This window comes from Methylosarcina fibrata AML-C10 (assembly GCF_000372865.1).
In the GTDB taxonomy this organism is placed as follows: domain Bacteria; phylum Pseudomonadota; class Gammaproteobacteria; order Methylococcales; family Methylomonadaceae; genus Methylosarcina; species Methylosarcina fibrata.
The window spans coordinates 2,346,547-2,461,889 of the sequence record NZ_KB889965.1; the positions used below are offsets into that span (position 1 = coordinate 2,346,547).

General features: G+C 54.1%; 100 protein-coding genes, 3 pseudogenes and 1 riboswitch (1 of these 104 running past the window's edge). Of the genes and pseudogenes, 32 read left to right on the plus strand and 71 right to left on the minus strand.

Annotated elements, in window-relative coordinates:
- From A3OW_RS24750 to A3OW_RS0111035, 8 genes are all read right to left on the minus strand, one after another.
- The coding region (locus A3OW_RS24750) for a condensation domain-containing protein (RefSeq protein WP_033411696.1) at positions 1-3,401 on the minus strand (3,401 nt) is incomplete at its 3' end.
- An 8-nt stretch (positions 3,402-3,409) separates the two neighbouring features.
- Positions 3,410-4,396, minus strand: a complete 987-nt coding sequence (locus A3OW_RS0111005) for a TauD/TfdA family dioxygenase (RefSeq protein ID WP_020563495.1) — start codon at positions 4,394-4,396, stop codon at positions 3,410-3,412.
- A 95-nt stretch (positions 4,397-4,491) separates the two neighbouring features.
- Positions 4,492-5,220, minus strand: a complete 729-nt coding sequence (locus tag A3OW_RS0111010; RefSeq protein ID WP_051091811.1) for a thioesterase II family protein — start codon at positions 5,218-5,220, stop codon at positions 4,492-4,494.
- Between the two features lie 4 nt (positions 5,221-5,224).
- Entirely contained in the window at positions 5,225-5,440 is a 216-nt protein-coding gene (locus tag A3OW_RS0111015) for an MbtH family protein (RefSeq protein ID WP_020563497.1), read from the minus strand.
- Between the two features lie 7 nt (positions 5,441-5,447).
- Positions 5,448-6,401 (minus strand): GNAT family N-acetyltransferase, encoded by a 954-nt coding sequence (locus A3OW_RS0111020; protein ID WP_051091812.1) that lies wholly within the window; start codon positions 6,399-6,401, stop codon positions 5,448-5,450.
- Between the two features lie 150 nt (positions 6,402-6,551).
- The gene (locus tag A3OW_RS0111025) at positions 6,552-7,889 is read right to left on the minus strand and encodes a lysine N(6)-hydroxylase/L-ornithine N(5)-oxygenase family protein (protein ID WP_020563499.1); all 1,338 of its coding nucleotides are present in this window, start codon (positions 7,887-7,889) and stop codon (positions 6,552-6,554) included.
- 38 nt (positions 7,890-7,927) lie between these two features.
- Positions 7,928-10,348: a penicillin acylase family protein gene (locus A3OW_RS0111030; protein WP_020563500.1), complete on the minus strand. Its 2,421-nt coding sequence runs from the start codon at positions 10,346-10,348 to the stop codon at positions 7,928-7,930.
- Between the two features lie 90 nt (positions 10,349-10,438).
- On the minus strand, positions 10,439-11,410 hold the full coding sequence (locus A3OW_RS0111035; protein WP_020563501.1) for a hypothetical protein: 972 nt from the start codon (positions 11,408-11,410) through the stop codon (positions 10,439-10,441).
- 825 nt (positions 11,411-12,235) lie between these two features.
- On the opposite strand from A3OW_RS0111035, the gene A3OW_RS0111045 reads away from it, so the two are divergent.
- From A3OW_RS0111045 to A3OW_RS0111060, 4 genes are all read left to right on the plus strand, one after another.
- The gene (locus A3OW_RS0111045) at positions 12,236-12,505 is read left to right on the plus strand and encodes a hypothetical protein (RefSeq protein ID WP_020563503.1); all 270 of its coding nucleotides are present in this window, start codon (positions 12,236-12,238) and stop codon (positions 12,503-12,505) included.
- Positions 12,498-12,728, plus strand: a complete 231-nt coding sequence (locus A3OW_RS0111050; RefSeq protein WP_020563504.1) for a DUF6686 family protein — start codon at positions 12,498-12,500, stop codon at positions 12,726-12,728. The genes A3OW_RS0111045 and A3OW_RS0111050 overlap by 8 nt, the downstream gene beginning before the upstream one ends.
- Before the next feature lie 8 nt (positions 12,729-12,736).
- The gene (locus tag A3OW_RS0111055; protein ID WP_020563505.1) at positions 12,737-14,398 is read left to right on the plus strand and encodes a multidrug ABC transporter permease/ATP-binding protein; all 1,662 of its coding nucleotides are present in this window, start codon (positions 12,737-12,739) and stop codon (positions 14,396-14,398) included.
- A gap of 161 nt (positions 14,399-14,559) precedes the next feature.
- The gene (locus A3OW_RS0111060) at positions 14,560-15,330 is read left to right on the plus strand and encodes an IS5 family transposase (RefSeq protein WP_026223505.1); all 771 of its coding nucleotides are present in this window, start codon (positions 14,560-14,562) and stop codon (positions 15,328-15,330) included.
- 26 nt (positions 15,331-15,356) lie between these two features.
- On the opposite strand, the gene A3OW_RS28285 is transcribed toward A3OW_RS0111060, so the two are convergent.
- From A3OW_RS28285 to A3OW_RS29090, 3 genes are read right to left on the minus strand one after another with little or no spacing between them, the layout of a single operon-like run.
- Positions 15,357-15,932: an IS1595 family transposase gene (locus A3OW_RS28285; protein WP_020563507.1), complete on the minus strand. Its 576-nt coding sequence runs from the start codon at positions 15,930-15,932 to the stop codon at positions 15,357-15,359.
- Positions 15,922-16,104: a hypothetical protein gene (locus A3OW_RS28585; protein WP_232422366.1), complete on the minus strand. Its 183-nt coding sequence runs from the start codon at positions 16,102-16,104 to the stop codon at positions 15,922-15,924. The genes A3OW_RS28285 and A3OW_RS28585 overlap by 11 nt, the downstream gene beginning before the upstream one ends.
- Before the next feature lie 51 nt (positions 16,105-16,155).
- The gene (locus A3OW_RS29090) at positions 16,156-16,314 is read right to left on the minus strand and encodes a transposase (RefSeq protein WP_408605652.1); all 159 of its coding nucleotides are present in this window, start codon (positions 16,312-16,314) and stop codon (positions 16,156-16,158) included.
- Positions 16,315-16,367: 53 nt separating this feature from the next.
- On the opposite strand from A3OW_RS29090, the pseudogene A3OW_RS29095 reads away from it, so the two are divergent.
- A pseudogene (locus A3OW_RS29095) lies at positions 16,368-16,508 on the plus strand (ferritin family protein); the annotation flags it as partial.
- 5 nt (positions 16,509-16,513) lie between these two features.
- On the opposite strand, the gene A3OW_RS0111085 reads toward A3OW_RS29095, so the two are convergent.
- Positions 16,514-17,713, minus strand: coding sequence for a PepSY-associated TM helix domain-containing protein (locus A3OW_RS0111085; protein WP_020563511.1), 1,200 nt, complete (start codon positions 17,711-17,713; stop codon positions 16,514-16,516).
- 12 nt (positions 17,714-17,725) lie between these two features.
- Positions 17,726-20,041, minus strand: coding sequence for a TonB-dependent siderophore receptor (locus A3OW_RS0111090; protein WP_083918196.1), 2,316 nt, complete (start codon positions 20,039-20,041; stop codon positions 17,726-17,728).
- 156 nt (positions 20,042-20,197) lie between these two features.
- Here A3OW_RS0111090 and A3OW_RS29230 point away from each other — a divergent pair.
- Together A3OW_RS29230 and A3OW_RS0111105 are read left to right on the plus strand one after the other, a co-directional pair.
- Positions 20,198-21,214 (plus strand): annotated as a pseudogene (locus A3OW_RS29230) (IS701 family transposase).
- Positions 21,215-21,335: 121 nt separating this feature from the next.
- Positions 21,336-21,611 carry an HU family DNA-binding protein gene (locus A3OW_RS0111105; RefSeq protein WP_020563513.1) on the plus strand — a complete coding sequence of 92 codons (276 nt, stop codon included), beginning with the start codon at positions 21,336-21,338 and terminating at the stop codon, positions 21,609-21,611.
- A 15-nt stretch (positions 21,612-21,626) separates the two neighbouring features.
- On the opposite strand, the gene traN is transcribed toward A3OW_RS0111105, so the two are convergent.
- The 19 genes from traN to mobH form a co-directional block, all read right to left on the minus strand.
- Entirely contained in the window at positions 21,627-24,416 is a 2,790-nt protein-coding gene (traN, locus tag A3OW_RS0111110) for a conjugal transfer mating pair stabilization protein TraN (RefSeq protein ID WP_020563514.1), read from the minus strand.
- Positions 24,417-25,448, minus strand: coding sequence for a TraU family protein (locus tag A3OW_RS0111115; protein WP_020563515.1), 1,032 nt, complete (start codon positions 25,446-25,448; stop codon positions 24,417-24,419).
- A complete protein-coding gene (locus A3OW_RS0111120) occupies positions 25,445-26,647 on the minus strand; it encodes a TrbC family F-type conjugative pilus assembly protein (protein ID WP_020563516.1) in 1,203 nt (400 codons plus the stop codon). Before A3OW_RS0111120 ends, A3OW_RS0111115 begins: the two co-directional genes overlap by 4 nt.
- A complete protein-coding gene (locus A3OW_RS28950) occupies positions 26,634-26,960 on the minus strand; it encodes a S26 family signal peptidase (RefSeq protein WP_332309824.1) in 327 nt (108 codons plus the stop codon). Before A3OW_RS28950 ends, A3OW_RS0111120 begins: the two co-directional genes overlap by 14 nt.
- A gap of 207 nt (positions 26,961-27,167) precedes the next feature.
- A complete protein-coding gene (locus tag A3OW_RS0111130) occupies positions 27,168-27,482 on the minus strand; it encodes a hypothetical protein (protein WP_020563517.1) in 315 nt (104 codons plus the stop codon).
- Positions 27,472-29,886: a type IV secretion system protein TraC gene (gene traC / locus A3OW_RS24775; RefSeq protein ID WP_020563518.1), complete on the minus strand. Its 2,415-nt coding sequence runs from the start codon at positions 29,884-29,886 to the stop codon at positions 27,472-27,474. The genes A3OW_RS0111130 and traC overlap by 11 nt, the downstream gene beginning before the upstream one ends.
- Positions 29,883-30,146 (minus strand): RRXRR domain-containing protein, encoded by a 264-nt coding sequence (locus A3OW_RS27115; protein WP_232422368.1) that lies wholly within the window; start codon positions 30,144-30,146, stop codon positions 29,883-29,885. The genes traC and A3OW_RS27115 overlap by 4 nt, the downstream gene beginning before the upstream one ends.
- 7 nt (positions 30,147-30,153) lie before the next feature.
- On the minus strand, positions 30,154-30,453 hold the full coding sequence (traA, locus tag A3OW_RS0111140; RefSeq protein ID WP_005369504.1) for a TraA family conjugative transfer protein: 300 nt from the start codon (positions 30,451-30,453) through the stop codon (positions 30,154-30,156).
- Positions 30,454-30,578: 125 nt separating this feature from the next.
- Complete coding sequence (locus tag A3OW_RS0111145) at positions 30,579-31,109, minus strand: TraV family lipoprotein (protein WP_020563520.1); 531 nt, start codon at positions 31,107-31,109, stop codon at positions 30,579-30,581.
- Entirely contained in the window at positions 31,106-31,849 is a 744-nt protein-coding gene (locus A3OW_RS0111150) for a DsbC family protein (protein ID WP_020563521.1), read from the minus strand. The genes A3OW_RS0111145 and A3OW_RS0111150 overlap by 4 nt, the downstream gene beginning before the upstream one ends.
- 153 nt (positions 31,850-32,002) lie before the next feature.
- Positions 32,003-33,361: a TraB/VirB10 family protein gene (locus A3OW_RS0111155; RefSeq protein WP_020563522.1), complete on the minus strand. Its 1,359-nt coding sequence runs from the start codon at positions 33,359-33,361 to the stop codon at positions 32,003-32,005.
- Entirely contained in the window at positions 33,361-34,332 is a 972-nt protein-coding gene (locus A3OW_RS0111160) for a TraK domain-containing protein (RefSeq protein ID WP_020563523.1), read from the minus strand. Before A3OW_RS0111160 ends, A3OW_RS0111155 begins: the two co-directional genes overlap by 1 nt.
- Complete coding sequence (locus tag A3OW_RS0111165; protein ID WP_020563524.1) at positions 34,329-34,940, minus strand: TraE/TraK family type IV conjugative transfer system protein; 612 nt, start codon at positions 34,938-34,940, stop codon at positions 34,329-34,331. The genes A3OW_RS0111160 and A3OW_RS0111165 overlap by 4 nt, the downstream gene beginning before the upstream one ends.
- Complete coding sequence (traL, locus tag A3OW_RS0111170) at positions 34,937-35,218, minus strand: type IV conjugative transfer system protein TraL (RefSeq protein ID WP_020563525.1); 282 nt, start codon at positions 35,216-35,218, stop codon at positions 34,937-34,939. Before traL ends, A3OW_RS0111165 begins: the two co-directional genes overlap by 4 nt.
- 362 nt (positions 35,219-35,580) lie before the next feature.
- Positions 35,581-39,537 carry an NACHT domain-containing protein gene (locus tag A3OW_RS0111175; protein ID WP_020563526.1) on the minus strand — a complete coding sequence of 1,319 codons (3,957 nt, stop codon included), beginning with the start codon at positions 39,535-39,537 and terminating at the stop codon, positions 35,581-35,583.
- A 297-nt stretch (positions 39,538-39,834) separates the two neighbouring features.
- A complete protein-coding gene (locus tag A3OW_RS0111185) occupies positions 39,835-40,947 on the minus strand; it encodes a Fic family protein (RefSeq protein WP_026223509.1) in 1,113 nt (370 codons plus the stop codon).
- A 155-nt stretch (positions 40,948-41,102) separates the two neighbouring features.
- Positions 41,103-41,735 (minus strand): DUF4400 domain-containing protein, encoded by a 633-nt coding sequence (locus A3OW_RS0111190; RefSeq protein WP_026223510.1) that lies wholly within the window; start codon positions 41,733-41,735, stop codon positions 41,103-41,105.
- A 2-nt stretch (positions 41,736-41,737) separates the two neighbouring features.
- A complete protein-coding gene (gene traD / locus A3OW_RS0111195) occupies positions 41,738-43,564 on the minus strand; it encodes a conjugative transfer system coupling protein TraD (RefSeq protein ID WP_020563529.1) in 1,827 nt (608 codons plus the stop codon).
- On the minus strand, positions 43,561-46,089 hold the full coding sequence (gene mobH / locus A3OW_RS0111200; RefSeq protein ID WP_020563530.1) for a MobH family relaxase: 2,529 nt from the start codon (positions 46,087-46,089) through the stop codon (positions 43,561-43,563). Before mobH ends, traD begins: the two co-directional genes overlap by 4 nt.
- On the opposite strand from mobH, the gene A3OW_RS0111205 reads away from it, so the two are divergent.
- Positions 46,064-46,684, plus strand: coding sequence for a hypothetical protein (locus A3OW_RS0111205; protein ID WP_232422370.1), 621 nt, complete (start codon positions 46,064-46,066; stop codon positions 46,682-46,684). The two genes, mobH and A3OW_RS0111205, sit on opposite strands and share 26 nt — an antisense overlap.
- 7 nt (positions 46,685-46,691) lie before the next feature.
- Complete coding sequence (gene trfA, locus A3OW_RS0111210) at positions 46,692-47,603, plus strand: plasmid replication initiator TrfA (RefSeq protein ID WP_157385876.1); 912 nt, start codon at positions 46,692-46,694, stop codon at positions 47,601-47,603.
- 391 nt (positions 47,604-47,994) lie between these two features.
- Here the strand turns inward: trfA and mobI are convergent, their stop codons facing one another.
- The gene (mobI, locus tag A3OW_RS0111215) at positions 47,995-48,489 is read right to left on the minus strand and encodes a conjugative transfer protein MobI(A/C) (protein ID WP_026223511.1); all 495 of its coding nucleotides are present in this window, start codon (positions 48,487-48,489) and stop codon (positions 47,995-47,997) included.
- 477 nt (positions 48,490-48,966) lie between these two features.
- Between mobI and A3OW_RS0111220 the strand changes: the two genes are divergently transcribed.
- Together A3OW_RS0111220 and A3OW_RS29235 are read left to right on the plus strand one after the other, a co-directional pair.
- Positions 48,967-49,965, plus strand: coding sequence for a conjugal transfer protein TraF (locus A3OW_RS0111220; RefSeq protein ID WP_020563534.1), 999 nt, complete (start codon positions 48,967-48,969; stop codon positions 49,963-49,965).
- 92 nt (positions 49,966-50,057) lie between these two features.
- Positions 50,058-50,162 (plus strand): annotated as a pseudogene (locus A3OW_RS29235) (conjugal transfer protein TraH); the annotation flags it as partial.
- Positions 50,163-50,179: 17 nt separating this feature from the next.
- On the opposite strand, the gene A3OW_RS27125 reads toward A3OW_RS29235, so the two are convergent.
- A protein-coding gene (locus A3OW_RS27125) for an IS630 family transposase (protein ID WP_085984322.1) occupies positions 50,180-51,293 on the minus strand; the annotation gives its coding sequence in 2 pieces (ribosomal slippage) (positions 50,180-50,867 and positions 50,866-51,293; 1,116 coding nt in all).
- 89 nt (positions 51,294-51,382) lie between these two features.
- Between A3OW_RS27125 and A3OW_RS25980 the strand changes: the two genes are divergently transcribed.
- Positions 51,383-52,612 (plus strand): conjugal transfer protein TraH, encoded by a 1,230-nt coding sequence (locus A3OW_RS25980; protein WP_020563535.1) that lies wholly within the window; start codon positions 51,383-51,385, stop codon positions 52,610-52,612.
- Positions 52,613-52,648: 36 nt separating this feature from the next.
- Positions 52,649-55,846 (plus strand): conjugal transfer protein TraG N-terminal domain-containing protein, encoded by a 3,198-nt coding sequence (locus A3OW_RS0111240; RefSeq protein ID WP_020563536.1) that lies wholly within the window; start codon positions 52,649-52,651, stop codon positions 55,844-55,846.
- 22 nt (positions 55,847-55,868) lie between these two features.
- Here the strand turns inward: A3OW_RS0111240 and A3OW_RS28605 are convergent, their stop codons facing one another.
- Entirely contained in the window at positions 55,869-56,192 is a 324-nt protein-coding gene (locus A3OW_RS28605) for a hypothetical protein (RefSeq protein WP_232422371.1), read from the minus strand.
- A 610-nt stretch (positions 56,193-56,802) separates the two neighbouring features.
- Here A3OW_RS28605 and A3OW_RS27840 point away from each other — a divergent pair.
- The 3 genes from A3OW_RS27840 (at position 56,803) to A3OW_RS0111260 (ending at position 58,253) form a co-directional block, all read left to right on the plus strand.
- Positions 56,803-57,210, plus strand: coding sequence for an ATP-binding cassette domain-containing protein (locus A3OW_RS27840; protein WP_020563539.1), 408 nt, complete (start codon positions 56,803-56,805; stop codon positions 57,208-57,210).
- Positions 57,211-57,271: 61 nt separating this feature from the next.
- Entirely contained in the window at positions 57,272-57,475 is a 204-nt protein-coding gene (locus tag A3OW_RS28860) for a P-loop NTPase family protein (RefSeq protein WP_269746763.1), read from the plus strand.
- Positions 57,462-58,253: an ABC transporter permease gene (locus A3OW_RS0111260; RefSeq protein WP_020563541.1), complete on the plus strand. Its 792-nt coding sequence runs from the start codon at positions 57,462-57,464 to the stop codon at positions 58,251-58,253. The genes A3OW_RS28860 and A3OW_RS0111260 overlap by 14 nt, the downstream gene beginning before the upstream one ends.
- A gap of 120 nt (positions 58,254-58,373) precedes the next feature.
- Here A3OW_RS0111260 and A3OW_RS0111265 read toward each other — a convergent pair whose 3' ends face one another.
- The 4 genes from A3OW_RS0111265 to metE all read right to left on the minus strand — a co-directional run bounded on the left by A3OW_RS0111265 (position 58,374) and on the right by metE (position 64,675).
- Positions 58,374-59,804, minus strand: coding sequence for a DUF6513 domain-containing protein (locus A3OW_RS0111265; protein WP_020563542.1), 1,431 nt, complete (start codon positions 59,802-59,804; stop codon positions 58,374-58,376).
- A gap of 38 nt (positions 59,805-59,842) precedes the next feature.
- The gene (locus A3OW_RS0111270) at positions 59,843-60,616 is read right to left on the minus strand and encodes a methylenetetrahydrofolate reductase (protein WP_020563543.1); all 774 of its coding nucleotides are present in this window, start codon (positions 60,614-60,616) and stop codon (positions 59,843-59,845) included.
- On the minus strand, positions 60,616-62,289 hold the full coding sequence (locus tag A3OW_RS0111275) for a formate--tetrahydrofolate ligase (RefSeq protein ID WP_020563544.1): 1,674 nt from the start codon (positions 62,287-62,289) through the stop codon (positions 60,616-60,618). The genes A3OW_RS0111270 and A3OW_RS0111275 overlap by 1 nt, the downstream gene beginning before the upstream one ends.
- Positions 62,290-62,383: 94 nt before the next feature.
- On the minus strand, positions 62,384-64,675 hold the full coding sequence (metE, locus tag A3OW_RS0111280; protein ID WP_020563545.1) for a 5-methyltetrahydropteroyltriglutamate--homocysteine S-methyltransferase: 2,292 nt from the start codon (positions 64,673-64,675) through the stop codon (positions 62,384-62,386).
- A gap of 107 nt (positions 64,676-64,782) precedes the next feature.
- Here metE and A3OW_RS0111285 point away from each other — a divergent pair, with 107 nt between their 5' ends.
- The 4 genes from A3OW_RS0111285 to A3OW_RS27130 all read left to right on the plus strand — a co-directional run bounded on the left by A3OW_RS0111285 (position 64,783) and on the right by A3OW_RS27130 (position 70,419).
- Positions 64,783-65,667 (plus strand): LysR family transcriptional regulator, encoded by an 885-nt coding sequence (locus tag A3OW_RS0111285; RefSeq protein ID WP_020563546.1) that lies wholly within the window; start codon positions 64,783-64,785, stop codon positions 65,665-65,667.
- A gap of 187 nt (positions 65,668-65,854) precedes the next feature.
- Positions 65,855-66,072: riboswitch (cobalamin riboswitch) on the plus strand.
- 113 nt (positions 66,073-66,185) lie between these two features.
- The gene (locus A3OW_RS0111290) at positions 66,186-68,978 is read left to right on the plus strand and encodes a ribonucleoside-diphosphate reductase subunit alpha (RefSeq protein WP_033411703.1); all 2,793 of its coding nucleotides are present in this window, start codon (positions 66,186-66,188) and stop codon (positions 68,976-68,978) included.
- Entirely contained in the window at positions 68,975-70,084 is a 1,110-nt protein-coding gene (locus A3OW_RS0111295) for a ribonucleotide-diphosphate reductase subunit beta (RefSeq protein ID WP_026223513.1), read from the plus strand. Before A3OW_RS0111290 ends, A3OW_RS0111295 begins: the two co-directional genes overlap by 4 nt.
- 119 nt (positions 70,085-70,203) lie before the next feature.
- Positions 70,204-70,419 (plus strand): cysteine-rich CWC family protein, encoded by a 216-nt coding sequence (locus tag A3OW_RS27130; protein ID WP_232422372.1) that lies wholly within the window; start codon positions 70,204-70,206, stop codon positions 70,417-70,419.
- 257 nt (positions 70,420-70,676) lie between these two features.
- Here the strand turns inward: A3OW_RS27130 and A3OW_RS27135 are convergent, their stop codons facing one another.
- The 6 genes from A3OW_RS27135 to tnpA all read right to left on the minus strand — a co-directional run bounded on the left by A3OW_RS27135 (position 70,677) and on the right by tnpA (position 75,266).
- Positions 70,677-71,240: a FlhC family transcriptional regulator gene (locus A3OW_RS27135; RefSeq protein ID WP_083918198.1), complete on the minus strand. Its 564-nt coding sequence runs from the start codon at positions 71,238-71,240 to the stop codon at positions 70,677-70,679.
- The gene (locus A3OW_RS0111305; RefSeq protein ID WP_020563550.1) at positions 71,237-71,545 is read right to left on the minus strand and encodes a flagellar transcriptional regulator FlhD; all 309 of its coding nucleotides are present in this window, start codon (positions 71,543-71,545) and stop codon (positions 71,237-71,239) included. The genes A3OW_RS27135 and A3OW_RS0111305 overlap by 4 nt, the downstream gene beginning before the upstream one ends.
- 11 nt (positions 71,546-71,556) lie before the next feature.
- Complete coding sequence (locus A3OW_RS0111310) at positions 71,557-72,252, minus strand: lytic transglycosylase domain-containing protein (RefSeq protein WP_020563551.1); 696 nt, start codon at positions 72,250-72,252, stop codon at positions 71,557-71,559.
- A gap of 721 nt (positions 72,253-72,973) precedes the next feature.
- On the minus strand, positions 72,974-74,566 hold the full coding sequence (tnpC, locus tag A3OW_RS0111315) for an IS66 family transposase (RefSeq protein WP_020563553.1): 1,593 nt from the start codon (positions 74,564-74,566) through the stop codon (positions 72,974-72,976).
- Positions 74,567-74,640: 74 nt separating this feature from the next.
- Positions 74,641-74,991 carry an IS66 family insertion sequence element accessory protein TnpB gene (gene tnpB, locus A3OW_RS0111320; RefSeq protein ID WP_020563554.1) on the minus strand — a complete coding sequence of 117 codons (351 nt, stop codon included), beginning with the start codon at positions 74,989-74,991 and terminating at the stop codon, positions 74,641-74,643.
- Positions 74,979-75,266 (minus strand): IS66 family insertion sequence element accessory protein TnpA, encoded by a 288-nt coding sequence (gene tnpA / locus A3OW_RS0111325; protein ID WP_020563555.1) that lies wholly within the window; start codon positions 75,264-75,266, stop codon positions 74,979-74,981. Before tnpA ends, tnpB begins: the two co-directional genes overlap by 13 nt.
- 334 nt (positions 75,267-75,600) lie before the next feature.
- Between tnpA and A3OW_RS24795 the strand changes: the two genes are divergently transcribed.
- Together A3OW_RS24795 and A3OW_RS0111335 are read left to right on the plus strand one after the other, a co-directional pair.
- The gene (locus A3OW_RS24795) at positions 75,601-76,209 is read left to right on the plus strand and encodes an IS110 family transposase (RefSeq protein WP_198291313.1); all 609 of its coding nucleotides are present in this window, start codon (positions 75,601-75,603) and stop codon (positions 76,207-76,209) included.
- Between the two features lie 551 nt (positions 76,210-76,760).
- Positions 76,761-77,840 (plus strand): Fic family protein, encoded by a 1,080-nt coding sequence (locus A3OW_RS0111335; protein WP_232422373.1) that lies wholly within the window; start codon positions 76,761-76,763, stop codon positions 77,838-77,840.
- 92 nt (positions 77,841-77,932) lie between these two features.
- Here the strand turns inward: A3OW_RS0111335 and A3OW_RS0111340 are convergent, their stop codons facing one another.
- Positions 77,933-78,955: an IS701 family transposase gene (locus A3OW_RS0111340; protein ID WP_020563558.1), complete on the minus strand. Its 1,023-nt coding sequence runs from the start codon at positions 78,953-78,955 to the stop codon at positions 77,933-77,935.
- A gap of 213 nt (positions 78,956-79,168) precedes the next feature.
- Between A3OW_RS0111340 and A3OW_RS0111350 the strand changes: the two genes are divergently transcribed.
- On the plus strand, positions 79,169-80,683 hold the full coding sequence (locus A3OW_RS0111350) for an FAD-dependent oxidoreductase (protein ID WP_020563560.1): 1,515 nt from the start codon (positions 79,169-79,171) through the stop codon (positions 80,681-80,683).
- A gap of 17 nt (positions 80,684-80,700) precedes the next feature.
- A complete protein-coding gene (locus A3OW_RS0111355; protein WP_020563561.1) occupies positions 80,701-81,042 on the plus strand; it encodes a hypothetical protein in 342 nt (113 codons plus the stop codon).
- 142 nt (positions 81,043-81,184) lie between these two features.
- On the opposite strand, the gene A3OW_RS24800 is transcribed toward A3OW_RS0111355, so the two are convergent.
- The 3 genes from A3OW_RS24800 to A3OW_RS0111370 all read right to left on the minus strand — a co-directional run bounded on the left by A3OW_RS24800 (position 81,185) and on the right by A3OW_RS0111370 (position 84,205).
- On the minus strand, positions 81,185-82,468 hold the full coding sequence (locus tag A3OW_RS24800) for a pyridoxamine 5'-phosphate oxidase family protein (protein ID WP_020563562.1): 1,284 nt from the start codon (positions 82,466-82,468) through the stop codon (positions 81,185-81,187).
- A gap of 89 nt (positions 82,469-82,557) precedes the next feature.
- Complete coding sequence (locus A3OW_RS0111365; protein ID WP_020563563.1) at positions 82,558-83,100, minus strand: carboxymuconolactone decarboxylase family protein; 543 nt, start codon at positions 83,098-83,100, stop codon at positions 82,558-82,560.
- Between the two features lie 205 nt (positions 83,101-83,305).
- Positions 83,306-84,205: a LysR family transcriptional regulator gene (locus A3OW_RS0111370; RefSeq protein ID WP_026223515.1), complete on the minus strand. Its 900-nt coding sequence runs from the start codon at positions 84,203-84,205 to the stop codon at positions 83,306-83,308.
- Between the two features lie 132 nt (positions 84,206-84,337).
- Here A3OW_RS0111370 and A3OW_RS0111375 point away from each other — a divergent pair, with 132 nt between their 5' ends.
- The 3 genes from A3OW_RS0111375 (at position 84,338) to A3OW_RS0111385 (ending at position 86,971) form a co-directional block, all read left to right on the plus strand.
- Positions 84,338-85,234 carry an alpha/beta fold hydrolase gene (locus tag A3OW_RS0111375; protein ID WP_020563565.1) on the plus strand — a complete coding sequence of 299 codons (897 nt, stop codon included), beginning with the start codon at positions 84,338-84,340 and terminating at the stop codon, positions 85,232-85,234.
- Positions 85,235-85,270: 36 nt separating this feature from the next.
- On the plus strand, positions 85,271-86,050 hold the full coding sequence (locus A3OW_RS0111380; protein ID WP_020563566.1) for an SDR family NAD(P)-dependent oxidoreductase: 780 nt from the start codon (positions 85,271-85,273) through the stop codon (positions 86,048-86,050).
- Positions 86,051-86,179: 129 nt separating this feature from the next.
- Positions 86,180-86,971 (plus strand): haloacid dehalogenase type II, encoded by a 792-nt coding sequence (locus tag A3OW_RS0111385; protein WP_020563567.1) that lies wholly within the window; start codon positions 86,180-86,182, stop codon positions 86,969-86,971.
- Positions 86,972-87,404: 433 nt separating this feature from the next.
- Here the strand turns inward: A3OW_RS0111385 and A3OW_RS0111390 are convergent, their stop codons facing one another.
- The gene (locus A3OW_RS0111390; RefSeq protein WP_020563568.1) at positions 87,405-87,596 is read right to left on the minus strand and encodes a hypothetical protein; all 192 of its coding nucleotides are present in this window, start codon (positions 87,594-87,596) and stop codon (positions 87,405-87,407) included.
- Positions 87,597-88,311: 715 nt separating this feature from the next.
- Between A3OW_RS0111390 and A3OW_RS0111395 the strand changes: the two genes are divergently transcribed.
- Entirely contained in the window at positions 88,312-88,701 is a 390-nt protein-coding gene (locus A3OW_RS0111395) for a hypothetical protein (protein WP_157385877.1), read from the plus strand.
- Positions 88,698-89,075: a YajD family HNH nuclease gene (locus tag A3OW_RS0111400; RefSeq protein WP_020563570.1), complete on the plus strand. Its 378-nt coding sequence runs from the start codon at positions 88,698-88,700 to the stop codon at positions 89,073-89,075. Before A3OW_RS0111395 ends, A3OW_RS0111400 begins: the two co-directional genes overlap by 4 nt.
- A gap of 42 nt (positions 89,076-89,117) precedes the next feature.
- Here the strand turns inward: A3OW_RS0111400 and rnhA are convergent, their stop codons facing one another.
- On the minus strand, positions 89,118-89,597 hold the full coding sequence (gene rnhA, locus A3OW_RS0111405) for a ribonuclease HI (protein WP_198291375.1): 480 nt from the start codon (positions 89,595-89,597) through the stop codon (positions 89,118-89,120).
- Entirely contained in the window at positions 89,584-90,300 is a 717-nt protein-coding gene (locus A3OW_RS0111410) for a class I SAM-dependent methyltransferase (RefSeq protein ID WP_020563572.1), read from the minus strand. Before A3OW_RS0111410 ends, rnhA begins: the two co-directional genes overlap by 14 nt.
- Before the next feature lie 101 nt (positions 90,301-90,401).
- On the opposite strand from A3OW_RS0111410, the gene A3OW_RS0111415 reads away from it, so the two are divergent.
- The gene (locus A3OW_RS0111415; RefSeq protein WP_020563573.1) at positions 90,402-92,084 is read left to right on the plus strand and encodes a lytic transglycosylase; all 1,683 of its coding nucleotides are present in this window, start codon (positions 90,402-90,404) and stop codon (positions 92,082-92,084) included.
- A 369-nt stretch (positions 92,085-92,453) separates the two neighbouring features.
- Here the strand turns inward: A3OW_RS0111415 and gspD are convergent, their stop codons facing one another.
- The 14 genes from gspD to A3OW_RS0111485 all read right to left on the minus strand — a co-directional run bounded on the left by gspD (position 92,454) and on the right by A3OW_RS0111485 (position 106,398).
- On the minus strand, positions 92,454-94,568 hold the full coding sequence (gspD, locus tag A3OW_RS0111420) for a type II secretion system secretin GspD (RefSeq protein ID WP_020563574.1): 2,115 nt from the start codon (positions 94,566-94,568) through the stop codon (positions 92,454-92,456).
- A 46-nt stretch (positions 94,569-94,614) separates the two neighbouring features.
- Positions 94,615-95,304 (minus strand): hypothetical protein, encoded by a 690-nt coding sequence (locus A3OW_RS24805; RefSeq protein WP_020563575.1) that lies wholly within the window; start codon positions 95,302-95,304, stop codon positions 94,615-94,617.
- Positions 95,301-95,888, minus strand: a complete 588-nt coding sequence (gspM, locus tag A3OW_RS0111430) for a type II secretion system protein GspM (protein WP_020563576.1) — start codon at positions 95,886-95,888, stop codon at positions 95,301-95,303. The genes A3OW_RS24805 and gspM overlap by 4 nt, the downstream gene beginning before the upstream one ends.
- Complete coding sequence (locus tag A3OW_RS0111435) at positions 95,869-96,996, minus strand: PilN domain-containing protein (protein WP_020563577.1); 1,128 nt, start codon at positions 96,994-96,996, stop codon at positions 95,869-95,871. Before A3OW_RS0111435 ends, gspM begins: the two co-directional genes overlap by 20 nt.
- Positions 96,980-97,963 (minus strand): type II secretion system minor pseudopilin, encoded by a 984-nt coding sequence (locus A3OW_RS0111440; RefSeq protein ID WP_020563578.1) that lies wholly within the window; start codon positions 97,961-97,963, stop codon positions 96,980-96,982. Before A3OW_RS0111440 ends, A3OW_RS0111435 begins: the two co-directional genes overlap by 17 nt.
- A complete protein-coding gene (locus tag A3OW_RS0111445) occupies positions 97,960-98,673 on the minus strand; it encodes a prepilin-type N-terminal cleavage/methylation domain-containing protein (RefSeq protein ID WP_020563579.1) in 714 nt (237 codons plus the stop codon). The genes A3OW_RS0111440 and A3OW_RS0111445 overlap by 4 nt, the downstream gene beginning before the upstream one ends.
- A complete protein-coding gene (locus A3OW_RS0111450; protein WP_020563580.1) occupies positions 98,670-99,092 on the minus strand; it encodes a type IV pilus modification PilV family protein in 423 nt (140 codons plus the stop codon). Before A3OW_RS0111450 ends, A3OW_RS0111445 begins: the two co-directional genes overlap by 4 nt.
- Before the next feature lie 29 nt (positions 99,093-99,121).
- Positions 99,122-99,655, minus strand: coding sequence for a GspH/FimT family protein (locus A3OW_RS24810; RefSeq protein WP_020563581.1), 534 nt, complete (start codon positions 99,653-99,655; stop codon positions 99,122-99,124).
- Complete coding sequence (gspG, locus tag A3OW_RS0111460; RefSeq protein ID WP_020563582.1) at positions 99,655-100,083, minus strand: type II secretion system major pseudopilin GspG; 429 nt, start codon at positions 100,081-100,083, stop codon at positions 99,655-99,657. The genes A3OW_RS24810 and gspG overlap by 1 nt, the downstream gene beginning before the upstream one ends.
- A gap of 328 nt (positions 100,084-100,411) precedes the next feature.
- On the minus strand, positions 100,412-101,629 hold the full coding sequence (locus tag A3OW_RS0111465; protein ID WP_020563583.1) for a type II secretion system F family protein: 1,218 nt from the start codon (positions 101,627-101,629) through the stop codon (positions 100,412-100,414).
- Between the two features lies 1 nt (position 101,630).
- Complete coding sequence (gene gspE / locus A3OW_RS0111470; protein WP_020563584.1) at positions 101,631-103,331, minus strand: type II secretion system ATPase GspE; 1,701 nt, start codon at positions 103,329-103,331, stop codon at positions 101,631-101,633.
- Entirely contained in the window at positions 103,328-104,407 is a 1,080-nt protein-coding gene (waaC, locus tag A3OW_RS0111475; protein WP_020563585.1) for a lipopolysaccharide heptosyltransferase I, read from the minus strand. The genes gspE and waaC overlap by 4 nt, the downstream gene beginning before the upstream one ends.
- Positions 104,408-104,409: 2 nt before the next feature.
- The gene (gene waaF / locus A3OW_RS0111480) at positions 104,410-105,468 is read right to left on the minus strand and encodes a lipopolysaccharide heptosyltransferase II (protein WP_020563586.1); all 1,059 of its coding nucleotides are present in this window, start codon (positions 105,466-105,468) and stop codon (positions 104,410-104,412) included.
- 3 nt (positions 105,469-105,471) lie between these two features.
- Positions 105,472-106,398 carry a branched-chain amino acid transaminase gene (locus A3OW_RS0111485; protein ID WP_020563587.1) on the minus strand — a complete coding sequence of 309 codons (927 nt, stop codon included), beginning with the start codon at positions 106,396-106,398 and terminating at the stop codon, positions 105,472-105,474.
- Between the two features lie 408 nt (positions 106,399-106,806).
- On the opposite strand from A3OW_RS0111485, the gene A3OW_RS0111490 reads away from it, so the two are divergent.
- The gene (locus tag A3OW_RS0111490) at positions 106,807-108,324 is read left to right on the plus strand and encodes a phenylacetate--CoA ligase family protein (RefSeq protein WP_020563588.1); all 1,518 of its coding nucleotides are present in this window, start codon (positions 106,807-106,809) and stop codon (positions 108,322-108,324) included.
- A gap of 152 nt (positions 108,325-108,476) precedes the next feature.
- Here A3OW_RS0111490 and A3OW_RS26440 read toward each other — a convergent pair whose 3' ends face one another.
- Both A3OW_RS26440 and A3OW_RS0111500 read right to left on the minus strand, forming a co-directional pair.
- Positions 108,477-109,736 (minus strand): YVTN family beta-propeller repeat protein, encoded by a 1,260-nt coding sequence (locus tag A3OW_RS26440; protein WP_232422375.1) that lies wholly within the window; start codon positions 109,734-109,736, stop codon positions 108,477-108,479.
- Positions 109,737-110,820: 1,084 nt separating this feature from the next.
- Complete coding sequence (locus A3OW_RS0111500; protein ID WP_033412467.1) at positions 110,821-111,939, minus strand: acyltransferase family protein; 1,119 nt, start codon at positions 111,937-111,939, stop codon at positions 110,821-110,823.
- Between the two features lie 100 nt (positions 111,940-112,039).
- On the opposite strand from A3OW_RS0111500, the gene A3OW_RS27850 reads away from it, so the two are divergent.
- Entirely contained in the window at positions 112,040-112,357 is a 318-nt protein-coding gene (locus tag A3OW_RS27850) for a hypothetical protein (RefSeq protein ID WP_020563591.1), read from the plus strand.
- Here the strand turns inward: A3OW_RS27850 and A3OW_RS0111510 are convergent.
- The 3 genes from A3OW_RS0111510 to A3OW_RS0111520 form a co-directional block, all read right to left on the minus strand.
- Positions 112,354-113,904 carry a fused MFS/spermidine synthase gene (locus A3OW_RS0111510; protein ID WP_020563592.1) on the minus strand — a complete coding sequence of 517 codons (1,551 nt, stop codon included), beginning with the start codon at positions 113,902-113,904 and terminating at the stop codon, positions 112,354-112,356. The genes A3OW_RS27850 and A3OW_RS0111510 overlap by 4 nt on opposite strands.
- Positions 113,905-113,982: 78 nt before the next feature.
- On the minus strand, positions 113,983-114,858 hold the full coding sequence (locus A3OW_RS0111515) for an FAD:protein FMN transferase (RefSeq protein WP_033412469.1): 876 nt from the start codon (positions 114,856-114,858) through the stop codon (positions 113,983-113,985).
- A 125-nt stretch (positions 114,859-114,983) separates the two neighbouring features.
- On the minus strand, positions 114,984-115,343 hold the final stretch of the coding sequence (locus A3OW_RS0111520) for a DUF3570 domain-containing protein (RefSeq protein ID WP_020563594.1). The gene runs 2,187 nt beyond the window's last position; the window shows 360 of its 2,547 coding nt (coding positions 2,188-2,547); its start codon lies off the right edge, out of view; it ends in the stop codon at positions 114,984-114,986.

Below are 115,343 nucleotides of genomic sequence, written 5' to 3' on the forward strand. Positions count from 1 at the left end.
TTTGGCCAAGTGTTCCAGGCTTGCAGTTGCCGAGCTTCTTCGGCACCGAGCAGACCGTGGGCGGCGATGGCTGCCTGCGGTTGGGCCAGGAGTTGGGCGAGCAGGTTTTGGTAATGCCCGGCCAGGCGTTCAATGGTGGCGCCGTCGAACAGATCGCGGGCATAGGTGAAGAAGCCGCCGATGCGGCCTCGGCTGTCTTGCCAGGTATCCAGGCTCAAGTCGAATTGGGCGGCGCCGTTGTCGCGGTCCAGGGCTTCGATTTGCCAGTCCTCGTGCTGCGCCAACAGGCCGATGTCGGTTTGCTGGTGATTGATCAGGATCTGGAACAAGGGGTTTTGCCCTAGGCGGCGTTCGGGTTGCAGGGCGTCGACCAGATGTTCGAACGGCAGGTCGGGATGAGCCTGGGCTTGCAGCAATGTCTGCTTGGTGTGTTGCAGCAGGGTGTCGAAACCGCTTTGCGCGTTAATCTGGCTGCGCAAGACCACGGTGTTGACGAAGTAGCCGATCAGGTGTTGCGTTTCCGGGCGGTTGCGATTGGCCACGGGCAGGCCGATGCGCAGGTCGTTCTGGCCGCTGTAGCGGTACAGCAGCACGTTGAAGGCGGCCAGCAGCAGCATGAACGGGGTGACGCCGTGTTGCCGCGCCACGGCCGGAAGCGCTTGGCTGACGGCTTCGGGCAACACGAAGTTGACGCGGCCGCCGCGCTGGCTGGGTTCGGCCGGGCGGGCGCGGTCGTAGGGCAGTTCGATAACGGGTTGTTCGCCGCCCAACCACCCGGTCCAGTAGGCCAGCTGGCGTTCGGCTTCGCCGGCTTCCAGCCAGTGGCGTTGCCAGGACGCGAAGTCGGCATGACGAATCGGCAACAGCGGCAAGCGCGGTTCGCGGCCGGCTTGAATCGCGCCGTAGCATTCGGCGAATTCGGCCAACAAGCGGTTCAGCGACCAGCCATCGGCGATCAGATGATGCAGGGTCAGATTCAATTCGTGGCAGGCTTGGCCCTCTTGCGCCGGCAAGCGGACCAGCAGCATCCGCCACAGCGGACCGCGTTCCAGATCGAACGGGATCCGGGCTGATTGTTCGGCCAGTTGTGCGGCTTGGGCCTGGGCCTCGCCGCATGGCAACTCGCGGACATCGTGATACGCCAAGTCCACGTCGAAGGCCGGCAGAATCCGCTGGCGGGGCTGGCCGTCGACCGCATAAAACACGGTTCTCAATGCATCGTGGCGCAGCGCCAGCACGCCAAAGGCTTGCGTCAACACCTCGCAGTCCAGTTCGCCGACGATGCGCGCCCCGCCGGCAATGTGGTAGGCCGTGCTCGATGGGTCCAGTTGCATCAGGAACCACAAACTTTCCTGGCCGTAAGTCAACAACAGCCCTTCGCTCTGTTCACCTTTGGCTATCGGCGCTACGGTTGCAGTTGCGCTCTCGTTAACCTGGGCTTCGACTACGGCGGCGAATTCTCGCAGTTTCGGTTTCTCGAAAAAGAGTGCGGGCTCAACCGTTACGCCGAGTTGTTCGCTCAAGGCGGCAACGGCTTGGATGACGGCGATCGATTGGCCGCCCAAGGCAAAAAAGCTTTGCTGCGCCGAGACCGTGGCGACGTTCAGTACCTCGCGCCAAATCATCGCAACACTGCGCTCGAAATCGGTCAATTCCTCGGCAGCCGCTTGTTCCGGTTGGCGCTGCCCGTCCCATTGCGACGCATACACATCCAGAGCACCTTCGCGCCAGGCTTGATAACAGGCACGGCGTTGCAATTTACCGCTGCTGGTTTTAGGCAGAGCACCAGGATTGAGCAGCAAGATCAGTGTCGCCGGTTGTTGGCAGCACTGCGCCAGCGTGTCGTTGATGGCATCGAACAGATTTTCCGCCGGCACCCGTTTTTGCGTGCCACGGCCGATTTCGGCGGCAATACCGATGCCCTCGCGGCCGTCGACATTGACCGAGAATGCGGCGATCCGGCCCTTGCGCAACAGTTTGATCTGTTCTTCCAAGGCTTGCTCAATATCTTGCGGATACAGGTTTTGGCCGCGAATCAGAATCATGTCCTTGACGCGTCCGGCCACGAACAGGCGGCCGTCGCGAACAAAGCCCAAATCGCCGGTGCGCAACCAGGTTTTGCCGTCCTCGTGAACAAAGGCTTCCAGCGTCGCCGCAGGATTTTGCCAATAACCGTGGGTAACGCTGGGGCCGCTGAACCGGATTTCGCCGATACGGCATTCGTCGCACTCGAGCCCGCTGGCGAGGTCGACAATCGCCAGTTGGTGTTCCGGCTGCACTCGCCCGCAATCGACGATGACGCTGCCGCTTTCGGCCAATTCGGCGCGATGTTCGGCCAGCGCGTCGGCGGCGTAAACCACGGCATGCGCACCCTCACCGGGTAAGCCGCCGCTGACCAGCAAGGACGCTTCCGCCAGGCCGTAGCACGGGTACGGCGCGCTCGCCGGCAAACCCGCGATTGAAAATTTTTCCGCGAAGGAGGCCAGGGTTTCGTGGCGTATCGGTTCGGCTCCGCAAAACGCCAGGCGCCAACTGTCCAGACGCAAGCCTACCAACTGCGCTTCGCCGATACGTTCGTTGCACAGACGGTAAGCAAAGTCCGGTCCGCCGCTGATGGTGCCGCCGAAACGCGAAACCGCTTCCAGCCAGCGCAGCGGCCGCTCCAGGAAATGGCGCGGCGACATCAAAGCCAGCGGAATGCCGCTATATAAAGGTTGCATCAGGCTGCCGACCAAACCCATGTCGTGGTAAAGCGGCAGCCAGCTGACGAACACGTCGTCTTCGTGTATCCCGAAACCGTGCTTGATCGCGCGCTGGTTGGCCAGCAGGTTGTCGTGGCCTACCATGACGCCTTTGGGACTAGCGGTAGAGCCCGACGTGTATTGCAAGAACGCCAAAGCATCGCGGGCGATGACGGGCATGCGCCAGGCGGCGGCCTCGGCATTGTCGATTTGATCGACGGCAATCGCAGCCGGACGCTGGCTGACACATCGAGTTGCCAACGCCGCGTTCACGCTGTCCAGCAGTGCAGTATGGCTTAACACCAGTTTGGGTTGAGCATCGTGTAAGATCGACGCGACCCGCTTTAAGTGTTGCGGCGCTTGCGATTCGGGCGGATAAGCCGGCACCGCGATCACGCCGGCATAGAGGCAACCGAAGAAAGCGGCGACGTAATCGATGCCGCTGTGCAACAAGATCAATGCCCTGTCGCCGGGCGCGCAAACCGTTTGCAAATGCGCGGCGACCGCGCGGGCGCGGCGGTCAAGATCGGCGAAACCGTAACTTAGAACCGCACCGTCGCCGTCGGCGATGCAATGCAAAGCGATGCGCTCGGGATGTCGTTCGGCGCGCCGGACTAACAAATCGACGAAATTTTGGGAGTGAGCGGGATTGAATGTCATCGTGATCGTTACGCGGAAAGGGTTTGCGAATAAGGTTCGGCCATCGCCACCACGACTTTGCGCGGACCGCTGAACGGCGCGCGGGCGTGGGCGGCCAGCATGTTGTCCAGCATCATTACGTCGCCGGTTTGCCAGGGAAAGCCGATGGTCAGTTCGTCGAGCACGCCGCGAATTTCAGCTAAAATACTGTCTTCGATGGCGCTGCCGTCGCCGTAATACACGTTGCGAGGCAAATCTTCCGGCTCCAGTATTTCGAGCAAGGCTTCGCGCACGTCCGGCTCCAGGTTAGAGACATGAAACAAATGCGCCTGATTGAACCAGACCCAATCGCCGGTAACGGGATGTTGCGCGGTGGCTTGGCAGACCTGCCGGGTGCGCAGTTCGCCGTCGTCCTTCCATTCGCAGGCGATGCCGTGTTCGCGGCAGTAGCCCTCGACCACGGCCGGTTCTTCGCTGTTGAACACTTGCGTCCACGGTACATCCAGGCCGTTGCCGAAATTGCGCACGTACATCAGGCCTTGTTGTTCGAAGCGTCGGCGGATGGCGGGATCGATGCGGCGATAGATTTCGCGGCTATCGGCGATCGGCGTTTCGCCGCCCTGTTCGGCGACCAGCGCGCTGTAAAACCAGATTTTCATCGGCCATGCGCGGGTATAGGCCTGTTCGTTATGCAGAGGAATGGATTGGTGCGGCGGATATTCGGTCGAGGTATACACGCCCTCTTCCACCTTGGTGCGCGGGGTGGAACCGAACTCGTAACTCAACAAAGGATGGCCGAAACCGGCGGCGAAGGCTTTGAACTCGGCCGGACCGGATACGCTAAATCCGCGAAACAGCAGGCCGCCGCAACGCAGTAATTCGCGCTCGGCCAGCCGCCGTAAATCGTCCGCCACGTCCAGCAATGCGACGCCTTGAACCGCAGGCCTGACCAGCAAGGGTAAGCCGCTGGCGGCAATCAGATTTTCCGTTATCAAGTTCGGAGCTTTGGCGTTCATGGAGAGTGTTAAGTCAGAAAATTGAATCAAAACCGTCGAGCATTCGGGTGTTTGCCCTGAGAGAAACAACTACGTGGAGAAATGAGATGATGCCATTAGAAAGTCTCGGCAAGGCAAACACCCGAATGCGTGGCCCGGGCGCTGTTCAAGTAACGGATTAAGGTGACCAAAACCCGCGTTTCTTGGGTTTGAATGAAAAAGTGGTCTCCGTCGAAAATATCCAACGTGAAATCGGCATTGGTTTCCAGCTGCCATGCGCCCAAGGTTTCCGGCGTGGTCTCGTCTTGTTTGCCGGCCAGCACATGTACCGGCACGGTTAACAGCGGACGTTGCGGCCTTCGATAGCGGGCGCATAAGCCGAAATCGGCGCGCAATATCGGTAGCGTCAGCGCCATCAGTTCCTCGCTGGCCAATACGGCGGAATCGGTGCCGTTCAAACGCCGCATTTCCGCCCGCAACTCTTCATCGGTTTCCAGATTTTCGAAACGGCGATTGTCGCGGCGGCTGGGTGCATGCGTCCCCGAAACGATCAGCGCGCGGGGCATGGGAAAGCCGCGCTCGCGTAAGGTGTGCGCCGTTTCGAACGCGACCAGCGCCCCGAAACTATGGCCGAACAGCGCATAAGGCTGATCCGTAAAACCGGCTATCTCGGCAATCAGCGTTTCGATCAGACTGTTCCAGTCCCGCGCCAACAGCTCTGACAGGCGAATTCCGCGACCAGGCAGTTCCACCGGTTGTATTTCCAGCCAGTCCGGCACTTGTCGGCGCCAGCGCGAGTAAACCATCGCGCTGGCACCGGCGTAGGGAAAACACATTAGACGCATGCCGTTATCCTTGCGCTTGCTCTTCCATGAATCGGCGGAGGCTTAAGGGACGCATGTCGGTCCACACCTGTTCGATGTATTCCAGGCATTCTTTTTTCACGCCGGACTTGCCGACCGTGCGCCAGCCGTTTGGCACGGCTTTGTAATCCGGCCAGATCGAATATTGCTCTTCGCCGTTGACCACGACTTGAAAAATGGTGTCTTCGCTATCGATACTCATAACTATCCTATACGCAAAATTGGTCGAAAAAAGCTTCCCGCGACAGCATCATCAATGCGGCGCGCTTGTGCGGAAAATCAAATTCCTTGGGTTTGCAAAAGCCGGCCTGTTGCATGTAAGCGATCATCTTGGCGTTGTCGGCACGCGGTTCGGCCACCACGTTGCGGGTGCGCGGATCGTCGAGAAACATGAAATGGGCCAGCGACGGCAACCAGGCCGCGACCCGGTGCGGGCCGCGCCAGCGCTCCTCACCAACCAGCATGTGCACGCCGCGGTCGTAATCGTCGACGTCGTAATACGGCGCGATGCGGTCTTCCTTGGCCCAGTAGATTTCAAAGTAACCGAACGGCTCGCCGTCGAAACAGCCGAATACCGGATGCATGTGGGCATCTGCGGTCACTTTCTGCAAGTAGTCGTGGTGCATGTCCTTGCTGCCGGCTAATTCCCAGAACGCCGATACCCTGGGATTGTTGTGCCAGGCATGGAAGATGTCCAGATCGATGTCCGGATCGACGGTACGAAATGACAGCGTCAGACCCTGTACCGGCAAATGGCGGCTGTACACCTCACCGGAGGCGACTGTCGGCCGCATCGGGTGGCGTTTGCCGTCAGTGATGGCGTATTGCAGCGGGAACGGATGATTGCGCGCTTTCGGCAAATACAGATCGGCGATTTGCCGCATCATGCCACGGCGGCTAACAACGGCGTTTTGAATTTCATCGGATAAGACGGCGAAACCGTCTTTGACCAGAGCGTCGATCAAACCGGGATACTTTGCCAGAGACAGTTCGATTTCCAGCAAGTGTGGCCGGTTGTCGAATAAATCCTGTAAGCCCAAGACCATGACGGGGACAATCGCAGAGTTATCGGAGGCGTTAATCTCGCTGAGTTGCAGTTCCATCAAACTGCCGAGATCCGAAGCCATTTGCAGTTTGGCAACTGGCTGTTGATCTATGCTCAACAATAACTCCGTTTCATCGGAGTGCAATGCCAAATGCCTACCATTAACCAAGCGCTGAGCTGGATCGATTATTTTCATGAGAATTTCAAATATCCTAAAACGAAACTATATACTAATGATAATGATTATCATTTAAATGTCAAATATTCCTTATCCCACTCGATAAATCTTTGCCGCCTCCATTGCCTTTACTGCTTTGTCCGCTGTCTCGGTTCGTCCGCCGGCCCAACGCACCGGAGACGGGAAAGGATCAACGTCGTAGACGGCTTCTTCCAGCAAACTGTTGATGATGACCGCCGCACGCCAAGCCGCCAGACTAAGCTGTGCATCGGCGACGCCGTGACTGTTGCGGCCGGCATTTTGCATGTAAATGCGATGCCCGTCCGGGCCGTCCCACGGTACCTGGTAGTCCGCCGTTAGTCTCGGGAATCCGTCCTGATCCAGATCCAGACGTTCGATCAGCGGCGCAAGACAGGCCGGTAATTGATAGCGGTAACCGGTAGCAAGTACAATCCGGTCGACACTGATGGTTTCATCGGCATTGTTGAAACCATTGCGCATGTGCAGATGGAATCCGACCTTGTCGCGCCCCATCAAATGGACGTCCCGATACGGCATGATCGTGTACGGCGTAATATCGCGGTTCAGAAAATCGGTGTCGTACAGATATTGCGAAAGCACCTGCAGCGTGGCTGGAGATACGCCGTCTCCGGTCAGTTTGTGCGAAGCGACGATCGGCGGCTTGCGTTGCTCGGGCAAGGCGTGAAAATGCCGCACGTAGTCGGGCGTGAAATATTCGTTGATAAACGACGTTTCGTCCAGCGGATCCAGATTCGGGCGGCGGCTGACCCAAATGATTTCGTCGGCCTTGCCTCGATTGCCGGCCATCAAATCCAAAAAGATTTCCGCGCCGCTCTGGCCGCCGCCGACGATCGCAACCCGCTTGCCGGTGACAGAGAAATCCGAACCGACATAGCCGTGGCTATGCAGGCAATGATCGCCAAAATAACGTTCGACCCAGGCCGGAATGTGCGGCCTCATGCCGGTCGCAACGACCAGATGCCTCGCGCGCACGTCGCGCAATCCCTCGCCGTTCAAACGAAAACCGCCATCAACGAATGCCACTTCGTCCACACCGCTGGAGAATTGCAGGCTGGGCAGTTGCTCGGCCACCCAGCGCAGGTAATCGGCAAATTCGACTCGCCGCACTCTGGGATAATCGGCATTGACGAAACGATAAAAACGGCCTTTGTCGACCAAGTATGACAAGAAACTGTAGGGATTGCAGGGATCGACCGGGGTAACCAGATCCTTTAAATACGAGGTTTGCATTTGCGTGCCGGGCAGCATCATGCCCGGATGCCAATTGAAGCCGCCCCGGCGCTCGAAGAAACGCGCCCGGAAGTGCTGCACCTTCGACAGCAACGCCGCCAGACTGAGATTAAAAGGCCCGATGCCGATACCGGCCAGGTCAAGACTATCGTTCATGGCTGTTTCCTGTGGTTAAATTTAAAATGATGGAGCGCTCATTCGGGTAACAAATGTTGACCCGCCACCGCGTTGCGCTCGATGTTGTCGCGCCGGGTAGTCAACGGCAGATACCCCCCTTCCGCCCAAGCCGAAGTCATGTCGCGGTAGTGGGGCGACCAAGGCCGGCCTGACTGGCCAGTGCCCAGGATGAATACCGATTTGTCCGGCTCGGCCAAATCGTAAATCGCTCGAAATGCCGGCCCGGACTCCCCGCGGTAACGGCCCGTCTGTTCGTCGTAACGGTAGCCGCTGACGTTGACGGCATCCATGCCGCCGGCACTTTCGGTTTCGACATTGAAAAACCATCCCAAACCGGGCAATCTTCCGAGCGGCTGGTTGGCAAACACGCTGACATGCGCCCTGCCCCAATGCCATTGCGCCGGATCGTCGCCATAATGCCGGCGCACCTCGGTAATAGCGTCCTGAAAAGCCTGGCGGGCTTCAGCGGCACAAGGCGTCGGCGCAGACGCGCCGCTCCGGCACCAGCGCACGGCGCTGCCGTCGCGGTTATTGAGCACGCGAACTAGAAATGCCGGGTTGTAATCGCCGACCAGCGCGTAAAAGTCGCCCAATTTGTCTTGCAACAGAATGTCGCTCAAATGGCGCAGCCAAGCGGCAAAAATCAGCGGTTGCGGTGCATCCGCTGCCATCCGGTAGTCCCATTCGCGCAAGTTGCGCAATACCTGCAGGCTCAATCCATCCTCAACATCTGTGTTCAACAGTAACGGCAGCAATTCGGCGGCGACCGGGTTAAACACATCGTTCTGCAAGGCCGCAAATGACTGGACATCGTGACGCGCGCGGCGATCGAGCAAGTCCGAAATGCGTTCGGCCCGATACGGCAAAGCCCAGCTCGAGGTAATGAAATAAGGGTAATCCTTAGGGGTGATTTTTTGATTGGCGGTGATGATTTTGCCGTCGCCGCCGACGCTTTGTTGCGGCAGTTGTTCGAAGGGAATCGTCCCCTGCCAATCGTATTGAGGCAACCAACCCGGTGCCGGCAAAGCGCCGTGAAGCTCATTGCCTTGGGCACGCACCGGCACCCTGCCGGCGGCGATAAAACCGATACGGCCTTGGACGTCGGCATAAACGATGTTCTGTTGCGGAGAATGGAAATCGCGCGCCGCCGCTTTCAGCTGCTCCGCGTTTTGTGCGCGGCCGGCATTCAGCATAAAACGGACGGTCATATCGTCGGCACGCAAGCCAACCCAGCTCAGTGCCAGCGCCGTGCCCGAAGGCGTCGCCTGCCGGGCGTCGGCGTCGGCCGTGGAAATGAGCGGTCCGTGCCGGCTGACTCGAACAATCAAGCTTTCATCCGGCGCGCCCTTAACGCGCAGGGTTTCTTTAAATTCGGTAAACGCCGCCTCGCCGTCCGGTGTCTGATAATGCGCAGGATTTCCAAATACCAGACGCTCGACGAATACATCCTGGCTGTCGGGATTGGTGTTGGTAAAGGCCCAGGCGACCTGATCGTTACGGCCTAATAAAATGCCGGGCACGCCGGGCAAACCGGCGCCGATCACGTTCAAACCTGGCGCGTGCAAATGCGCAAAGTACCAGGTCGACGGCGCGGTCAACGGCAGATGCGGATCGTTGGCCAGCAGCGGTTTACCGCTGACGCTACGGCTGCCGTCTACCACCCAGTTATTGGAGCCGACGCTTTTGTCGGCTTCGTCCCGATGCTGTACCAACAAACGGTCTGCCTGCGTAGCGACCGGTGTGTACCATTTCGAAACATCAGGCAATGTTTGCGGCGCATCGCCCGGATAAGGCGGAAACAGATCGGCTAATTGCTCTGTCGATAAACGGTTTTGCAGACGCAGATTGAGCAATTCCTCCCACCAGTTGCCGGACAGGCGCCAGGCCATGGTTTTCAACCAGACCAAAGAATCCACCGGCTGCCAGGGTTCCGGCTGCGGCGCGCCGGTCAGGTAAAATTCGACCGGCAACCAGCGGCTTTGCGCGATTCCGGCGTTGACCCCCTTGGCGTAGGCCTGCAGGCTGGCTTGCGTGGCGGAATCAAGCTGCTCCCAGTTGGCTTCAGCGGCGCGGCGCAATCCCAAGGTGCGCATGAAACGGTCCTGTTCCAAGGCATCGGCACCAAAAAGTTCTGCCAACCGGCCGGTTCCGGCGCGACGGCTCAACTCCATTTGCCATAATCTCTCCCGGGCATGAAGAAAACCCAAAGTGAAATAGGCATCGTCGGCGGTTTGCGCGTACACGTGCGGCACATCGAAACGGTCCCGATAAACCTCGACCGGCTGAACCAGACCCGCCAACTCAAGCACACCCTCGCGCGTAGAACTCGATTTCAGCCATAAACCCGATAAGATGACGACCACGCCGACCAGCAGCCAGAAGAACGGCCGACTTTTGATCGAGTTAACATATTTGCCAAGCGATTCAGCTGATTTCATGAGGGCAAAAGATTTGACAACAGCATCCGATTGAACGGGCGAGAGAGGGTGACAAACCCGGGCTTGCCACGCAACACGGGTTGTAAATGCTTATTTCTGGGCAGTAATTTCCAGACTCCAGCCTCCTTTAACTTCGCCGCCGAACCAATAGAAATCGTCGACGATGATCAAGCGCCATTGGCCGGTAGGCGACATGCCGTTCAGATTGCTCAATCTCGGCCCATTCAACAGTTTCTTGTAAGTAGTCGTATCTTCGGCAACTACGGTTCCCAATACGGTACTCGTAGTCAACCCCACCGAATTTCTCGAAGTATTGAATGCTGTCGTGCTGCCGACGATGTTATCCGGGAAATGATCGCTATCCGGACTGTTGTCGTAATCGGTCGGCTTGAACGTTCGCAGCGCCGTATCGGTCCAGACACCAACCCATTCGTCGTAAATCACGTTGTACAACGGGTTGGTGTCCCTGCCGCTTAGACGGCCGTCGTCCCTTACCGAACGCGGCAGCGGCAGCGTGGCGGAATCATCGAACTTCCAGTTCAATCCTTCTGCCTTGACACCCAATACGCCACCTTCCGGCGTTGCACCAGCCGCACTGACGTTGGAGGCCAGCATCACCCAGCGGCCATCGGGAGCCACCAGCATCATATCCACGTCATTCAAATAATCGTGATGAATGTCTTTAATGACGACATTAATATCGGTGATTTTAGCGCCTTTCGGAAAAGCCGATTCCGGGACTTCGATGATCGAGGCATAAGGCGTCGCAGGAGTCACCTGTACTTCGGGCGCATTCTCGGCGCTGTATTTATCCAGTAACGCCGCACATTCCGGTTTGTCCGGATCGGCGCATTCATCATTGATAACGATTGGAGTCGGATTGGTAAAAATTCTCGAGCCCTTTTTCAATTTGGACATGTTGCCCCACTCGAACTCTTGCTCACCTTTTGCCACTTTGCCAGCGACGGCCAAATCCGTTTGCGCCAGCGACAGCACCGCAATAACGGCTGCCAAGGATTTAACCAAAGTAAAACCAGGGTGTTTTGAAGTTTTCTTATTCATTGAATTACCTTATTCAGATTGATGACTCATAGATAGTCCTATTCAGAGAGCGCCTGGCCCAAAAAGCGTTAAAGAACGCAATTCTAAATGAGAACGATTCTTATTTTGATGATGATCCTGATTTTTGTCAACCATTTCTTTTTTTTATTTATAGATGTTCAGGCAAACTCCAAAAGTCTGTTCAATAAAAACCGTCTTTTCTTTGCCCAAGCGCGCCATAACCGCGAAAAGTCGATTCGTCGGACGATCTCGTCTCTCTTTTTCCGGAAGCATTTTCATTTCGAACGTACGGACTTGAGCAGGCGCAGATTTATTCGTCCGGCGCGCGTTATTCAAGGCAAACGCATTGTGTGCTCGCCGTTATACATAGCCAGATGACCGGCAGAAGGAGGAAGCTGGCTTGGGGCCACGCCTAAATACGCCGTTCAAAGCAAGCTTTGAACTCTAGTGCGTTACCGAGAGGCATTAAAAGCTTGCCATCCCGGGCAGGTCGATTCGGCGACCGGTTCCTGCGTTGCCCTCGATCGCGTGTGCCCGACGCAATCCATCTCCCCATCTGCGGAGCCGCACTTTGTGCATGAACGCCATGAAGGGCGTGAATGCAGAGAATGCAGAGAATGCAGGAATGATGTGTTCTCCTTAAAGGACCGTGTACCCGAAACGAGAATGACGCGTTTTCCTTCGTGTTTTTCCTTACGAAGGCCATATACCAAAAACGAAAATGCTCTAACAGCAAGCCATCTATCCACAGAAAAATAATAAATTTGTTGCAAATTATAATTGAGAATGATTATCATTTAACTAAACAACTAACCGGATCTCGCCATGAAATTTTTTTCCTCTTTCTTTAGCACGCCGGCAACCGTGAAATTAGAAATCGTGCCGAACTTTTTAGCCTCCTTGTTAGCGAGTGGGCATATACACGTCGCCGACTTCCGCTGCCTGGATCTGAGCTCGAAGCAGATCGTCTGGAAGCTACTGCTCTCTCTTACTAATCACAAAGGCACTGAGAACGAAAATCACTTAAAACTCGCCGTTCCAGCATCAGAATCAGTTTACCCTTCCCAGTACCCCGGAGAACTCGACCATGTCTAAGAAACCCTGCACCCATGAGTACCTCGCCAACAACCGCGCCGGCACAGTATTGACGTGCCGCGAATGCGGTATCGTGCATTTACACTTACAAAATCTATCGTTGCGCTTCGATACCGAACAGTTCACCGAACTCTCTGCCTTAACGGCAGAGGCTGCAAAGAAAATGCAGCAAGATCCTGAACAAGCAGTACATAAGCGCCCAACGCTAACCATCGTACACTGACCGCCTCCATGACCTTACTCCGCTTGCTGTTCAACCGATTCCGCTGGGCGCTGTTAGCGGTGCTTGCTTTGAGTATCGCCAGTGCCGGATTATCGGTAGGGATAATTGCCTTCACCAATGAGCGCATGCTGCATCCGCAGCACGAATTGAACCCTACCCTGCTACTGTTTGGCGGCTTGCTGGCGGCCGTGTTTTTGATCGGCACAGCCTCGCAGATTTGCATGACAACACTCGGCCACTGCCTGGTTTACCAATTTCGCCGCACGCTGGTGAAACGTATCCTCGATACCGACCTGGAGCGGTTGGAACAGCTCGGCCCACCGCGCCTGCTGGCCAGTCTGAACAGCGACACCAGCCACCTGACATCCGCATTCATCAGCCTGCCGTCGGCGGTTTACGGGCTGGTCCTGAACCTGGGCGGTTTTGCCTATCTCGCCTGGCTGTCGCAGCCGCTGTTCGCCGCCACCGCCGCCTGGATGCTGCTGACCGTGATTATCGGCTGGCTGCTGATGCGGCAAACCCACGCCCGGATCGATGACGCCCGCGCTATCGAGGATTTGCTCTACGAGGACTACCAGGCCGCTTTGCTGGGCCGCAAGGAATTGGCGCTGAACCGCCAACGCGCGGAACATTTCTACCGACAGGAATTCGATCACCATGCCGCTGCCAGCCGCGACCGCGAGACCGCCGCGGATATCTTCAATGGCTTTAACGAAAATTGGGCCAATGTGATGATCCTGGGTTCGATCGGCCTGGTATTTTTCCTGGCGCACGGCGCCGGATGGGCCGACCACACGGTGGCAACGACCTACTCATTAACGATCCTGTTTCTGCGCACATCGCTGACCGGGCTGATTGCCGCGATTCCCAGCCTGATTGGCGGCAGCGTCGCGCTGGATAAACTCAACAGCCTGCAACTGCCCGAATACCGGCCCGACTTTTCCGCCCCGCCTCATCCCTTGCAGCCAAACTGGCAAACCTTGACATTACAAGAAATCCGCTACCGCTATCCGGAAACAGAACGCGGCAACCGTTTCTCGGTAGGCCCTATGGACTTTACGCTACGGGCCGGCGAAATCGTGTTCCTGATCGGCGGCAACGGCAGCGGTAAGACCACCTTTACCCGCCTATTGACCGGATTGTATCGGCCGCACGCCGGAGCCATCTTGTTAAACGGCTCGGCCTTGGCCGAATCGGACCGTCCGGCCTATCGCCGGCTGTTCTCCACGGTGTTTTCCGACTTCCATTTGTTTCACCGCCTGCTCGGGCCGGACGGCAGTAAGGCTGCCCCGAAAAAAATCGCTTATTGGCTGGAACTTCTCGAGCTGACGCCCAAGGTCAAGGTCGTAGACGGCCAACTGCAGGATAGCCGTCTGTCGCAAGGCCAACGTAAGCGCCTAGCGCTCTTAATCGCGATTCTGGAAGACAGGCCGGTATTGGTGCTGGACGAATGGGCCGCCGACCAAGATCCACGCTACCGCAGGCGCTTTTACACTGAACTATTGCCGTTATTGAAGTCACAGGGAAAAACCGTGCTTGCCGTCACCCATGACGAGCACTATTTCGATGTCGCCGACCGGGTCATAAAAATGGACGAAGGACGTTTACTGGACATCGGCCCACATTGCAGGCGAAATGAATCCACTCGCGCCTCTCAACTTGTTCAGTGATCCCGTTGATTTTAAAGATGACCGACTTAATGACTTTCCAATCGCATTGGATTGACGATGAATCGAAAACTCAAGATTTCAGGTTGGAAGAGTAAAATATTAAGAGGCTGTCTGGCAAAACAAAATTCTGTAAAATCAAGGTTTTTATTGTCATCTTGCCAATGAGATACAAAAGCGACCTCACGGATGCGGAATGGGCATTAATTGAACCAGATTTTCGGCCTCGAAGTGGTCGAGGATGCTGGCGCAAACACGCCATCAGAACGGTAATCAACGCGATTCTGTATGTTGTCAAAGGCGGAGTGGAGTGGCGAATGATGCCTAACGATTTTCCGCCGTGGCAAACAGTTTATGATCATTTCAGCAAATGGAACAAGCGCGGCATTTGGGAGGCATGTTTGGATCGATTGGTCGCCTATCGCCGTGAACAGGTAGGTCGTGCCGCCAAGCCGAGCTATGGCATCCTTGATGCGCAAAGCGTAAAAACCCTCTACGCCAGTGAAGAGCGCGGTATTGATGGCGGCAAAAAGGTCAAAGGGCACAAGCGTCATATTGTCGTGGACATCTTGGGCAACTTATTGTTTGTCATGGTCCATGCTGCTAATCTCAGTGACACGAAAAGCGCCTGCGAGGTATTGGAGAGAACCGTCGATAAATGGCCCTCTTTGAAAGCGTTTTCGGCCGATGCGGGCTATGGCGGCACCGCGGTAACATACTGTACGGAAACATTAGATAAGCCTTTGCACATCTCCAAGAAAATAAAAGATGGCTGGGCGGTACTGCCGAAACGCTGGGTTGTTGAACGCACTTTTTCATGGCTTGGTCATTTTCGCCGCCTCTCCCTCTCCAAAGATGTCGAAATTCTCACTGCCACTTCCGAAAACATGATTCGCATCGCCATGCTTAAAATAACGCTTGCAAAATGCGTTTAATGTTTTGCCAGACAGCTTCTAAGGCTCTATATGGATTTCGGGGGCTTTTTAACCAAAACAGAGAGTAACGAAACCAGAAGTTTCTTGCCGCGTTTTTTGGCGTTATGGACAAACTCAAAAAAGCTCAAATAGAGCGGCAATTTGGCTTGAGAAATACCGCGATGCGGACGCAGCCAGGAGCGCAGTAGCGACCAGAAGCCCTCGATGGTGTTCGAATGGACCTCGCAAAAGCCATCGCCATCCTCGTCGCGAGCATACTCCCCGGCCGAATGGTTAACCGTCTTGTGTTGGAAGCCCCAGGTTTCTAGGCGACCATAAATGTTGTATTCATCGGTGTATATCAACGTTCCTGGTGCCACGCTATGTAAGATCAAGGGTTTGATCGTGGCTTGCCGGACATTGTCGAGCAACCGGATAGCGACCTCGCCGCTGCGTTGGAGGATGCCTAATACGGGTGGCTTCTCCGTGGCGAGCGTGCCGCGCCCCCGGGCGCCTTTCAGCCGGCGCCGGCGCGGTTTGCGCCCCGCTTCGGCAACCTTGTCGTATTGTCCTTTATGTCCGGCGACGAGGTAAACTTCGTCGCATTCGACCTTACCCGACAAGGTTATCGGGGCTTTTTTTATCGATCCCGGTGCGCAGGTGCTCGGTCATGAATTGTAAATCATCCTTGTTCAGATCCAATTCTTGGGCAATCTGGGCGTTGGACAGGTTCAAACCCATGAAGTACAGGCACAACACCCAAACGGACAACGGCTGGTGGTGACCTGCCAGCACGGTGCCGGTCAGGTCGTCAAAGCGCTTGTTGCATGCCTTGCACTGATAGCGTTAGCCGTGGCGTTGCGGCCCAGCAAAGCCGCGCCGGATCGTTTGTCCGTCGCCGCAATGGGGACAAGTGATGCCTTCTTGCCAGCGCAGTTGGCGGATAGCCGCGTAGCATTGAGCTTCGCTGACTAAGTGTTTAATTGTTATGATTGCAGGTTCCATCGAGGCATCTTATCAAAAGACCCGAAAATCCATAAAGAGCCAATCCGGAACTTAAAGCCATCCTGGCTCATAATCGTGACGAGGAAAAGGAGCACGCAGCAATGTTGTTGGAATGGATTCGGCGGCAAGATGCAAAATTCGAGCACGAATTGAAAGACTATTTGTTCACCGACAAACCCATAGCCCATTTATAATGGGTTTAATGCCAGGCCCGCGCCGGCTTTTGCTTATGCAGCCAAATCCGCGTACCGGTGACAACCATCACTATCACCCCTATCCCGATCATTGATACCAAGATCCGGCCCGGCAGCCCGATGATGCGACCGCTATGTAACGGCCATTGCCAAGCCTCGAACACGTCGGCCACCGTGCCGGTTCCGGGAGCATAGTCACCGAGGTAGGCACCGGTCTCGCCATCGTAATAGAGATAAGTAAGACCCAAACCCTCCGTCTCGCCAAAACCGACGCCAAAAATGCCGTATTGGGCATTGTAGAAAATCGTCGTAGGAGGCTGGCGCCAGCCATGCCCGACCGCATCGGTCTTGGCAGTCTGCAGCACCTGTTGAAAGTCAACCTTTGACTCTGTCGGAGGTCGTTCGGCACGCTGCTCTCGGGCGTCGAACGGTGAAGGGGTAAAATTCGAGAACAACGAAACGGCGGGCTCGAATACCGCATCACGCAAGTTCAGCGAAATCGCGCTGACAGCAAACATCAGCATGAAGCCAAACAGCCACAAGCCACCCGCCCGGTGCAGATCGAAGTTGAAGCGGGTGCGGCTTGCCGACGGTTTGATGCGCCATACGGGCGCCCAACGGTGCAGCCAGGTTTTGCGTTGAGAGTCCGAGTTTGGCGAGGACTCGATCACTTGCCCCCGCCTCGAAAAGAACTTAGGCAATGTCAGGTAAAAACCGATCAGCGATTCGAATAACCAAACGATCGCCGCCAAGCCCATCACCCATAGCCCAACCTCGCCCGGTAATTGCAGGCTGTAATGGAACGCATAGATAAAGGGAATCAGATGCTGTCTTTCGAAACAACAAGCGCCCCATAGCCTACCGCCCAAAACCTTGCCGCTGATGGGATCGACGAACAATTCGTCAGCCACAGGCTCCTGATTCGGGTCGGCCGGTCTTACCGTGACTCGCAGCGTTTTACCCGGCTCGCGCGTTAACGGCAGCGAGACTACCCGGTATTGCGGCTGCTCGCGTTGCAGTCGAGCCAGCAAAGCGGGCGTGTCCAGCATCGCTCCCTGCGCGGGACTGGAGAATAATTCGGGATTCAGCCAGGCATCCAATTCCTGCTGATAGGCAATGATGCAGCCGGTCAGCCCAGCTTGCAGCAAAAACAGAGCGGCCGCCAACCCCAAATAACGGTGCAGCCGCGCCCAGATTTTTCGCACTACCCGCCCCGTTTACCAGTTATAACGCAAGCTGGCGAGTACCGAACGGCGGTCGCCGTAAAAGCAGCTGCCACCGTAGCAAGTCGTGAAATATTCATGGTCCAGCAGGTTGCTCATGTTTACGCCTAAGCGCATGCCTTCCATAGAGTGATGAACTTTACCCAAATCGTAGTGTACTGCGGCATCGACCAGCACATAGCCGGGTGTTTTCTGACTATTGCTCAAGTCGCCGTAATTTCCGGCGGCATAACGCAACCCGCCACCGAGTCCCAAGCCCTTGAAATCCCCTTGCTGGTGGGTATAATCCAGCCAAAGCGCCGCCTGGTGTTCAGGTGTGTAGGTCAGATTATTCCCGAGTTCGGAAGTAATGTTGGACTGAGTGACTTTCGTATCGGTATAGGTATAGGATGCGGTCATGTCTAAGCCAATATCCAGAGTGGCTTTGCCCTCCAATTCAACACCTTGCGAACGAACTTCGCCGGTCTGAATGCTATAGCCAACATGGGTTGGATCCGGATCGGCAGTGAGGACGTTCTGCTGAGTCAAATGAAAGAACGCGGCGGTCAGCAACGCATTGTAACCTTGCGGCTGGTACTTGACTCCGAACTCATGTTGCTGACCCGTCGTTGGTTTAAAGGGTATTCCGGCAAAAGTAGTGCCAACGGTCGGATCGAACGATTCAGAGTAACTGTAATAAGGAACCACGCCGCTATCGAACAGATAGCTCAAGCCAGTACGGTAAGTGAACGCTTCGTCTTCTTGCGGAATTTCCGCGCTGCCATCGCTGCGAGTCGAAGCCGACACCCAATCGTGGCGGATGCCGATCGTGGCTATCCAGCGATTCCACTTGAGCTGATCTTGCACATAGACACCGATCTGGTCCTGTTCCTGATTTATCCCGGAATCCAGAACCGGCCGGGCAAACCGTTTGCCGTAGACCGGGTTATAGATATCCAGAACCAGCTCCGGCAATTCAAAATCAGTAAAACCACTTAATCTCTCGGCGTTGAAATGACGGTAATCCACTCCGACGAGAGCGGTATGCTCAATCGAGCCGGTAACAAAATCGGCCTGCGCCTGATTATCCAGCGTAAAGGTATCCGCATTGTCCTTGTAGTGAGCACCGTAACGGTTGATACTGCGCATGTGACCATCGACAAAGCTTCCGCCTGGAATTAAGCGCCCAGTGTCATAATTGAAGCCATAGAAGAAATCCGGAAAGACGCCTCGATAGTCACTCTCGACATTAGCATAACGCAAGTTCTGCCGAGCTGAGAAAGTTTGGTTGAAACGATGCTCAAAGGCGTAGCCGACCGCATATTGTTCCCGATCGTAACCGTCAAAATCGGGCTCGCCAAGAAATCGGTTCGTGGGAATTTGGCCGTTGGGATTGCCCAATACCGTTCCTTCGTAGGGTAAAAACTGCATTGAGTTACCCGTTTCATCTTTCTGATAATGACTCAGGAAGGTTAACGTGGTCGCATCGCTCGGCTTCCAGGTAAAACTCGGCGCGACATAATAGCGATTGTCCTCCACGAAATCGACCTGGGTATCGCTGCCACGCCCCAAGGCCACCAGTCGATAGAGAAAATCGTCGCGCCCGGCGACCGGGCCGCTTAAATCGATACTGCCCTGCACCCTGTCGTAACTGCCGCCGAGGAACTGGACTTCGTGAAACGGCATTTCTGTCGGCCGTTTACTCATCATGTTAACCAAACCGCCAGGGGGATTTTGGCCATAAAGTACAGACGAAGGACCGCGCAATACTTCGATCCGCTCCATACCGTAAGGCTCGACCCGCAACTGGGCGTAAGTGCTGCTTGAACTCATCAAGCGAGTGCCGTCGAGATATTGGGTACCTTCGAATCCGCGCAAATTGAAATAGTCGTCGCGCGTGCTGGGACCGAACATGCCGCTGACCACCCCCGGCGTGTACGCGACGGCTTGGGTGATGCTCTGCGCGGCGCGCGCGGCAAATTCGTCTTTATTGATGACGCTGATCGATTGCGGCACCTCAATCAATGGTGTGTCGGTCTTTGAGCCGGACAGCGATTTATTTACTACATAACCCTCTACCGGATCGACAGCGCTTATTTCTTTCTGCCCGACTACCGACACGGTCGGCAAGACTGCCTCGTCTTTAATATCGAAGTCTTGTTTAACGTCGGTATTCGATTGTCCCACATCTGCGGCCTCGGCCTCATTTTGAGTTTCCTTTGCCGCCAAATCACCGACCGCCAGGGTTGTCGTTAACGCAATAACAACTGCCTTTCGTAAAATGCCGTTTCCCGGTTTCTTCTCACACGCGCTACTCATTCGTTCGTTCATAGCTTTACTATAAAAATTAATCTACATATATAATAAGTCTAATGATAATGATTCTCAATATTTTTTGCTTTTATAAACCTCTTTTACACAGCGATATGCAAAGGCCGTGTCATTTCTGGCATGAAAATAAGGCACTTAGCTTTATAAACAGACTATTTGATCAGCACTGCCGACTCTGCGACAGCAACCGGATTGTCGACGATGTTGAAGAAAGACATTAATCATGATCAAGTTACACGCCTCTTGTCGGAGCGCGAATACATCTCCAAGGATTTATGGCGGGAGGTCAATCGTACGGTGCGACAAATCGAAAAGGAAAACGCTTATCTAATTTTTGACGACACGGTCCAGTAGAAAGTCTGGACAGACGAGAACGAGGTCGTTTACTGGCATTATGATCAATGCAAAGGGCGGACGGTCAAGGGCATCAACTTACTGAACGCCCTTTACCACACCGGCGAGGCCTCGATCCCTCTGACTTTCGGGGTGATCCGCAAGCCGTTACAATTTTGCGACGTGAAGACGCATCAGATCAAGCGGAGTAGCGAGGCCACTAAAAACGAATTGCTACGGGACCTTCTCAAGGCATGCGTGAACAACCGGCTCAAATCCCGTGATGTGGTGTTCGGCATCTGGTTTGCGGCCGCAGAGAATTTAGAGGCAGTGCTGGGTGCAAGCCGGCACTTCACGGCAGCTGAAGGACAACCGGCTGGTGGCGTTGACTCTGGAAAACAAACAAGAAGACCGTTTTATCAAGGTCAGCGAACTGGCGTTATCGGACAGGCAAGTCGTGCGTGGCTGGCTAAAAGGCTTCGACAAAAAAATACTTTTGAGTCGGTGGTTCTTTACGAACCAGGACGGCAGCACGGGCACGTTGAACCTGATTTGCAGCGATCTCTCTTGCGACGGCATACAGGACGCGACGACTGAGAAAAACAGTGGAAAGTCGAAGCGTTTCACAAGTCGTTGAAATTCAATGCAGCGCTGGCCAAGTCCCCGACTCGATCGGTCAGCATGCAAAACAACCATGTGTTCATGTCCATTTATACCTTGTTCAAGTTGTAATGCTTGAAGATCAAGCATAAGACCAGCCATTTTGCGCTACGGGCGAAGCTGTTTACTAAGGTAACTCAACAGGCCTATGCGGAGTTGCAATTGTTAAGGACTGCGTAACATCAGTAAATTCAATGAAGACGAATGAGACAGAAAAATTTCTTAATTTCTACGGTTTTCAATTATCATCAACCCTTTAAATCTCAACATCCCCTTTAATTACCGCCCACAGGAACATGATATGAACAAATCCGAACTCATCGATGCCATTGCCAGCCACGCCAACCTGACCAAAGCCGACGGAGGTCGGGCGCTGGAAGGTTTAACTAAAACCATCGAATCCGTCTTGAAAGCCGGTGACTCGATTGCGTTAGTCGGCTTTGGCTCTTTTGAAGTTAAAGAAAGAGCAGAACGCCAGGGTCGCAACCCACAAACCGGCGCGGCCATTACGATTGCTGCTGCAAAAACCCCTTCCTTCAAACCCGGCAACAGCTTGAAAGACGCGGTCAACGCTTGATCGTTTCGGGGCCGGTTACTGCGGCCCCATGCCCCAGCCTTCCAGTTCGGCTTGCCGTTTGACCGCAGGTACATCCAGCTCGGTCATGCGGCCTTGGGTGCGGGTCAAGGTATCTTGCCGGTTGCCGGTGGCAGCACCATACCGTTGCGGATTGAGTCGGCTGCCAGTGCCGGTCAATTGGTCAAGATTGAGCATCGAAGCGGCATTTTCCGCGGTGGGTAAATGGTGGGTTTGTGCCAGCAGCCCCAGCCATTCGTCCAGATTGACCTGAGCCCAATCGACCTTGTCCAGATCCTCGACTTTGATGCCGGTGCAATCGGGCGCTTCAGCGGTACCAAAGCCCATGCCCAGTTGCGGTTTGATTTGTTCGTTCAGGATTCTCGCCAGCGGCGTGTTGTAGCAGCAGTAGCTTTCCTTACGGATCAGACAGAGCCCGGTAATCGGGTCTTTACTGTCGCAATAGGTGCCCAAGTCCTTACAGACTTTCAACTGTTTCTTGGCCGCCAGTTCGTATTCCGGGATCTCGCACGACCAGACAATCTGGATGATCATGATCGCGATCATGACCGCGGTATAGGCGGCCATCAGCGTGCTTAACATCGTCCCTGCAAATGCCGCACCGCCCCCCAATTGAACGCCGCCCGATTGCGCGGCCGGCGTCAGGTTACCCAGCGAATCAAACGCCACTTGCCCCCCGGCGCTGAACAGCGCATTGCCGGCCGCTTCCCCAAAGGTGCTGCCGATCCATTCCGCCACCGTTTTCATCAATTCGCCTTTCAATGAATCCAATAAGCCCTGCGAGGCGATATCGGTGTTGCTCAGCATGTCGGTGCCGACCAGATCATTGACGGTCGAGGCAAAATCCGCCTGGAAACTGTTCCAGGCATCCCCTGCCACGGAAAAGGGCGTCCGCATGGTTTCCCAAACGCCTCGCACCGCGGAGGTGGCATCCATGCGCATCACCGCATTGTCCAGTTGACTGGTAGCCAGGATCAAATCGATGTATTGACTCAGCCCCATGCTGCCGGCGGGCGTTTTACAACAATCGACCAGTGTCACCACGCCACCGACCATTTTGCAACTGGCCTCTTCGCCTTTGAATACCTCGCAGGAACTGGGATCTTTTTGTTGCAGATCGGCATTGGCATAGTCGCAACTCAAATCCATCGCCATTTGCTGGGCCGTATTGAGTAGCGCCAGCGCCTTGGTAAAATCCTGACTTTGCGTCCGGTTCACGGTCATACAATCTTCACCCATGCAGCGAATCGGACCGGAGCATTGCTGTTGCGTGCTGCTTTGAATGCCGGGAATGCCGGCCTCTTGGCCGCAGTCATAGGTATCCACACTATCCCAGCAGGTACCAGAGGCCAAGGTATCCAGGCATTGGCTCTTGATGAAGGCGCAGCCCTGGTTCTCCAGATCAGCGCACGTCGTGCTCGGAGTTCCCGCGTCGGGCGGCGACAGACAATGCGTGCCTGCCGAGTCCGTCCAGCATTGTCCGGTGCTGTTCAAATCGCACTGTCCCGCCGCGGTGATGCTCATGCAGGTATTGCGAATGCCTGCGGAAGCGGCCACCGGCGCCTTGGCCAGATCGGACTCGCAGACCATCACTTGCGATACCGGATCGACGTAACATCCGGATGCGTTGGCCGGATCGTTAGTACAGCTGAGCTGGCTGCCCGCTTGGCAAATCCCATCGGTAATGGCGCTGGCCAGATTCTGGCAGTTCGGTCCGCTCCAGCTCCATTCGTCCTGGGTCATCAGTTTCGACAAGTCGTAACGCAGGCGGATGCGCGAGTAACCTTCGCCATTGCCGCCGACCATCGTGTCCTGTCGAAAGACCTTGTTGCCGGTACTGTTAAACGCATAAGTCACATCCTTGTTGGGATGATCGACCCAGCTGCTGCTGAGTTCACAAGAGCCCCCCCAGCCGGAGGAACCGGTATAGATCAGGCTGCCGCCGTAATAAACCCGGGCATGATCGTCAAACTCCACATCCTCCAGAGTGGCGCTGATAATCGCCTCGGGATGCAGCACTTGGTAAGTGACCTGCCAGCTGAATACGGCGCAGCCCGCCGACCAGTAATTATCGCCGACCACACCGACATACAAATCAATGCAGCCCGGCCCGCAACTGGACAATCCGCCATTTCCCGAGACATAGCTGAGCAGCGGTTCGACTTTCACCTCATGGGTTGCGGTACAGTTTTGCGGTACGGTCGGCTGCCTTAAGCACAGCTGATAGTCGGGAATGTGAACCGCCTGCGTGGTCGTGGTTTGGGTTGTGGTAGACGTGCAGTCCGAGAACGACGCTGCCCACGGCGTAAAATCGGCAAACACCTGATCGCCAGCCTTCCAGAGCGGATCGTTTTGTAAGTCCGGATGCGATTGGTGCGCATTGTTGATAAGGGTGCGATAGGCTTCGCCGGTGGCGCTGTTTTCGCCGTTCAAGATCGTTTGGGCATTGAGACCTGCGGCAATGGTGCCGGGGTTATTGCCATACAGACTGGTGAGGTTGGCCGTGACACTGTTAGCATCGTTTACATCCGGAAACAGGGTGCCGATATTGATCGTACTTTCTTGCGTCGTGCCAGGATTCAGCGTCATCGTGCCACCGCCGGCATCCACGGGAAACTGAAAGGCCTCCAGAAGTTGTTGTCCGGTTTGCTGTCCTTCGCTGCCTGCGGCCTGCATGGGATCCGCCCAAGTCACAGCGAACGGCGTCCAGGCCATGGTGACGCTCAGCGTCATGGCGAGCGAACGCGTCAACCGGAGATGACGATCAAAAAACGCGCCCAAGCCCATCTAAAGCCCCACGCAGCAGTCCTGCCAGCGCCAAAGGATATAGAGATGATCCTCCCCGGGCCCGGGAAAGGTGCGCCCCGCGCCCCAGGTGAAGGTGGTTTCGCCAATCACGTGATTGGATTCGGTTTCCGCGACCGGATAAAACATGCTGAGCCGGTATTGAGATTTCGGGATGAAGGGATAAATCAGTCCGCCGCACAAGGCGTCGTTTCCCGAAGTCTTCCAGGCCAAGCCCCGACGGTGCAAGGCCGCTGTCGCCCGGGTAGCCAGTAAACTGGAAATGCGCGGATCGGTACCGTAGCTGGTCGGTGAAATCCCGGACAAGGGATACATATGCCCCCAGGCGCCGGCACACCAGAACAAGGCATCGAGCGGATTGCCGGTCGCGGCGGCGGCCGCATCGGCGACGCAGGCGGCAATGGCGGCCGGATTGGCAAACAGCGCCGTTTCGGGACTGGTAAAAAACGCCAACAGGTCGCTGTTCCAGGTGGGGTCGAGCTCGGAGACATACAGCAGATCGAAATCCCGGTAGCCGTCGGCGTTACACCGATCATCCCAAAACAGATCGAGCAGAATGGTGAGCGGAAACGCGAAATAGTGGTAATTGAAAAACGACATCTCGCTGGCATCGAAATCGGCCTTGCCGGTGGTCGCGATCAAACGCACTTTCGAGGCGCTGAACGTGTGCCCGCCCAAGGCCGGCGAGCACCAGGGATTTCTGACCACTTCGATCAGCCGAGCCGGATTCCATAGCCCGACGGTCATGCCCAATTGCGGCAGCCCCAAGGGATCGGTGCAGAAGCAGAACTTCTGATCGGTGGCGATACTCGGCACATTGCCGCCCCCGAGCGACGCACCGGCCGCACGAATCGGAAACAGACAGCTCCAGCAAATATCGGTGATCAGTTTGCCGGACCATAGCTCGGCATCGGCGCAGAGCGGATCCATCGTTTTGCTCGTCGTGTCGGCATGGCCGGCGACCGTCAGGCTCAAAAGCAACCCCAACAGCCATGCTGGAGCCGGCCATTTCATGACTGCTCTCCTGCCGCCGGTTTAAGGACTTTGCGTTCCCGGACAACGATTCGGTTGCCGGACTGTTCGACCACTGCCGGCACGTGTTGCAACTGAAAACGCTGACGCACATCCGGCGTCAACAAATACACCGGCGCATCGAGCATTGTTTCCAGACTTTTTAAGCCTTCCCAACCATTTTCACGAGACAGTTGCGTCGCGAGATACAGGACGCGTGCGTTCTGGTCCCGGCAGGGCAACTGCCTGACGGTATCGAGCTGGGCTGGTTGGGTGGCATCGAAGACGATCAAGCACAACCCGAAGGCCAGTTGGTCCAGGGGATTGACGGTGTGTCCGGCACGAATGATCAGATTGCCGTTGGGCGCCACCAGATCACGCGGCGCGGTGACAGTCAGATCAATGAGCAGGTCCCGATCTTCCCGAGACGCAGGCAACACTTCGAATGGGCGCTTTTGCCAAAAACGGGCAATAGCCTGCTGCCTCATTCGCGATCCATCCAGCGTAGCCAATCGGCTTTTGATGGCTTCGAGCAGATCGATTTCGGCAATGTCATACACTTCACCGAAGCGCCCCAGATCACCCTGGCGTCCGGCATTCTGGCGCGATTTGACCCAATCGAGACTGCTCACGCCCTTGACCCGAAGCAGCGCCCTGCCCTGCGCCTCGACGACGATATCGGGAACAGTAGTCACCTTCCATTTCTGAAAGCGAGTGGGGTCGATCACGATATTCGGAAGCGGATCGATGTCCTTCAACAGCGCTTTCAAATCGGCGAAAAAACCCGGCAATTTCTGCCCGGGTTTGGGGCCACGAAAGACCAGCAAGACATCCTCCTGACCCGAAGCTTCCTCAAAGATGCCCTTGAGCACCGCGCCCCCCAGCGAGAACGAGACAAACATCACCCGTACCGGTTTGCCTTGTGGGTTGGCTGCCAGTCTATCGGGCATCGCAGCCAAGGCCTTGGACTTTGAGGCGTTGACGAGTTCCAACGCTTGCAGGTTGGCTTCGGATTGATGGGGATTGTTGTTCAACCAGTCTGGCCTTGGCTGTCCTTTCAGACGCTCGAGAATGGTTTGCGAACGAACCAGCCAGTCCTCTTCAGCCTGCGCGACACCCTGCGTCAGCAAAATCGCCAACATGAAGAATCCGGTCATCCGGCGCACCAAACGTGATTGCAGCGTGTGCTTAAAAAATCGCATAAGCCCGGCCAATCACCTGGTGGTCATAGACGTATCCCCAGTAACGCGAATCGAAACTTTTCGGTGTTAAACCTGTAACCCAATACGCGGCCGCCGGAATAGTTTCGTCGCGTTTGAAGACGGACAACGGTTTTCTGAGTTTCTCGGCCAGCGGCAGCCCTTCAATGATGAGGGCCCCGTTAATTCGGGTTTGACGGCTGTCGACCTGGACGCGATCACCGGTGACACCGGTGGCGTCTTGACGATGATTTGGCCGTCCTTGAAATACGGTTTCATGCGTTCGGCCCGAAAAGCGATAAGATCGCCGCGCCAGATGTCCTTGTTGTAGGTATCGATGAGATAAATACGTTTATCGGGCAAACAGCGGTCGACCTGATCATCGCCGCCGATCAAAAACTGCTGACCGACGTAGTGCTCCACGGCCAACAGCAGAATCAGAAGCGGTAAGGCTTTCAGCAGAAACGGCCCGAGCGGGACCTTGGGCCGGATATTTCGAAGCATCGACGTTGGTCTCATGGCTTCACTGCCCTTCCGGCCTGACATAGGTATCGTCCGGTGCCGCGACCACGGCTGTCGAATCCAGCACCAGGTAGCCGGCGTCACTCAACTTGGCAGCCAGACGCTGCCAGTCTTCGACGGTGCGAGCCATTTGCTCCGGGGTGGCATTCGGCGGAATTGCCTGGATCAAGCGACCACGATCCAGCACAAAAACCGGCGTGATCAGGTTCAATCGTTGCAAGGGTTCTTTCAGCATCTGAGTGGCCGCGATCGTGCCGCCCATGAGACCCAAAACCAACGCCATGAGGCCGATACCCAGCCACTGTTTACCGGCCATGAGTGACCTCCCGCTCTTTGGCTTTCCGGCTGCTTTGCAGTTGCTGAATGGCATCGTCCAGACTCAAGCCCTGGCGGCGCAGTTGTTTCAGCGCCTGCACATCTTCCGGCTTGGTGGAAAACAAAAGCCGTTTGAAAGGATCGACGATCAGCCGGCCAATTCCCGAACCCATCTCGGTCAAGAAAAAGATTTCGGAATATGCCCCCGGCAAGGTATGGACGGTCTTGAGCAATTCGTAACCGCCGTCCGACAGCGGCAGCCGTCGGTCCTGCTTCATGCCTTCGATGACTTCGGCTTTCTGACCCAAAAGGTACATATTCGCCGAGTTTTCGACGATAGCCCGGCCGGCGGCATTGCGGTACAGGTCATTGACCGACTGGGTAATGGTGACCGCGGCCCCGCCGTACTTCCGAAAGCGCCGATAGCCGTGCTCCATGAATTTGGCGACATCGCCCTCGGTGAGCAGATCCCAGGCTTCATCGATAATCACGATCTTGGGACGGTTGCGTTCGCCGAGATACATCTCCTGCTGGATTTGATAGATCAGTTGCAGCAACACGACCTGTTGCAGGTGTTTCCGGCCTTTCAGCTCCTCCAGTTCCAGCACCGTGAAATCGTTGCTGAAGCGGGCGTTGTTGCGTCCGTTGAAATAACGCCCGTATTCGCCGCGGCTCGTGAACGGAAACAACTGCTCGCCGACATCTCTGAGGCGCTGGTCGTCTTCCCGGCAGAGGATGGCCGCAATGTCGTCGACCGACATCGCCTGGGCTTTCTCGGTCCAGAGGTTTTTCAGAACGCGCTTCAAACCGGCCGTTTGAAAATCGCTGAGCTTTTCCGTGGGCGCGGCCATTTGACTGACGAGCCCTGCCAGCATGTCGGCTTCTTCTTCGAAGTTCTGCACGATTTCGAAGGGATTCATGCAAATCCCCGAGCCGTGGGTAAATTTGACGAAATCGCCTTCCAGCACTTCGCAGAGATTTTCATAGGAGCGGCCGACATCGATCGTCCAGATTTGCGCGCCTTCGGTCAGGTAGCTGACGATGATTTCGTTGGTCAGAAACGATTTGCCCTTGCCGGATTCGGCGGCGATGCAGAGATTGTAGTTGCCGGTGGTATCGAACAATGACACTGCCATGTGTTCGCCATTGCGCGAGACAAAATTCAATGTCGGCGTGCCGGTACCGGCCCAATCGCCGAACAGCGGCAGCAACGGAATCGCATGCCGGGTGGCCAGGGTGCGGTAGCGTTTGAGATCGGGTATCGCCGCCCGTTCGGCCCCGAACGGCAGGCAATTGAGAAAGAACGGCAGACAAAAATACTTGTCTTCCAGAAGCTGAAAACCCAGTTCCCGGAAATACACGCGGGCATTGGAAATCGCCGCGGATTCCTCGCCGTCATCGCAGAACAACACCAGACCGAAATAGCTCCGGATCGGCCGGTCGCCGTCGCCATAGGCATCGAACAGCACATCGAAATTATGCTTGCGCTGGATCAGCGCCGGCAGGAAACGGGCGATCGGCGTATTGACCTGATTGGTGATGAACTGCCTGACGCCTTCCTGGCGGGCGCGGGTGGATTCGGCATCCGGGTAATGCAGGGTCAGGCTGATGAGCGCATTCTGGCGAATGCCGCGCGTGCCAGACAGAATGTCGCCGAGATAGCTTTTGGCGCTGCCGAAATAAAAATGATCGGGCGTGCGCTTGGCGGAGAGGGTTTTGACCCGCTTGGTGCCCAGCCAGACGCCCTTCTCGTCGGTCTCCAGCGCATTGTCGTAATCCAGCAGCTGATCGCGGATCAGTTGCGTCGGGTCGCATTCGGGAACGACGCGGTCTTTCCAGCCGGCATCATCATTCCAATTGAGGACCGTATTCAGTACCCGCACATAGTGATCCGCGTCGAGCACGTCAGGATTGAGCCCGATGGTGGTCAAGGATTGTTGGGTCGCCCGCTGCAATTCCGCGGCCCTCACTAATTCATTCTCGCTGGGCCTCGGATTAACGATGGGCAGCTTGACGGTCACGATCACCTGGCTGCGGCGCAGGCGTGCGCCAGAAACCGTTTCCGGCGCTTTACCGGTGCCCTGCCGCAAAAAATCGATACTGGCTTGTGTCATCGCTTTATAGATCGTCTTTTGCTGTTTGAGGCGACGGGTCTGCATGATGGCCAACGATTCTTCAATGTCCGGCGATGTCCAGAGACTGACCTGCAGCAGGGTCTCGGTGGGCCAGTCTTGGTTCAGCAATACATTGACCCTCGCCGAAACGCTCGGATCGGCGCCGGTCAGCGGCCGGCAAATAAAACCGAAACCGATGCTCGCATCCGCCAGCAGAAAAAGCTGGTGATCGGGGTCATACGCCAAAGCCGAAAACAGGGAGTCGGCAGGATGAATGCGAGAGGGCTTCATGAGCCTGCCTGCCGCATGGATTGGGCTTCAGCCTCCTGCGGTGCCGTCCCTAACAAGCGTATCGTGTAAGGATGGCGACTGAGTCGCAGGGCGCGTCCTTTGCGGATGAGTTCGCGGGCGCGCGCCGGATGACAGGAATTGAGCACCCGCCCATCGCTCGCCACGACATGCACACGCACCCCATTGGAACCCCGAGTTGAAATTCGACAGTTGCCCGCCGCCGTCTCGGAATGGGAATGGCTTCCGGTGATCTCGTTCATGTCGCACTCACAGCGTGGCGGTGACGATATTGGTAATGATCGTCGGGGCGGCGAACAAGCCGACGCCACTGGCGATACCCAATACGAAACCCATGATGCTGCCGCGCACGACGCCGGCAACCAGGCCCACGATCACAAATACGATGGCGATAATGCGGCCCAGCAGCCCTTCCACCCAGCCGGTAAGCAACGTCCAGACATTGTTGAACTCGGTGCCACCGGCTCCGGCCAGCGCATCGGGCGCCAACATGACGAGCAAGAGGGATGCCAGGACCACCGACGCGCCCGTTTGACGTGACAATCTCATAAAAAACGACCTCATGGGAAAATGAACAGACGGTTGCCCGTCCTGTCTCGGACCCAATGTCCGGCTCGCCCAAGCGGTTGCCCGCGGCTTCTCGCCCATCCCGGCAAGGATTGGCGGAAGGATGTTCAAGGCATGTTCGGCGCCTTGGAGGGGCCTGGCGGCATGCCTTCGATCTCGCTGCCGGCCTGATCCCGATCCAGCGGTCTTTCCGGAGGACGCTGGTCGATTTGCAGCGGGACCAGCGACGGGCTGACCGTCGGCGCGCTTTTACCGATCATCCAACGGCGGGGTTCCAGTTCGGTATACACATAGCCCGAGACCATCAGGTCGCCGTCACTGTCTTCCCAGGGCGCAATCCAGATGCGCATGACCTGAGCCGGCGTTCGGATCGGCGTGGGATCCTCGATTTTGGGGACAGGTTGCCGAGCATGGCGCGGGGAAGGGGCGATTGCCTCTGCTTTAACTGCCTCACTTTTGGGGGTTTGGGGTTTGGGCGGCTCCAGCAAGGCTTTGTCGGTCACCTGATAGGCTTCGGTGGTGGACAGACACTGGGGGTCGTCCGGCATGCCCTTGCAGCCGTATTGCGTGGCACAGCCGGTACTGAAAAAGACGGTCAGCCCCAGGAGAACCAGCCGAATGAATACGCGAAGGCTCACGGCTTTTTCTCCGTCTTGTCGGTCTTGGCTGGGGCTTGGACGACAGCAGGTTTGTTTTCCAGCCAGTCGGCCAGCGATTCGGGCGCACCGCTGTGCGTGCGGCCGTCCGGAGCGATCAGAAACGGCACGCCGGGCAGGCCAAACAGCTTGGCGGTCACGATCGCCCGTTGCAGCGGCTCCTTGTTACAAGACGCAGGATTATCGGTTGGAAGACCGGCATAATCCTGTTTCAGGAGGCGCTGGCGGACGCTGTCCCGATCTTTTTGATCTTTGGAGGCTTGCTGACAGGCCAGTTGCACGACGATGTTTTGCGATTCCTGGCCCAGGATCGGCACCATCACCAGTTTGAAGGTATAGCGGTCCTGCAAGGCTTGCAGGTCTTTCATGACCTTGCCGCAATACGGACAGCGCGGATCGATGAAGATCAGCACTGAATCTTTGCCGCGACCGACGGTGACAGAACCCAAATCGTCGATATTGAGCTTCATCCGTGACAGATCAATCCGTCTGGCGATCCGGTCAATATCGGGAAGATCCTTGATTTCCTGCTGGGTCCAGACATCGAGCAATTTGCCGCCGTACAGCGCAAAGCGGCCATTACTCGACATGAACACGATCTGCCCGCCGGTCTTGACCATTTTGAGCCCGGTGATCGGCAAATCCTGCATGCCGTCGATTTTGACCGACATCAAGCCGGCGGCGATATCGGCAGGTGAAATCTTCGGCGCATCGGCTGCCATCGCGGCAGCGCCTGTGCAAAGCAATGACAGAAGAGCGAATCGGCTAAGACAATTCATAGTAGCGATCGTTAGGGATTGAAATGATGGCAACAGCTTACTGGCTACCGCCAAGCAAACACGGACAATAAATGGCGAAAATACCCATCTTTTGCATCAGGCCGGGGTTTTCAATTTGAGCGCGGTGCCTTTTTGCACGATGAAATTGACCTGCCGGGTGGCATCGACTTCGATCACCGGGTAAATCTCTTCGGCCATATCCATGTAAAAGTGCGAGAGGCGCTCCATCGCATAACCGGCCCCTTTCAGCGCCCCGCCTTCCATGGACTGGGAAGAAAAAGCGCTTTGAAACGGCGTCGTACCGGCCAGACTCCCCAGACCGCCGGTCATCAGCACCGGCACCTGGTTACGGCCGAAGGCATCGGAAAAGCCGCGCAGAAAGCCGGCTATCATCGACTGCGCCAGCAGGGCGCCTTGTTTGGAGACGACACGGCCTCTGACGCCATTCTTGCCATCCTCGCCGGTCGCATAGGCGTTCATCGGCACTTCAATCACGCCGCCGTCCTGACGCACGCAGGAAAACGTCTCGCCGCGAAAATAAGCGCGCTCGGCGCTCAAGTCGCCAAAGCCAGCGGCCAACAGAAAGCATTCGCGCAAATCCGCATGGAAGCGATTGGGCAAAATGGCTTCCTTTTTGATCCGAAAAAGCACCGGCATCGGCTCCTTCTTGGCCTTTTTACCGGTGGGTGCATCCAGTCCGTTCAACAAGACGCCGGTCAGAATACTGCCGGCCGGGATAAAGACTTCGCTGTGCCTGGCGGATGGCTCAGATGAGGTTTTCCCTTCCGGTCCCCTTGGTGACGCCTTGTCATCCTTGATCACGCGAATCTGCAAGGCCGCCTGCGGTTGGGTATTGGAAGACGCACGCCCTCCCGATATGCCGGGATTGCCCGGATTCGAGCCGGCTCCGGCGGCTTGTTCGAAAACACGGGTCAGATCATTGGGATCGGGCGTGGTGCGGGTGACGTTCGATCGCCGCTCGGGCGAATTGGACAGGGGTAATACGGTACCCGCTGTCGGGCCGGTATCCGGAAGCAAAGCCCCAGGCGCTGCCGGTTTGTTCCTGAGCGCTTCCAGTTCACCGGAGACGGCTTTCAACTTGGCGTCATAGGCCTCCCGCTCGGCCAGGGTCCATTGCTTGAAGCGCATCTCATCGGATTGTTGCTGGCGTTTTTGCTGCTCTTCAATCGCCCCCAGACGGCGGCCCTGCTCTTCATTTTTCTGCAGCAGGTCGCGTAACTGGGCGGAAATGCCGTCGATACCTAACGAGCGGGGATCGCTATCGGTGAGAATGTGCTGGATCGTAGCCTGCTTGCTGGATGGTTTGACGACTTCCGGAGACACCGAGGCCAAGCCGATGATCGTCGCGATCAACACGGTACCGATGCTACCCACGACGACATTCCGTTTGGCAGTCGGGCTCAGCGCCGACCACCAGTGGTCGATACCGGCCATCAAGGCATCCTCCCGTTCAGCAAGGACGGTCTGACCGTGATGGCAGCCTCGTCTTTTCGTCTGACCGCGACATAAAGTTCGGTTGATTCATCGGGTCCGAGCACCACTTTCGGCCAGGCGGCCACGGCCAGGACTTCGTCCTGGGTGGAAGCGCAGGCGCGTTCATCGAATTCGATCGGGATGACGCCGGTGTTGTGTGCGACACCCACGAATATCAGCAGCTCTGGACCTTCCAAAAGCTGGCCAGTGCGAATCCGGACTCGGTCTTGATGACAATGGATTTGTTCGGTCTGGCTGGGATCGCGCAATGAAAACCCGGCGGGCGTTTTTTGTAATCCCAGATCGCGGAACAACTGCTTCAGGGTCGTGATGTAGTCCTGTTCCTGGTTTGCGGGTTTATCGGACGAATCTTTGGTTCGCTGTTGCCATTGCGTCAGCCGTTTATACGTCTCCTGATCCAGGCTGAGATGGATTTCACGGGCGGGTATCCGTTTGGGAATCAGCGTCAACGAGAGCGCGATATCCTGATTGTCGCCGGGGGTGATGTACAAGGTCACCGGCGTTTCATCGGTGGTCGCGACATAGACGATCTTGCCCTTAGTGCTGGTGGTCGCCTGACTGGTCGTGGTCACCACCGGGTTGTCGAAGGGCGTCACCAGCCGGTTCAAATGGCCAACCGCAATCGGCATCAGCTCGTTGATGCCGGGCTTAACCTGAAGGGTTTGCGGCGCGACGGAAGTAGCCGCCTGTTGAGGGGGCGGATTCAGGACACTGGCATCGACGGGCGGCAATTCGACTTGCAGCGGAGGCTGATCAGTTGCCATACTTGACACATCTTTCAAGGGCGCGGTTTCCGCCGCCTGATTGTCTTTAGGCGGAGGTGCGGTCAATCCGTTAGCCGGTAATTCCTCGGCGGATATCGGCAGGCTGATGATCAGCAATAATGCGAGTGGACGACAGGCACTTTTCATGGCGTTGCAGCTCTCGGTGGCAATTGCGCGGCTTTCAGGCGTTCCAGCGTTCTGGGGTCTTCGGGATAGACATCGATGAACTCCAGGCGGGGCCGGTAGTTTTTGATGGCAATGATGAATTCGTAGGTGCGTGGCTTGATGTCCGGCTTGGAACTGGGACCCTGGCTTTTGAGTTCGCCGCTGACAAAGACCTTGTTGGTCTCGGCTTCATAATCGACATGCCGGGGCGTGAAGCTGATCGCGACCCGGTCCATTTTGATCGCCTTGATCTGATCGGTCATCGCATCCAGCACGGTGCGGTAGATCTCGGGCGCCAACAACGGCTCGATGGCGATTTTCAGGAAATCGGCATTGGCCGGCGTGGTATTGCCCAACAGCTCGGCCAGAAACAGGCCCCAGGACTCCTTGAATTCGCTGGAGGCGGCGGTTCGGGTCACTTCGACTTCTTTCGTTAAGGTCGGCGGCACCAGAATAATACTGCGTTCGGTACGCCAGGCGGCCAGCGAGGTAATCACGCACACCGTCAGCAAACCCAGGATGATGATGCGGCTGAAACGGTTCTCTGTCTCGTGCCCTTCCCAGGTCCGAAGAAAATCCGAAAGCCTCACGGGTAGAACCGCCGGATGAAGGGATTGGGAATGGTGATCGCTTTGCTGGGCAGCAAACCCAGCCAATAGATCGCATGCAAGGTATAACCGTCCGGGCGGTTGTCGCGAAAGCGCCGGTAGAATTTGACGGCGATGGCGCCAATGGCCAGGGCCGGAATGAATTGATCGATCAGCATGCCGGTGAGCATGCACACCATGAACGGCACGATTTCATCGGCGCTCCACAGCAAAAGGTGAATCGGATCGTCGATGGTTTTAGGAATGGCAACGGGTTCCATAATGATCTCCGGGAGGGATGATCACTATTTTGGTGATTTGAAAGCCCTTATCGGCCACAATAAATCTCGTTACCGAGGATTTTTTGTTGGGAATCGTGCTATTTTTTGTGGCGTGGGAACAAGACAATCCGATCCGAGATCGGGCGGTGGATTGATAAAACGATACGTTTTTATTTAGAGCTTTGCTTAGCGTTTTTCAATTTGAAAAAATAGAGCAAACCGTAAAGCAGTCATCCACGAATATAAAATTGAAGAAAAATCAATAGATCAGACCGACCCGAAGCGGAAGTTCGCTGATATTCTTTATCGAATTCAAATTGGCCAAACAAACTTGGATATGAGCACATTATGAGATGAACTAACTATTGTGCTGATAATTCACGAGCAATTTCTCGGATATCTGCTTCTGAATCTTGTGACAGTATCTGCAAATGTTGTTTTATCTCTGCAACAGTTGAATAGGGCTCGGCAAGGATTGGAATCGCTGCGTATCTAAACATTGGGTTATCGTGTTGTAGCAGGGTACGTATCAAAACACATTGATTCGGCGAAAATTGTGTCTTCTTTTTTAATGCATTAGACAGCAAATCCAATTCTAACTTCCCATTTAATATTTCAGAAAGAAATAAATCCCGCAACGATTCAGATTCATTCAAGCGCTCATTCAATGACTCTTTACTGACATCTTTTACATCCGATCGCGAATCTGAGGCCATAGAAATAAGTTCGGTATCATCCACAACATCGGCTAGTAACATAGCTTTTGCGAGCAAAGAGCGGGGACTATCTGGTATTACACCACCTGAAACGGGATAAGGTTCTTCATGAACTTGCCAATGGCAATAAGCTTTGCGTATTAAAGTTGTAATGTCCGTTGTCCCTGAAACCGCAACCTTAGAGGCAAGTTCCGTTGCTGAAATGGCTACTTTGGGATTCATGCACAGAAGACCATTCTCGATATATTGAAGAATATCCTTGTCTTCCATGACATTATCTAATTCGCCCAATTTTTCAAAAAGGGCCTCACAACCGTCAGACATAGTATCCAACAGTCGGTTACGAATCAGTAAAAGAGCATCAGCGACATCTATATGAGACATTAAATGTGCAGCGGCTAAAAGCGTATTAGCCTTACCTTTCTCCAAAAGTCTTCTAATAATTGGAAGGATCTGATCTTTAGTTGCTTTCTGTTGTAATAGGTTCGTCGCCAATACAATGAGCCAATCAGACTGTTGAAATAACGTGATTTCTAAGTTTTCGAGTGATATAGGGAGTTGGCTTGCAAGTTCCCAATTAGGTTGAGTATCGACATGAACCAGGCTGTCGTAGAACAAAAGATCATCGTCAACCTGTTTTTCGAGCCTAGCTTTCAAAATACGAACATCGCGGATTAATTGATCTCTCTCCACGCCCGATACTGTTGCAATAGCATGTAAAACTGCCTTGATTGCTTCGGCTTCTATTCCAAAATTCCACTTCCAAATGTCTCCGGCAGAAATTTCCCAATAGGATGAGGCGTCCATAAAGCCGCTCATGTGCATCAATAGACTATTGTCGTCAATTGGCTCGTCAATATTTACGATTACCGTAGGATCATCCAATGCATTAAGAAGACTAATGTGGTGATCTTGCCAACTTTCTTTCAAGTCTGGCGTAAGCCAAGGCATTTTCCAGTCTAATGAATAGTCTCTCGGTAATAGTTTGCCATAGGGTTTCAAAAGCGCCGCTATCTCAATTCTAAAACCTATTGTATGTCCTATATTTTGAATTAGAATCGCATCCAAAACAGCTAAACCGATGGGGTCTGCATCACGTGTCAAAATAGCTTTTGTTGCCGATAAAATAAAGCCCTCAATAATCTTAGGTCTTGGGTCATTGAGCAAAAGCCTTCCTTCGTGCAATCTCCTAAAACGGTAGTCGTCACTAGGCAATACCTTCAACATATCGAGCATTGCTTGATAATCGAAATACTGCGAGCCAGCCGCAGTAACACAAGCCCAAGCAGAGAGTCTAGTCCAAGGTTGCTGATGCGAAAGCGCATTTTTTGCGCGAGCGCAGACTTCCTCCGGGTATTTTGAGGCGATTTTGAATAGCGAAAAACCCGCTTGAAGAGCATCCCAACGACGTGGGGACAAAACGCACTCCCATGCAGTATCGATTAACCTTTCGATCACTGAGCTACTAACTTTAACATCGCAATCGTTGAGAAATTCTACTGCTTGGTTAACAGCTTTAGTATCTAGTTTTCCTTGAGGGATAGTAGTTATTACAGCATCAACTGCACTTTCTGCTAGACCCATTGAGCAAGAAAACTTGATAGTTTCATTCCAGGATGCATTCTTAGAATACGTACTAAGTACATTATTTTGCATTTTTGGCTCAAGATGTACGAGATGCTTTGCTGCAGCGTACTCGCTAAAAGTCTTGTGTACAAAAGTAATCGCCTCATCAGTTTGGAAACGAACTCGCTCAAGCATGCCAAGGTCTTGCCATCGACTTGCGCACTGTTCGCAAATCGCTTTGGCTTTAAGTATTGGTTCATGTAATTCGGCCGCTATATTCTTTGCGCATCGTTCAAGTATTTGCTCCAAAGATTCATGGGGATTTACTAGTAGGTGCCACCCCAACATCTCAAGAAATCGCATCATCACGACACTCCCCACCTCTCCATCTTCGTGCCGTTGGCTAGGAGCCTCTTCGATCAGTTCGAATAACCGCTTATAAAGCTGCGTTCGAGTTGCGCCTACTGACTTGCTCTTCAAAGAAAGTGCGACTAGAAATCCCAGCAGCATCGGACTTTTCGTTGCCACGGTTTCAACGTGACTGAGTTTAAGCTGTCCTTCTGCAAAAGTAAGTGCTTTGGTGAGCTCTGATGATCTTTCATCGAAAATGCCGGCCAAAAGCTTGGATATATGTTGTTTGGTTTTGGATGACTCCAATGGAACTAGTTCGTAATGTCTCCATGCCCTAAGAAGACTGGAATCATATCCAATTGGCCTTGTCGTTACGAGGATTCTGCATTGTGGATATCCGGATGCAAAGCGTAGAAGTCCTTGAACAACATCAATTTGTGCGTTTCCACATTCATCAAGTCCATCACATAGAAGTACCACGCTCTCCTTGCTGACGAGGCTCAGGTCTTTCATGTGTATGCCAGAACCATCCAAACCGAGTTCGAGAACACAGTCCGCAAATCCTATTCCACTACTCCTCATGCGTGCGGCAATATCGCGTAGTCGGACCTGTAGCACGGGATGCCCGCTTTTTGCATAGAAGATTCCCAATCGTTTCAGCAGAGTAGTCTTACCCATGCCGGGACCTGCTATAACTACACCACGTCTTACGAATTGTCCTAATGTTATTGAATCAATTTGTTTGACATTTGTAGGGACTGATCGAGAGTTCCAAGAATGGTAACGTTTAAGAGCTTCCTCCAAATTATTTGCTTCGTTAAGCCCGTCCACCTGAACGAGAGCTTTCATCTCTATCCATGCGGTTTCAAGTGGCAAAGACTTATCAATTCCGAAAATTGAGAATGCGGCATTTGCTTCAACTACCCAATTAGATAATTTGTGAAGCACGATTAGTGGTGCAGTAGAATTATCATACCGTAAGGAAATGCCGGCACTTTGGAGGAGTTGCAACACTGATCTAGCTGATCTTTGTCCTCGTAATTCAATAAGCCAGTGTGAATCTCTGTATAGATGATCCCATGCATTCTGCACGTTCTCACATAGGTGCCCAAGTTCGGCATGAGCTGCTTGGATTGAAGCCGCGTCAGTTTCTAAAGCATGTACCGTGACAATACGTAATCTTGCTGTGATTTTTTCAACATCGAACGACTTTTCAAAGAGTTGTAATTTAAATTTCTGGCTCAAGGATTTTAGATCGTCAGTACGACCCTGTCCCATTCGAATGATGTCCATAGCAAGTTCATTACGGATTGTGCCACTACTGTCTGGTGAAACCACTAATACGCCATATGAAATTGCGCCTGAATCAATAGCGGATGCAAGGCTCAGCAATGTATCCCAGAGGTTTTTGCCGGCTGTTAGTCCTTTTTTAACTTGAATTTCTGTGACAGAACCATCATTGAGCTGAAGACACATGTCATCACCAGATCCTCCTGTTTCCGTTTTAAAAGTTACAGGTACATCTGCTACTATACCATTAAGCCACCCTAGAGGAGTTCCTCGTGCGACATGGACAGCAACAATTGCTGTCACACATGCTTGAAAGTTCATGCCACCAGCTGCGGCGCTGCCGCCCCACTTGTTTTGCTTCAGATTGTTTTTAGGGTATTGGGGTTTTCTTGCCATCTTCGACTTGCGGTGTTACAACATTAGTTTATGTATATTAATTTATGAAATTAGACTTTCAAGTTATTTACATACATTAGAGCCAATTAATCATTAAATCTATATCTCCCTGGTTTTCAAGTTTTAAATTAATCGAATTATTAGAAAATTTATTTTTATATTTTCCAAAGGCCACTTTTGGCCGGTCAGCGCCGATCAACATACCTTACTGATGATAATTGCATCGGCTGCTTTCGGGCAGTTTTAATGATTGCTAAGGTCTATGGGGATTGCGAATTCATCAGGCAGTTTGAAAATTTAAAAGATGGCGTCAAGATTGAGATGATAACGAGTATGCTTCCTTTCCCCCGTCCTTGACAACGCTCCCTTGCCGACTAAGTCCTGCAAGTCTCGTGTCGCGGTGGCTCGGGTTGCCCCCGTGATGTGAATGTATTTTTGGGCACTGAGCCCGCCCGTGAAGCCTTCCGGTCCTTCTCGGAACATCCTGGCCAACGCTTTTTCCTGACGTGAATTCAATTGCCCCCTTAGCCGATCATATAATTTGGTTTTTTTGATCAAAAACTCGATCCAGCTTTGGGTATAGGCTTGGGCGGCAATCACCAAGTCCGCGAAATAGATCAGCCAACCGGTAATTTCGTTGTGTCGATTGGCGCGCTCAAGGGCTTCGTAGTAGGTCTTTTTGTTGCGTTCGATGGTGGTGGCAAGTGCAATCAGGGTCGGTTGACCCAAACTTTGAGCCAGCGCTTTTTCGGCAAGCGCCCGTCCGATCCGGCCATTGCCATCTTCAAAAGGGTGGATGCTGACAAAATAGAGATGGGCCTTGCCGGCGCGCACTAAAGCCGGCAGCGGGCTTTTTCCCTCGGGTGCTGTATCATTAAACCAGGCAATAAACCGATCCATCTCCGGCATCATTTCAGAGGATGGCGGGGCTTCAAAATGCACTTTTGGCGCATAGACGGCGCCGGATACGATTTGCATCGGCTCCGGGTGAGTCCGGTACCGACCGATGTCATGCAGGTCACGGCGACCATTCGCCAGCATTTGGTGCCATTCGAATAGCATGGTGTGGGACAGAGGCGCTTCAAACCCTCGATACAACGACACCATCAATTCCGCGATCCCTTGTTCGGCCGGGGAGACTTTGCGATGATCGGACATCAATCCGAATTGGCGGCGAATGGAGGACTGAAGGCTATCTCGGTTAAGGTATTCTCCTTCGATCTCGGAGGTTTTCAGCGCTTCATTGCTGATCAACTCGACGGTTAATTGCCGCTGGTCATCTTCATCAAGATGTTTGAAAGCGCCGAACCTTAGGCCGGCGCCCAGCAGTAAACGCTTTTCGCTTTCCTCAATCCGGGATGGGTCGTAGCTAAAATCAGGCCAGTCAGGTTGTTGCCAGTTCCACATCATGAGTGATATCCCCTCCTCTTATCACTCATAATAAGCATACTTATGAGCTATAGAAAGTATTTTTTTAACTCATCTGCCTCGTTGAAGAACGTTGCAGTGAAATTCAAGATTTCCGGATGAAAAAAAAGCATTTGAGATGATATGAAAAAAATCCGTTAAACCCGCTTCTGGGTATTGGCCAGAAATACATTCAAGGCAGCCGCCACGATAAAGATGCCGACCGGGACTGTTTGCGGTGGCACCGGAAACGGCAGCGTTAGCCCCATGAACAACAGATAGACAATACCCAGCATCAGATAAAGACTGTAGCGGTGCGCCATGGGACTGGGATAATCGAAATTGGTCTGGCTGATTTTTCGCCGAATCAGACCATCGATCGCAAAGGGCATGAGGGTGACTGTCAAGAGCGGCCACCATACCCACGCCATGATCAACCTCTGGATCATCTGGTACACCGTCTCCCAAAGCACATCCAGCCGGCTTTGGATAAAAGGAAAGAAATCCCGGCGGCCGACATCTTCAAAGCCTTTCGATAGTTGCCGTTCGCGTTCGGTCGGAATGAAGTAGTGGTAGACGCTCTCCCGGATTCCGGTATTTACGAAGAGCCGATCAAACCACTGTTGGCTGGTCCGGCGGATTTCCGCCTCTTTCTCGACGCCGATATAGGCGATCAGCATGTGATCCTCGGCCGTTTGAATCTCCCGTGTCCAACGATCCGAGACAAGGCAGGCCACCAGAATGATTTCCAATAGCCAGATCATCAAACTGAGCAGTAGATTACGCTGCACGTTCAATCCTTGCCGGTAACAAGAGTTGAACGCAGCACCGGCAGTCGACCTTTAACGATCCGCCCGCCCGACAATTTGGCGATGTAATGCAGGTCAGGGAGTTGCCCCAACAATTGCGGCGCAAACAAATCACCCTCCTCTTCCATTAATCGTTCACCGACATTGCCGGAAAATACCGTGGGATTGGTCGCGCTGGTAGCCACACCCTGGGTGCGCATGATGTATTTCAGCCGGGTTTTGGGCAGGTTGTCGGTAATGTACTGCTGGGTTTCGCTATCCATGATGCGCAGGGCGATCAGATTATTGACGTTGCCGAGGACCTGCCGGGCTTTATCCTGGGAGCCCGTACGCGCTGCAAAGTCGGCAAAAGTCTGGGTGGCAATGAACAGCCGTATCTTGGCGCCGCGGCCTTTGTTCAAGACTTGAATGAAGGGATCGTTGATGACTTCGGCGGCTTCGTCGACAAACACATTCACCGGTCTTTCCGAGACGCCATAGTTGTAGCGATCGCCCGCAACGGCGGCAAGATCGGCCAGCAGAATCGAGCCGATGGCGCTGCCGACCAACCCATCCGATAACGAATCCAGACCGATATACGCCACTTGGGCCTTTTCGATGATATGTCCGGTATTGGTAATGGGGCGAAGATCATCCACATCATTCGGATTGGGCGACAGCAGAGGTCCCAAAGGGCCCGATGTCAGCATATTCATGATCGGAATCAAGGAAGCCACCATCTTGCTGAAATGGGTGCGGTCGTGTTCGAATAACGACAACAAGCCTTCCAGATCCAGATTGGCCGCTTGCTGTTGTACAACCTCCCGATAAAAGCGCACCAGACCGGCGGCTTTGGAGTCGATGTCCTTGGCCGCTTTCAAATAGGGTCTGGCCTCCCGCCGCCAATCGCCTAGACAGGTGTCGTAATAGCGTTCCAACGCTTGAATGACCAAGGTGGAAGGACCGCCTTCCAAATAACGGCGCAGCTTGGCTAAAGTCGGCCTTTCCTCAATCACCAGAAGGCCTTGGATCACGTTATCCAGTGACTTCTGGCCGAATGCCTTGAAGGGATCCGTGGTCGTCTCGCCCGGGGAAATGGCGGTAATGCGGCTGGCAATTTCCGAAGGACGGTTGAAATTGTGCAAGGGATCCAGGCGCACGCTGTCCTCCGGGAAGGCCGGATGAAAATAGACAAAGCGATCGGGGCGCTGTGCCAGTTGACAGGCCCGCTTGGCCGATGCCATCAGGTCCTTGTCGCCTTTGGGATCGATGATGATCACCGCTTCGCCACGCAGCACCGCCTGCGTCACCAGCAAATCAAACGCCCGCGTCTTGCCGGCGCCGGTGGTGCCGACGATCAAGGTATGGCCGGCCGTATGTTGAAGTGGCTGCCGGACATCGCTTTCCGAAATTTCAAGCCCATGAATCCAGGCGGAGCCCATGCGTTGATGATCGGTCGGAATGAGCGTGGACACATCGCGTTTGAGAATTTCGTAAGCCAACTGAGCATGGCTTTGCGCCCAATCAAAACCCCAGCCGAACCATAACTCTTCCGGATGACGTTTCACGAATCGCTTGAGCTTGTCGGCGTCCAGATACTGAAACCGGAATTGTCGAAGGCGTCTTTTGCGAACCCAGAGACTCATCGCGGGCGGCAATCTCCACAATATCATGAGGCCGCACACCCCCATCAGCCAGTCGAAAGGCTCATGCGGCAAACCCGACCAGCGGTTGACCCCAAAGGCCATGATGGCACCGCCGAGCCATCCCGCAATCGCAATGACTTCGAAGAGAGGCCGCCAGGGAAACTGATAATCGTAATCGGACTTCATGGACCGACTCTGACTTTGAAGCCACCGTCATCGTTTCGGAAATCCGGGTGGCTGGCCATCTCGCGTAACAAAGTGCTGCGCTTGAGTCCGGGATGCTGTTGCAGACACTGAACGATGTCAGACTCCTCAACAATGCACCAATCTTTGTCTGCAGGACTCGCATTTGAAACCGGCCTGGATTGTCGCAATTGGTCGATCAAGGCCATGACTGCTTGACTACCCGATGGCGTGCTGTGAGCCCCCTTCGTCGCGGAAGACTGGGTCGAAACGGTATCGACAGCGGACTTTTGCTTCGATGGCTTTTGGGTAATGAATGGCTCAGTCGCAGATTGCGGTTTGGATTGGGAATATGTCTCGGGTTTGGTTTGCGCCGGTTTTACGGGAAGCACTCTGGACGGCCGGATTTCTGCAGGCACCGGATTATCAGCAATCGAGGCTTTGTTGAGGTCAAGCTGCTCCCCTGACTTTTCAGGCTTGATCGGCAAAGGTTTTATCTTTTTGTCCTTAACAGGTGTTCGTTCAGCAATTTTCGGGGCTTGTTCCGTTGCAACGGCTGGCGAGCCGGGTACCTGAATGAGCTGTTTCAGAATGCCGCTGGGTTCCTCGGCCAACAGCACCCCCCGAACCTGATTGATCACCTGTACCTTACGCATGGGAGAAAGAACATCGGTCACCAGCCAACCTTTCTCTTCCAGGGTCTTGATAAAAAGGTTTTGCTCGACATGGAGTTTTTGCGCCGTGTCCGGAAACGGCAATAACCATTTTCCCTGAGCCTCCAACAGAGCGACGCTCCACTGTAAATTTCCCGAGTTTATTTCGTCAGCCAGTTGAATGAGCCATTCTCCAGCCAAACCGTGGGCATGTAGCCAATTTCTAGCTGCATCGACACTGTCGACTTTAAACAGAGGGGTGACTGTTCCTACGTTGCTTGCCTCGGGAGTGAGTGAGATGTTTGGACGTTTAATTTTTTTCGATATCCCGGCCTTTTCTATGGGCTGTAAGGCTGGTTTAGAAATAGCTGTATCAGCGTTTATCGATTCCACTCTGGCAGTCGGGTTTAACGGCGTGTCACTCATTTCATCCTTATTCAACTGATCTTGGTATTCCGGAAGGACCCGCTGATCAGGCGCCGTCGCAATTCCCGGGTTGCTGGCAAGCGTGTCATTCTGCTCTTGATTGATTCCCATGGCCGACGTGGCCATCGAGCCATCAGCTCCCAAAGATGTTGCCATCGGTGCACTCGGTTGAGCCTCTTCTGTCCCTCCTGGTTTGGCTTGTTCCGACTCGGCTTTAACGGCTGACTGGAGGTCTTCCTCGACTTCGATCCCTTCGATGGCAACCGGCGGCTCATTGCTATAAATCAATTCCGTTGAAGCCAGACGCAGCATGTACAAGACCACATCCAATCCCGGAGGCTGCATGCGCCAATAACGATAATGCCGGCCATCAGGCAAGGTCTTCGGAATTGCCAGGCCGCGCTCGATCAAAATATCGGCCAAGGTATCTTCATCGCGCGGAATGCCGGGGACTTTGTCCTTGGCGAGCAGGTCAACGATATCCTGAGCGCCGGTCCGCCAGACAATATGAATGCCTTCCTTGAACCGCCAGATGCGCGCTCCCTTTTCATTGGCGAGCCAGTGCCCCGACTTGATCAAGCGCCGCATGGCATCGAACAGGTATTTTTCAACCGGCATTCCCATCGCCGAATCGACGGTATGATAATGCGCTTTCAAGTCCCGCTCGACGCTCTTCCGATCCGCCGCCATGACCAGTTCATATAATTTCGCACCGCGGTCCAGGCCGTGGATGGCTTCCAGCATCGCCTGCATGATGTCGGGGCCTGGCGCCAACAGATAAGTCCTCGAAGCCCGGGTGAGTACCCGCTCGATCACCAGGGCGGAGAACTGTTCATGGCGCTTGTGGCGGTTTTCCCGCCAGCGCAAAAAATAACGGTCGATGCCATGTTGAGATGCCCAGTCGGTGAGATTTTCTTCACAGGGATTCCAGAGTTGCTTACCCTCTCTGTCAACGACCGCGATATCGGAAACCGGTTTACCGATGTCATGCAGCAAACCCGCAAAACACACCGCCAGGCGCCAACGCAGCTCTTGCGCTTTGCGTTCACGCGGCGTGGCATGGGTCGCAAACAAACAGCCTTGCGCGGCCTGTGTTGCCCAATGCGCCACTTCCAAGCCATGCCGGAACAGACCGCCGGCGCCGCGATGATGGTGCGACTCTGAAGCCGGCAACAGATGGCTGAAGGCTGCATAACACGCAATGACGGGAGCCGCAATGGTCTGATACAGATCGTCCGGCAAGGACAGCGCATGTTCGATCGCTTTGATCAGCTCGACCTGGCTTGACAGGATGCGCTCGACCGGCGCCGCCGGCAGCCCTTTCATGAACGGCGGATAACGCGGAATCTCCTCTTCGGGCGCTGGCGACTGAACGGTTGATAACGCCAGACGTTGGCCCAACAGACGGTTCCCCAAGCGGTTGATGAAGCCAGTGTTAATTTTTCCCATAACGGCTCATCGTGGCAAACATCTGGGCGGCATGCCTGACAAAAGATGTCCAAAAGCCCAATCTTTTACGGTATCGCAATGGTTGATTGCTTCTACGGTGATGATTTTTTCAAATCACCCCGGAGCCACCATGAAATCGAAATTCCTGCCCTCTTTCCTCCTCATTAACTCACTGTTGAGCACGGGTTGCGCCCATCATGCCCCGTCGGCAGAGGTGAGCGAGACTGTGATCGCGTCGCTGTTACCCAAAGCCTCATTTGAGCTGCCTTGGCGTCTGGATCATGCCTGGCAAGGTGGTGAGATTGGTGGCGCGGCGTTACGGGCGGCGTCGATTGAGCATGTGGTCCGGCAGGTCGACAACCCCATTTCGGTTTCGTCATACGGATCAGACTTAGCGCCAAATAAACATGGCATCGACAACAAAGCTGTTACACCTTCAAGCCCAAGTGACAAGGAGGCCGTCGAACGTGCCTGGCGGAAGTATTGTCATCACCAACTCGACATGACAGCAGAGGACCACACTCTCATCGACCGCACGCCGGTTCCTAAGTCCATCCTGAAACAAGGCTGCAACCCTAAGAGCCTGTTGAAGTGAGGCGATCATGGAAAACAGTCGTATCCCCGCAAGCCCATCAGAAATGAACGGTCAACACTCGGACCCCATCAACCCCAACGATCTTTCCGCCCGATTCGAACAATTGGTCAAACGCAAAAAAGCTCAGCTGCGCGTTGTCGAACCACTGACGGCGATTCCCAGTTGGCCGACAACGATGCGAGGTACCCCCAATGCCTGTTTACGTAGTGCCTTGTTTGCCGGCATCCAGGGCAAAGAACGCATTGCCTACAAAAAACGTACCCTGCTGGCGTCGGTCGACGGTATCGAAGTCCGGTTTCTGGGCATACAGCTGATCCAGTCGGATCTGGATGTCTGGATGCAAATCGTGCATTTGTCCAGGCAACAGTTACCGGGATTCAGCGTCACCTTCAGCGCCCATGCCTTGCTGACCGCACTCGACAAAGGCACCGGCAAAAGCCAGCACGAATGGCTGAAAGAATCGATGGCTCGATTGGGCGGGGCCTTTGTCGAGATCACCTTCCAGGGCCGTGACAGCTTTGGTGAAAAAGGCTTTCTACGATATTACCGGGACGAGACGAGCCAACGCTACATTGTCGAGCTGACCGAATCGATGCTCCGACTGTTTGAAGACGGCTACACGCACATTCAATTCGAGCAGCGGCACAAATTGCGCAAACAGCCGCTGGCACTGTGGCTGCATGGATTTTTGTCTTCCCATGCCACGCCTTATCCGCTTAAGATCGACACGCTCCATCGTTTGAGCGGCAGCAGCACAACCAACCTTCGGGACTTCAAGCTGAGATTGCGTAAAGCTTTAGACGCCCTAGTTGTCATTGGAGCGATCGAAAGTTTTTTGATCGCCGAGGATGCGGTCAAGATCAAAAAGAACCCTACCCCGAGCCAACAACGCCACCTCATCAGCAAACATCATGGATGATAAGCACGGCATACGGCTGACGCACTTTCGGGTCGTCCAATGTGCCTGTGATACGGCATTCGGCCGACGCCGACACGGCATTAGACTGACAGTGGCACGGCATTCGACCAACGGGATAACGGCATTCGGCTGACACCCCACGGCATTGGACCGACGCCAAGCACGGCATTCGACTGACGTTGGGCACGGCATTAGACTGACGCCAAGTACAATTTTGGAATTCGCTACAGCCCCTGTCTGGCGTGGCTTACAGACATTTTGAAGACGCCCAAAATCCCCACCCTAATCTTTTTATAATCTTTATTTAATCTAAATAATAAGGCAGACAGGCTGTGGATATCTGTACGGTGCGACCCGAGCACGAAATAACATCAGTAACACTCAGGTATTTTCAATCAAGGATTTGATCAGTAGGCCTGTCAAAGCCTGATCGTGTGGCCTTGCGATAGCCCTGTACCGCATCCCGAACTTTCCCCAGCAAATCGATCTGCTTGCGAATGTCGGCAAATTCGGTTTCCAGCTCTTCAATCAGCACCGCCTCCCATTCGGGTTCTCCTTGCAAAAGACGCCCCATGGGGTAATGATAACCGGGTCCTTTTTTGAGATAGTGGGCGATGGGTTTGGTTTGGCCCTGCTGGCGAATCATCGCCATCCGAAACCATTCGATGCTGAAAGATAGGCAAGTTTCCCGACGGCGAATCCGCACCCCAATCCGGGCCTTTTCCGATCCCGCATGCCGGTTTTGCTCCGCTTTCAGGCGCCGCCAATAATCATCGACCAACACCTTGGCCTCTGCGTAAAGCTGATCCACTTTCGTCTCAACCCAGCCGAGCACGTCTTCTTCCGACAGCATGGATGGGTTCATAGCAGCTTGTTCGTTACTCATTCAAGATCCCTAATACTTAACTACAGGAATTTAGGCCTTAAATCCCTAGGGGATTTAAGGGGCCAACGATGGCGTTTCCGGCGTTCATCCAGCAACCAAAACGACTTTCATGTCTATCGGTATTTTGAAGATTCCATCCCTATTGCATTAGGGATTTTGAGGGTCATTAAAGCGAATTATTGATCGGATAATCCCAATTAGATCTATTCGATCACTCATCCCTATCTGGAATCCGGCCATCCATTCGGCATGAAATATTGTCATCGCCATCCCTAATTTCATAGGGATTTAACTTCGTCACCCCCAATAGAGACGCCAGGTCTTACTCGTGATTTTAGGAGAGGTTCCAATCGGCTCTTTGCAATAAATCAATCAGGGTGCGATCTTTTACGGCAGCTCCGTTCATGTTGCCTACCTCCACCACCGCAAAACATAACGCTTTCAGGAATCTTTTGCAGGCTGGGTGGGAGTGGCCTGATGGAGAATTCGGCTATGAACCGAAACTCTGCCGTATTGATCGTGTTGACCCTGTTGTTCCAGGACTATGCTGCCTGGGGCGCTGATATCGATGAGCCCGGCGTTTCCTATTTCACGGACAAACAGCGCGGCTGGTTTTGGTATGAAGTCCAGCCGGAACCGGTGTTGAAACGCAAACCCGAACCGCCCCAACCGCCTCCGAGTTTGCCCGCGATCACCGCTGAACTACCCTCAAAGCCGATCTCCCCGACAGAACCAGAACCCTTCACCTCGGCCTGGCTGCGCAAAAACATGGAGACGTATCTCAACAAGGCCATTGATGAGCCGACGCATGAAAACGTCGCGGCGTTTTACTACCTGCAACGGGTGATGATGGACAAGGCCGAACGGTTTACCAACACGGCTCGCTATGTGGTAATGTCCGATCCCCAGCTGGACGAAACCGTCCGGCGTCCGGTCGCGACCTATGCCGCCAATGAAGCCAATCATCAGGCCAGTGTGATGGCGGATCGCGCATTGAAGGCCATCGCAGGCCAAGCCGGGATTTTGTTTTTCTTCCGCTCCGATTGCCCTTATTGTCATGTCCAGGCGCCGGTTCTGAATATGCTGGAGAAGGCTTACGGTTTTAAGATCTATCCGGTCTCGCTGGATGGCCGGCCGATGCCGAATGACCTGTTTGGGAGCTTCAAGCTCGATCAAGGCCAGGCCGCCATGCTGGGCGTTGAACAAACGCCTGCCCTATTTCTGATGAAACCACCCCGGCAAATCGTGCCGCTCTCGCAGGGTGCGTTGTCGCTGGAGGAACTGACCAGCCGCATCCTGCTGGCAGCCAAGGAATCGGATTGGCTGGATGCGACACAGTTCGAAACCATCCAGGGCATCCGTTCCACACCGCGGCTATTACCGACTTCGAGTAGTATCAGCTCAGCCACCCTGCAAGACCCGCTGTCATTGATTCAAGCGCTGCAACACAGTGCTCAAGACGGGAGAATTCCATGATCAGCCCCATGAATAAACGAGTCCTATTGTTTCTTCTGCTGACACTGAGTTCGATGTCCGCTGATGCCGATTTGCAGCAGGAAATGGATAGCATGTTCGGTACGATGACCAATTACACCGCGCCGACGGCGCATCTGGGGCAACGCCGGGGCGTGATTACTGGCGGCAGTCTGGTGGCCCGTAACGGCATCACCAATACGAATCTAGTAGTCAGTCACGAAGAAACACAAGGATACAGGCGAGCCAGTTTACGTCGTGCCTGTTGCGTCGTAAATCGCCAATTGACGGGCGTCGCCTTGGTGTTGCGCGGTAGGATATTGGCTTCGACCTCACGCCGGAGGCTCTCTGTGTCCGGTATCCGCTGTGATAAACACATGTTCGACAAGACGGCCAGTTCGATCTCAGCGATGTTTAGCCAACTGCCATGCTTGGGCGTGTAGTGGAACTCCAGCCGTCGCGCCAATTCACGGGCTTGCTCTGCTGGAAAGGCTTCATACAAAGACGCCATTTTATGGGTATTCAGATTGTCCAGCACCACCCGGATCACCGCCGCGTCCGGATAAAGTTCAGCGATATGCTTCATGCTGTGCGCGAATTCGATTTTGGTCCGCCGCGCGGTGATGTCCACCTGCCGAAAACCGCGTTTAGGTTCGCAGATCATCATCAAATCGCAGACGCCTTTCCGTTCATAGCCGGTGTCATAGCGGGCCGGTTGACCGGGCTCAGGCGGGAGAGGTTGGCGGACTTCCGCAATGAGTTGCTTCGGACTTTCGTCGAAACACACAACCGGGCGTAACGGATCGTAGGGTTCTTCATAAAGGTCCAGCACGTCTTCCATCGCCGCGACAAATTCAGCACTCACCTCGGGAATGCACCACTCTTGCTTCTGCCAGGGTTTGAGAGTGTTTTTTTAAAAGCTGACGGATGGTTTCATAGCTGCAACGGTCGGCATACGCTAATTCCACCACTTTGTCCGCCAACAACCGCAAGGTCCAGTGATCATGCCCTGTCGGCGCCTCACTACAAGCCAAGGCGATAATATGGGCGGCCTGCTTCTCCGTCAGTTTTGGGGCACGTCCTGGACGGGGGCGTTCTTTCAGGGCGGCTTCCGGGCCTTCTTCCACACACCGTTGGCGCGTCGTCAACACCATTGATTCCGAGACACCCAAAGCTTGGATAATGTCTTTATCCTGAATACCCGCTGCCGCTTTTAATAAAATTCGCGCGCGTGTCAGATGGCGTGCCGCGGCTTTTCCTTTGTTGATCATGGCTTCCAAGCCACGCTTTTCGTCTTCAGTCAGATTGACTTTGTATTTAAGAGCTGGCATTGCTTGACCTCAATCAGTAACCATCAATGCCACTATAGAGTGACTTACAAGCCCAATATATCCTTTTGATTTAAATTGACTGACTACTAGTGTCTTTCGTACCGCCTTCGTTCAGCGCCGGCTGCGGAGGAATCGATCTGTTCGCCGGCAGCTTCAGCTTCATCAATTACAATCAGTTCGTGCAACTGCTGCGGAATATCGCGGCCAATGCCGCCGGCTATGCGTTTCAACTGGCGATCGGGGCAATGTGTCCGTGGTGCGCTTCGGTGATGACCGACCTGCAAAAGAAAATCCAGGAGTTGAACCAGATGTTCAGCAACTCCTGTCGACTGGCGCAGGGCATGGTCAACGATACCGTCAAGGCGTTCGATCTGCAAAGTAAAACCAACCTATCCAATGTCTCATTCACCCAGGGCATCAGCGATGTCTTTTCGAGTTGGACCAACACCAGTACGCTGGGCGATCCGGTACAGCAGATCAAACAAAACGCGCCCAATGACATGGCGCAAAAAATCCAGGGCAATCTGGTCTGGCGGGCGTTGACCAATCAGAATGCCGGCGCCTGGTTCCGCTTCGGCGGCAATAGTCTGTTGGAGGCGGCGATGAGCATCTCCGGCACCGTCATTGTCGATGCCCCCCAAGCCGCTCCAGACGGCAAGGGCGAAAACAATCCGGTGAGTGCGCCCCCCTCCATTCTTCGCATCAAGGACCTGATCTACGGCAGCGATGCCGGCAACAGTTATCAAACCGTCAAATTGTACAGCTGTTCGGATGGCCATGGCGCCGACCAGTGCCTGAAACCGGTGGTTCAGAACGTCAATCTGGTCGGCCTCAAACAACGGGTGATGGAGATCCTGCTGGGCTCGGCCAGCAACAGCAATGGCCTGATCGTTAAATTCTCGACCAACCAGGGCCAAATCACCGCCACCGAACAGGCTTTCATGCAAACCGTACCGGATGCCATCGGCGGCATGATCCACAATCTGGCCCGTGAAGACGCCGGGATTGCCAAGCTCTGGGCCGAAGAAGCCGCGCCGGTGATCGCCTTGGAACTGGCGCAACTGATCGTCAACGATTTACTGAGTGCGGTACAGACGGCCGCGCAAATCAACGATCATGCCTATGCCAAGCTGCTGATGGATGCCCTGAAGGACGCTCGCGCACAGATCCAGGACGAATATGTCACGATCGCCGGTCGTTACGGCAACCCGCAAACCCTGATGGCGTTTTATCAGCAACTGATGAATACCGTCAAACCGCGGCAATATGGCAGTGTGGCTCAGCTCCCGGCTTCCGCACCGGCGTGGCCGAACCCTTAGCCATTCCGTTCTCAGCCCTTTCAAGTCAGGTCTCCTATGTTCGAAATCTTCTCCGTCGGCGATTCTGCCTACCTGCAAGCCGTGTTAAATGCGGTCGCGATGATCTCCGGAACCGGCGATTACCGCACCGCCGCCGGTGTAGGCGGTTTGATCGGCGTGATCATCATCATGCTGCGGGCTTTACTGCAATGGGATGGTCGGGGCATTCGCTATCAGGATCTGTTTTTGGCGTATGTCTTGTGGCTGATGCTGTATGCGCCCGCCGTCAAGGTCGCGATTGAAGATGCCTATACCGGCAGTGTGGTCGTGGTCGACCACGTGCCGTTGGGACCGGCCGTCGTCGGCAGCGTCATGTCGAACATGGGGTATCGGTCGACCCGCCTGTTCGAACAGGCCTTTGCCCTGCCCTCGATGACCGGCCATGGTTTTGCCGATAGTTTGCAAACCTTGACCGCGGTTCGGAGGAACCTGCTTTCCCGGGTCGGCTTGGGCGCCGCCAATGCTCCCAATGCCGGCAGCGACATGGAAACCTCCTTTGCCAATTATGTCCGGGAATGCACCCTGACCGGGGTGGACTTGAATCTGAAATCGGTCGACGCCATTTTACGCGATGCCGATCCCCTCAATGCGCTTCGGTTCGACTCCGACATCTACATGACCCAAATCTATGTCGGTGGCCAGCCGCAAACCAAAACCTGCACCGATGCCTGGGCGGATTTGGGCGTGGTCGCAAATGGCGCTTTCGCTACCTCCCTGGAAAATCTGTTGCAGCAAACCTTGGGTGTCGTCGCCGCAAGCGATACCGTGCCGAAAATTCAGGAGGCCTTTGATGCCTTGGCCGGCCCCGGCATCATTAATGCGGCCGATTATATGTTGATGTCGGCGATTATGCCGATGTTCGAAAAAGGCGTCATCGGCCGGCATGAGGATGCGATGCACTGGACCAAAGCCTCGATGATCGAACAAGCCATCCAGCAGCGCAATACCCAATGGGCGGCGGAGCAGACCTTGTTTTCCAGGATTGTCCGCCCGATGATGGCGTTTATCGAGGGCTTGAGCTATGCGATTGCGCCGATCATGGCGTTCGTGGTGCTGTTCGGCAGCGTGGGATTGCGGATGAACATCGGTTACTTTTCCATGCTGCTCTGGATTCAGTTATGGATGCCGATTCTCGCGGTGGTGAATTTGTTCATCAATATGTCGGCGGCCGGCAAAATGGCGGCGTTGACCTCAGCCAACTACAATCTGCCGTCGATGATGGGCATTTACCAGCTCGACATGGAATTACAGCAATGGCTGTCGATCGGCGGCATGTTGGCGGCCTCGACCCCGGCGATCACCTTGATGCTGATTTACCGCGGCGCCGTGACCGCCACGCATTTTCTGGGACGGATGGACGGCGGCGATTATGTCAACGAGAAAATCGCCACCCCGGATGTGGTCAGCCCCGGACCGCTATTGAACGCACAACCCCTGCATCAGTACAGCCCTCTGTCGGCGGTCACCCTGACCGGAAGCGACAAGGTCTTGCCGACCTTTTCCGCAGGGCGTGACCTAAACGCGGCCGTGGCGTCCGCCTATCAGGCGTCCGAACAAGCCACGAGCAGTTTCATGCACAACGTGTCGGCGACGGCATCAAAAACCCACAGTATCACCAGCGAGGCGTTTGACAGCCATTCCCTGGGCCAGCAGATCGCCAGCAGTTCGAGTCATACCGATGCCTATAACCGGCAGTACGGTGAAGGCTTCGCCAAGAAGCATACCGATACCGGGATTTCAGCGGATCACTTCTCGGCATTGGTGGCCGGCAGCGCGAATGCAGGCGCCAAATTGTCCGAAGAGGCCTTGGGCGCTGCCATTTCAGGCCGGTTACAGAACGATTTTAAAGTCGGCCAGGATAAGTCCGATTCGATCGCCGCGGATATTGCGCAAACGGTGACAGACAGCCAGGGTTATCAGGCGGGGCTTGCGAAAAGTTTAGCCCTGGACGCACAATCCGGCACCCGTAACGTGGCCTCCATGGGCTTGCAAAACCAATCGTTATCGTCGTTACAACACAGTGCATCCGATGCCGTTTCTGCGTCGGAAACCTATCAACAAACGGTCTCCGCCGGGCAACGCTTCGGAGCCCAGGCCAGCTTTGGCGCCGCGGAAACCGGCTTGAAACTGGCCAGTGACGGCGCATTAATGGAACGACTGGATCAAGCGCTGGATCAGTATGGCCTCCGCGGGGATGCACAGCGATTAGCTTCGCAATGGAAAGCGGCCGGTTGGCTGTCCGATAGCGACCAGGCCTATGCGGCGGCGGGCATGTCCTTGTTAACCGGCTTTTCCTCTCCCCGCTATCGAACCCTGGATAGGCAGCAGTCGCGGAGCGCGGAAATCGCGGGCTACCAGTTACTGGGTGATGCGTTTCATGCGCCCACATCCGATACTGACTGGAATTCAGGGAAAAACGAAAACCTGAAATCCCAGGCACCCGTCATGGGCGCAATCCAAACGCGGGTTGAACATGCAGACCTGGCTGATCCTCGACACGAAGCTGAAGCCGCTACTCACCAGGCACAGAGCCAAATCAACACCGCTCGTGGTCGGATGGCGGCGGGTCAGAAGTCGATTGCGGCCGATCATCAGCAGAACCTCGAGCGTTTGGATCAACAGACGAATACGGGGGTTGCCGAGATGAGGCAACTGAAAGCCGATCATTTTAGAACGGCAATTGCTTCAGCGGCGAACAACACTCCCTCAGCAGCGGAGTTTTCTTACAACATGCTGGGTGGTAGTATTTATAGCACGGCTAAGGATATTGAGGCCGCCGGAGCCGCCGGAAGTCTAGTTGTGAAACAATTTACAGACAGTTTTAAAGAAGCCCGTTCTAAAGGTAAAAACTATTGGGAGTCACTTAAATTTGCTGCATCGCAGTCATATCCTGGATTTGCTGAAGCAACAAATACTTGGGCAGATCAGCGGGTGAATGAAGTGGCCGACAGACTCACACCGACTCAACAAGCCTATTACCGAGCCGCTATGTTTGAAGCCTTTGCTGGAATTGCGATTGCTGGAGATAATAATGGCAATATGGGTGCAGCAAAACAACGGCTGCTTGCTGAAGAAGGTGAAACTGACGGCAACAATATCGCGAAGTTGTTAAGAAGTGCCGCCGGGCAGAACAGGGGCGATTTGATTGATCAAATTGGGAACTTTAATCGAGCCCAAGGGCGGATTAAAAGCTAACCATTCATCAATTGCGATTAAGTCAAACGTTGCATCCAAATAGCGCTCGCACACTGCCTACCATCACCCAGCGAATCAGCAAGAGCCCGGAAAACAGCAAAAGATAATTCATCAGATCCTGCCGAAAGTTGGCAGTAACAATGATGATTAAAACAAATGCCGACCAATAATAATTGCTCTCATGAGATAGTTTTGCTGCGAGGTGTTCTATGGATTGCACAAAAAATTCAGCCACAGCCATCAATCCAAACCCTATGGTTCCGAATACTGCAATAAGACTTAAATTATCTGGTAGCTTTGCCCACGCACAAATAGACCAGAGCAAACCAAAAATTAGCGTGGCCATTATCATCCATTTAAAAGCCACAAATGACAAACTGCGTATTTGAAAAGGTTTTATCAATCGCTGTAACCCGCAGGGAAACTTGCTGAAGGTCGTGCCGCAAAAGGGACAGATGGACCGTAACGGCTGGCCATAATAGCTGACTACCCGAGGCACCATAGTCCGGTTGCATGCTAGGCAATTGACAGTGCTATGCTGACCGGCAAAGCGGGATTGTACTGATGCAGCCTGCAGGGGCCTGGTTGATAGTTTGGAGCGGCTTGAAGGAGACGAGAACGAGAGCATGATGGGCCTCCAATAGAACTCAATGCTCTCTATGGTACGTCATTCAAACTCAGTTGCCAATACCTGTAATAACCTGTAAAACTCTGGATTTGAACCGGCGACATCAAAAATTAGTTAGAATAAAATCTAACATTGACAGGCAAAAGTCGAGCCTTTGCTGCCTGTCGCCCTAAGTCATCGAAAGTCTGCTCAACATCAGAAAGCAGACTCACGATGGTCGAGACAAATTGATGCTCTTCGTGTAGAGCCAGCCAGATGCTCTCTCCATAATAGATGAAGCCGTCCATCATTTATCGTCACGACTGATTCAATTTTGAACCTTTGCTTAATGTCTCCGATTATTCGCTTCGATCAGGTCACGGTCACTGCCCTGGACAAAATCATTCTGTCCAACATCAGCTTCGCTCTCTTGCCCGGACAGAAAGCTGCGTTATATGGCAAATCCGGCGCCGGCAAAAGCAGTGTGCTGAGAACCCTGATGGGTCTTCATGCCATACAATCTGGAACGGTTTATTTTCAGGGCGAACCCTTAACATCACTCTCTGTTCGGATAATCCGAAACTGCACCGCTTACATTGGTCAAGAACCGGTGCTGGGGGCTGAAAGCGTAAGAGAGGCCCTTCTATTACCTTTTCAATTTAAAGCCCATCGCCATCATCGGCCCACGGAAGCTCAACTGATGGCTGTTTTGCATCGACTGCAGCTACCTGCGGCTACCTGCGGCTATTTTAAATAGTAAAAGCAGCCGAATATCCGGCGGTGAAAAACAACGTATCGCCCTGGCACGCGGTCTATTATTGGATAAAAAAGTGTATTTGCTCGACGAGGTCACCAGTGCTCTGGACAGAGAAAGCAAACAGGCTGTTTTCGAGGTTTTCTCTGACCCCCAACTGACCGTGCTTTCTGTCAGTCACGATCCTGAGTGGATGGAACGCTGTGATATCGTTATTGAACTGGAAACCGGTATTCTGAACAAGATAGAGCGCCATGGAAACCCTTGATATTGCACTGCCGCAGATGGCGATCCTTTATGCCTTTTGTTTGATACCCTGGTTATTGCTCTGGCTGATCGGTTTGCGTCTAAGCCGGGATCTCGTCATCGGCATCGTGCGGATGACTATTCAGTTATCCCTGGTGGGAATCTATTTAAAAGCCCTTTTCAATCTTAACGATCCTTGGTTGAACGGACTATGGATACTGGTCATGTTGATTGTGGCGGATCTGAGTATTCTGCGGCGCGCTGGCGTTAAAGCGCGATATTTTGCGCTAGCCACCTTTACCGCAATAGGTTCAAGCATACTGTTCTCCACCGGCTATCTGGTAGCGCTGGTTATCCAACCGGCGCATTTTTACGAGGCCCGCTATGTCGTGCCTTTAGCCGGCATGATTCTCGGTAATTGTCTGCAAGGCAACGTCATTGCGTTGGAACGCTTCTATTCGGCTCTCCGCAAAAACGAAAATGAATATGCGACTTTTCTAATGCTCGGTGCCACACGCCGGGAAGCTGTTCGTCCTTATTTTCGAGAGGGCGTTAAAGCGGCGATCAACCCCACCCTGGCCAGTATGGCCACAATGGGCGTGGTTTCTTTGCCCGGCATGATGACGGGACAAATTCTCGGTGGAAGTGAGCCGTGGCTGGCGGTGAAATATCAAATCGCCATCATGATCTGTATTTTTACCAGCTCTACCATCGCCACCATCATCAACTTGAAACTCAGTCTGAATATCGCATTCAATGAGTTTGATGTGTTGAAGGATGAGGTTTTTGCGCGGCGTTGATAAGCTCATAGCGACCCCTTTCTGCCGTTCATCCTCGGTAGTAAGTTATGACTGATGTAGTTCAATTAGCAGCCATACTTTATTTATCCCGATGATGTTAAGTTTTGGATCAGACTGATTTTAGTTGTCAAGAATTGCAGGCGTGGGACAAGGCGACGCCGGCGAGGCTTTCAACGTGGTCCCTTGCGGCGTGTAGCAATTGGGATCGGCGGGCGCGTCTTCAGCGGTCCGGCCATGGATGCCCCAGGTCAACGGTTGATCCTGAGCGTAGCGCTTGCCGAGTTCCTGCGCTATTTGGGCTCTTGCCAATTCGACGCCCAGATAAAAAGCATGCCCGCCATCGTTCTCGACGCCCAAATGCGGATATAAGGCAAAAGGATCGTTGTCGGACCATAATCCGTCACGATTGAAGATGTGAATTCCTTCGGCTGTAATCATGATGCGAAAACTGGGGTCACGGATGGCGGCCTGTAATTCCTGTATTTCGGCCAGCGACAACGGAAACGGTGCCCGTTCATGCAGCGCCATTAGGCCATCATCAATATGCTTCGGCAATCGGTTGCTTTCCCGTGCGGCTAGCATGATGCGGCGAGCCAGATCGGCTTCCTTGATCGCCTTGCAGGCATGCTTGCTCACTTGCGTCGCCAGAATGTGGCGGACGTGCAGCTCCGAACAAATGCCCAACAGCATGCCGTTCATCCCGGCGGTATCGATATGAGTCAGTTCGGTGAGATTGCCCACGCCCATCATCATTTCCACGTCCGGATGCCGCCGCCGTACTTCGTGGTAGCGGACAATCGAGTCGGTAAAGCCAAAATGGATGGGGTCGAGGATGGGATCGACGATGAAGGCCCGGCCTTTGGCCTGCATTTTGGCGATCACGCGGTCAAGAGAATCCATATCGGCGTGCGGGGTGGAAATCAACACCGGCGTCGAGGCCACCTCATCCGCGATCCACAGCGTCTCTTCATTAAGACTCAACAGAAAATCGGCGCCGGCGCGTCCCGCCAGCAGCAGGTTCTCAGGATCGAGCGAATCGACGCTGACCAAAAAGCCTTCGCTCTTCAACGCCTTGATTGCGTCGGCCAAATGGGGAAACGGCGTCGCCGGCAAACACCCCAGGTCGATGACGTCCGCGCCGTCGCGCCGATAAGCCTCAGCGCGGCGAATGATGGCCGGGACATCAATGTGAGGCGCTTCGACAACCTCGCCGAAAATGCGCAGCTCATAGCGGCTTAAATCCGGGCGCTGCCGGGCTTTGCCAAAAAATTCGGGCAGATCGTTCAATTCCTCCGGCCCTCGCTCAACCGGTATTCCATAATGTTGGGACAGGGCTTCCAAATCGCCGCGGCAGCGGCCGGGAACCAGAATCCGGTCGGCGCCAAAGGTGTCGGTCAGGCGGCGTTGTATCATGTCGACTGTCATCAACGCCGCCACCGTAACGCCCAGCACATGGACGGTGTATTCAAACTCCGGCGCCATGTCTTCAATGGTCCGGCGCAATTGCTTTTCGGCCAATTTGCCGGTAAGGAACAGAATATGTTCAGTCATCTGTTACGCATGCTCAAAGACGACGCCACAGGCAACACTCAACCTGTTCCGGTTAAGGCGGTTGGACGCGTATTAGCCAAATTGATGCGTTCGAAATATTTTTTTAACTCCACCTTGATCGGCATGAAATACACATGCCAACCGTTCTCCGCCGCCGAGCCGATCAGCCGGTTGGCGAACTCGACATTCCAATCGTAATCGGGCCGGAAATGCTTGGGAAATTTGACATGATTCTTCACTTCCCAATAATTCTGCGAGGCCGACGTCACCACAGGGCTGATACCGATATAGGTTTCCAGGCCGTCCATGTGTTCGGCAAACAGTTCCACCAGCCGATGATCGTAGAACGGTTGCGAAAAAAAGCCGTTGGCGCCGGCATCGGCCTTGCGCTGGATATAATGGCATTCGTGTTGCATGCCTTGTCGATGCGGATCAAACCCGGCATAGATGTTCAGTTTTGGAAAGCGCCTGCGTACCGCCCGGATCAGGTCTACCACGTCGGTATTGCAATAGCTGCGTTTCAGGCCTTCCGGCGGATCGCCAGTCACCAGTAACACGTTGTCGAGCTGGTAATCCTCGATGATGCGATACAGCTCGCCGCTTTCGATCTTGAAATCCATGGCCCGGAAATGCGGAATAAACCGGTATTGGTTTCGATCGACATGTCTCGCCAGTTCCCAACTGCGCATATCGAAGCGCTGGATATCCGGTACGTTGATGATGTTAATGCAGTCATTCAGACTCTGCACAAACGCATATTGTTTTTCAAAGGCATCCAAGTTTCTGGGGACGATTTCAAACGAAATATTCATTAAAACAACCCACTGATCACGCCGTCGTCGCTGATGTCGATCCGTTCTGCGGCCGGAGCTTTCGGCAGGCCCGGCATGGTCATCATATCGCCGGCAATCGCGACGATGAAACCGGCACCGTTGGCGAGGCGTACTTCGCTAATTTCGACGGTGTGACCGCTCGGTGCACCCTTGTTGTTGGGATTGGTCGAAAACGACATCTGGGTTTTCGCCATGCAGATCGGGAAATGACCGTAGTTGGTCTGCAAGGCTTTAATCTCGCCCATGACCTTCGGGCTTGCGCTGACGCTGCCGGCACCGTATAGCTTGGTGGCGATGGCTTCGATCTTGTTCCACAGCGGCAGGTCATCGTCGTAAACGTAATTGAAGGCCGGCTCGCGGCTGTCGACGATGTTCAAAATTTCGCGTGCCAGTTCTTCCGCACCCGCCCCGCCGTGCGCCCAGTGTTTGGCGACCACACATTTCGCGCCCAAGGCCTCGCATTGAGTTTTGAGCAATTCGATTTCGGCGTCGGTGTCGAAGGTGAAATGATTAATGCTGACCACGCAAGGCAGGCCGTAGTGGCTTTGGATATTGTGTAAATGGCGCTCCAGATTGGCGAAGCCTTTTTTCAAGGCTGCCAGGTTTTCCTGATTCAATTCATCCTTGCCGACGCCGCCATGGAATTTCAGCGCCCGTACCGTAGCGACCAATACCACCGCCGACGGCTTCAGGCCGGACGTCCGGCATTTGATGTCCAGAAACTTCTCGGCTCCTAGATCGGCACCGAAGCCGGCTTCGGTGACCGCGTAATCGGCCAATTTCAACGCGGTTTTGGTGGCGGTGACGGTATTGCAGCCGTGGGCAATGTTAGCGAACGGGCCGCCGTGAATGATTGCCAGATTATTTTCCAGGGTTTGCACCAGATTGGGTTTGATGGCATCTTTCAGCACCGCCGCCATCGCGCCGTGGGCATTTAAATCTTTGGCGTAAACCGGCGTGACTTTATCGGATTTGTAACCGATGACGATACGCCCCAGTCGTTCTTTTAGATCGGCTCGGCTGGTGGCCAGGCACAGAATCGCCATCACTTCCGAAGCCACGACGATATCGAAGCCGTCCTCGCGCAGATAACCGTTGGCAGCGCCCCCCATGCCGACCACGATCTTGCGCAGAGCCCGATCGTTCATGTCGATGACGCGCTTCCATTGAATGCGGCGTGGGTCGATATCCAGTGCATTGCCATGGTTGATGTGGTTATCGATCAACGCCGATAACAAATTATGCGCAACGCCGATGGCATGAAAGTCACCGGTAAAATGCAGATTGATGTCTTCCATCGGCACCACTTGCGCATAACCGCCGCCGGCCGCGCCGCCTTTCACGCCGAAGCAAGGGCCGAGCGAGGGCTCGCGCAGACACATGATGGTTTTTTTACCGATGCGGTTCAAGGCGTCGCCGAGGCCAACCGTAGTGGTGGTTTTACCTTCGCCAGCCGGTGTCGGGCTGATCGCCGTGACCAGAATCAGCTTGCCGTCAGGTTTATCGGCGAGACTGTTCACATATTCCAATGAAATTTTGGCTTTGTAATGACCGTAAGGATCGAGATGTTCGGCAGGAATGCCGAATTTTTCGCCAGCCAAATCGATGATGGGGCGCATTTTGGCTTGTTGGGCGATTGCAATGTCTGACATGGACGCGTTCCAAAGGAAAAAGTTAAATCTGATTTTAAATCGGTGTTTGTGAAACCCCGGCACTTAGCCGGGGTGATTGATACCGGAATGCGCGTTAGCCTAACGAAGCGCGCAAGGTTTTAGCGGCGGCCACCATGTTGGTCAGCGCCGGTATCACCTCAGCCCACTGGCGGGTTTTCAGGCCGCAATCCGGATTGACCCACAGTTGTTCAGCGGGAATGCGCTCGGCGGCCTTGTGCATCAGCGCCACGATATGCTGTTCGCTTGGGATATTGGGCGAATGGATGTCGTACACGCCGGGGCCAATGCCGTTCGGGTAGTTGAAATGCTCGAAAGCATCCAGCAACTCCATGTCGGAACGCGAGGTCTCGATGGTGATGGCGTCGGCATCCATATCGGCGATGGCAGCGATGATGTCGTTGAACTCGGAATAGCACATGTGGGTGTGAATCTGTGTCTCATCCGCCACGCCGTTAGCCGTGATACGGAACGATTCCACCGCCCAATCCAGATACGCCTGCCATTGCGATTGGCGTAGCGGCAAGCCTTCGCGCAAGGCCGCCTCGTCGATTTGTATTACCTTAACGCCAGCCTTCTCCAAATCCAGCACTTCCTCGCGGATAGCCAGCGCCAGTTGCTTGCAAGTGACCGAGCGGGGTTGATCGTCGCGAACGAACGACCAATTCAGAATAGTCACTGGACCGGTCAGCATGCCTTTCATCGGTTTTTTGGTCAGCGACTGGGCGTAGCTGATCCATTCGACGGTCATCGCGTGCGGACGACTGATGTCGCCGAACAGGATGGGCGGTTTGACGCAACGCGAACCGTAAGATTGTACCCAGCCGCATTGACTGAACACATAGCCGTCAAGCTGCTCGCCGAAGTATTCCACCATGTCGTTGCGCTCGGCTTCGCCATGCACGAATACATCCAGACCCAGCGCTTCCTGTTCACGCACAGATCGAGCGATTTCGGCCTGCATGGCAGCTTTATAACCGGCTGCATCCAATTTTCCGGACTTGAATTGGCTACGTGCCAGGCGAATTTCCGAAGTCTGTGGAAACGAACCGATGGTCGTTGTGGGAAATTTGGGTAGTTTTAACAACGCGGCCTGCTTGAGCGCGCGTTGCGCATAAGGGCTCTGGCGCTGGCCTAGTTTTGCGTCGATCCTGGCCAGTGCGGCCTTGACCGCCGGATTGTTGACCCGCGATGAGTTGCGGCGTGCCTCGATGGCGGCGCGGTTGGCGTCCAGTTCGGCTTTGACCGCATCGCGCCCCCGGTTAAGTGCGGTTGCCAGCACCTGCAATTCGCCGAGTTTCTGCTTGGCAAAGGCCAGCCAGGATTTGATTTCTGCGTCGAGTTTCTGCTCGCTGTCCAGATCGACCGGCACGTGCAGCAGCGAGCACGACGGCGCAAGCCACAGGCGTTCGCCCAGTTGTTGCGCGATCGGTTCAAGCCAATCCAGCACGGCGTTGAGGTCGGTCTTCCAGATATTGCGGCCGTTGATCACTCCGAGTGACAACACCTTGTCCGTTGATAATTGATTAATCAGCGGCTCGATGTCATCGCGGCCGTTGACGGCATCGACATGCAGGCCGGCCACCGGTAAATTGGCAACGAGACTGCGGTTTTCCGCCAGTTGGCCAAAATAAGTCGCCAGCAACAATTTGATCCGGCAATCTTGCAAGTATTGATAGGCGGTGTCGAAAGCATTTTGCCACTCGGTATCCAGTTCGGTGACCAGAATCGGTTCATCGATCTGTACCCATTCAACGCCTTGAGCGGCGAGCGTTTCCAGCAATTCGGCGTAAACCGGCAGCAGTTTGGGCAACAGCGCGAGCTTGTTGGAATTGTCCTTGGCCTTGCCTAGCCAGAGGTAGGTGACTGGGCCGATAATCACCGGCTTGGCGATGACGCCCTGGGCCTTGGCTTCCTCCAGTTGTTCGAGCAAGCGAGAAGCATCCAGCTTGAATGCGGTGGCTGCGGTGAATTCGGGCACGATGTAGTGGTAGTTGGTATCGAACCATTTGGTCATTTCGCCGGCGGCTACGCCCCCGCAGCACTGAGCATCGCTGGCGGATTGCGCTGAACGGCCACGAGCGACGCGGAAGTAATTGTCCAGCGCATCGCCGTGGAAATCTTGCACCCGCTCCGGCAAATTGCCCAAGGTAAAGCTCATGTCCAGCACTTGGTCGTAAAAGGCGAAGTCGCCGACCGGCACCCAATCCAATCCGGATTGCAGTTGCCAATGACGTTGGCGTAACTGCTGGCCGAGGGCTTTCAGTTCGTCGCGCGACGACTCGCCTTTCCAGTAGGATTCTAAAGCAAACTTTAGCTCGCGCTTGGCGCCGATCCGGGGAAAACCTAAATTGTGAATTTTCGTCATGAGTAAGTCCTTTCTATTGAATGTTTGACACATAAAACATTGTAAACAGACAATAGAATGAAGATAATCGATGTTTCTTCATTGATTCATGAGGTATATTCATCAATATGGAATTGATCCATCTACGTATTCTGCTGGCGTTAAAACGCCAGGGCACGCTGAGCGCGGCGGCCGACACCCTGCACCTGACCCAATCGGCGCTGTCGCATCAGATTAAAAACCTCGAACAGCGTCTGGGCGTGACGCTGTGGTACAAACAGGGGCGTTCGCTGATATTGAGCCAAGCCGGACGCTACTTGTCGGAAGTTGCCGAATCGGTGATCGCCACTGTCGATTCGGCGGAAAATCATCTGGCGCAACTGGCCAAAGGCAAAACCGGTAAATTGACCATCGGTATCGAATGCCATGCCTGTTACGAATGGTTCCGCAACATTCTGCAACCCTATCTGCGCGCATGGCCGGATTTGACCGTCGAAGTCACCTCGCGCTACCGCTTTGAATCGTTCGAAGCCATCCGCCAATACAAACTGGATGCGGTGCTGACCTCCGATCCGGTCGATAACGGCCTGCTGAGTTACCAGCCGCTGTTCGATTTTGAGCTAGTTTTGATCGTTGCTGATAACCATCCTCTTGCTAGCCGCACTGAGATCACGCCCGACGATTTACGTGGCGAAACCGTGTTGACCTACCCGGTAGCCCGCGAACGGCTGGACATGTTCCGCAAGGTGCTGCAACCGGCCGGCATCGAGCCCGCCGCGCATCTGCAAGTCGAGGAAACCGACATCATGCTGCAACTGGCCGCCGCCGGCCGCGGCGTCTGTTTGCTGCCGGAATGGCTACTCGCCGACAAATCCGCCAAACTGGATTTGACCGGGCTGCGCTTTACGGGTTTGCCCATCGGCAAAACCATGTATTTGGCCTGCCGACACGAGGACGCCGAGCTGGAATATTTACGCTGGTTGGTGGAGCATGCTGGCAGCGTGGTAGTGTGAGCGCAACTGGTGGTCGCGCATAGCCATCTGTTTGCTCAGGGGAGTGCATTCAGTACTAATGGCCTATCGGAGCCAAGAAAGCAGCTTGTCTCGATGAAAATACACAAAACACAACATATAGTTATCAATAATCAAAAAAGTCACTGTATATAGTTAAGATAGCTTGACAGCCATCTTTTCTCAGCCTAAACTTCCTCACCAAGACGGTTCCCCCCGAAGGGGATTAAAAGGGAATCCGGTTGCCGTTTGTGCGCTGTTCGCATGATCGTCTGTAAGCCGGAGCTGCCCCCGCAACTGTAATCGGCGAGTTGAGGTTCAATCCGTGCCACTGGACGCGAGTCCGGGAAGGCCGAACCGAAACGGCGACCCGAAAGCCAGGAGACCTGCCCTCGAAACCTTTATCAACCAGGAGCGGGGTGTCTCCGAGGACGATGGCAAGCATTACGGTTCGGATTCTCGCTGCCGTTTTACGCCTGCCGTTGCGGCTTCATGTCCCTGCTCCCCTTGTGGAGAAACACATGGATAGCGCCGCTCAACCCGCCAGTTTTTATCCCGACCCTGCCGAATCCGTTAAACACTCCCCTTCGTATCCAACGGATAGCGGCTTGGAAGTGATTCGCCGCAACCGTTCCGTGGTCGCGTTTCAGCCGGAAAAAATCGCCATCGCCATCACCAAGGCCTTTTTGGCCGTGGAAGGCCAGTACAGCGTCAATTCGGCGCGCATCCGCGAACAGGTGGCGCAACTCACCGCCAGCGTGATCGATGCCTTGACGCGGCGTTTGCCCGGTGGCGGCACGGTGTATATCGAGGATATTCAGGACCAAGTGGAACTGGCGTTGATGCGTTCCGGCGCCCACGACGTGGCCCGTGCGTATGTGCTGTATCGGGAAAAGCACGCGGCTCAGCGCGCGGCGCAACAATCTACCGAGCTTGTCGTATCCGCTTTGCATGTAGACGACCAAGGCCAACGCCGGCCGCTGGATAGCGCAGCCTTCAGCGCGCTGTGCCGCGAGGCTTGCGCGGGTTTGACGAGTGTCGATGCCGAACGGGTGTGGGCCGAGACACTGAACAATCTATACGACGGCATGCCGCTGGCGGCGGTGCGTCAGGCCCTGGTGTTGGCGGCGCGGACCTTGATCGAATTCGAACCGGACTACGGCAAAGTCGCCGCGCGCTTGCTGTTGAGCCAACTGCGCCTGGAAGCTACCGGCTCGGCCTTGACCCAAGCCGACATGGCCGAAGCGTATGCCGGCTGCTTTATCGAGTTCATCGCCACCGGCGTCGCTGCCGAACTGCTCGATCCACGCCTGGCCGAATTTGACCTGGAACGACTGGGTCAGGCCCTGCTGGCCGAGCGCGATTTGCAATTCGATTATCTGGGCCTGCAGACCCTGTACGACCGCTATTTCCTGCACGTGAACGGCCTCCGCATCGAATTGCCGCAGTGCTTTTTCATGCGGGTGGCGATGGGCTTGGCCTTGCATGAGATCGACCGAGAGGCGCGCGCTATCGAATTTTACCGCTTGCTATCGAGCTTCGACTTTATGTGTTCGACGCCGACCTTGTTCAACAGCGGCACCCGCCATCCGCAATTGTCGTCGTGCTATCTGACCACGGTCTCCGACGATCTGGACAGCATTTATCAAAGCATCAAGGAAAACGCGCTTTTGCAAAAATACGCAGGCGGCCTTGGCAACGACTGGACACCGGTGCGGGCGCTAGGCAGTCGGATCAAGGGTACCAATGGCCACAGCCAGGGCGTGATTCCGTTTTTGAAAGTGGTCAACGACACCGCCGTCGCGGTCAACCAGGGCGGCAAACGCAAGGGCGCGGTGTGCGCCTATCTGGAAAACTGGCACCTGGATTTCGAGGAATTTCTGGAGCTGCGCAAGAACACCGGCGACGAGCGCCGCCGCTGCCACGACATGAACACCGCCGCCTGGGTGTCGGACTTGTTCATGCAACGGGTGCGTGATAACGCCGAATGGACCTTGTTTTCGCCGGTGGATACGCCGGACTTGCACGAGCTATACGGTGAAGCCTTCTCCGAGGTTTACCAGGCTTACGAAGCCAAGGCCGAACGCGGGGAGATCAAGTTGTATAAACGCATCGGCGCGGTGCAGCTTTGGCGCAAGATGCTGACCATGCTGTTCGAAACCGGCCATCCGTGGATCACGTTTAAGGACGCCTGCAATCTGCGTTCGCCGCAACAACATGCCGGGGTGATTCACAGTTCCAACCTGTGTACCGAAATCACGCTGAATACCTCGGCCGACGAAACGGCGGTTTGCAACCTGGGCTCGGTGAATCTGGCCGCGCACTTGGTCGAGCATGACGGCGCATGGCAACTGGACGCCGGCAAATTGCAGCGCACCGTCGCCACCGCGATGCGGATGCTGGACAACGTCGTCGACATCAATTTTTACGCGACGCCCAAGGCGCGCAACGCCAACCTGCGCCACCGTCCGGTCGGACTGGGCATGATGGGTTTCTCCGATTGCTTGCACCAACTGGGGCTCGCTTACGCCAGCCAGGAAGCGGTGGAATTCGCCGATTATTCGGCCGAATTGCTGTGCTATTACGCTTATCAGGCCTCGGCCGATTTGGCCGAGCAACGCGGCCGTTACAGCAGCTTTACCGGCAGTCTGTGGCAGCAAGGGCTATTGCCGCCGGATACGCTGGAACGCCTGAGCGAAACGCGCGGCGATCTGGGTGTGGTCGCGGGCGGGCGGCTGGACTGGGACGCGCTGCGTCAACGCATTGCTCAGGTGGGGATGCGCAATTCCAATTGCGTGGCCATTGCGCCGACCGCGACGATTTCCAACATCGTCGGCGTGTCGGCATCCATCGAGCCGGTCTATCAGAATCTTTATGTCAAATCCAACCTGTCCGGCGAGTTTATCGTGGTCAATGCCGCGCTGGTACGCGATTTGAAAACACTGGGATTATGGGATGCGGTGATGGTGGCCGACCTGAAATACTTTGACGGCTCGCTGGCAGCCATCGAACGGGTGCCGGCCGACATCAAGGCCCGCTACGCCACCGCCTTCGAAATCGACCCGGAATGGCTGATCGAAGCCGCCGCTCGTCGGCAAAAATGGATAGATCAGTCGCAATCGTTGAATCTATACGTCGCCGCACCGACCGGCAGCAAGCTGGACCAGATATACCGACTGGCCTGGCAACGCGGCTTGAAGACCACCTATTATCTGCGCACCTTGGGCGCGACGGCGATGGAGAAAACGGGAGGCGATGACGCGACGCCCAAAGTTTGCTCGATTACCGATCCTGATTGTGAGGCCTGCCAATGAAGCCGACGCTGAATTTTGACGATTGGGATGCGCCAATCACCTCGACTGCATCGGAAATCCAGGTCGATACGCAAAAAGTAGCTCCGTCTAATGGGAGTGTACTGCCACCAATTGATCCCGAACAAAAGCGAGTGGTCAACGGACAGGCCGACATTAACCAGTTGGCGCCATTCAAATACCCGTGGGCCTGGTCGTTTTTCTTGAACGCCAACCGTAACCACTGGACGCCGCTGGAAATCTCGATGGCGCAGGATGTGCACGATTACCAGCATAAACTGACGTCGGCCGAACGCCACGTGTTCGAGAACGTACTAGCTTATCTGACCACTTCCGACATTCTGGCGATGCGCAACATTGGCCTGGCGGTGATGGAAAAGATGAGTGCGCCGGAATTGCAAATCTACCAGGCTCGACAAGTCTACGAGGAAGCGCTGCACACCTGGACCTACCAGCATTGCATCGAAACCCTGGGGATCGACCAGCGCGAAATCTACAACCGCTACCGGGTGGTGCCGGAAATCCATGGCAAAATCGCGCTGGCCAACCGCCGCCTGCACGGCGTGTTGCAATCCGGGCGGCCGTTGACCGACCGCGACGCGCTGCATGAATTTGCCATGGCTTATCTGTTCTTCGCCGCCGTATTCGAGGGCTCCTGGTTTTACAACGGCTTCAGTCCGGTATTCGCGTTGCAGCGGCGTGGCTTAATGAAAGGCACCGCCGAACAATTGCAATACATCATGCGCGACGAAGTGCTGCATTGCGCGTTCGGCATTCGCGTGGTGCGGCAATTATTGGATGAGGAAAATCTGGCCCTCGATCCGCAAGCGCTACGGCAAATGTGGGACGAAGCCGAAGCCGCCGAAGCGGCCTATGCCGGCTACATCCTGCGCGACTCGATTCTGGGCTACAACGCCAGATTGCATGTCGAGCAATTCCGCTTTGTCGCCAATCGCCGCGCCCGGCAACTCGGCCTGTCGGAGCCCTTTCCCGGTGCCGAAAACGTATTGCCGTGGCTGGACGAACAGGCCAATCTACGCAAGGAGAAAAATTTCTTCGAAACCCGGGTTACGGAATATCAAACCGGCGGCGCGCTGGCCTGGGATTAGCCGTCAAGTATACTCAGCATCGGCAAGGCCGGGTTCAATCATGGCAGCGACGATAAACCGGCCTGTCGAAATACGGAGCAAGGCGGATTTGATGGCTGATTTTTCTCCGGAGCGTTTTCGTGGTTAGCAATAATTTCGGAAACAAACACGAGGCGAAACAGTGCCCGCGTTGTCAGCGCCTATTCATTTGCAAGGCCAATCGCATTCATCGCTGCGATTGTTCGAACATTTGTTTGTCCTTTGAAACGATTGAGTATATTCGACAGCTTTATGATGAATGTCTTTGCCTGGCTTGCTTGAAAGAGTTAGAGTCCGACGTAACGTCCCCGAAATAGCTTAGATTTGGCTGTTTCTTGGCGTTTTGCTAATGGCTATAAAGCCGGGAATGTAAACCAAGCCATACATTTACAAAAAGATTATGGATATAAAAGTCAGCTTAGTAGTCACATCTAGTCGCTTGCAACCAAGGTTTTTCAGCTGCCTGAATGTCGCAAAGTGGCCGACAAAGACCGTCAGTATCAGGCTCAATCCAAAGTGCTAAATGAATCTGCCCGATCAAACTGAGAGTTTTACAAAAACACAAATTCTGTCGTTACTTCGAGTCAGGAACGTTTCCCCTTTTTCGCAATTGATCTATGACACAAACTTGGCAGGTTGGCGGAAATTTGCTGTTGTAAATAACGATATGATCACCGTGACAGCTTTTACAATATTGCAAGGATGCCGAGCCGATTTTCAGCGCTTGGGCAATGACCCAGGCTTCGCTGAAATTAGCGGGACGCACCTTACCGTAGGGTCTGCGTTCACGAACATGGTTGGGGAATGTCTCGCAAAAAAAATCCCAGGCAAATATGATGGCGGACACATCCATTTCAGCCCTGATATCGACCGGACTGGCACTTCGATAAAGGGATGCAAACAGAGAGATGTACAGCATGGACTCTCGTACTTGGGGAATGGCTTCGATGGCGGGAAGCAAGCCCGAGCTTGGGCTCTCTCCTTGGTGAATGGCGCGATGAATATCGCGAATTTCCGGCAAACTGATGCTTTTAATCAGTTGGCTGACATATGATGTTCGAAGTTTTCGTTTGAGCAGTTGATAGGCTAATTGGTAGTTTTGCAACTGATCTTCATAGGACAAGCCTTCAGCTATCATGGCTGGCTTCCTGATTTGCTTAAAAACATTCTCAGTCGAAGGGCGCGTTGTTCAAAAGGCTCGCTCACCATGGGTTCGTTACGCAAGAATGTCCGCCAGGAATTGACGGGAAAACGGGGAGCAAAACTGAGCACATCGCTTCGCGCCAGTGCTTTCAACTGATCTACCGGCATTTTAGCCAAAATGGTCACTGCTTCCGGTGTTAAGCCGAGACTGACCATGGCTTGCTGTTTACGGCCGGACTGGATCAACGCATGAGCCAGAATCAGATAATCCAGATTCAGGTTGTAGATATTTTCGTCCATAAAGCACTCGATCAGAGCACTGCTCTGATTTGATTCGCCACCGCCAGCACCCTGCGTCCATAGCTCACTGCGGCTTTGGTATTTTGCCAGCTGTGATAGCGCCCTACCCCTAAAACCAGATCATGGGGTGCTGATTGGATGGCTTCGGCCAAGACTAAAGCACCGATCTGTAAGTTCGTGACAGGGTTCAACAGTTGCTCAGGTTTACCTACCCGATGTCCATGCCAGTAGAGATTGATTTGCATGAGTCCGACATCGATGTTCCGACGACCCTCGGCAAGGGTTTTATTTAAGAGGACTCGTGCTTCCTGTTGCGAGTCGGGGAGGATGGGTTTGCCGGACTTGTTAATGGCCCAGGGCCAGGGAGACACCTGATTTGAAGGATTCCCTTTGGCTGATTCAATCAGCGCGACAGCATATAAAATGTAAGGATCCAGTTGATGATGTTTGGCGATTTGCCACCAAAGTGTGCTTTGCAGCTTGGAAGGAGAAGGGTTTGAAACTTTTGGACTGACCGTAGTGATATAGCTTTTTGGCAAAGCCGCCTTTTCTTGCGCCTGGCAACTTGGGCCGAAACTAATGAGTCCTAAACAAAATATAGGCAGCACAAGAGCATAATTCTTTTGGCAAAAACTCCGACTCTTGTGGGATTCAGAGAGATGTTGAGCCGATGACTGATGGCGGCTCTGTAAATTGGTAAGCAACATGGCAGATGAGCATCGTTTATAATGACGCGAGTCTACCTCCTGTTTTTAATTTCTCTATGTCAGAAAAACGACCGTTTGGGGGCTTTTTTGACGGTGATGATCGGCTGGACTGCTTCGATTGTGTCGTCACTACTCCACCGATACCAGGGTCTTCAACCACGTATTGATGATGAGCACCAACAGCTTGGCATGACATGCTTTGATTTCGGCAATTATAATTGCCGATTCTATTGCCATTTTATTGCCAATCGTGCATTAAATTGCGTTGAATCAAGTTGAAACTTGATTTATCTATTTTCAATTAGTTCAATAACTTAGAATGCAACTCATTGATCTAGAAACCCATTTTATCGGACTTAAAATCCCTCGGTGGTAACACCGTGCCGGTTCGACTCCGGCCCGAGGCACCAAAAAATTCAAGGACTTAGGTTTTTTGACCGAGTCCTTTTTTATTGCCTTAAGGTTTTTGGGACACTCTCGGGACATTTTGTGGGGAAGCGATGTATTTGGCACAGGGAAAATTTTCGCGTTTTTGGCTGGAAGCCTCGGCGCTGTTGGGTTTGCGCCGAGTTCAGTAAAAATTTCGTTTTGCGAATTTTGCGCCAAGAATGATTAGATTTTGCGTTTTATTTGGCACAATCCGAGTTTTGAATGATTGAGTGTTAACCCGGAACGATGGAAAGCGTGCAGAGGTACCACGACTCAAGTTCACCGGTAGAAATTAATCGGTGGCAGCAAACGGCAGCAATTCGTCGATGCGACTGTTAGGCCAGGTGGGGAGTTTTTCCAGGGTTTCTCTTAACCAAACGGCCGGATCGAGGCCGTTGAGCTTGGCGGTGCCAAGCAGAGATTGAATGACGGCGGCCCGTTGGCCGGCTCGTTCCGAGCCTGCAAACAACCAATTCTTTTTCCCCAAGGCAATGGGGCGAATACTGTTCTCGACGGGATTGTTGTCGATGGGCAGATCACCGGTTTCGGCGTAACGCGTCAGGGCGCTCCAGCGTTTCAGGCTGTAATTGATCGCTTTGGTCGTTGCGCTGTTGGGCGCGGTATGGAGTCGTGTTTGCTGCAGCCAATCGTCCAGGTCGGTTAATGCGGGTCGGCTTTTTTCCGCCCGCAGGCATTGGCGCTCGTCGGTACTCATGTCTCGGCCCTCGGCTTCAATGGCATACAGCACGCCGATCCGCTGCAAGGCTTCTTGTGCCACGGGGCTCTGACTGGCCTGGAACAGGTCGAAGAACTTCCTGCGCGCATGCGCCCAACAGGCGAGCTCGACGCACGGTTCAAGCAGGCGTTGATGCTCGGGATGCGCGCGGGCAGTCGCAAACAGGGCTTTATAGCCACCATAGTCGTCGACCATCAGATGACCCTGCCAGTCTTGCAGAAACTGCTGCGCATGCCGGCCACTGCGACCGGCTTGATAGTCGAAGATGAGGATCTTCGGCCCCGGTTGCAGGTCGTTACTGCGGTAGGCCCACAAATAGGCCTTTTTCGTTTTGCCGTTGCCCGGATCGAGCTGCGGCACCGGCGTCTCATCGGCATGCAGACAGTCACGTTGCAACAGATGCCAGGCCAGGCGATCCGCCAAAGGCTGCAAGGCGACGCCGAGACGTCCGACCCAATCGGCCAGCGTGGAACGGGACAAGCTCACGCCGTCCCGCGCCGCGATTTGTTCCAGCCGGTACAAGGGTAAATGATCCAAGAATTTGCTGATCATCACCCAGCTCAACAAGCCGACCGCGGCCAGGCCGCCATCGATGACCGCCGGCGGAATCGGCGCCGCCGTGATGGTTTCACAGTGCCGACAAGCGTATTGTGGACGAATATGCCGATGCACGAAGAATCGGGCGGGTTCGACATCCAGTTGTTCACTGACGTCTTCACCGATCTTGACCAAGTCTTTTCCGCATTTTCCGCAGGCGCAGGTTTCGGGTTCGTGACGGTGTTCGATGCGCGGCAGATGATCCGGCAAGGGCTGCCGGCCAGCGCGCACCCGTTTCGGGCGAGCCACGGTGGCACACGATTGGACTTCCTGAAGCTGCTCGACTTCGGCTTCGATGGCCGAGATGTCAGTGTTCCAGGTTTCTTCGAAGACATCGCGTTGCAACGGCGCCAAGGCTTCGCTCTTGGTACTGAAACGGATGCGCTTGTAGTAAGCCAACTCGTGCGTCAGCGCGGCAATTTTGACGTCTTTGGTCTGAATCGTTTTAGCATCCCGCTCAGCCTGCTCGAGCAGTGATTGAATCAGTGCCGCTACCTCGGTTTTGGCAGCCGGTTCCAGATTCAACTGATCGAGTTTGGCAAGTGGATTCATGGTTGACATTATACCGCGCAAAGCCACTGATTGCATTGATTTTACTGGGTTTTGTCGGGCTTTAACGCCGCATTTTATACCCGCCATTCCGCTGAGGGCGTGGCCGATAGCCGTTGCCAGTCGACACCCGCGACCAGCCACCGCCACTGGGCCTGACTGAGCGCAAACACCGGGTCAGAAGCCTGGGGCCAGACAAAACGGCCTCGGTGCAAGCGCCGCTGACACAGCCACACGCCATTGCCATCCCACAGCAGCAAACGCAAGCGGTTGCCGGCCCGGTTACGGAAGATAAAAGCCGAACCGGCGCAGGGTGAATAGCCTAGGCTGTGCTGGACGATCGCGGTCAAGCCATCCAGGCCGCGCCGCATGTCGACGGGTGCCACGGCAATCCAAATGTGCGCCGGCGTTTCGATCAGGCCAGGCATCGCAACAACTCCGCCAACCAGCGCGCTGACACCGAAGCGGGTAACTCCAAACGATGACCTTGGGCATGGGTGAAGACAATACCCTCAGCCCCAGTGGACTCGACATGCACCGGTATCAAAACCGCTGAATCGGACTTGGGTAATTTGCGATAGTCGCTCAGTCGCGCGGAAAACGTACGAACATTGATTTGCTGCCCAGCGCAATACTTGGCTTGTGACAGACCACTGCGTTGCCACGCTTCAATATGCCGACGCCATTTCGCTGTGATGGCCATGTTAAAACTCCTGATCAAAAAATCACAGGATGCACCAGGACGTTTAGTTTTTACAGGTGGGATGGCTGACCGCTTACAAAGAGGTGGCTCGGTTGATCGAAGAGAGGGATTTATTAAAAAACGTCGATTCCCTATGCAAAGAAACAGGTTGCCCTTACACTCATCTGACGCGCGGACACTGGCCGCCCGCTTTTTGGAGGTTAAATCCCCGTCAAAAAACCTGGCCGATGGGAAGCTGCGGACCCAACTGTGGCGGCACTTCGAGTGACCCCGTTTAGGAAGGTGAATTCATCCGAGTCCCTGTCCGACGCGTTCAATTCCCTGGGAGATGAACATGTCGAAAGCAATCCAATCAACTCACGGTTTACCGATTATTCATCAACGTGCCGCCGGCGTCGACATTGGCTCTCGGTTTCATGTCGTTGCGGTGCCCACCGATCTAACTGATGAGCCTGTGCAGACGTTTCAGGCGTTTACGGCTGATATTCAGCGAATGGCCAACTGGTTGCTGGCTATCGGTATTGAAACCGTCGCCATGGAATCGACCGGCGTTTATTGGGTGCCGGTTTTTGAAGTGCTCGAAAGCGCCGGTCTCGATGTCATTGTCGCCAATGCGCGCGAGACGCGATCCGTACCGGGACGCAAGAGTGATGTGAATGATGCGCAATGGTTGCAACGCTTGCACGCCTGCGGTTTGTTGCGTGCCAGCTTTCGTCCTGGTCGGGATATCGCGGCTCTGCGCGCCTATCTCCGGCATCGGGAGCGATTATTGGATTATACGGCCGCCCATATCCAGCACATGCAGAAGGCGCTGACATTTATGAATCGCAACGGCTACGGAATTCAGTGCCCCTATCCCGGCGATCATCGCCGATTCTTCCCAGAGTCCCCATGCCCTGGCAATCGCCGAGGCCGCTTTCAAATTGAATCAACTGCGCAATAATTAGCTTAACCCACCGGAGTGGATAGATTGGGTCATTACTCCAGAAGAAGAAAAAGCAGGCTTCCCGAAGCGTCCGTTCGCCAAGCCCGGCCATGAAGCCGAGTTAAAAAAGCGTACACTTACAAATTTGTATAACGCAAGACCGGCGTGGCTGAATAACGCCCATAAACCCTCGATAAAGTCGTCGCCAAAGCGTATGGCTGGGGACGATTACACACCGGCAATGACTGACGCGGAAATTTTGCAGCGTCTGTTGAAACTAAATTTGTCGCGGGCTAGCGGCAATATCCTCAACAATTGAGCAGAAAAACGATACAAATTGAATACGCTGCCTTAAAAAATCGAATCATTCTCAGTGGAACTGCAAAAATAAATTGCCGATTTCGTTGTGTTCTTGAAAGTAAAATAACGACTTAAATATTTTACTTTTCTGTCTAAAAGTAAAATAATGCTGTTTTTGTTTTACCTTTGGCTCTCAAAACACCATGACCATCCAACTTGAACAATACCGCTCGGGTCAGAACGAAAAAGGCTATGAATACCGTTATTTCGTGCCATCGAAGATCAATGACGAATGGGTTTGGCAATCGTCGCAGATCAACACGCTATTGGAAAAAGCCGCTGTCAAACTCGGGGAGTTAAATTCATTCGCCCGCTTGGTTCCCAATATCGATTTGTTCATTCGTCTTCACGTCACTAAAGAGGCTGTTGTTTCCAGCCGCATTGAAGGGACGCAGACGAATATGTATGAAGCCGTTCTACCGGAACGGGACATTTTGCCGGAACACCGCAATGACTGGCGCGAGGTGCAGAACTATATCGCGGCGATGAACCAAGCGGTGTATGAACTGGCCGCCTTGCCACTTTCCTCAAGACTGCTCAAAAAAACGCACGCCATCTTGCTGAACAATGTGCGCGGCGAACACAAACTGCCCGGCGAGTTCCGTACCAGCCAGAACTGGATCGGTGGACACAGTCTGGCGGATGCGACGTTTATTCCGCCGCATCATCGCTATGTGGAGGAGTTGATGGGGGATTTGGAGAATTTTCTGCACAATCCCGACATCCAGGTGCCGGCATTGATTCGGATCGCCATTGCCCATTATCAGTTTGAGACCATACATCCCTTCTTGGACGGCAACGGGCGTATTGGTCGTTTGCTGATTACTTTGTTTCTGGTCAGCGAGGGCATACTGGAAAAACCCTTGCTTTATCTTTCCAGTTATTTTGAAAAGAACAAGGGATTGTATTACGACAACTTGATGGTAGTGCGGAATAAGAGCGATATGCTGCAATGGTTAAAATATTTTTTGGTCGGCATCGAGCAAACTGCGACATTGGCGGCGCGCACGCTATCGAGAATTCTTGAATTGAAAGCAAGCATAGAACGAGACCTGCAAACACAATTCGGTCGCCGTGGTGTCAGTGCGCAGATTCTATTGAATGCCTTATTCCAGGAACCGGTGATTGTCAGCATCGAAGAGGTTCAGAAGATATGCGGCCTGAGTTATAAAGCGGCAAACGATCTGGTGGCGGCCATGTGTCAGCATGGGATCTTACAGGAAACCACCGGGCAAAGCCGCAATCGTGTTTTTGTATTTTCCGCCTATATGGCAGTCTTTGAGGATTGAGTGCCCCTAAAATCTGCTATGGGCAGCTAAATCAAGAAGAGTTTCAATTTGTCCGGCAGCTTTGAGTAAAGCGTACAAATCGAAGTCAGGACTTACGCAAGACTCATGCGTAGAGATGGATTTCTGAGCTGTTGGCAGAGGTAGTCATCGAGTAGCTTCTGTTTCAATTGATAGACCGTCCGTCCCGAGGTGTAGGCCAATTGCTTCAGTCGAACCCAAACCAGGAAAGCGCAGGCAATATGATTGCGCTGAATGCGGGCAGAGCGGCACTGGCAGCGCTCCCTTCCGGTGACCTGTTTGCCTTCGCGGTGCAGTTGCTCGATCTTCCAGCGATAGCCGCACGCCTGTTGTGCGGCCGCCGTGGAATGCTGAGTGGGCTCGTTGGTCACGACCCAATCCGTGCGGTGGGTGGACACCTCAACCCGGAACAGGTGCACCTTGTGGTGTTTGGGAAAGCCTCTGATCTTGATGGTTTTACCGTGCGCCCGCTCGGTCGGGCTCCAGGTCAGCGAGTCGACCCGTTGGTAAGGTCGCGCTCCGCCGGAATCATCCACTTGGCGGTTAGCCTTGAGCGGACAATAATAGACTTTCTGCAAGGATTCGATGAATAACATCAGGTCTTTCGTGGCGTACCAGCTATCCATCAGCACGGCGTGAAACGGCAAACGCTTGTGATGCACGGCATTGCCGAGCATGTCGTGGACATGATCCAGTTTGGATTGGCCGTCGCCATCGGGATCGTAGAGCCGGTAGTCGATCAGCCAGAACTGATCCAACTCCGGATTGACATAGACGCAGGTCACGACGCCGATACCGCGAATCAGGCCATGGGCATTGCCGCTGTACTGGTGACGTACTAGGGCAATCTTTCGGGAGAAGTCCTTATCCAGCACGGTGTCGTCGAAGATCAGGTAGCCGGCCGGTGTGAGGACGATGTCGTTGCGGACGTTGTCCCATATCAGCCGCGGGGTCATCCGTTCTCGTTGCAGGTAGCGGTTGATGGCATCGTGGCTGAAGGTGTCATGGTGATCGGCAAAATAGGTCAGCGTATAATTGATCTGGCTGACCAGCAGAAATTGGCAATAATCCAGGCGAGTCATAAAAGATTTGATCATAACTTGATGTCGCTTTTGACCTCAGTCTTTGATTCATGTGCCTTCAGCGATCAGATATTTTGCGTAAGTCCTGTTCATCGAAAGATGGCGATTCAAATTAAACTTACGGCCGGAAACGGCGGTCTTTTGAAGAAGGCTATAAAAAAGATCGTTATTTTTTAAAGCCGGCAGTGAATCCTGGCGGATTTCTTCGCGATAAGGCCGGAGGTCCCTATGAAAAAAACTTCCCTTTGGAAAGACGACACCGAAGCCAGCTTTTATCCTCCTTTGCAGAAGGATTTGAACGTGGACATCGCGATTGTCGGCGGCGGCATTACCGGGACGGCCGCCGCGCACTTATTGACGCTGCAGGGTAAAAACGTCGCCTTGCTCGAAGCATGGGAGATCGGCGGCGGAACGACCGGCTTTTCTACCGGTAATCTTTACGCCACCGTTGAAGAGAGGCTGAACAAGCTTCAATGCAAGTTTGACGAAACGACCGCCCGGGCCGTCGTCTCTTCCCGTTCTGCCGCGATCGGTCATATTGAAAACACCGTCCGAGAATATGCCATCGACTGCGACTTCCACCGAAGGCCGTGGCGTTTATTATCGGAAACCGAAACTTTCGATCGCTTTCTGCAACAGGAATACAAAGCCTGTCTGAAGACGGGCCTGGATGCTTATCTGGACGATTCGGCGCCGCTGACTTTCCCGATCAGAAAAGCGCTGCGCATCGAAAACCAGGCTCAGTTCAATCCGATGCGATACGTAAAAGCCCTGGCCGCGCAGGCTCAAAAGGCCGGGGGCCGGGTCTTCGAACACACGCCGGTGCTTCACATTAAAGAAGGTTCGCCGAATATCCTGTATACGGAGAACGGCACGGTCACGGCGAATAAGGTCATCCATGCGACGCATTCGCCGAAAGGCGTCCGGTTCGTTCACACCTTGATGGGCGTCTACCGAGAATATGCGATTGCGGTCAAACTGAACTCGGACGAATATCCCGAAGGCATTTTTTGGGTAATGGGCAAGCCCCATCAACATTCCATCCGTTCCTACACCCGCCGGACCGGCGAAAATTATCTGCTGGTCCTGGGCGAGCCGCACAAGGTCGGACACAAGAAGGACAATGAGGCCTGTTTCCGGAACCTGGAAACCTATATCCGGGCCCGCTTCGACGTGAAATCGATCGAATATCACTGGAGCGCGCAGAATTACCGATCGGCCGACGGCCTGCCTTATATCGGCTCCGTGAACGATAAAGCAGGGATTTACATCGCCACCGGCTTTGCCACGGACGGCCTGACCTACGGCACACTGGCCGCCATGATCATCAGCGACCTGATTCTGGGCAAGGAAAATCCGTGGTCGAGACTGTACGACCCGCGCCGGCATAACCCGCTCAAATCGGCGGGCCGCTTCGTCAAGGAAAACGCTCATGTTTTTATGGATTATCTGACGGATTGGCCTTACCGGGCCGAGGCCAAGAGCGTGGCCGGCATCGCGCCCGGCGAAGGCAAAACGGTTGTCTTAAAGGGCGAGAAGTTTGCCGTCTACCGGGATGAGGCCGGAGAACTCCATCAGGTGTCGGCCGTCTGCACGCATATGAAGTGCATCGTCAACTGGAACAAGGAACAGAAAAGCTGGGATTGTCCCTGCCACGGCAGCCGCTTTACGGTCGACGGGCAAGTAATCGAAGGGCCGGCCATCCTTGATCTGCCGAAAAAAGCAGCCAACCATCCGCGCTAGTTTTGGAGAGTCCGGCCATGATCGTTTCAGCCATCGTCTTATTGTCAATTGCGGCGCTGCTCGGCGTTTTTCTATTGAGCTTCGTGCTGAGAGGCAAGGCCACGCCCAAGGCCATCGCCTTCACGCACGGGCCTCTGGCCGCGGCAGGGCTGGTCTTGCTCGTCATTTATACCGTTCAAAACAGTCTGGCACCGGTCGCGAGCCTGTGGTTCTTCGTGATTGCCGCGGCCGGAGGACTTGTTTTGATTTCCCTCGATCTTACCCGAACCGCCGTGCCCGGGTGGTTAGCCGTATTGCACGGGCTGATCGCGCTGGCCGGCCTGATTGTGCTGTCAGGATTTGCCTTGGGCTTTAATTAATATTCCTGGGCCGCTGCCAAGGCATAATTATCGTCTATTTGCTCGATAGACTTACGCGGAGGCCGGATAGCACGTTGTGCGTTAACCTTGCCGATGTGCGCCGGCTATCCCATCCGAGTCTGATCCTATTGTTTTCATTCGGTTAACTGAAGCTTTCAAATTGCACTCTTTCGTCGGCGATACCGAGCCGGCCGGCGGTTTGGCGCACGCTTTGGATCAGGCGGGCCGGGCCGCAGACGTAAATGACGGTATCGGCGGACGTGCCGTTCAACAACGCCGGCACGTCCAGCCGGTTTGGCGTTGGCGCCTGAGTGAAATAAAACCGGCAGCGATCGGGAAAATGCCGCCGCAAGTCGTTGACAAAGGCCATTTCTTGCGGCACACGGCCGGTATAATGCAGTTGAAAATCCGCCCCCCGTGCGGCCAGTGCTTCGGCCATGGCTTTTAACGGGGTGATGCCGATGCCGCCGGCGATCAACAAGGCGGGGCGATCGTCGTCGTGCAACGGGAAATAATTCTCCGGCGCATCGGCGTTGAGACGGGTGCCCAACTGCCAGCTATCGTGCAAAGCACGCGATCCGCCTTCGCCGCCGTCGACGCGCTGCACCGCGATGCGGTAGCAGTCCGGATCGCCCGGCGCGTCGGTCAACGAATAAGCCCGGAGAGCGACGTTGCCGTCGGGCAGCGCAATCGGCACGCGGACATGCGCCCCGGCCCGATAGCCAGGCAGCGGCTCGCCGTCCGCATGGCGAAGTTCATAGGCGCGAATGCGCGGCGTCAGTTGCCGAATTCCGCTAAGGGTCAACGGCAGCGCGCCACGGCCCAAGGCGCGAGCGCTTGGTTTTTCCATTGCCATAGGTTCGCGTCGGGCTTGTTCGAGCAGCGTTTCGACTTCGCGCTGGCTGTAGCGGGGCGTAATGTATTTCGGGCAATTCCAGTCGTAGGCTTCGACGTGAATGAGTATGCCGCGTTCGACCGGGGCGCGAAAGTCGGGCGATTCCAGTTTCGCCAGCAATGCCGGCTCGCTGCGTTCGTCCACCGCTCGCGCCCGGCCCCAGATTTTCAGGCGCTGCCGCGCTGGATAGTCCATCAGCAGCAAACTCACCCGGTCGTCGCCGCGTAAATTGCCTACCGAAAGGTATTGGCGATTGCCGCTGAAATCGGCATAGCCCAGGGTACGGTCATCCAGCACTTTCAAAAAACCCACCGGCCCGCCGCGATGCTGCACGTAAGGCCAGCCGGTTTGGCTGACCGTAGCTTGATAAAAGCTGTCGCGCCCGGCAATGAATTCTTGTTCGAAAACGCCCAGCGCCACGGTTTCGGCCTCGCCGAGCTCGGCCGCCCGATACGCCATACGGCTGCCCATTTCGGCTTGTACCGCTTGCACGCCGGAGGTGAAGCTGATTTTTGCAAAAGTGCGGGCCATAACATGCCTCCCCCGATCCGATTGAAAAAAATTTCCTGGTTCCCACGCGGCTGCGTGGGAACCAGCATTACGCAGGGTCTCGTCGAGCATTAGGCCGCGTTGAGCGCCACTTTCGGAAAGTCGATGCTGACCCGGCTGGCTTTAGCCAGGATATTGGTCAGCACGTTCATGCCGACGTGAGTAATCACCTCGACGATGTCGGCCTCGCTGAAACCGGCGTCGCGCATGGCCTGCAGCTCGGCATGGGTGACCTCGCCCTTGTGCTCGACCAGCGCGCGGGCGAATCCGACCGCCACCGCCGCTTTGGCGTCCCGGCTGGAGCCGGCCCGGTTGGCTTCGATTTCCGCCCCGTTCAAACCGGCTTTGCGGCCGATGGCGGTATGGGCGGACAGGCAGTATTCGCATTCGTTCTGCTGCGCCAGCGCCACCGCGATGCGCTCGCGGGTGGCCGCCTCCAGCGAGCCATGGCCCGCGATGTGATACAGGCCGAGGAAAGCTTTTAAAGCATCCGGCGAGTTAGCAAACACCCGCAAGAAGTTGGGCACCATGCCCAATTGGTTCTGGATCGCATCCAACAGGCTGCGTTGGTCGGTGTTGGCAGTTTCGTTGCTGACGGTGGTAATACGGCTCATAAGGGTTCTCCAAATAATGAAAGGATTTGACATTCACCTGCGTGAACTTCAGCAGGTGGATACAGTGTGCCGTATTGCAGAAAAATAAAGAATAACCAATATTATCAATTTACTATTCCTTTAAACGGAATTATCAATTTTGTACGCAGAGGATCCAAGCGCATATAGAACACTCAGCATCTCCAATTTTCGAATTCACGACGGATCAATTCAGAGAGGGGTTCTCTCTCAATCTGGCGGAAATCAGATCAACAAAGGACCTTACCTTTGCAGAGGCATAACGTCCTTCGCGATGTATGACATGAATGGGCATGGGCGCCGGTTCATACTCGCTCAATAGTATTTCCAGTTGCTCTGACGCAAGGTGTGGGGCGACCTGATAGGACAGCAACCGAGTAATGCCAAATCCTTGCACAGCCGCTTCGATGGCGGCGTCATTGGTCGTTACCGTGAGCCTGGGTTTTACCCGAACGGCGACCAATTCGGAACCCTGGCGAAACTTCCACTCGATGCTGGGGCTTACGGCACTGGCCGAAACAATGTCGTGCCTCGGCAGTTCCTCCGGGTGTTGCGGCATTCCGTGCTTTTCCAGATAGCCAGGGGATGCGCACAAAACCCGGCGAACATAACCCACGCGTAGGGCTCTCATACTGGAATCGGGCAATTCGCCAATGCGCACGCCCACGTCAATTCCTTCCTCCAGCAAGTTAACAACCCGGTCGAGAAGCAGTGCCGACACTTGCATCGCGGGATAGCGCTGCAAAAACTCGACGATACTCGGAAGGACGTACAGCTTGCCGAAAAGCGCCGGCGCAGTGACCGCCAAATGCCCTCTGGGCTCGGCATTGATTCCGGCAGCCGCTTCATCGGCTTCGTCTACTTCCCCAATGATTCGGCGAGCATCATCCAGGTAGCGTTGTCCCGCATCGGTGGCGCGTACAAAGCGCGTGGTTCTGTTCAGGAGTTTTACGCCCAGCCGATCTTCAAGTGCGGCAATTGCCCTTGTCACGGCCGGAGGCGACATTCCCAGCCGGCGAGCACCACCCGCGAAACTTTCCTCTTCGGCGACCGCCACAAATACGTTCATCAAATGCAATCTGTCCATTCTTAATTCCAATAAACGGAATAGTCTATTGTATTTGGCGGTTATTCTAAACTCAAATAGCATGGGATACAGTGCAATCGCCCGCATCGCCGGATGCGTGCCGTGAACACAATTTATCCAGGAGACATAATCATGAATACGTTCCACCATGCCAATATCGACGGCCATAAGATTTTTTATCGTGAGGCGGGGGCCAACAGCGCGCCCGTCATCGTGTTATTGCACGGTTTTCCTTCTTCTTCTCACATGTTCCGGGATTTGATTCCGAAGCTCGCCGACAGATTTCACGTGATTGCGCCCGACTATCTCGGATTCGGTTACAGCGATCAACCCGGTGCGAAAGAATTTCACTACACCTTCGACAATCTGTCAGCGCAAATTGAAAAGCTGCTCTTCACCCATCTCGGCCTCAAAAAATTCACTCTCTATGTGCAGGACTACGGCGCGCCAATAGGCTTCCGCATCGCATCGCGCCGCCCTGAGGCGATCGAAGGGATTGTCGTACAGAATGGCAATGCCTACCTGGAAGGCGTAAGCCCTGCCCTGGAGCCGATGACAGTTTTCTGGAAGAATCGGAATCCGGAAACCGAGGCCCCGCTTCGAGGCTTTCTGGATGCAGAAACAACCCAGTTTCAATATGAACACGGGGCGTCCGATCCGAGCAAAATCAGTCCCGACAGTTATACGTTCGACCAGCTATTCCTCGACCGCTCCGGTAACGATGCCATCCAGCTCGACTTGTTCTTCGATTACCGGAACAACGTCGCGCTTTACCCGGAGTGGCAAGCTTATTTCAGGGCGTATCAGCCGCCGACCCTGATCGTATGGGGTCAGAATGACCCGTTCTTCACCGTAGAAGGAGCCAAGGCATTTCTGCGCGACATTCCCCGGGCCGAGCTGCATCTGCTTGAGGCGGGACACTTCGCCCTCGAAGAACACAGTGGAGTGATAGCAAATTACATCAAGGAGTTCCTTGGTAAGAGAAAGACTCAATTGAAGTGCTGCAATGAACTGGCATCGGTTTGCTGAGCACACCCTGACTTTATTTCGAATCGGAGACAGATGATGAACCATTTTGCAAATCGGCGCGTTCTCGTCACCGGCTCCGGACGCGGCATCGGGAAAGCGATTGCGTACCGGTTTGCCCGGGAAGGCGCGAAAATTCAACTGGTAGCGCGAAGCCAGGGCGAGCTCGATGCGACGCGGGCGGAACTGCTTGCGTTGACGCCGGAGGTCCGCGCGACAGCACTCGACCTCCAGCTTCCCGGCTCCGCCCGGCAAATAGTGGGCGAAGTCGCCGACGTTTGGGGCGGTCTGGATATTCTCGTCACCAATGCCGGAGCCGCCGCTCAAGGCGGATTTCTGGAGCTGGAGGACGATGCCTGGCAAACGGGATTCGGCTTGAAGATGTTCGCCAATCTGCGCGTCATTAAAGCCGCATGGCCTCTGTTGAAAGCCTCGCAGGGAAACCTCGTCATGATCGGCGGCGGTACCGGCAAAACGCCCGACCGGCAGCTCTCGCTGGTGTCGGCGATCAACGGGGGACAGGCGGCGCTGGCAAAATCGATTGCCGAACAAGGCATTCTGGACGGAATCCGCGTTAATCTGGTTCAGCCCGGCATGGTGAACACCTCAAGGCGGAGGCAACTCTTTGAAAAATGGGCCGCCCAGGCGGGAACCGGCATCGAGCATTATATGACGCAAATCACCAGAGAGAGCCGTATTACCCGCCTGGGAGAACCTTCGGATATTGCGGAAGCGGTGGCTTTTCTCTGCTCCGATGCATCACGCTGGATTCACGGCGCCATCCTCGACGTGGACGGCGGCCAGGCCAAAGGGCTATAACCGCGGCCAATTTTGACAGTCATCATTAGGCATGGCTTCCAGCCGGAATTCGGATGAACCGGCGGAATGTCCAAGACATCCATGTCCGGGATGGCTATGTGAATAACAATTTTTTCTGTAGGGGGCGACATGGCATTAACTCGACGGGATTTTCTCAACCTCACTGCCGGCGTCACGGCTGGACTTTGGGTATCGAATAGGGCAATTGGGACCGCGGCTATCCCAAAAATCGGCGCTGTTGCCTTTGACGGTTTTACCACTTTTAATCCACAAACGGTCTTTGCGCTCGCGGAGGAGCTCTTTCCGGGTAAAGGAGCCGAACTGAGCAACGCCTGGCGCACTCGTCAGTTCGACTATGCCTGGTTGCGCACGTTATCGGGTCGCTACGTGGATTTCTGGCAGGTTACCGAAGACGCACTGGTATTTGCCGCCAGGATGCTCAAGCTGGACCTGAGCCTGGATAAGCGCAGGCAACTCATGCAAGCTTATCTTGAGATCAAGGCTTGGCCTGATGCCCTACCCGCATTGAGGACGTTGAAGGATATGGGCATCCGAATGGCGTTCTTGTCCAATTTCACGGCAGCGATGCTTGATGCCGCGGTCAAGAACTCGGGTCTGGAGGGCATTTTCGAAGCACACCTCAGCACTGACCGGGTCAGGGCATACAAGCCCGATCCGCGTGCTTATCAGATGGCGATGGATACGTTCGGGTTGCCGCGCGGCGAAATTGTTTTTGCCGCGTTTGGCGGCTGGGATGCGGCAGGCGCCAAATCGTTCGGTTACCCGACTTTCTGGATCAATCGGACGAGCCTTCCCGTCGAAGAGCTGGGTGTTGCGCCAGATGCGATCGGCGACAACTTGAACGATCTGGTGCGTTTTGTGAGATCGAAGAAGGAGCAAATCGAATTCAAAGATTTTTAACGCGGCATCAAAGGCTTGCGGATCAGGCGATAGCTATGACCGGGACCGGACAGACAAAAATGCATCTGGGCTGCCGAAGCCAAAGAGCAATCCCTGAACTCTCCTCACTTCGGTTCCACCATGGCAATCGAACCGGACTGAGCACAGGGTAAAAGGCGGCTTTCTCTGTTTTCTATGCCGAGGCGGAAGATGCGACGTTAAATTTTACCCGGCTGCGCCTTTCACCCAGAACTGTCCAGAATTGTGATTACCGCTTCGGCATCGCAACCGAGGCAGTAAGAAGGTTCTTTTGTCTTGACCGTCAGGATTCCGGATGCCGACAGCATTCGGCGATTTCTGACCAATTGACATTCAAACGGAAAAAAGCCGGCGGGAGAGGCGGGCGCACAGCCCCTTTATGAATTCGCCTGAGCAACCTTCACTTCCTTTACTTTTAACGCCAGGCCCTACCGAATGCCGCGAACGAGTCCTTCTGATCGGGCGGCAGCGTGTCGCCGAAAATATCCTCCAGTTTTTTCTCGATGAAACGGTCGATGTCAAGCCATGAGGCATTGGGATTATTTTGTTTGAAATTACGGACTTCATTGAAAAAACGGCGTCCACGCTCATCAATTTCTGTGTTCATATTGCGATCCTGGAAACGAGTCTTCGTTTCCTATTGCTGTAAATTGCATAAAGTTGATTAATCCCCGAATTTCTTCGGTATTGACTCCTTAATTGATATCCCGTACCAACAACGGCCTGGGTGCTTATCACCCATTTTCCCTGTTAATTTTTAAATAAAACTTATCCGAAACATCCCAAGGAGTATTTCATACAAATCCCAACAAGTTTTATGCCACGATCCCGGTATTTGAATTGAAGGGGTTAAGTTGAACCAACGCCGCTCAGAGTGACAAATTGTGTCAGTAATAGTGACTATTTTGGTCGGCGCGTTCATCAGGCAACGCCGAATTAAAAATTTCGGTTGATAATACAGTAGGGAGTTTACCTGTACGGAGTGCTTCTGGTATATTCAAGCCGCCCGCTTGGGTAAACGTGCAGAACCGAGTCATCAGTGACTGCTGGAAAAATAATAATTTTTAGAGGGGGTGAATTATGGCAGTAGGCATTTATATCTTGACCGTGGTTTATTTTACTTACGTCATGGTCTCTGTCTCAAAACGGTAAGAAAATACCGTAAGAAACGGATACAGTGTACGGATTCCATAGAACGGGCCGCCTCATGAAATCTGAATGCAATCGCTGAGCGTATTCATGGCGTCCCGGAATCAGGATCGCGACGATATCCAGACGGCGAGGAAAGGCAGGACTGAAAATGCCTTTCCTCGCAAATGCATTTGCTCCCGGTAGAACCGGGCGAACCGGCTCCAGCCGATGTGTACGGAAGCCTCGCCTTCTTTAAGACCGAAGATCCTTTTACTCCTACAAAGACAAGCCTGGAAAAACTCGATCCGGCCCCTTTCAAAATTGCCTTACCGGAATTATATTATTTATCCGAAATCGCTCTTCACCGCAACGCCGACCAATATAAGGGGGGCGGCCTCGGATCTTTCCCTCCACTAACCGGGATCGATCAGCGAAGCTCTCTGTCCGTTTTTTGCATCGGCGACGGCGGAATGAACATCGACAAATGGATTGAGGACCTCGCCCGGCTTGAAGATCGGTTCGGAAACGCGCTGCTATTTTTTCAGGTTACAAACATCGAAGCCAAGGGACATAAACCATGACTCAAAAAAAGACGTCCATGAACAAAGACAGATTAAACCAGATCGTGACGGAAGCCCGGCGCAATCAGGAACTGAGAGAGCAGTCCTATCGCGGCCAGGCGCTGAAAATGTATCCCTGGGTGTGCGGACGCTGCGCCCGCGAATTCGATCATAAAAACCTGAACGAGTTGACGGTTCATCATAAAGATCATGACCACGACAATAATCCGCCGGACGGCAGCAACTGGGAACTCTTGTGCCTTTATTGCCATGACAACGAACATTCAAAATACGAACAGATGCGATTCGGCTCCCTGCAGCCGGGCAAATCCTCTGCGCCGGCCGCCACCCACAATCCTTTTGCCGACCTCAAAACCTTACTGAATAAAAAATAAGCTGGCAAAATAAAAAACGGGAGTTACGAAAAAAGGCACCATTCACATCCGAATTTCTTCCGTTTTTCCCGGCTTTTTTAATACCAGGTGATCGATACCCAGATTTGCCAGTGCATCGGCTCTTTCATTGCCGTTGTTTCCGGAATGGCCTTTGACCCATTTCCATCGGACGTCGTGCCCGGACATCGCGGCGTCCAGACGGCGCCATAAATCTTCATTCTTTACCGGCTTGTTGCCGGCTGTCTTCCAACCGCGTCTTTTCCAATTGGAGATCCACTCGGTAATGCCTTGCATGACGTATTTCGAATCGGTGTTGATTTCCACCCTGCATTTTTTCGTCAAGGCCTCAAGGCCTTGAATTGCGGCCGTCAATTCCATACGGTTATTGGTCGTTTCCCGCTCCCCTCCGTAGAGCTCCTTGATTTTCCCTTTGTAATTGAGGATGACGCCCCACCCGCCCGGCCCGGGATTTCCCCGGCAGGCACCATCCGTATAAATGATCACTGGTTCAGTCATGGTAATTAAGTTGAGTTGATGAATTAATTGAATTGACCAGCACCAATCTCGGCTTGGCTTCTCTCACCGGCGTTAACGGAATCACATTGTAACGCCTTTTTATCGCTTTGATCGCGTAAGCGACGGCAGTAACGGAATAGCGGTGAGCGATGTACTGACCATGCGTCGAAATCACCGAATTAAAATTAAATTCGGTGGAAAGAGTGACCTCGAAATTCAACAGTTTCAGCCAGTCCAGCAGCCGCGATCGCCGGATCAGGCGCCATCGGCAGGGATCCGGCTTCTTGATTTCCCAAAGATACTGATAGGTTATCCATAGATTCCACGGATTGAAATTCAATATCACCAGGACGCCTTCGGGCTTCAGTACACGCTCCACTTCGCGCATGGTTTGCAGGCGGTTGGCGTCAAATTCCAGTAAATGGGACAATATAATCATATCGACGCTGTCGCATTGCAACGGCAATCGGTACGGTTCGGCCTGAATTTTTTTTGCTTCCTCGCTTCCCACGCCGTGACTGTCGAGAATGATGTAATTCTTGTACAGGGAACAATCGATAAAATCCTTTTCCCAGCCCAGACCGCCGATTTGCAGGATGGTCTGCTTGCAACTCACCGTGATGGAGCGTTGCAAATAATCGGATTCAAGCCGCCTCAACAATTCCCCCCTGGCAGTACGATAACAAGTAAATAAGAAATTGCGTTTCATTTTCGACCAACTTAACGGTAAACTAACTTTGGTGATTATCCAGAAAAAACAGACTATAATAGAAACATTCTGAAAACGCACTTTATACTTTAGGGGGGATAATGAGAACTCGTTCCAGCAGGTCAATCAAATTATTGTCTCTCTCCATCTCTCTAGTCGCTGCCGGTTGCTCCCAATCCCCCAAACACGACCTGAGCATCGACACCCGGCCGCCCATCGTTTCGAAAAAAGAAAACACCTATTCTGGTCAGTCGTCTTACTACCGCCCTTATCTCAAAAAAAAGTATAACTCCGGTCAGATCAATACCGTTTGGGACCGGCTGTTTTCTTTATACGCCCTCCCGGAAATAAACAATGAACGGGTTGACCGGGAAATCAACTGGTATCTGCAGCATCCCGATTCCCTGGTGTCGCTTCAGCAACGGGCGGCCCCCTACATGCATCATATTCTTGATGAAATCGAAGCGAAAAATATTCCGGGCGAACTGGCGTTATTGCCTGTCGTGGAAAGTTCTTTCATACCGGACGCCTATTCCAAAAGCGATGCCTCGGGGCTTTGGCAGTTTATTCCTTCCACCGGCCGTCTCTACGGACTTGAACAAAACTCCTGGTACGACGGACGCCGCGACATTTACGCTTCAACCAAAGCGGCTACCGACTATCTCAAGCACTTGTGCGCAACCTTTGAGGGCGATTGGCTGCTTGCGCTGGCATCCTACAATTGGGGCAAAGGAAACGTTAGAAAGTCCATTGAAAAAAATCAATATCTGGACCTGCCGACGGACTATTGGTCCCTGGATCTCCCTGAAGAAACCACCAATTACGTGCCCCGATTATTGGCCATCGCCAGAATATTCGCTCATGCGGAAGAATATCATATTCCACTGCAATACATTCCGAACAAACCTTATTTTGAAGTCGTCGACCTCCACGCTCCGATCGATTTAAACAAGGCGGCCAGTCTTGCCAATACCCCGCTTTCGGAATTCCGCAAACTGAATCCCGGATATAACCGCTGGTGCACCGCGCCGGAAGGCCCTCATCGGCTGCTGATTCCGGTGAAGCAGGCGCAATTGTTTAAAAGAAACCTGGCGCAATTGCCTTACGACGAATGGGTTTCCTTGCCTCCCAAACAGGCAGAGCTGCAACTGGCTCAGCAGCAGACCCGGCCCGAGGTATCGCCGGCTCCCAAACGGACGTATCACGTCGCCGAAACCAGTCCGGCGCAAAGCCGGTATCGGGTAAGACCGGGAGAAAGCCTGACCTCGATAGCGAGAAAAAACCAAACTACGGTAGCCGCCATCCGGCAGGCCAACCATATGGTCGGTCGGGCAGTCAATACCGGCGCATGGCTGAAAATACCTACATCGAAAAAATCGGCTGATCTCAACATCATCGCAAAATCGTCCAGAATCGATGCGTTTGCCGGCACTAACAAATACCATGTCGTCAAGAGAGGCGATACCTTCTGGAACGTCGCCCAGCGTTACGGCGTATCCACCCAAGATCTTGCCCGCTGGAATAACATCAAATTGAATTCGGCCCTGATTCTCGGCAAGAAGCTCACCATCAAAAGCAAGGATCCGCAAATCGCGTCCTCCGATTCAACCCTTCGCTTGATCCGTTATACGGTCAAAGCGGGCGATTCGCTGACGCAAATCTCCAGAAAATTCAATATCCCGGTGGCCGAGTTAAGAAAATCCAATGCCGAAACACTGGTTAAAGGCTTACGTCCCGGTCAAAAACTTAAAATTCTGGTGGACAATAGCCAACCCGCCACTTGAATTTGAAAAATCCGGGCCGCGAAACAGGCAATTTCCTGCCGGCAACTTCTCCCCTTCATCACTTTCGGATTTGACCGTCTACTAAGTCATTCGCTTCTGCGGCACCTTCAAGCGAATGGCTTCGCCTCCATCCGATCAGCCGCTGCCGGACGAACCGTGTTTGGCTCAATACTTCAAGCGCAGCCTAAAACTCCACGCAAGGTCATTTTGGACGAACAACGGTCATGGGAATAAGAGCAATTCCGGCGAAATAACGAACGCAACACATAAAATCGCGCGCCCTCGTCCGCTTTTAAGCTCCGGCCGGTGATTTCCGTCCGGTCGAAAATAAAGGGGACCACAGTTACCGGTCCCCGTGCCCGAAGCGCCTTACCGGGAGACCGTCGGCCTTGAATAGTCCGGCGCCACTTCGTAGATGCCGGTTAATTTCTTCTTAAATTCATCCGAGATGACTCTGGAATCCTGTTTGGATTTGACGACTCTCGGCGTAATCAAAACGACCAGTTCGGTTTTATCATTGTTTCTCGTAGTCGAACCGAATAAAGGACCTATCCAGGGCAGTTCATGCAAAAAAGGTATGCCGGTTCTGTTATAGGTATTGTTGTTATCGATCAAACCGCCCAAAACGATGGTTTCGCCGTCCTTGACCGCCACGAAGCTTTCGATCTCCTTCTTCTGAATGGTCGGCGATGTCGTCACGCCGGTCGTGGTCGCGACGGGCGAGCTGACGATCTGCTTGATCTCCATGATCACCATCCCGTTGGCGTTGACTCTGGGAGTGACATCCAAAGTAACGCCGGTGTCCAGATATTGAATCTGGCTGGCCTGCGCCAGGCCGGTGTTGGTTCCGCCTCCCGAAGCGACCGCATTGGTTAAGGTGCTGGTCTGTATGGGAACCTGATCGCCGACGTTGATTTTGGCCTGCTGGTTATTCAACACCATCAGAGAAGGCGAGGAAATGACGTTGACGTTATTCAAATCGGATTGCGCCTGTAACAGCGCCTTGACCGAACCGGAGCTGTAGATCGCACTGAATCCGCCCGTGGCCGCAGCCAGGGCCGCGGTTTGGCCGGCTTCTCCCAGTTGGGTAAGTGCGGTGGAAGGATTGAGGCCTGTCCCGCTTCGATCATGTGAAAAATACCACTGGATGCCGTATTGCAAATCATCCTTCAAGGTAACCGAGACGATCGTCGCATCGATCAACACCTGCAGCGGCATGACGTCGAGCTGCTGAATAACCGGTAGAATAACTTCATATTCCTGAGGCGTGGCTACGGTGATAATCGAATTATTGGCAGGATCGGCGATAATCCTGACTTCGCCGACATTGGAGACGCCTTCATCCCCGGTTTGCTGGCCGCCGCCGGTATACTGCCGTTTGGTCGAGCTCTTTTTGGATGACTCCTTGTTCGTTATGGTCGCCGCCGACTCTCCGGGAGCCACCTTGGCCGATTTGCTTTGCTTTTGCGTGCCGGTAAAAATGGAATTCAGGGTGTCGGCCAGTTCAACCGCATCCATGTGCTGGACCTTATAAACATTGACCCCGCCGCCATTGGCCGAACTCGCCCGGTCCAGCCTGAACACCCAATTTTCAATGTCGGCCAAATACCGGGACTGATGGGTAATCGCGAGAACGGCATTAAGCCGGTCTATCGCCAGAAAACGGAAAAACTCCCCTCCTTCCTTTTTATCTTGCGTAGCGGTAAAAATGGACTCGAGCTCCTTAATAATGTCTTCGGGCGCCACATGGGACAAAGGATACAATCCGAACGAACGTCCTCTCAAAATATCGATATCGAAGGTACTGACCAGATCCAGAACCCGGTCGACTTCGTCGGCCGTACCGGAAACGATGATGGTGTTGTGCGTCGGATCCACATTGACGACCGTTTTTTCGGGCACGAGCGGTTTGATCACCTCCGCCACGTCATTCGCAGACACGTAGCGGATCGGTATCACTCGGGCCTGAAACCCCGACTCACTTACGCCCCTTCGCGTGGTCACATCGGAGCTGAACACCGCATCGGCAGCCGGCTCTATATGATAAACCCTGCCCACTTTAACCAGAGCGGCGTTGTTCTGCCGGAGTACTTTTTCCAGAGTCGGCAGCAATTCTTCCCTGCTTAAGGTCGTATTCAAAGTCACCTTACCGGCCACTTTGGGACTTAATACATAGTTGTATCCGAGAATGTCTCCTAAGATGACTTTGGCAACTTCTCCCAGATCGGCTTCATCGAAATTAACGCTTAATTCGGCGCCGGTGGATTTGGCCTTTTGTTCAGACCGCACCCTGGGCGTCGCCACCGGACGATCCGTTCCCGGATATAACTCAACTTTCGATTGCGCGGAATCGGCTACCGGCGGTTTGTTTTGCAACTCTTCAAAAAGGACTTCGGACTTATCGCTCTCCTGTTCCTTGGGCACGGGGTACAACGGCAATTTGACGGATTGCTTTGGACCTAATAATTCGCAACTTGAAAGCATTAAACCTGCCGCAACCAGGCAGGAAGCTGTTTTCATTGTTTTTAGATTATTCATTATCGCTATTCTCGGGAGCGTCTACTTCGGTTTGAGGTTGAGTTTCTGGTTGATTGTCAGGTTGAGGAACCGGCGGTTGAGGTCCTCTCGCTCTTCTTTCCAAATGCCCCGGACGCGGCGCTTGCGCCGGCTTGGGCGCGGGTTCCTGAACTCGCGGTGCGGTTTTCGGCTTGGCTTTTCTAAGCGTAAGTTCATTTTTCTCACCGCCTGACTGTTCCAAAACCACTTTATCTCTGTGAATTTCGATCAGCTTCCAACCGTCAAGATCGTCGTTAATCGTCAATTTACGAAACCTGTCTTTGTTACTGGCGGCTTTTTCTCGGCTAAACAAAGCGGACCAACTGTTGTTTACCGTATACACGCCGTTTAATTGCCAATCGAAGACGCCATCCGGACCTCCGCCGGAAGTGCCGCCGGCAGCCGATTCGGAGGCGGGCTCATTGACCGGTTTTCTGCCTCTGATAAATAATGGTCTGGAAACGATGTCGGCGTAACTTTCCTCGGTCTTTTTATCCAGATCGATGGTGGGAACTTCCTCGATCTGACGATGTTTCGACGACGACTCGTTAATGGAAGCCAAAAGACGCTGCAACGCAAACTCGTGAGCTATCCATTCGCCCATCAGCAGGACGACCAGAGCGCCACAGACGGCTCCCAATAATTTAACTATTTTAATGTTCATTCCGGCTGTTTTCTCATAAAACTGACCGCCTGAAAATTCACGTTCAATTCGTTACTGGCTTCAATCTGGCGGGTACGCCTATTTCTTATGTTGCGCATGGGCCTGATATCCAATTCATTGATCACGACCAGAGGAGTCGAAGTTTCCAATCGGTGCAGCACGCCGCGTAATACTTCGATATTTCCGGTCATTCGGACACTGACCGTAATCAGGCTGAATTTTTCCTTGTTGATAACCGGAAGGGCTTGCGTGCTGCTCAGTTGTCCTCCGGCATCGATAATCGCTTTTTTGACAAATTCCTGTAACTCGGCGGAAGCCAGAGAGACGGTTTGCTGACTGTTGAAATAGCCTTGTTCGAGAATCTCCTTTTTGACACTGTTCATACTCTCGACGACGGCGTCCTTGCCGGCCAATATCCGTTCGTATTGTTTGAGCTGCCGCGCGAGCGACAATTTTTCTTCGTTCAATTCCATCCATTTGCCGACGGTAGGCCAGAGTACCGCCAAACCGATCAATAAAATTAAGGCAACCAGCAAACCGACCGCCAGCCAACGCTGCATCTGCTTATTTTTTATTCGGGTCATCCGTACCTCCAGCCTTGACGACATCCACGGTGATCTGAAAACGTTCAAGTCCGGTGGTTGTATCCTGCGTTACCGGAGAAACGAATTTTGCATTATTGAACAAGGCGGAGTCTTCAAGGATGGCAATCAGCCCCGAAGCCGTCGGCGACTCTCCTTGTATCTGCAGATGGCCATCCGAATAATGCGCGTAGGACAACCAGGTATCGTTATTGATTAACGCACTCAGCGAATTCAACATTTCCAGCATCGGCGGCGCGGAATTTTTCATTTCGATCAAGGCGCTGGTTTCTCCTATTACTTGATCAATCTCTGACTGCAACTGTTTAATGTTTTTGGCTTCCTTTTCGATTTCCCCGGTCTTTTCCCGCAACAGATTGACCGCCTGATGTTCGAACCAGACCGGCAAGGCGATGACGGCTCCGCACAGCAATACGATGGCGGCAGCCAGGCTGGAATAGACCAGGCGGGGGATGTTGTCTATTTTCTGCCTCAACCAGTCGGGCAGCAGATTATAGGGATCGTCGAAATCATCCGGATCGTTCGGCATCTCTTCGTATTCGGCTAATACCGGCGAAAGTCCCATCGTCTTGACGTCTTCATAGAGACCATCCAGTATTTCCCTCGGAGTCAATATCAGCATGGCCCGGATCTGGCCGGGCTCGTTGTCGGCATTGATCAATTTAACGGCAAAATAAACCTGTTCCGGTTTAAAAGGCGTGTACCTCGACAACTCGTAAGAAACCACCTGATTAAGATTTTCTCTCGCCGCCTCCGGCAACACGATGATTTTATGGATAGCTTCCTCGCGATTCAACCGAATGATCACGTCCGCTTTGGCCAGTCTTTCGCTATTTTCGTTATTGACCATCCAGGTTGCGAATCGCGCAAAACCGGCTTCATTTCTATCCACTCTGCCCAACGATTGAGCCCGATCATCGAACCGGCAGGTGAGTTCCAACTGGTGATCCACCGTTCTTACAATGATCAGTCCCCGTTCTTCATTGACCAACTGCTTGATTTTCGAGGGTATCAGAAATGCGAGCTCTTTTTTCCACCAGTGGAAAAACTTTTTAACGTCCAGATCGATCGATTTATTTAGATTCAGCATGCTGTGTCACTAAAAATGAGCTCATTTCCTCTGAAAATAATGAGACGTTGCCTTTATCCTCGCGGCGCCAGTTTAAAACCTGAAACGGCGAGGACTGATTATTGGAATTCTTATATACGACAGCTTTTATTATAGCTGTGGATCCATCATCCAACAGCGCTTCGGACATGATTTCGACTATATTGCTTTCTCCGGGCGATCCCGTTTGTTTCAGGCCGAGGGAAAATGGCGGAACCGGAGTCCCTTCAATAGCGCTTTTCTGTCTCAATTCGATGTATTGATCGATCAGCTCGGCGTCCAGTCCGGGTATTGCCAGTAAAACTTCTTTGGAAGCCTGCGACAGATCGACCTGAGCATTGCCGGAATACACGGTAATGAGCGGTTCAATCCATTTTAATATGGATGCGTCCATTCCCAATACCATTTGCAATTCTTCAACGGACCGAAACGGTTTATTGCGTGGCTGATATTTTAATTTCGCGTCCTCATATTCTTCCTTTTCCGCCCCCTCGACGTTGATCAAATCATCGGGATCGCGCCAATCCATAATGGCGCTGACCAGAGCCGTTTGTTTCTCCGGCTCCACGTGCGCGTACGCAATCAGACTTTGCAATTGGTTTTGATCGGCTTTATTGATGTCGATTTTACCAGCTTCCGCAAACATCCGGATACGCACCAAGGTCTCCATGAATTGAATCTGATAGATGCTGCCGTCGGTGTGCCAGCGTTTATTCTGATCCGGATTCAATAACATCATCTCGGCAAGGGTAATACCCGATTCGGCTGCCGCCAAGGCCTGGGCATTATTTTTGATGCCGACGGTAACTGCGGCTTCCCGATTCATGGTCAACGTAAAGCTGGCGGCCATGATCATCAACAAACTCAGCGTCCACAAAACCAGAACCAGAGCCAGACCCTGTTGCCGGAAGCTTTTTCCGTAAGAAAAACCTAAACCCTGGGCCGTCATTCATAATTCTCCGGATCCAAGGTCTGTTCGCCGTCATTGCCTTCGGCGGCGTCTTCGGCAAAGGTTATGCCGGCGCTTTCGACGGATTCGGTAGCTTTAAGAGGAAAAATCATTTCCGGCCAGTACATTTCGTTTTCCAGGCCGATATTGATTTTAACCAATTGGGGCTGTCTATCTTTTCCGATCCATTCATCTTGCCACCGGCTTTCCGCCTGGCCGTCTTCGGAACCAAAATAAGTCAGTGAAAAAAAACTCACATTCCTCAGCAAAATTTCTTCTTCCTTAAACCATTCTCCGCCTTCACCCACCGGAAAAAACGGCGTGAGCGTTACTTTAAGGACTTGCTCGCCATTGTCTTTGTCCAGGGCGACCGAGATCAATTGCAAACCCGCTCTGCCCGCGCTTGCCGGAAACGCGGAAACAAACTGAAACGCCTGTGCCCTGCCTTGAAAGGAAAGCAGTTTTTCTCCATCCTTTTCCTCATTACTAAAATCGTTCCATAACGGTTCCGCAGGAATCAAATGGCGCTGGAAAAAATTAATCACCGCGGTCACATTGCTGACTTCCGCAATTTTATTTTCGCCTTTTTCCCAGCTTTCAGCGCAAATTTTCATGCTGCCGAACAACAACGCCATCATGATGCTCAGCAGCGTCATGGCGATCAGCACTTCGATCAGGGTGAAGCCCTGGGCCGTCTGGTTCCGGATCATGACGATTTGGCGGATAATTTCAAAGTCGTTAACTCGACTTCTCTTTGATGATTGCCGTTCGAAGCGCCGTCGCCCCAACTGACGTTCACCGTTACCATGAACAGCGCCGCCGGAAGAGACCGGGCATCAAAATCTTCAAGAGTCAGCTCATACGGAGCGATCGAGACCTGCCAACTGTATTTGTCGTTCTCAATGCCGGCGGTTTGTCCCGGTTGCAACGCAGATTCCACTCCGGTCCTGGCCATCAGCGTCTCGGCAATCTGCACCGCCGAAGTATATTCCTCGGCGACGGCGGCCGTTTCCACGCCAGAAGAAAATATGTTGAGCAAAATGCCCAGGGCGATGGCCAGAATCGAAAAAGCCACCAGGATTTCCAGCAAGGAAAAACCCGCTTGTTTGTTTCCGGGTAGTGTAGTCATCCGCATCCTGTCACGTAGACTGGTCCGGTTCAGAGCGTTGCTTCATTTTCAGTTTCGATTTGTCCCGTCAACCAGTTGATATCCACGCGTGAGGCATACCCTTCCCGTTCCAAAGTAATTCTTCCTCCTGTCGAGGATCCGTCCGCGAAAAAGCGGACGTTGCCTTGCCCTTCCCCGGTAATTTCGCTCTGCGCCGTCACGACCGTCACTTCGATAAACTCCGGAATGGTATAAACTTTATCGCGGCCGCTGACCGTATAACTGTTGTCGGCAAGATTGAACGACACTTCCGTTTCCTGATGGGTCATTAAAGCCTGGCCTCTGGCATAGCGCAGCGCCGAAACGATGTCTCTGACGGCGGCTTTATGTTCCAGGGCGCGATGTCCGGAAGACGCATTAATCGCCACCACCGAAAAGCCGAGTACGATAATGACCAGTACAATCAGCAGTTCAAGCAAGGTAAAGCCTGAATTTTTACAGGGGCGAACCGGCGTAAGGAGCCTGAAAAACCCGCCCTGACGAACCGCCTCGTCCCGGCAGCGGAAGTGTTGCGTCCGCCGCATCATTCCCAACTGACGATATCCTGATCTTCGCCTTCACCGCCTTCTTTTTCATCGGCGCCGTAAGAATACAAATCGAATTTTCCGTGCTCGCCGGGTGAAACGTAACGGTATTCCTGCTGCCATGGATCCAGCGGCACTTTCGACTTGCCAAGATAAGGCCCGTTCCACCGTTTGGCTTCCTGCGGCGATTCGACCAGAGCGCTCAAGCCCTGCTCGCTGGTCGGATATTTGTCCATGTCCAGTTTATACATCTCCAAAGCCTGGCCGATTTCTGCGATTTGCACTTTGGCCGCCTTGATTTTGGCATCGGACATATGCTTCATGACTTTAGGTCCGACCAGGCCCGCCAACATGGAAATGATGCCCAGTACGACCAACAATTCCAATAAGGTGAAGCCTCTTTCCGCTCGATTTTTTCTGTCTTTCATTGTCTGTAACTAATCGTTTTGAAGATTAAAAATTAGATAATACCTTAGTATATATCCAGCACTGTTAAAGCAAGATTAAGTAAAACGGCGACGTTTCGCCGGAACCCGCTTGCTGCGCCGACACAGCTCAAGACGACTCCGTTCCGTTCGAACCGAAGCCGGATAGAGTCGGCCTCGTTTCGGGAAGCGGCGCCTTCCTCTTTCCGAATAAAGCCTGCCCGCGTTTTACGCCGTCCGGTTAACCGTTAGCCACGGCACGGAAGAACGATCATGCGGAACAGGAACCTTCGGCAAAATGCAACGCAAGCGCACTGTACGCAAACTTCCGTTAAAAAGCCAGATCGTTGACGCTAAGTATCGCCAGCAGGATCGAAACGATGATGCCCGCGATCATCAGGCCCAAAGTAACGATCAAAGCCGGTTCGAGTAACGCCAACATACGCTGGATGGACACTTTCAACTGCTTGTCGTAGATCTCCGCTACGCGCATCAGCATTTCTTCCAAATGGCCGGTCTCTTCGCCCATTTTAATCATTTGCATGGCCATTTTCGGGAATATGCCGGTTTTCAATAAGGCATCCGACATTCGTTTGCCCTGTTTCAACTCTTCTTCGGCCTTTTGAATCGTATCCACCAGAACCAGATTGTCTACGGTTTCCCGGACGATGGCCAAAGCCGAGAGTATGGAAACTCCATTGCCCAATAAAGTTCCCAAGGTTCGGCTGATATTTGCGGTTTCCTTGTTCAAAAGAACGGTTTCGGCCAGCGGCAGTTTTAGAAAGCGCCCGTCCCATACCTTCTTGGTGACCGGATCGGCCAACTGGAACCTCATATAGCTGGTAATGACGACCGCCGCGCCCACAAGAATCCACCAATAACTTTGCAGCCACTCGGCCAGTCCGACGACGATTTGCGTCGACAACGGCAACGCCTTGCCGGCACTTTCGAACATTTCGGTAAACTGCGGCACCACGAAAATCAGCATCACGAACAGCGAAGCCAGCGACATGATCAGCAGGATGGCCGGATAAATCAAGGCCGTACTGACCGTATCCTTTAATTCCCGGGAGCGTTCAAGATACTCGGTAAGCCGGTTCAAGACTTCGCCCAGACTGCCGCCGGCCTCTCCCGCCCGGATCATGTTCAGATAAAACCGGCTGAACACGCCCGGCTGTTTTTCCAGAGCGTCCGCCAGGGACGAGCCGCCTTTGACTTTTTCCAGCACTCTGCCGATCAATTTGCTCAGCCGTTCGTTGTCTTCGGCCAGATCGATCAATACCGTCAACGACTTGTCCAGCGGCAAACCGGAATCCAGCAAGGTGGCCAGTTCGCCGGTAAACAACGCGATTTCCTTCTGACTCAGCTTCGACTGTCTGGCGCCGATGCTCAGGCCAAGGAACGACTTGGCGCTCGCCGGTGCGACCCGGATCGGAATATAGCCTTCGGCCTGCAGCGCGCCGATCAGAAATTGTTCGTCGGGAGCGTCGCGGACGCCCTCCTCGGTTTCGCCCAGATTGTTGATTGCTTTATAAGTAAACAAGGACATATCAGGCTTCCGTCGTCACGCGCAGTACTTCTTCCAAGGTGGTAATGCCTTTCAACGCCTTTGCCAAGCCGTCTTCGTACATGGTCGACATGCCTTCCTCGATCGCCATTTTCTGGATGACGCCGGCTTCTTCGTGCGCCATGACCAGTTTGCGGATCGGATCGGTCATTACCAGAAATTCGATGATGGCCTGCCGCCCACGGTAACCGAGTCCGCCGCAGGCGGAACAACCGACCGGCTTGTACAACAGGATGTCGCCTTCCGGCACGAATCTGCGCAGTTTCATTTCACCGATAATTTCAGGCGAGGCGGGTTGGCCTTTTTTGCATTTCTCGCACAATTTTCTGACCAGACGCTGCGCCAGAATGCCGTTGACGGTGGAAGTCAGCAGATATTCCTCAAGCCCCATGTCGAGGAGACGGGTAATGCCGCCCGCGGCATCGTTGGTATGCAGCGTCGACAGCACCAAATGCCCGGTCAGGGCCGATTGCACCGCGATTTTGGCCGTTTCCAGATCGCGCATCTCGCCGATCATGATGACGTCGGGGTCCTGTCGGACGATGGATCGCAGGGCCGAGGCGAAAGTGAGCCCGATCTGGGGCTTGGCCTGGATCTGATTGACGCCTTCCAGTTGATATTCGACCGGATCCTCGACGGTAATGATCTTGCGTTCCGCCGTATTGAGCGTCTTCAATGCGGTATACAGGGTGGTCGACTTACCGCTTCCGGTCGGACCGGTGATCAAAATGATGCCGTGCGGCTGAGCCAGTATCTCGAGAAATTTCTCCGAATGCCGGCCCGAGAAGCCGAGCGTGGCAAAATCCAGCACGACGCTTTCCTTGTCCAGCAGACGAATCACCACGCTCTCGCCGTACATCGTCGGGATCGTCGAAACCCGAAGATCCAGTTCCTTGCCGAGCATTTGCACCTTGATTCGGCCGTCCTGCGGCAGCCGGCGTTCGGCAATGTTGAGCTTGGCCATGATCTTGATACGCGAGATCACCGCGGCGGTCGATTTGACCGGCGGCGCGTCGATATCCTGCAACACCCCGTCGATACGCAATCTGACTTTCAACGTCTGCTCGAAAGGCTCGATGTGGATGTCCGAAGCCTTGGTTTCGATGGCGCGCTGCATGATCAGATTGACCATTTTGATCACCGGCGCCTCGCTGGCCAGATCCTTTAAATGCTCCAGATCTTCCTCGCCGCCGTCCTCCACGGCAAGATCGTCGACGATCTTGTCCATTTGCGACCGACCCTCGCCGTACTGCATTTCAAGCGCGGCATCGATTTCCGAAAGCAGGCCGACCTTGACCGCAATCTTTTTCCCTGTCGCCAATTTAAGGGCATCGATGACAAACCGGTCCTCAGGATCCACCATGGTCACGGTAATCTCGTCTTCGTCGTGGTTTATGCCGACGACGTGATTGTGCTTCAAAAAACGCAGGGACACGCTGTCCGGAAGCTGGGTTTCCAGCGGATACTGACCCGAGACCACTTTATCGAAATGTCCGGATTCGACAAAGGCATCGGCCACGTCGAGCTCCGAGCACAATCCCAGCTTGATCAGCAATTGGGGCAGACCTTCCGAAAGGGACGCCTTGCGCACCCGCTCGGCTTTTTTCAGCTCCGCCGCCGACAGTTTATTTTTCCGTTGCAGCGTATAGAGCAGTGATTGATAGGCAGTTTCTTGATCTATCATGACAATATCTCTTGATCTTGTTTAAACGTCGCCGACAATAAGGATTTTGCCGGTCCGATGATCTCGTTCTCGTCGATTTCCCTAATCGAATAATCTTCCTTGTTCAGTTTGTACGGATTCACAGGCGAATGCGATTTGACCACTTTATTGATGTCTGTCTGGTAAACCCTGGAGACCGGCGTCGGACCGAAAAGGGTAATCGACGGCCTGTTCAGAGCCCAGGCCATATGAGTGGGCCCGGTATCGTTCCCGATCAGCAAATCCGCTTTCGCAATCAGCGCCTTCAAGGCATTCAGATCCAGTCTTTTCGGTATGACTTTAATCAATCGGGACCGTTCGGCCATCCATTCCGCTTTCGCCCTTTCCTGCTCGTTTCCCCAGACTGCAATGCAATTTTCCTGCAACGCTTCGGCGATATTAACAAATTTTTCCGGGGGATAATTGCGGCTTTCCCAGGTCGAACCGATGACGAAGACGATGTTGGGCTTATCCTTTAACAAATAATCATAGATGATCGGGTCTTCATTGCGAAAAAATAAAAAAGGTCTTTTGCCGACGATTTGCTCGCGGCTAATCCCCAGTCCAAGAGGCCTGGATAAAATCAGCGCGTTCCGGTCGATGGTATTGGCGTCGTAGGCGCAGGCAATTTTCACGTCGTACAGCCAGGAAGCGGCTTTTTCCCGGATCGAATGGCAGTCGAATCCGGCGATGTGCTGGCAAATTTCCGAGGCTTTGCGGGTATGCGCGCAGGGAATCGGGCAATTGCTGATGAGCCTGGCGACCACGGCCGATTTCAGCAGGCCTTGCGCATCGATGATCAGATTATAACGGTGCCCGGCATAACTTCGAATCTTTCTGAATTCCTGAAAAAAAGCCGACTTGTCGTTTTTCAATGCTCTCAGATTGACCGTCAATATACGATCGATATCGGGGTTGTGGGCTAACAGCTCGGCATAACATTCTTCGACCACCCAATCGATCCGGATGTCCCGAGCATACTCTTTGATGAACTGAAGCGCCACCATGGCATGGACGATATCGCCCAGAGCGGATAATTTGACTATCGCGACACGCATGGTCAGCCCGGCCTCGCTTCGTCAAGCATTTGCAACACCCGCTCCGTCCTGATTCCGGTCAAACACCGGGCGTGTTCCGGATGGCCGGCCGGATAAAGGGGGCAAGTGCGTTTAAAACAGGGCGCGCAAGGCAGATGCAGTGAAACGACTTTGGCCCTGGCGTTCAGAGGCGGCGTAAAGCCTGGATCCGACGAACCGTAAAGGGCTATGACCGGTTTATTCAAAGCCGAGGCCACATGCATCAAGCCCGAGTCGTTGCTGACTACGGCCGTGGCCAGCGACATCAGATCCACGGCTTCGGCCAGCGAGGTCCGGCCGGTAAAATCGAGACAAACTCCTCCGGTTTCCCGGTTGATTTGTTCCGCAATCGTCCGGTCCTTTCCGGACCCGAACAGCCAGACCTGCCAGCCTTCGCCGGCTTTAATCCGGGCCAATTCGGCAAAACGGGAGGCCGGCCAGCGCTTGGCCGGGCCGTATTCGGCGCCCGGACATAATGCCAAGATAGGACCGCCCAAAACCAGCCGAAACTTGTCGGCTACTGCTTGCTGCCGCTCCCGGGTTACGGCAATGGAAGGCATGGGGTACGCCGGCGGTAAAGGCGCATTTTTCGGCAGTCCCAACGCCACGAAGCGCTGCACCGTCATCGGCAAAAGCGTCTTGTCCAGGCGGCGGACATCGTTGAGCAATCCCCAGCGGCACTCGCCGATATAACCGGTACGCAGCGGTATTTTGGCAATCCAGGGCACAATGGCCGATTTCCAGGAATTGGGCAAAACGATGGCGCGGTCATAACCTTCGGCCCGCAGCTTCCGGCCCAGCCGGACCCGTTCCGGCAAGCCGAACTGGCCGTGCGCAAGCGGCATGGCCACGGTCCCGGCGACTTCGGGCATGCGTGCCAACAGAGAAAAAGTCCAGGCCGGCGCCAGGACATCGATTCGACAGTCCGGCTGCCGTTCTTTCAGAGTAATAAACAGACTTTGCGCCATCACCATATCGCCGACCCACGAAGGGCCGACGATGAGAATCTTGCCGGCAAAGTCTGGAATCAGTGTTTTTTTCAAATTTTATTTGGCAACATAGGTCAGCCATTCGGCATGGTCGTTTCTGCGGCCGTGGACGTAGTCGAAATAGAGCGCCTGCAACTTTTCCGTGATGGGCCCGCGGCCACCGTTGCCGATCTTGCGCCCGTCGTATTCCCTGATCGGAGTCACTTCGGCGGCCGAACCGGTGAAAAAAGCTTCGTCGGCCACATACACTTCATCCCGCGTGATGCGTTTAACCGTCACCGGCAAGCCCTGCTCGGCAGCAATGGTCATGATGGTATCGCGGGTAATGCCTTCCAGCGCGGACGTCGTCTCCGGCGTATAAAGGCTGCCGTCTCGGACGATGAACAGGTTTTCGCCGCTGCCTTCCGCGGCAAAGCCTTCGTGATCCAGCAGCAAGGCCTCGTCGTAGCCGGTCGACTGGGCTTCCTGCAGGGCCAGAATGGAATTGATGTAATTGCCGTTGGCCTTGGCCTTGCACATCGTGCTGTTGACGTGATTCCGGGTATAGGACGACGTTCTGATGCGGATGCCTTTCTCCATGTTTTCGGCCCCGAGATAAGCCCCCCAGGTCCAGGCCGCGATCATGACGTGAACTTTCAGGTTGTCCGCTCTAAGACCCATGCCTTCGGAACCGAAGAAGCACATGGTCCGGATGTAGGCGCTGTCGAGTTTGTTCTTGACGATCGCAGCGCATTGCGCCTGATTGATCTCGTCCTTGGAAAAAGGCATCGGCATGTTCATGATGTGCGCCGACCGGAACAATCGGTCGGTATGCTCCTTCATTTTGAAAATTGCCGTCCCCTGCTCGGCATGATAGGCTCTCAGCCCTTCAAACACGCCCGCTCCGTAATGCAGGGTGTGCGTCAATACGTGGACTTTGGCGTCACGCCACTCAACCCATTTTCCGTCCAGCCAAATAACGCCGTCTCTATCGTCCATCGTCATCTTTGATACTCCAACAGTTTTTTCTAAAATAATCGGTATCGGGTATGAACGCAGGCCACAGCATGCCTCATCCGCAAAAGGGGAATTGTACTATAAACTGCCCTTCAGCAATACCGGCTTGAATCAGAAATCGATCAAGCAATTAAAACAATCTCTTACACAAGACAGAAGTTTTTTCATTCTTATCCCCGTGCCGTCATTCCTTCGCTCGAATTCTGCATGATCGGCCTCGAGCCGTCCGCCGCAAAGATTGTTTGTCGACACCACCTTGGGTCTCCTTATAAAGGTTTAGAGCGATCATTGCAAGTCCGGCGTGGCAGACTCCCGCCCGGCGATCGCAAGATTGACTCGTTTTTCCAATCCGGTTACCGTTTCCTTACTCTCAACATTTTTAGCAGGTAGACCGCCATGTTCGATGCACCGACTTCTCCAGCCGACGATGTTATTCATCACTTTTTTGCGACCCCGCTGAATACGCTCCTTGCGGAACGCCAGGCCGGCAACCCGGAAGAAAAGGCATTGGCCCTGTTTCGCCGCTGCATCGCCGAAGTCCCTGCTTACGTAGACTTTCTGAGGTCCCGAGGCATCGATCCGGTCGAAATTAATTCCTGTTCGGCTTTTCGGAAGCTGCCGCTGATGGGCAAGGCCGACTACATGCAGGCCTATCCCCTGCCGGAGCGCTGCCTCGGCGGCAGCCTCAAGGGCTCCGACCGGGTGGCGGTCTCTTCCGGCTCTACCGGCCGGCCAACCTTCTGGCCGCGTTCGGCCTTGCACGAACTGGACGTGGCGATCCGCTTCGAGCAGGTCTTCCATGACAGCTTCCAGGCCCATCGGCGCAGCACGCTGGCCGTGGTCTGTTTCGCGTTGGGCAACTGGGTGGGCGGTCTGTATACGACGTCCTGCTGCTGGCACCTGGCGGCCAAAGGGTATCCGTTGTTGGTGGCCACGCCCGGCAACAACAAGGCGGAAATCTTTCGTGTGGTGCGCGAGTTGGCCCCTCATTTCGAACAGACGGTGCTGCTCGGTTATCCGCCTTTCGTCAAGGACGTGGTCGACGCCGGGCTCGCCGAAGGCATCGACTGGCCAAGATACAATCCCAAGCTGGTCTTTGCCGGCGAAGTGTTCAGCGAAGAATGGCGCAGCCTGATGGCTCAGCGCATAGACTCTTCCGCACCGTGCCACGACAGCGCTTCACTCTACGGCACGGCCGACGGCGGCGTGCTCGGCAACGAAACGCCCCTCAGCATCGCCATCCGGCGTTGGCTGGCCCGGCATCCGGAAGCGGCCCGACGCCTGTTCGGCGAATCGCGGCTGCCGACGCTGGTGCAGTACGATCCAATCAGCCGTTTCTTCGAAGTGCACGAAGGAACCCTGGTCGTTTCGGGAGAGAACAGCGTTCCGCTGGTGCGCTATCACATCGCCGACAAGGGCGGACTGATCAGCTTCGAGGACATGTGGGATTTTCTGAAGGAATACGGACTATCGACAACCTCGGAGCTCGGCCTGAACGCGGATTTTCAGCCGCGCAACCTGCCGTTTGTCTATGTCTTCGGCCGCGCGGATTTTACCGTATCTTATTACGGCGCCAATATTTATCCCGAGAACGTCACGGTCGGTCTGGAACAGACGGAAATACAAGCCTGGGCGACTGGAAAATTCGTGCTGGAAACACAGGAAACCGGGAACGGCGACAAATATCTGCACGTTGTCGTTGAATTGCTGCCGGGCGTGGAAGCGGACTCAAGGATGGCCAACGTCATGGCCGAATCCATCCGTAGCCAGTTGCTTCGGCTGAACAGCGAGTTTGCCAACTACACGCCGGTCGAACGACAGCTTCCTCGAGTTACGCTCCGCCCTTTTTCGGATTCCGACTATTTTCCGGCGGGAGTGAAGCACCGTTACACTCGAAGGAAACCGGAACAATAACCGATCCTGCGAAGGATTCAGTCTGAAAAAACCGGCTTAAAACCAGCTTACTCAAGCCATTCGCCAATTTGCGGCATCCCGGTATTTACCTGCCGCTACTTTTCATGAAACCTCAGAGCGCCAGGCACCCTGAGGTTTCTTTGGACACAGACTTAACGAACTATCATGAACGCATTGGTTGCCGTCGCCGACTGGCCATCCGGGTTCTTGACAGTCATGCTTTTGCTGCCCGTTGACGCCGACGAAGACAGGTTCGCCTTGACGGAACAAGACGTGCTTGTGCAGCTTACCGACTGAACCGTGATGCCGGTGGCAGGGCTGATCGTTACCGTCGGCGCCGAACTGAAATTGGTGCCGGTCACAGTGAAGGTCTGGGTGGTGTTTTTAATCACGAACCGGGGAGAGATGCTTGCGATAGTAGGCGCTCCGGCGGTGTCGGCAACCGTGATAGGTCCTTCGAGAACAGTCCAAGGGTTGAGATTCGTGGTAATCGTGCTCACCACGGTCAGGCTCGCGGTATCGATAATGGAAACGGTGCCGCCGAGCGGATTGGTGACGTAGAGCTTGCTGCCGTCGTGGTTAAGCTGAACCCAGTAGGGTCCCGTACCGGTTGGAATCGATTGGGTAGTCCAAGCCCCTATATTAATCACGACCACGCTATTGGCATTGGCCACCGCGACATACGCACGAGCGCCATCGGGCGAGACGGTGATTGCCCAAGGGGTCGAGCCCACTGAAATGGTTTGTATCACCGCAGGCGTTGAAGCCGTAGTATCGATAACCGATGAAGTACCGGCTGTGGTATTGGTAGTGATCACGTACTTATTGTCGGGAGTAACCGCGACATACGAAGGGTTCGTGCCTACCGCGGCCGTCCAGGCAACCTTCTGGGTTGCGGTGTCAATGGCGGAAACCGTGCTGGAACCGTAATTCGCCACATAAATCTTGGAACCATCGGGCGATACCTGGATGTTGCGTGGAGCCGATCCGACGGTGATCGTTTTCTTGACAGTATCCGTTGAGGCATCGATCACCGAAACCGTGCCGGCAGCAGTGTTGCCGACATAGACGAAACCGCCGGCATAGACCATAAAGCGGGGCGCCGCTCCGACTGCGACGGTTTTAGTAACGGTGTTAGTCGTGGTATCGATCACGGAAACAGTGCCGTCATCCTTGTTGTCGACATATAACTTATTTGAAGTCGGATGATGCACCATGAATTCCGGCTTGTTGCCCACCGTAATCGTGGCCAGTAAGGCTCTTGTCGACGGATCCAGTACCGACACGGTTCCCGACGTCTGGTTGGAGGAATACAGTTTTTTACTGTCGGGAGACAGCACGAGACGCAGCGTCACGCTGCCGGTCGTGGTACGGCCGAGCTCGGTGCCGGTGGCGTCGTCCACAAAGGTCACAACCCCTGGATTCCACTGATTCGCAATAAATGCCCGATAGGCCGTTGCTGCATCGACGGCAGTAACACCGCCCATAACCAAAGCAAGACATAAAAGCCCGGCGGATAGATTTTTCATTTTTATTCTCCTAAAAACAATATTAAAGGTGGATCTGATCAATTATTCTTAATTTCCCTTCATGAAAAATGAAAGACAATTAGCATAGGGTTGACGGTTGAAACTCGGATCCTCCCTGCCTGGCGAATTTGTTGCTCCGTTCCACGTCCTACCATCCTATGTCCTACTACAATAAAAATTGGAAAACTATATCGGGTCATCGATTGATATATGTTTTCTAATTTTTAATTTTTTAACCATGATCCCATTCATTCCAATGCATGGTTCCAGAAATTTCGGCCATCAAAAAATACTTTTCCTGCACATACGTCTTGATGCGCTACGACACGATTAACTCTTGGCGCGTTTAACCGCAAACGCTGTTGTTGACGTCCGTCGCACGGTAATTTCAAAACGGGCTTTCTGCAATGCGTTCTATACGATCAGTCCTTAGAATTTCTTTCGCAGAAACAGAACCCAAAAATCGCCTGCTATCGCCAAAAAACAGGACTCAATTAATTATCTTTATAGACTTGATCAGCCTAAAACCTCTTATCTGCCGCCAGTTCATAATCAGACTTGTGTCTGGCAAGGTTTCGACATAAAAACGATGAGCAACCAAGACTCGTTGCACATCACTTGAGAAGAAAAACCTGGACTCTCGATCCAGGCAAAAACTGCCGTTTAACGGCAGTGGGACATGGCTTCCTAGAAGGAAAAAAGATTTAGCAATCAATGTATTTTTTGAAATACCCCTTTCGCCATAGTCCAATTTTTCGAAAAGTCAATTAATTGTACCATAAAAAATTAAAAAAATTCAATGTCCGTTGATACTTTCGATAGAGACTCTCTTGGAAATTGCTGGCAGGCAAGTTCATCGGGAAGCCCACCAGGCTCGGCGGACGCTAGAGAAACCGCCATCTTGAGCCTGTCGCTTTCCTAAAGCCATTACGGCCCTGCCTACTTGAACGAACCGCCCGATATGGTTTCAATGTAACGTATCCGGGCCGGTTTGCGGATGAAACGAAGCGCGAGCATTCTTTTCGAACCAGCGTGCGCGCAGCCGGCGAGAGCCCTCCAGAAGCGGTCGTTCAACCCATCGGTAGGCCGCCTGGCCATACGCCAGCGTGGCTGAGAGCATGATCAGACACGCCAACAGATTATCGAACAACCCGTACCGATCCCGATCGGTTATCAACCATAACCGCCCGACCGCCGAAAGAATCAGCACGTGAGACAAATAAATCGTGTAAGAAGCATCGCCGACGCGGCAAAGAAATTCCGGCACCCGGAAGTTTTTTTCTCTTTCCAGAGCCGTAAGGGTCAGCAGGAGAAGCGCGTACAATGCACTCATCGAGCCCGCGCGCAGCAGCGACGCCTCTTTCAGCACATCGAACAGGCCAACCAGAAAAAACCCGAGCACCCACATTGCTCCGGTTACCGGAAAAATGAACCGGGAAGAAAAAAACTTTCCGCGATCGCCGGAAACGAAGATAAAAACCCATGCTCCTGTAATGAATTCCAGCGTATAGGGATGAAGAACGATTCGCCAACCGGAAGACAAATCGGCCACGTCCGTGAAAATGCAGGCGGTCGCGACGACGACTGACCACAGCAGTAGAGCCGGCAGCAACAGCCGTTCGTTCAGCATCAACAAAGCCGTAAAAACCAGATAAAACCACAATTCGTGAACCAGCGACCACGCGACCATCACCAGAGGCAGCCGATCGCCGGGCAATAAGAAAAAGGAGAGCGCAAGGTCCTGCTGCCGCCCTTGGGAAGCATTGACCCACTCCGGCTTGATGAAAAAGAAAGACAGCGTCAGGAAAAAATAAAACCAATAGACCGGATAAATCCGGGTCAGCCGGCTCCACAAAAACCGCAAAGGCTCTCGGCGCTTGCCGAAACGGCCTTTCGTAGCCGAGACAATGACAAAGCCGCTGATGACGAAAAACAGGTCCACGCCCGATTGCCCGAGCCTGAAAAAATCGGACAAAAACCGGTCGCCTCCGGAGTATTTCGCCTCGACCAGCATGGCATGAAATGCGACCACGCCAAGAACGGCAATGCCTCGCAGCGCCTGGACAGACCGTCGATGCTGGGACATGATTAATGACTCCCGGCTGAACACGTTTTTGATTATCTTACAAAAACGCATGACCGTATATTGCCGGGAGCCAAAGAAAGCGTGAAACAAGGAATATTACATGCCCGATGCTGGGCCTGAGGCTGCGGGATTCTTTCGAAAACTCGGCATTCAGCCAAATGGCCAAGTTCCGGCCGATCCGACTCGTCCCCAGTATTTACCGAGGGTTGAGCCAGTTTGTAAGAAAATAATGACAGAGTTATCCACAGATTTTGTGGACAACATTTCAGAAATATTACGGACAGCCGCTTCACCGATAAGCCACCCTCATTTTCTGAATGTTATCGAGCCGTCCTCAGCGTTCCCCGAACGCCGCTTTTTTAAATTCCCTGTATCGGCAGATGACCCTGTCCTGCCGTCCGCCCCTTTGCAAGATTAACGCACCAAGAGATCGGCTCCCAGCCAGTCGACCAGAAAGTGCCGGTAATGTTCGGATTTGCGTATCTGCAAATGCTCCAGCGGATTGAGATTATCGGTCAGAATCCGGCCTGGGCTCCGGTCCACGGCAAAAATCCGCCGGTTCAGCCATTCGGCCTGGGCCGGCAGGAGCGACGGAGACGTAAGGTCGAGAGGCTTTCTTGCGGCTAGGAAAATAAAATCGTTAAAATCAACGCCCGGCTCCGAAATAAAGATCGAGAGATGCGGAAAAACCTGCTCAATGGTTTTCGCCACCGACGCGAGCGGCGGATTGACCCGGCCTTCGGCGAAACCGACAAAATTTACGGCGAGAATGCCCTGCTCGGAAAGCAATTGCTTTAACTGTCTCAGGGTTTCCACCGTCAACAGATGCGCGGGTTCGGCGCCGCCCGTAAAGCAGTCGTGAATGATCAAATCGTACTTTCCTTGTAAATGGCGGATTTCGTAGCGGGCATCGCCGATCACCGACTGCCCGTGAATTCGGTAACCGAAATGATCGCGAGCCGCCGCGGCCACCGCCGGATCGATTTCGAGAGTATCGACCGCGATGCCGTACCGCTCGTGCAGAACCTGCGCCATGTGGCCGGCGCCGAGACCGACGATCAGAGCGCGCGACATTTTCGGCGCCATCGCCGGAATCAGCCCGACGATGTCCTGATAGCTGAGCCGGCTCTCGCCGCTGCTGATACTGGCCGCGCCGATCATCGACGCGTCCGAGGTGAGCATTCTAAGATCCTTCGCGGGCTGATCGATCACCCGCACCCAGCCGTACAGACTTTCCTGCTCGGAGATTATTTTAAATTGGCCGCCGCGGGTATTCTGATGCCCGGCATCCACCACTTTCGGCAGCAACAGCAACCCGGCGGCGGCGAGCAATACGCTCGGCAATACCGTCAACATCTTGCCCAGGCGCTTTTGTTCAAACAGGGACAGAACGATGGCCAGCAGAAACAGCAAAACACCGGCGCCGATCAGGATTTCCCTGGAACCCACCAAAGGGAACAAATAAAAACCCAACACCAGAGTTCCGACCACGCTGCCGAGCGTACTGACCGCATAGATGGAGCCGGAGGTGGTGCCGACGCCTTCCAGTTGCGACGTGGCCAACTTGATGGCGAACGGCCCGACCATGCCGAGAAAAGTCAGGCTGGGCAGAAACAGCACCAGCGAGCTGGCAAAGGCGCCCATGCGCAATCCCAAAGGATCGGTCGCCAGCAAGACCGTGCGCGTGGCCCAGGGAATAAACAGCGTCAGCAAGGCGGCCAGGGCGATGATCAAAGACAGCCCGGTGCGCCTGGCCCGGTCGGCCCAATAGCCGCCGATAAAATAACCGGTCGCCAGCGCGATCATCGTCACGGAAATCAGCGAGGACCAGACGTACAGGCTGGCGCCATAGAAAGGAGCAATCATCCGCGTTCCCAAAAGCTCGATGACCATGACCGAGGCCCCGGTCAGAAAAACCGTCAGATACAGCCCGGCTCGCCCAAATACGGTAAGAAAATTGCGCATCGTCGTTATTAAAAATTGTCGGGTTTACAAACGTATAAAAAATCAAGCCTTCCGGCGGCTTATTCATCCCTTGACGGATCACCTTGCCGATGCGCCAACCGATCCTCCGGTTTTTCCGTTGACGTCCACCCACAAATGAGGCAGCCCAAGGCTTGCAAGCCAGGCGGGTCCCTGCTCTTCCTTGAGCATGGCGATGGTCGAAGCGCTGCCGGCAACGACGCATAAATCGCTCACCACGCTGACCGCGGCCAGCGCCCGCACCGGCCAGCCGGTCCTGGGATTCAGCACGTGGCCGTAACGTACGCCGTCGACGACGATACAGCGTTCGTAGTCGCCGCTGCTGGCCAACGCTCCCGAAAACAGCGGCAAGGTCTCCAGAAGCGCATCCCGGCGGCGGGGATGGCGAATGCCGATTCGCCAGGGCGTCCCGTCGGCACGCGGTCCGATGACCTTGATGTCGCCGCCGAGATTGACCAATCCGTGTCGGATGCCTTCGGCCCGGCACAGCGCCGCGATCCGGTCGGCGGCGTATTCCTTGACCACGCCTCCGAAATCGATTTCCATGCCGGCAATGGTAAACTCGAGAACGGGAGGCGACCACTTGAGCTTGTGCCAGCCTACCCTGTCGAGCAGATCGCTGATGAGTTTCGGATCGGGCAGCCTGCCCTGATCGAATTTCCAGGCCTGACGCAGGATGCCTGAAGTGACGTCGAACAGCCCTTCGCTCTGGGCATGGCAGGTGGCGGCGTAATTCAAAAGCCCGGCCGTTTCTTCGTCCACCCGGATGCGGCCGCCTATGGCCGCTGCCCGGTTGATTTCGGACAGGAAGCTGTCGCTGCGGTAACGCGAGTAGAAAGCTTCAAGCCGATGGACGTCGGCGATGGCTTTCTCGGCGGCCTGCCCGGCCTGAGCGGGAGTTTCGGCGAAAAGCTGGATATCGCAAGGCGACCCCATCGCCTTGAACGATTGCTGATAAAAACTCAGGCTGTTCGATTCCAAGGCGTCTAAAGCTTCGGATGACCGGCGAACCCTGCCGATTTTATCAAGACCACCGCCGTGCCTCCCAATGCCGAACGACGTTAAAATGCATAACGCCAGGTTGCCGCCAGCGTACCGTCGCGGTCCAGTTGATAGCCGTTGAAATCGGTGCTGACCGGCTGCAGCCATTCCACGCCGAGGCTGTTGCCCGCCAGATCGCCTTGCGGCACCGTGGCGTTCAGGCCAAAACCCACGTCCCAGAAGCGGCCGCCGTAATTGGCGGGGTAATCGACCGGACCGAACTTGTCGATCAATTGATTGTATTCGCCCTGAATCGCGCCCTGTACCGTGTAAATCCCGCGAACCGACGCGGAAAGCCAGTTGGTCACGGCATAGCTGCCCCAGGCCGTGGACTGAATGACGTCGCCGAAAGCGAACCCGGTCTCTCCGTTATCTTCAAG

Bases quoted from the DNA above. Each gene is read 5' to 3' on its own strand.
- A3OW_RS0111400 (WP_020563570.1), top strand. From the start codon at position 88,698: ATGACTCAAAAAAAGACGTCCATGAACAAAGACAGATTAAACCAGATC.
- traD (WP_020563529.1), bottom strand. From the start codon at position 43,564: ATGAAGTCCGATTACGATTATCAGTTTCCCTGGCGGCCTCTCTTCGAA.
- A3OW_RS0111090 (WP_083918196.1), bottom strand. From the start codon at position 20,041: ATGAACGAACGAATGAGTAGCGCGTGTGAGAAGAAACCGGGAAACGGC.
- A3OW_RS0111440 (WP_020563578.1), bottom strand. From the start codon at position 97,963: ATGACGGCCCAGGGTTTAGGTTTTTCTTACGGAAAAAGCTTCCGGCAA.
- A3OW_RS0111370 (WP_026223515.1), bottom strand. From the start codon at position 84,205: ATGGACAGATTGCATTTGATGAACGTATTTGTGGCGGTCGCCGAAGAG.
- A3OW_RS24800 (WP_020563562.1), bottom strand. From the start codon at position 82,468: ATGGCCCGCACTTTTGCAAAAATCAGCTTCACCTCCGGCGTGCAAGCG.
- A3OW_RS29090 (WP_408605652.1), bottom strand. From the start codon at position 16,314: ATGGAACCTGCAATCATAACAATTAAACACTTAGTCAGCGAAGCTCAA.
- A3OW_RS0111490 (WP_020563588.1), top strand. From the start codon at position 106,807: ATGTTCGATGCACCGACTTCTCCAGCCGACGATGTTATTCATCACTTT.
- traA (WP_005369504.1), bottom strand. From the start codon at position 30,453: ATGAGATTGTCACGTCAAACGGGCGCGTCGGTGGTCCTGGCATCCCTC.
- gspE (WP_020563584.1), bottom strand. From the start codon at position 103,331: ATGATAGATCAAGAAACTGCCTATCAATCACTGCTCTATACGCTGCAA.
- gspG (WP_020563582.1), bottom strand. From the start codon at position 100,083: ATGAAAGACAGAAAAAATCGAGCGGAAAGAGGCTTCACCTTATTGGAA.
- A3OW_RS0111415 (WP_020563573.1), top strand. From the start codon at position 90,402: ATGAGAACTCGTTCCAGCAGGTCAATCAAATTATTGTCTCTCTCCATC.
- A3OW_RS0111380 (WP_020563566.1), top strand. From the start codon at position 85,271: ATGAACCATTTTGCAAATCGGCGCGTTCTCGTCACCGGCTCCGGACGC.
- tnpA (WP_020563555.1), bottom strand. From the start codon at position 75,266: ATGGCCATCACAGCGAAATGGCGTCGGCATATTGAAGCGTGGCAACGC.
- A3OW_RS0111500 (WP_033412467.1), bottom strand. From the start codon at position 111,939: ATGTCCCAGCATCGACGGTCTGTCCAGGCGCTGCGAGGCATTGCCGTT.
- A3OW_RS0111340 (WP_020563558.1), bottom strand. From the start codon at position 78,955: ATGATCAAATCTTTTATGACTCGCCTGGATTATTGCCAATTTCTGCTG.
- traC (WP_020563518.1), bottom strand. From the start codon at position 29,886: ATGAAGCCCTCTCGCATTCATCCTGCCGACTCCCTGTTTTCGGCTTTG.
- A3OW_RS0111155 (WP_020563522.1), bottom strand. From the start codon at position 33,361: ATGGCCGGTATCGACCACTGGTGGTCGGCGCTGAGCCCGACTGCCAAA.
- A3OW_RS0111270 (WP_020563543.1), bottom strand. From the start codon at position 60,616: ATGAATATTTCGTTTGAAATCGTCCCCAGAAACTTGGATGCCTTTGAA.
- A3OW_RS0111305 (WP_020563550.1), bottom strand. From the start codon at position 71,545: ATGGACGAAAATATCTACAACCTGAATCTGGATTATCTGATTCTGGCT.
- A3OW_RS24810 (WP_020563581.1), bottom strand. From the start codon at position 99,655: ATGCGGCGGACGCAACACTTCCGCTGCCGGGACGAGGCGGTTCGTCAG.
- A3OW_RS27840 (WP_020563539.1), top strand. From the start codon at position 56,803: ATGTCTCCGATTATTCGCTTCGATCAGGTCACGGTCACTGCCCTGGAC.
- A3OW_RS0111010 (WP_051091811.1), bottom strand. From the start codon at position 5,220: ATGCGTCTAATGTGTTTTCCCTACGCCGGTGCCAGCGCGATGGTTTAC.
- A3OW_RS0111265 (WP_020563542.1), bottom strand. From the start codon at position 59,804: ATGACTGAACATATTCTGTTCCTTACCGGCAAATTGGCCGAAAAGCAA.
- A3OW_RS24795 (WP_198291313.1), top strand. From the start codon at position 75,601: ATGTCGAAAGCAATCCAATCAACTCACGGTTTACCGATTATTCATCAA.
- A3OW_RS0111005 (WP_020563495.1), bottom strand. From the start codon at position 4,396: ATGAACGCCAAAGCTCCGAACTTGATAACGGAAAATCTGATTGCCGCC.
- A3OW_RS0111485 (WP_020563587.1), bottom strand. From the start codon at position 106,398: ATGACGATGGACGATAGAGACGGCGTTATTTGGCTGGACGGAAAATGG.
- A3OW_RS0111060 (WP_026223505.1), top strand. From the start codon at position 14,560: ATGAGATACAAAAGCGACCTCACGGATGCGGAATGGGCATTAATTGAA.
- A3OW_RS0111515 (WP_033412469.1), bottom strand. From the start codon at position 114,858: ATGGGGTCGCCTTGCGATATCCAGCTTTTCGCCGAAACTCCCGCTCAG.
- A3OW_RS0111465 (WP_020563583.1), bottom strand. From the start codon at position 101,629: ATGTCCTTGTTTACTTATAAAGCAATCAACAATCTGGGCGAAACCGAG.
- tnpC (WP_020563553.1), bottom strand. From the start codon at position 74,566: ATGAATCCACTTGCCAAACTCGATCAGTTGAATCTGGAACCGGCTGCC.
- A3OW_RS0111035 (WP_020563501.1), bottom strand. From the start codon at position 11,410: ATGAATAAGAAAACTTCAAAACACCCTGGTTTTACTTTGGTTAAATCC.
- A3OW_RS0111105 (WP_020563513.1), top strand. From the start codon at position 21,336: ATGAACAAATCCGAACTCATCGATGCCATTGCCAGCCACGCCAACCTG.
- trfA (WP_157385876.1), top strand. From the start codon at position 46,692: ATGGAAAACAGTCGTATCCCCGCAAGCCCATCAGAAATGAACGGTCAA.
- A3OW_RS0111310 (WP_020563551.1), bottom strand. From the start codon at position 72,252: ATGTTGCTTACCAATTTACAGAGCCGCCATCAGTCATCGGCTCAACAT.
- A3OW_RS0111295 (WP_026223513.1), top strand. From the start codon at position 68,975: ATGAAGCCGACGCTGAATTTTGACGATTGGGATGCGCCAATCACCTCG.
- A3OW_RS0111150 (WP_020563521.1), bottom strand. From the start codon at position 31,849: ATGGCAGCCGATGCGCCGAAGATTTCACCTGCCGATATCGCCGCCGGC.
- A3OW_RS24805 (WP_020563575.1), bottom strand. From the start codon at position 95,304: ATGAACATTAAAATAGTTAAATTATTGGGAGCCGTCTGTGGCGCTCTG.
- A3OW_RS0111375 (WP_020563565.1), top strand. From the start codon at position 84,338: ATGAATACGTTCCACCATGCCAATATCGACGGCCATAAGATTTTTTAT.
- A3OW_RS0111240 (WP_020563536.1), top strand. From the start codon at position 52,649: ATGTTCGAAATCTTCTCCGTCGGCGATTCTGCCTACCTGCAAGCCGTG.
- A3OW_RS0111435 (WP_020563577.1), bottom strand. From the start codon at position 96,996: ATGCTGAATCTAAATAAATCGATCGATCTGGACGTTAAAAAGTTTTTC.
- mobI (WP_026223511.1), bottom strand. From the start codon at position 48,489: ATGAGTAACGAACAAGCTGCTATGAACCCATCCATGCTGTCGGAAGAA.
- metE (WP_020563545.1), bottom strand. From the start codon at position 64,675: ATGACGAAAATTCACAATTTAGGTTTTCCCCGGATCGGCGCCAAGCGC.
- A3OW_RS0111510 (WP_020563592.1), bottom strand. From the start codon at position 113,904: ATGCGCAATTTTCTTACCGTATTTGGGCGAGCCGGGCTGTATCTGACG.
- A3OW_RS0111450 (WP_020563580.1), bottom strand. From the start codon at position 99,092: ATGACTACACTACCCGGAAACAAACAAGCGGGTTTTTCCTTGCTGGAA.
- A3OW_RS0111220 (WP_020563534.1), top strand. From the start codon at position 48,967: ATGGAGAATTCGGCTATGAACCGAAACTCTGCCGTATTGATCGTGTTG.
- mobH (WP_020563530.1), bottom strand. From the start codon at position 46,089: ATGGGAAAAATTAACACTGGCTTCATCAACCGCTTGGGGAACCGTCTG.
- A3OW_RS0111275 (WP_020563544.1), bottom strand. From the start codon at position 62,289: ATGTCAGACATTGCAATCGCCCAACAAGCCAAAATGCGCCCCATCATC.
- A3OW_RS0111365 (WP_020563563.1), bottom strand. From the start codon at position 83,100: ATGAGCCGTATTACCACCGTCAGCAACGAAACTGCCAACACCGACCAA.
- A3OW_RS0111025 (WP_020563499.1), bottom strand. From the start codon at position 7,889: ATGAACGATAGTCTTGACCTGGCCGGTATCGGCATCGGGCCTTTTAAT.
- A3OW_RS0111050 (WP_020563504.1), top strand. From the start codon at position 12,498: ATGTCTAAGAAACCCTGCACCCATGAGTACCTCGCCAACAACCGCGCC.
- A3OW_RS0111205 (WP_232422370.1), top strand. From the start codon at position 46,064: ATGAAGCCAGTGTTAATTTTTCCCATAACGGCTCATCGTGGCAAACAT.
- A3OW_RS0111355 (WP_020563561.1), top strand. From the start codon at position 80,701: ATGATCGTTTCAGCCATCGTCTTATTGTCAATTGCGGCGCTGCTCGGC.
- A3OW_RS0111285 (WP_020563546.1), top strand. From the start codon at position 64,783: ATGGAATTGATCCATCTACGTATTCTGCTGGCGTTAAAACGCCAGGGC.
- A3OW_RS0111410 (WP_020563572.1), bottom strand. From the start codon at position 90,300: ATGAAACGCAATTTCTTATTTACTTGTTATCGTACTGCCAGGGGGGAA.
- A3OW_RS27115 (WP_232422368.1), bottom strand. From the start codon at position 30,146: ATGAACGAGATCACCGGAAGCCATTCCCATTCCGAGACGGCGGCGGGC.
- A3OW_RS0111260 (WP_020563541.1), top strand. From the start codon at position 57,462: ATGGAAACCCTTGATATTGCACTGCCGCAGATGGCGATCCTTTATGCC.
- A3OW_RS27135 (WP_083918198.1), bottom strand. From the start codon at position 71,240: ATGATAGCTGAAGGCTTGTCCTATGAAGATCAGTTGCAAAACTACCAA.
- A3OW_RS28605 (WP_232422371.1), bottom strand. From the start codon at position 56,192: ATGGCCACGCTAATTTTTGGTTTGCTCTGGTCTATTTGTGCGTGGGCA.
- A3OW_RS27850 (WP_020563591.1), top strand. From the start codon at position 112,040: ATGCCCGATGCTGGGCCTGAGGCTGCGGGATTCTTTCGAAAACTCGGC.
- A3OW_RS0111015 (WP_020563497.1), bottom strand. From the start codon at position 5,440: ATGAGTATCGATAGCGAAGACACCATTTTTCAAGTCGTGGTCAACGGC.
- gspM (WP_020563576.1), bottom strand. From the start codon at position 95,888: ATGACCCGAATAAAAAATAAGCAGATGCAGCGTTGGCTGGCGGTCGGT.
- waaC (WP_020563585.1), bottom strand. From the start codon at position 104,407: ATGCGTGTCGCGATAGTCAAATTATCCGCTCTGGGCGATATCGTCCAT.
- traL (WP_020563525.1), bottom strand. From the start codon at position 35,218: ATGGAACCCGTTGCCATTCCTAAAACCATCGACGATCCGATTCACCTT.
- A3OW_RS0111390 (WP_020563568.1), bottom strand. From the start codon at position 87,596: ATGAACACAGAAATTGATGAGCGTGGACGCCGTTTTTTCAATGAAGTC.
- A3OW_RS0111130 (WP_020563517.1), bottom strand. From the start codon at position 27,482: ATGGCCGGTAAACAGTGGCTGGGTATCGGCCTCATGGCGTTGGTTTTG.
- A3OW_RS0111045 (WP_020563503.1), top strand. From the start codon at position 12,236: ATGAAATTTTTTTCCTCTTTCTTTAGCACGCCGGCAACCGTGAAATTA.
- tnpB (WP_020563554.1), bottom strand. From the start codon at position 74,991: ATGCCTGGCCTGATCGAAACGCCGGCGCACATTTGGATTGCCGTGGCA.
- A3OW_RS0111290 (WP_033411703.1), top strand. From the start codon at position 66,186: ATGGATAGCGCCGCTCAACCCGCCAGTTTTTATCCCGACCCTGCCGAA.
- A3OW_RS0111445 (WP_020563579.1), bottom strand. From the start codon at position 98,673: ATGATCCGGAACCAGACGGCCCAGGGCTTCACCCTGATCGAAGTGCTG.
- A3OW_RS0111385 (WP_020563567.1), top strand. From the start codon at position 86,180: ATGGCATTAACTCGACGGGATTTTCTCAACCTCACTGCCGGCGTCACG.
- A3OW_RS0111350 (WP_020563560.1), top strand. From the start codon at position 79,169: ATGAAAAAAACTTCCCTTTGGAAAGACGACACCGAAGCCAGCTTTTAT.
- traN (WP_020563514.1), bottom strand. From the start codon at position 24,416: ATGGGCTTGGGCGCGTTTTTTGATCGTCATCTCCGGTTGACGCGTTCG.
- A3OW_RS0111030 (WP_020563500.1), bottom strand. From the start codon at position 10,348: ATGAAATCAGCTGAATCGCTTGGCAAATATGTTAACTCGATCAAAAGT.
- A3OW_RS0111055 (WP_020563505.1), top strand. From the start codon at position 12,737: ATGACCTTACTCCGCTTGCTGTTCAACCGATTCCGCTGGGCGCTGTTA.
- A3OW_RS0111175 (WP_020563526.1), bottom strand. From the start codon at position 39,537: ATGGCAAGAAAACCCCAATACCCTAAAAACAATCTGAAGCAAAACAAG.
- A3OW_RS0111120 (WP_020563516.1), bottom strand. From the start codon at position 26,647: ATGCGATTTTTTAAGCACACGCTGCAATCACGTTTGGTGCGCCGGATG.
- gspD (WP_020563574.1), bottom strand. From the start codon at position 94,568: ATGCTTTCAAGTTGCGAATTATTAGGTCCAAAGCAATCCGTCAAATTG.
- A3OW_RS0111160 (WP_020563523.1), bottom strand. From the start codon at position 34,332: ATGAAAAGTGCCTGTCGTCCACTCGCATTATTGCTGATCATCAGCCTG.
- A3OW_RS0111115 (WP_020563515.1), bottom strand. From the start codon at position 25,448: ATGAAATGGCCGGCTCCAGCATGGCTGTTGGGGTTGCTTTTGAGCCTG.
- A3OW_RS0111185 (WP_026223509.1), bottom strand. From the start codon at position 40,947: ATGATGTGGAACTGGCAACAACCTGACTGGCCTGATTTTAGCTACGAC.